The organism is Streptomyces sp. NPDC059679 (assembly GCF_042734105.1).
GTDB lineage: Bacteria > Actinomycetota > Actinomycetes > Streptomycetales > Streptomycetaceae > Streptomyces.
Genome location: NZ_JBHWES010000002.1, coordinates 406,416 through 494,590 on the forward strand (window position 1 = coordinate 406,416; position 88,175 = coordinate 494,590).

An 88,175-nucleotide genomic window follows, 5' to 3' on the forward strand; every position below is an offset into this window, starting at 1 on the left:
CCCACACCCTGTCTCTCTGAATGTGGTTTGTGTGGTATTTGTTTTTATGCTCTCGGGTGGGGGCGGTGGGGGGCCACAGCGTCCGGCCGCCGGTCACCCGGGGCCCCCCCGGGGCGCCGCCGCCCTCGGCGGCGCCGCCCGTGCTCAGCCGGACCCCGCACCCAGGCGTCTGTGCGCATTCGCTGCCCGGCAGGTCCCAGCCCGCCGCGGTGCCGGCGGGCACCACGAAACCGAGCGTGTCACAGGCGTTGTCATGCAGTACCGGACCGACGCCGTCACGTACGCGACGCAGGATGTCCACCGCCTCCAGCCCTTGACGGGCGGGCACGGTCACGAGGTCACAGTCCTGACACGGGAGATGCTGAGCAGCCGTCCGCGAGCCACTGATGTTCACTCCGGCCTCCCTCTCGACGGGTTGCAAAGAGCCCAACGCATGACAGTGTCAACGGCTACGGCCGAATGCCGCCATAAAGGATGGCACTTCATGGCAAATCGCGGGCAATTTGCTCGCTTTCACCCCTATCGTCCGAGTGTCGGGCGCGCCCCAGCCGGTACGGTTCTCCTCTCGCCCACACGGGAGCACCGTCAGGGAGGGGCCGCCATGACGCCGCCTCCAGCGTCTTCGCCGCCACAGTCTTCATCCCCGCGGCCTTCGTCACCGCGGCCTTCGTCACCGCGATCTTCGCCACCCCGGCCGAACACCGCCTTCCGGCGGCTGCGCGGACAGCTTTCCCCGTCCGAGTTCGCGGCGGCCGTACGAAGAGCCGCGCGGGAGATCGGCGAGCAGGTCTCGTGTGACGCCCGCTACATCGGCCGCGTCGAATCCGGGGCGATCCGCTGCCCCAACTACGCGTATGAGCGCGTCTTCCGTCATATGTTTCCCGGCCGCACGCTGACGGACCTGGGCTTCTCACCGCGCGAGGCGGTACGCGGCCGCCAGCCCTGGCCCGCCGCGCAGACGATCCCCGCGGCAGCCCCCGTGGCAGGCCCCGCACCGGCTCCCGCCGAGGACGGCGACCCGCTGCGCCGCTCCTTGCTGTTCCAGGAGCCGGTCGGCGGGCCCGGCGGCCGGATCGGCGAGCCGGAGGCCGCGGCCGTCGAGGAGGCCGTCCGCCGGATCCGGCTGCTGGACGACCGGCACGGCGCGGACAGCATCTACCCGCACACCGCCCAGCCGCTGAACGCCGCGTACGCCCTGCTCGACGCGGGCGCGCGGCGCCGCTCGATCGCCGATCGGCTGTACGCGGGCGCCGGGGAACTGGCCATCTCGGTGGGCTGGCTGGCGCACGACTCGGGCCGCTTCGCCGACGCCCGCGCGCATTACGCGGAGGCCCTGGCCACCGCCCGCGTCACCGGCGACCCGGCGCTGGAGGCACACGCCTTCTGCAACGCCGCCTTCCTCGCCCGCGACGCGGGCCGCCCCCGCGAGGCCGTACGCGCCGCCCAGGCGGCGCAGCGGGCCGCGGGACGCCTCGCCTCACCTCGGCTGCTGTCGCTGATCGCGCTGCGCGAGGCGGGCGGCTGGGCCTGGCTCACCGACCGGTCCGGCTGCGAACGCGCCCTGCTGCGCGCCCAGGCGCTCTTCAGCCGCGGCCCGTCCGACGCCGACCCCGAGTGGATGACCTTCTACGGAGAGGCCGAGTTGGAGGGTCTGGAGGCGCAGTGCTGGTCGGCGCTCGGCGACTGGGGCCGGGCCGTCGAGCACGCCCGCCGCGCGGTCGCCCTGCAGAACCCGCACTTCACCCGCAACATCGCGCTGTTCACCACGGAGCTGGCCAGCGATCTGCTCGCGGACGGCGCCCCGGACGCGGCGGCCGTCGCGGCGGGCCGCGCCCTGGAGCTGATGGACCAGGTCAAGTCCGCCCGCATCCGGCGGATGCTCGACGAAACCGCCCGCGTACTGCTCCCGTACGGCCGCAACGCGGTGGTGGCCGACTTCCTCGCCCGCTACGACGCGCAACGCTCCTGAGCGCGCAAGCCGCGCATCAGCCCAAGTGACCCGTGTCGTTCCAGCGCTCGATGGCCGGTTCGCCGTACGCCCAGCCCAGGACGGACAGGGAGGTCGGCTCCAGGCGGATCCGGGCCGCGAAGGAGACGTCCAGGCCCAGCCAGCGTGCGCCCAGCGTGCGCAGGATGTGGCCGTGCGCGAAGACCAGCACGTCGCGGTCGGCCGAGCGGGCCCACTCCACCACCGCGTCCGCCCGCGCCGCGATCTCAGCCGGCGTCTCGCCCTCCGGGACGCCGTCGCGCCATATCAGCCAGCCGGGCCGGATCGCCTGGATCTCGGCGGGGGTCATCCCCTCGTACGCGCCGTAGTCCCACTCCAGCAGCGCGTCCCAGTCCCGCGCCCGGTCGCCGAACCCCGCCAGCTCGCAGGTCTCCTTGGCCCGGACCAGCGGGCTGGTGCGCACCTCGACGCCCGGCAGGCCCGCCCACGGCCCGTGGTGCAGCCGCTCGCCGAGCAGCTTGGCGCCGCGCCGGCCCTCCTCCAGGAGCGGGATGTCGGTGCGGCCGGTGTGCTTCCCGGACAGCGACCACTCCGTCTGTCCGTGCCGGGCCAGGAGGATGCGTGGTGCCATGGGGGATTTGCCTTTCACCGGATCGGGAGCGGGATCGGGAGCGCCTCACCGGGGCGGCAGCGCCGTACCGTCCCATCATCGCTCACCCGTTCCGGACGCAACCCCAGGGGCGATCTCGGCGTCTTCCTGATCGCGCACCCGTCCGCGGGGGGAAGTCGGGCAGGGGGATGTCGGGGCATTCCAGCAGCGACGACCCGCGTTTTCCGGACGCATCTTGGGGGCGGTGCGCGAGTCGCTTGGCCTACACCGTACGGTTGACCGCGCGCCATTTCTTGGCCGCCTGATCTTTTTGGAGAGCGTCCGGATGCCCCAGACCGCGCCCCGCGCCGGAACATGGCAGGGCAGTAGGCCACGTTGGTGGACCGAACTGCCCCTGATAGCTGTGGTGTACGCGGCGTACTCGGCCGGCCGGCTGCTGGCCCGGGGCGACGTGACCACCGCCGTCGACCACGGCCTGGGCATACTCCATCTCGAACAGCGGCTGAACATCGACTTCGAGACCCCGCTCAACAACATATTCACGGCCCACAAGCTGATCGGGATACCCGCCGACTTCGCGTACGCCTCGCTGCACTACGTGGTCACCCCCGTGATCCTGGCCTGGGTGTGGAAGCGTCGCCGGGCCGCCGACTACCGGCTGCTGCGCACCTGGCTGCTGGTCTCCACGCTCATCGGGCTGATCGGCTTCACGCTGATGCCGACCTGTCCGCCGCGCCTGCTGGACGCGGGCCACGGCTTCGTCGACACCATGGCGCAGTACAGCTCGTACGGCTGGTGGGGCGGCGAGGCGAGCGCCCCGCGCGGGCTCGGCGGGCTCACCAACCAGTACGCGGCCATGCCGAGCCTCCATGTGGGGTGGGCGCTGTGGTGCGGCGTGGTGCTGTGGCGGCACGGGCGCTCGGCGTGGCTCAAGGCACTGGGGGTCGCCTATCCGCTGGGCATCGCCCTCGTGGTGATGGGCACCGCGAACCACTACTTCCTCGACGCGGTCGCCGGGGCGGCCGTCATGGGGCTCGGACTGCTGCTGGCCAAGCCCGCGCTGGGGCTCGCCGCCCGGATCCGGGCCCGCCTGAGCTCGACCACCGACGAGGCCGCCGGAACCGCTGCTCCGGCCGTGAATGGCGCTTCAAACCTCAATGTCGCCGCGAATGTCGGTGACAAGTGCGAGACTTCGGCGCGTGAACGGGAACGGATCCCTCGACAGCAGGGCAGGGACGCGGACAGAAGCACGGGCGGCGACAGCGGCGGCAGGGAGGCCGGCGCGGCGGTCCGAAGCGGCAGCGGCGGCAAGACCGCCGCAGCCGGGGACGGCGCTGCGGCAGCGGCTCGCTGAGCTGCGCGGCCCGACCACCACCCCGCACCCCCTGGACGCCCGCGCGCTGGCCGCGCTGGCCGCCAATCCAGGCTGCCGCCGCCGCGCGCTGCTGGACGGCGCGGGGGTCGACAAGCTCGCGCTCGCCCAAGCGCTGGGGGCGCCGGGGTCCTTCGGGCAGTCCCAGTTCGCCCACCAGCGGGGCAATACGTTCGAGGCCCGGACCAAGGCGGACGGCGGCGAGGCGCTGATGCGGCTGCTGTACGAGCGGCTGCGCGACGGTTCGCCCGAGCCCGAGCCGGGCAACACCGCGGTCCCCGATCTCACCGCGTTCGGCCCGCAGGGCCGTACGGCGCGTACGGCCCTGGCCCTGCGGGAGGCCACGGAGGCCAAGGGCTGGGCGCTGCTCGACCACCCCATGGTGAGCCTGGACATCGCCGGCTCCCCCGCCTTCCTGGAGCCGGACGCGGTCGTGGTGCACCCCGACGGCTCGTGGACGGTCGTCGAGATCAAGTCCTTCCCGATGGTGGACGGCTCGGCGGACCCGGCCAAGGTGGGCGCGGCGGCCCGGCAGGCCGCGGTGTACGCGCTGGCGCTGGAGCGGGTGGCCGCCCAGGCGCACGCCCGGGTGCGCCACGAGGTGCTGCTGGTGTGCCCCAAGGACTTCTCCAACCTCCCCACCGCGGAACTCCTCGATGTGCGCAAGCAGCTGGCCGTCACCCGGCGGCAGCTGACCCGCCTCACCCGGATCGAGGAGATCGCCGCCGCGCTCCCCGAAGACCTCACCTTCGACCTGCGGCTCTCGGACGACGGCCGCACCGTGACCCGGCCGGTCGACGAGCTGATGGCCGCCGTGGAGGCGGTGGACGCCGCCTACGCCCCGGAGTGCCTGTCCGCGTGCGAGCTGGCGGTCCACTGCCGGGCACGGTGCCGTGCGGCGGGCGGCGTCGAGTCGCTGGGCCGGAGCGTACGGGGCGAGCTGGGCGGGCTGACGACCGTCGAGGCGGTGCTCGCGGCGGCCCTGGGTGAGGCCGAGGCCGACGGCGAGGGCGAGGGCGTCCATGGCACCGACAGCCCGGCCCCGACCACCGGTGACCCCGCCGTCGACGCCCTGCGCCGCGCGGCCGCCCTGCGTGCCGAGGCGCTGGGCGCTGTGTTGATGCCCGCCGAGGAGGCGGTGTGTCGCTGATCACGTCCCTGGCCCGGATGGAAGCCGTCCGGGACGGGCGGGCGCGGCCCGTCGCGACGGTCCGCCATCGCCATCTGTCCGACCGGCCGCTGGTCTTTGTGCCGCTGACCACCGCGGGCGAGGCCGGCGCCCCGCTGGGCGCGCTGGTGGGGACCGAGCGGGACGCCCCGCGGCTGCTGGCCGTGGCGCAGCCGCGCGACCGGGATCTGCGGTTCGCGTTCCTCGCCGAGCTGGCGGAGGTGGTGCTGCCGTACCTGGACTCGTACGCGGACGAGGTCGACCTGGAGGAGCGCAAGGAGACCGACCCGGAGACCGGGAAGAAGGTGCCGGTCCAGGTCGAGCTGTGCGCGGACGCCCCGCAGCTCGTGGTGCCCAGCGGCCAGGCGCGCGAGTTCGTACGGCTGCTGGGCCGCTCGATGCGGTTCCGGCGGACGGCCGAGCAGGACCCGGAGACGCCGTTCCCCGCGCCCGCGCGGGTGCCACTGCTCGGGCGGTGGCTGACGCACTACGGGGAGCGGTCCCGGGTGCCCGGTTCGTGTCTGCTGCCGGCGATGACGGACCTGCTGACCCGTCACTGGGCGACCGGGCAGTCCAATCTGGAGGACCAGCACCTGGGCGCGCTGCTGGCCTGGATCGACCCCCCGGACGGGGAGTCCGGGGACCGGGCGGCGCTGCGGGCCGAGTCGGAGCGGGACGCGGCCGGGCAGCTGCTGTGCCCGCCCGCGGGCCCGGCCACCGACCCGGCCTTCGACAACAAGCTGCTGGCCCCCGCGATGGCCCGGTACGACGCGGCGCGCATGGCGGCCGCCGGGGCCGTGGACGGGGCCCGCGCGGAGCGGCACCACGCCGAGCTGCACCGCGCCGAGGCCGAGATCCGCGAGCTGATCGCCACCCAGATGCGGCCCACCTGGGACGCGGTGTGGCAGGGCCTCGACCTGCTGCGCGCGCTCCCGGAAGGGACGCGGGTGACCGAGCGGTGGAAGCGGGACCGCTGGTCGTACACCGGCCACCGGGACCGGGTGCGCGCCGGGGAGCCGCCGCAGCCGAAGCTGGACGACGCGGTGACCGCCGCGCAGAAGCTGGCCGCGCGCGAGACCGCGCAGGCTCAGCTGGAGGCGCAGGAGGCGCTGGACGACCCGCTGGTGATGGCGGGGCGGCGGCTGGCCGGGGAGGCGTTCGCCGGTGAGGTCGCCGAGGTGGTCATGGCCTGGTCGGAGGCGAAGGTCCCGCGTCCGCGCCCGCTGGTCACGGTCCGCACCGGGGACCGCCCGCATCTGGGCGAGGGCGTGAAGCTGTACCGGGTGCTGGCCGACGGCAGGACGCAGACCGGGGAGTTCGCGGGCCACGCCGAGCCCGCTGAGGTCGGCGAAGGTGGGCTGGTCGTGCGGCTGACCGGCGGCATGGGGCGGGGCAAGACCCCCGAGCAGGGGTCGGTGCCGGAGCCGGGCGACCGGGTGTGCTGGACCCTGTTCGAGCACGCCCCGCGCGGCGGCCCTGAGCTGCCCGACGTAGAGGCCACGCCCTGGACCCACGGCGGCCCGCCCAACGCGGACGCCGCGCAGGCCCCCGACCCGGTGACCGAGGAGGACTTCCTGTGACCGCCCCGAACCCGGCCACAGAGGGCGCGCCCGGCGGAGCATCCGCCGGGCGCGCCGAGGCGTTCGACCCGGCGGCGGCCGCCGCCCGCGCGACGGACGCGATCCTGCACGACACCCTGCACGGCCCGTACCGGGGCGTGGTCGTGGACTCCCCGCCAGGCGCGGGCAAGTCGACGCTGGTGGTGCGCGCGGCCCGCGAGCTCGCGGCGGCCGGACGGCCGCTGATGGTGGTCGCGCAGACCAACGCGCAGGTGGACGATCTGGTGGACCGGCTGGCCCGGGAGGATCCGGAGCTGCCCGTGGGGCGGCTGCACAGCAGCGAACCGCATCCGTACGACCCGGTGCTCGACGGGCACCCGGCCGTCCGCGCCTCGGCCAAGGTCGCGGACCTCGCCGGGCTCGACATCGTCGTCTCCACGGCCGCGAAGTGGGCGCACGTCAAGAACGTGGAGCCCTGGCGGCACGCGATCGTCGACGAGGCGTACCAGATGCGGTCGGACGCGCTGCTGGCCGTCGCGGGGCTCTTCGAGCGGGCGCTGTTCGTCGGCGACCCCGGGCAGCTGGACCCGTTCAGCGTGGTGGGCGCGGAGCAGTGGGCGGGCCTGTCGTACGACCCGTCGGCGAGCGCGGTGAGCACGCTGCTGGCGCACAACCCGCACCTTCCGCAGCACCGGCTGCCGGTGTCCTGGCGGCTGCCCGCCTCCGCCGCGCCGCTGGTCTCGGACGCCTTCTACCCGTACACGCCGTTCCGCAGCGGCACCGGCCACGGCGACCGGCGGCTGCGCTTCGGGGTCCCCTCCGACGGCTCGGGCCCGGACCGGGTGCTGGACGAGGCCGCCGAGTCGGGGTGGGGGCTGCTGGAGCTGCCCGCCCGGCGGACGCCTCGTACGGACCCGGAGGCGGTGGGCGCCGTGGCCCTGGTGGCGCGGCGGCTGCTGGACCGGGGCGGGGCCGCGGTCAGCGAGCGGTCGGCCGACCCGGTGCCGCTGACGGCGGACCGGATCGCGGTGGGCACCGCGCACCGGGACCAGGCGGCGGCCGTCCGGGCCGCGCTGGCCGATCTGGGGGTGGTGGGGGTCACGGTCGACACGGCCAACCGGCTCCAGGGGCGTGAGTTCGATGTGACGGTGGTGCTGCACCCGCTGTCGGGGCGGCCGGACGCGACGGAGTTCCATCTGGAGACCGGCCGGCTGTGCGTGCTCGCCTCCCGGCACCGGCACGCGTGCATCGTGGTGTGCCGGGCGGGGGTGGCCGAGCTGCTGGACGAGCATCCGTCGACGGAGCCGGTGCAGCTGGGGGTCACGGTGAAGTTCCCGGATGGCTGGGAGGCCAACCACGCGGTCCTTGCCCACCTGGCGGAACACCGTGTCAGCTGGCGGCCTTGACCGTGTCAGATGGCGGCCATCGGGTATGTCCTAAGGCGCTCTTGCCCCACGCGCGACAATGGGGGAGAGAAACGAGACAGCTCGGCCGATAAGCCCCGCAACGGGTTCGACGATTCACGAGGAGAGATCACATGCCAGAGCCGCATCCGGCTCAAGGCCCGCACGGCACCGCGCCACGGCGGCTGAAACCCGCACCCCTGCTCTTCGAACCCACCGCGGCCGTCGCGGACGAGGCGCACTTCTTCGATCTGGAGTCCATCGAGGACCCGCGTGAGCTGCTGTCCCGCTCCACGGAACTCGTGCTCGCCTTCCGGGCGGCGACCGACCGCGCCATGGAGTTCCAGGCGATGGCCGCGGCCCAGCTCGCCGATCCGCGGCGGTTCGACCGGCTGACCCCGGCCGTGATCGCGGAGCGGGCGGAGTGGACCGAGGACTACGCCAAGAAGATGGTCGAATTCGGCCGCGAGCTCATGCGGGGCGGAGAAGCGACGGACTGATCGCGGCCCAGCCGCTATGTGGCCGTTGGCATATGCGGGCGGAAGATACCGCAACCCCTCATCGTCACGTACCGGTTTTCCCTCATTCCCCTACGTCATCTCATCCACCGGTAAGTGTAGAAACATGAGCGAATGGCCTCGGGACTCACATCACGCCGCCGCCTATGTCACCCCCGCCGGAGCGGACTGGCTCGCCTCGGCCAGCGCCTGCCCCCGTAGCGTGCACACACTGTGGGCGCAGCGCCCCACCGTGCCCGTCACCCTGCCGTGCGGCACCGCCTTCGACGTGGTCAGCATGGACGCCCTCTTCGGCCGCCGGGTGGTGAGCCGGTTATGGACCGACGGGCCGGGCTCCGGTCCGGTGGCCACCCAGCGCGGCCGCGTCATGCTGTTCGCCGTTCCGGGCGCGGCCCGGCGGCTGGCCGCGCTGCTCGGCTGGGAGGAGTGGGCGGCGTCCGCCCCGCCGCTGCTCTGCTACGGCTGGGGCGACGCGGTGACCGTCCCGCCGCCCTACCCCGAGGAGACGCCCGCCGCCGAGGGCCGCTGGCTGGTCGCCCCCGACGTCCGGCACCCCTGGCTGCCCGGCCCCGAGGCGCTGCTGTGGGCCTGCGTCAGGGCCGCCCGCGCGGCATCCCAGCTCCTCGGCCGCACCGCTGTGACCAGCACACCCGCCGTTTTTCCGGGCTGACGGACGGCTGAGGGATATCGATTTTCACTCCGCCGGATCCGGGTGCTAAGGTCTTCTACGTCAGCAGGCGCCGCTAGCTCAGTTGGTTAGAGCAGCTGACTCTTAATCAGCGGGTCCGGGGTTCGAGTCCCTGGCGGCGCACCTTGGCTCTTAGAGCCACTGACCTGGGGTTTCTCGGCTATCCGAGAAACCCCAGTCGCATTTTCGGGGGCCGTATGGGTAGCTCAGCCACCTGATCCCCCGCCGACCGGGGCCCCGGTGATGGCCTGCATCTCCTGCCCGATCATCTCCTGCAGCGGCACGCCGTCGCGGTTGCCGAGGATGACACCGACCCAGCCGGTGTCCGGGTAGATGTCCCAGTTGACGCCGACACCGGGGTTGCCGCCGGCGCGCTGGTAGTTCCACTGGCCGTTGACGATGGAGACCGGAATCCCGTACGCCCCGAACGACGCCGGTCCATGGGGGATCTTGGCGGCAGTGAGCACGTCGGCCCAGGGCCGGTCCAGCACCGTTCCGTCGCCCAGCGCACGCGCGAACCGGACCAGATCCGGCGCGGTGGCGAAGCCACCGTCCCCGGGGGCATCGATGAAGGCGCGGCCCGGATTCTTGCCGAGTACGTTCGGGTCCGGACTGCTCTTGTCCAGGTTGCGGACGGCGTCCACCACACTGCCGTCGGCCACTTTCATGTACGGGTGCGCGATGTGCTCGTCGGTGAGCCACTGCGTCCTGGTGCAGAACGCCGAGCCGGTCATGTCGCAGCGCCCGAAGATGTTCTCCTGTACGTAGTCCCAGTACGTCTTGCCGGTCACGGCCTCCACGATCAGCGCGGAAATGGTGACCTCCGCCTCCGCGTGGGCGGTGTCAGGAACGCCCGGGACGCCCACCAGTTTCGCCTGCCGGGCCCGCTGCTCGTAGTACTCGTGCACCTCATCCCGGCTCCGGAAGACACGTTGCACGTCCTCATCCGGGCTGTCGAGGCCGGAGGTGCCGGACAACACGTGGTGGATGGTCACCTGCTCGGCGATCTCCTTGGCGAAGCCCTTCAGATGGGTGCCCACCGTGTCCGACAGCTTCACCTTGCCCTGCTGCGCCAACTGCAGGACGGCCACCGCGCCGAACGGCTTGCCCGCCGAGCTGAGGCTGAACGCGACGCCCTCGTGGTTGGCGATTCCCTTCTCCTTGTCGGCCATGCCGTAGCTGCGGGACAGCACCGTCTGGCCCCGGTGCGACAACAGCACCACGCCGGAGAACTTGCCCTCGGCGGCCAACTTCGCCACATACCGGTCGTAGGCTCCGCCAGGCCGGGTGTCTGGCGGGATCGGGTCGGTTGGGGCCTGGTCGGCGTGGCTGGGCTGGGCGTCCACCAGCGACGCGCCTGCCACCACGCCGGCGGTCGCCACCCCGCCCCACCCGAGCAACTGCCGCCGGTTGACGCCGCGTACGGAATCCGAGTCCATGATCACAGTCCTTTTCCGATGACGAACTGACCGTTGACGCACTGTGGTCCACGACTCCACTGAAGACGGGAAACTGTTGCGATGGCGTATGCGAAATTCGATACGTCTGCGATACACGTTCCGGGAAGATCGCTGGTCGCCATACCGAGGTCAGCCTGCGCGCGAGCAACCTCGCTCAGCCTGATCGCTCCATGAGCGCCCCGGTGCCGTGCGTCGTCGGGTCGTCCCGCTGCCGTGGCGCGGTTACCTGGGCCCACACCGTCTTCCCGGGCCCCTGGCGTTCCCGCACACCCCAGCGGTCGGCGAGCGCATCGACCAGGAGCAGGCCCCTGCCGTGCTCGTCGTCCCGTTCGGGCACGACCCGCGCGGGCTGCCTGTCGTGCGTGTCCGACACCTCGATCTGTACGACGCCGGTCCCGTCGTCGTACCGGAGCAGCAGCGCGAAGTCCCGCCCCGGGACGAGGCCGTGCACCACGGCGTTGGTGGCCAGCTCTGCGACGACCAGGGCAGCTGCCTCGAAGCCGCTACTGCCCCGGGGAATCCCCCAGGCGATGAGCTGGTGCGCGGCCAGGAGCCGGGCGCCACGGCGGGTGGCGGAGAAACGCTGGGCGAACGTGCGTACGGTGACGGGCACTTGGGCCCGTGGAGCAGTCATGGCGGAAGCGTTGTGGCGAAGGCCGGTCGCTCTACAGGCACGACACCCACCCAAATCGCTCTGTACTGGTTCACGCCGTGGACTGGGTCAGTGACTTTCTGTGAGGATGAGGAGTTGGATCGTAACGGCGCGGGGGTGCACAGGAGGCGGCGCGGCGATGGCGGCGGACAACGGCGGCAACAACACAACCAGCGAACCTGAGATGTCGGACAGTCTCAAGACCTTTGGCGCGGTTTTGAAGGCGCTGAGGGACGAGGCAGGGCTGACGCAGGAGGAGTTCGCACCACAGGTGCAGTACTCGGCGGCTTACATCGCCAAGATCGAGCAGGGGAGGCGGTTCCCTCCGAGGGACCTCATCGGACGGTCGGAGGGGGTGCTGGGCGCGACGGCCGCCCGCGTCCTGGCGGCTGCGGCTCGCAGTCTGACGCGCAAGGCGGGGTTGGCGTCGTGGTTCCAGCAGTGGGCGGGGATCGAGGAGGAGGCGGTGTCGCTGTATGCGTACGAATCGAGCGTCGTACCAGGACTGTTGCAGCCCGAGCCGTACATCCGAGAGATCTTCGAACGCCGCCTTCCTCCACTCACGGAGGAGCAGTTCGAGAACCAGGTGGCTGCTCGCCTGGCGAGGCAGCAACTCCTTACGGAGCGCCCGAACACAACGTTCTCCTTCATCATCGAACAGGCCCTATTGGAGCGCCAGTTCGGCGGCCTTGACGTCACCAAGCCTCTGTACGACCACCTGCTGGAGCAGGGGTGTCACCGCAACGTGGAGATCCAGGTCATGCCTCTGCGGCAGGAGGATCATTCCGGTTTCGAGGGGCCGATGTACCTTGCCGAAACCGCGGACAACCGCTGGGTCGGCTACGTAGAAGCACATGACGCCAGCATGCTGATCACCGACCCGAAATCCGTCAGTGCCATGCTTCAGCGCTATGGCAAGATGCGCTCACAGGCTCTGGGTCGTCAGGCCACCACGAGCCTGATCGAGCAGATGCGAGGAGCGCTATGAGCACTACTGAACTGGACTGGTTCAAGAGCAGCTACAGCGGCGGTGGAGGCGGCAACTGCGTCGAGGTCGCCGTACGTCCTGACAAGGTCCACGTCCGGGACTCCAAGGACGCACGGATAGGCTCGCTGATGGTCTCTCACGAAGCCTGGTCAGCGTTCACCGCCCTCGCGGCGGACGCCCAGGTCTGAGGCCGCCAGCCCCGCCGCCTCCCGGATGTCGTGGAGCAGTTCCGCCTGGCGCAGCACGTCGGCCCGCCCGTCCGGCGCCTCCCCGCCGCCCTGGGTGTCCCGGACGGCCCGTACGAAGGCGGCCACGGTGTTCGCCACCTGGTCGTCGGGGGCCACAGGCAGCTCCTGGTCGCCGTCCGCGCGCCGCAGCCGGATCGTTGGCTCGAAGTCGGCGGGCGGGGTGTAGGCGCGCTCCACGGTCAGCCGCCCCTCGGTGCCCCACAGCTCGTACATGGCCACATAGGGGTGGTCGAGTCCAAAGGTCAGTTGGGCGGTGACCCCCTCGGGGGTGTGCAGCACGGCGGCCCCGGAGGTGTCGACCCGCCGTCCCTCGCCCTGGGTGAGCACCGCGCCCGCGACCCGCAGCTCGGGGCCCAGGAAGTGCAGTGCCGCGCGCACCGGATAGACGCCGACGTCCCACAGCGCCCCACCGCCCAGGCCGGGGTCGTAGCGGATGTCCGTGTCCTGGAGCCGGGGGATGGCGAACGCGGCGTGCATCGCGCGCAGTTCGCCGATCGCGCCCTCGGCGAGCGCCTTGCGCACGGCCTCGTGCCGGCCGTGGTGGACGAACATCACGTTCTCCATCAGCACCAGGCCCAGCTCACGGGCGAGGGCCAGCAGTTCGGCGGTGCGCGCCCGGTCGGTGGTGAGCGGCTTCTCGGCCAGCACATGCTTGCCCGCGCGCAGCGCCGCCTCCACCCACGGCGCGTGCAGGGCGGCGGGCAGCGGTACGTACACCGCCTCCACCTCCTCCAGCGCCAGCAGCTCCGCGTACCCGGTCACCGGGCGGCAGCCGTACGTCCGCGCCGTCTCCACGGCCTTGGCGGCGTCCCGGCTGGCCACCGCCACGACCTCGGCGCCCGGCGCGGCCACCATGGCCGGCAGCATCCGGCGGCGCGCGAAACCGGCGCAGCCCAGTACCCCGACGCGCAGCCCGGCGTCACTCATCGACGCGTCATTCATCGGCCGTCCCCTCCCATCGCTCCCAAGCAGGCCAGCAGCGTACGCGCTTGGACGTTGACGTAGTGGCCGTGCCGGACCAGCGAGCGCAGCTGGGCCGGGGTGACCCAGCGGTATCCCGGCGGCGGGTCGAGCGGGGCGGCGTCGCACTCCACGACCAGGGTGCGGCTGTCCGCGTTCAGGAACCGCCCGCCCTCCTCCGAGTGCACCGCCTCGTACCGCACCCGGCCGCCGCGGGGGGCGAGGACCAGGTCGAGGAAGGGCGGCCGGTCCTCGGCCGGGAGGTGGTCCCAGTTGCCGGGGGTGCACTGGACGGTGGGGCCGAGTTCGACCGTGTCGAGGAAGCCGCCCTCGACGCGTGCGTGCGCGAGCACATGCAGCACCCCGCCGATCCGCCGCGCCACGAACGCCGTGATCCCGGCCCCCACCGGCTCGAACAGCGGCTGGGTCCATTTGCTCACCTCGCGGCTGGCGGCCCGCACCGACACCGCCACCACCTTGAAGTACCGGCCCTCCTCGTGGTCGACGGACCGCTCACCGCGCACCCAGCCGGGGACGGAGGCCAGCGGGACGCGCTCGGCCCGCAGTTCGCGCCGGGAGCGCTCGCCGGTGAACCAGGACCGCAGCTCGGCGTCGGTGTGCAGGGCACGCTCCCCGGCGCTCGGCGCGTGCTCGGTCCCGAGCTGCTGTCCGTACTCCGGCATACAGGACAGCACCGTGCGCGCGTCCATGTTGATGACCAGGTCCTGGTGGAGCAGTTCATTGATCTGCCCCAGGGTCAGCCAGCAGAAGTCGTCGTACAGCGGGACGTCGTCCAGCGCCTCGACGATCATGTTGCGGTTGCTCTTGTGGTAGAACCACGAGCCGTGTTCGGACTGCAGGGCGTCGGCCAGGACCTGACCGCGTCCGGGCGTGACGAAGTAGTCCAGGTACTTCACGTCCAGGCCCTTGTGCACCTTGGTGTAGTTGGAGCGGGTCGCCTGCACGGTGGGCGACAGCTGGAGCAGATTGGGGTTGCCCGGCTCCATCTTGGCCTGCATGAGGAAGTGCAGCACCCCGTCGAACTCCTTGGCCAGGATGCCGAGAATGCCCACCTCGGGCTGGACGATGATCGGCTGATGCCAGCCGCGGTACGGGCCCTCGTCGGTGGCGGCGGACAGCCCCTCCACGGTGAAGAAGCGCCCGCTGCGGTGCACCAGATTGCCGGTGCCGGACTCGAACGACCAGCCGTCGAGCTCGGCGAACGCGATGCGGTCCACGCTGAAGTCATGCGCACGCCCGCGGTCGGCGAGCCAGCCGCTGAAGTCCTCGGTGCGCAGCTGGACCCCCTGGTTCGCGGCGGCCGACCGGGCCAGCCGGGCGGGCAGCCCGGGGTCCTCCCGGGGCCGCAGTACGGGGCGGGTCGGCAGGCTCATGTGTTTCCTTTGGGATCCGAAGTGATGTGCCATCCGTCGGCGTCATGCCATGTGCCTGGCACTGGTGCGTGTGTCGTATGTGAGTGCGTGGATCGAATGCGTGACCTTTCCACAGACGCGTCGTTGATCGGATGACAGCACCATGGGTGAGAGGAGGGGTGCCGGTGAGGCGGAGGCTGCCGCTTGGTGAGGGCGAGACGGCCCGCGCCGCCTGTGCCCGTGGCCTGCTGCGTACGGGCGTGGTGGAGCAGACGGGCGAGGTGCTGCCAGCCGCCGTGCTGGGGGAGCGGGTGGGCTGGGCAGCCGATCTGGTGTCCGGTATGGCCGCCGAGCTGCTGGCCGCGCACTGGAACGCCCCCGACATCGACCTGCTCGCCTCCGGCGAGGATGCGGCAGGCCGGGCGCTGCCGTCGAACGCCTGGATGGCGCTGCGGCGCCTGGGCTGGAGTGTCGCACCAGCCGAGGGCGTCCGTGTCAACGACCGGATCGTGCGCATGGCCCAGGAGCAGGCCGGGCGCCTGTTGCGGTCGGCGAAGTGGCGGGCCGACGTGACAGCTGGAGTGATCGAGACGTGGCCCGCTGACCCGGGCAGGCGCACTCCGGGCGAGTGGGAGGCCGTCCGTGAGGCCGTCCCCGACGGCCGGTACCTGCCGTCCGGTGTGATCAGGTCCCGGACCCGGCAGATCGCCGCTTTCGCGAGCAAACACGACCGGTTGCCGGCCGACGTATTCGAATTGGAGGCCGCTCCCCACGTGGGGCGGATGCTGCTGTTGTCGGCGTGCGACGGGCAGCAGGCCGCCATCGGCCGCGGTGACGATCCGGGCCGGGCACTGCTGCGGTTGCAGCTGCCCACCCGCCCGAACCCGTGCTCCTACCGGGACTGGACGTGGGTGGCGTGCCCGATCACACTCCCGCCTACCGTCCCGCCCGGCGCGGCGCTGCACCTGCCCACCCTGCGCATCCACCGGGGCCTGGTACGGGCCGACCTCGCCTACACCCATGCCGTGCCCACGGTCCGGCGCACCGGGCACACCGTGGCGCTGGGCGTGGACTGGGGACTGAACACACTGCTCAGCGCGGGCGCCGTTCGGCTCCGGGACAACAGCACGATCGTCGCGCTGGGCTCCGGTGCCCAGTTCCGGGCCGCCGGAGTGCTGGCCAAACAGCATCGGCTGCGCCGTGCGTGCGAGTACCTGCACGCCAAGACCGACCACTACCACCGGCTCATCAACGACAGCGACGGCCATCCGCTGACCGGCAAGCACGCCGTCCTGGCAGAGGAGATCCGGCACGTGTCGGAGAGGCGCTCGAACCTCAACGACGCCCTGGCACGGTCCGCCGCACGGTGGACGGTCGACCAGGCCCTCGCCGCCCGTGCGAGCGTGATCTACGTCGAGGACCTCCGCTCGATGGAGGCCCGGGGCATGGGCCGCACCCTCAACACCCGCCTGTCCCAGCAGGTACGCGGGCAGATTGTGGAACGGATGCGGCACCTGGCCGCCGAAGCGGGCATCGCCGTGGTCACCGTCCCGGCCCGGGGCACCTCCCGCCACTGCCCCCGCTGTCTTGTCCCGCTGCGCCACCGCAAGGCCCCCGACCGGCCCACTACACCCGGCTGGAAGTGGGCGATGTGCCCGAACCCGGCGTGCGGTTGGCGGGGCGACCGCGACATGGGCGCGTGGCAGCGCATCGCCGCACGCGGTCTGACCCACCAGACCAAGACCGCTACCGACCGCGCCAGCGGCACCATGGTCATCCGTAGCGTGGTGGAAAAGCTCGAAGCCACCGCAGTGGTCGAACCGGCCACCACCGAGACCTGCCGGAAGGACCGGTCCAAGACCGGTCCCACCCGGCGCAGGATCCCACGCCCCGCGCCCAGGCGACGCAGGGCACCCTCCCCCACCGGCCCGTCGGGTCCGGCGGGCAAGCGTCCGGAGGGACACGCACCCACGGGCCGGATCCGGCTGCCCCGCGCAGCTCACCGGCACCAGGGCGTGACGACGATCAGCACCCCCACCACCCGCCGACACCGGCCACGAGGAGCAGCACTGGGCGCAGGCTTCCATCTCCACGCTCACGCTTCTCCACCCAGGTGGGCACAACCCACGCCAAAGACTACGTCTTGCATGGGATCGCTTAGCTGATCAGAGACGCTGGTGGTCGACACGGGGCTGCTCCTCGGGCTGGAGATACATGGGTTCGGGTCGGCGGTGCCGGTGTGGCCTGGATGTGGCCTGGTGTCGTGTGCCTATGGTGCATGTGACGCTTGCGCCGGGCTTACAAGCCTGGTCACCGCTTCGTCCGGCCCCGGCATCGACAGCACCTCGGCGCGCAGTTCGCGTGCGGCGGTGGCGTACGAGGGTTGTTCCAGCAGCGCCGACAGCTCGGCGAAGAGGCGGGCGGGCGACGCGTCCACCGGCACCAGCCGCCCGGCGCCCACGAGGGCGAGCCGCGCCCCGTTGAGCTGCTGCTCCGGGCGCGGCGCGACGATCAGCTGCGGCACCCCCGCCGCGGCGGCGGCCACCACAGCCGTACCGCCGCCCTGGTGGAGCGCCGCCCGACAGCCCGCCGGGAGCCGGTACGGCGGCCCGGCCGCGCCTCCCGGGCCTGGCCACAACACCACTTCCGCGCCGCGCGTCTCGGCGTGCCGCAGGGCGGCGCGTACGGGCTTCGGCGGACCGCCGGGGTCGTCCCAGGCGACACAGACCCGATACGCGGCCTTGCCCTCCCCAGGCGCTCCGTCCTGCCCGCCCTGCCCGTGCGGCCCCTCCGGCCCGCCCTGCCCAAAGCGCACCGCCATCCGCCGCGCCGCCGAGGGCAGGGCCAGGCTGGGCGGGCACGGGTCGAGCCACAGGCCGGGCTCGTACGCCGGGTCCACGCCGTAACGCCGCATCAGTCGGGCGTAGCCGGGCAGCGGCGGGCCGTGCAGATCCTGCCGGTCCAGCCGGAGCACGGCCGCGCTCCCCCACATCTGGCCGACCGCGGGCACCCCCAGCACCGCCGCGGCCACCGTGCCCGCGTACGCGCTCGCGTCGTGCACCACCAGGCCGGGCTGCCAGCAGCGGGCGAAGGCCACCAGGCCCTGCGCCATCGCCTCGGCGATCCGCACCTGCTTCTCGCCGAGCGCGCGCAGCATGCCGCGCTCCTCCGCGCCGAGCCCGGCGGGCCGCACCGGCCAGTCCGCGGGCCAGTTTCCGATCCGGCGGGGCACCGCGCCCGCGGCCCCGGACGCCTTGGGCAGCGGGCCGACCGGGACGGGGACCAGCCCGGCGTGGGCGACGGCCGCCGCGCAGCCGGACGGCACCGCGACCCGCACCTGGTGGCCGGCCGCCAGGAACGCCCGCGCGAGCGGCACCATCGGGGCGAGATGCCCGCCCGAGGACCAGGTGGTGAACAGAACACGCACGGGACTCCTCCGGAAGTTCGAGAGCGCGACGGCCTGTGGGGGGCTCGCTCACCGCCCGCCGGACACCGTCAACACCTCGCCGGTGATGTTGCCGTTGGCCGCCGAGCACAGGAACACCAGCGTCCGGGCGATGTCCTCGGGCGTGCTCAGCCGCCCGGTGGGGGTGGCGGCGAGCTCCCGCTCCCGGACCGCGCCCGGCAGGCCGGCGAGCACCCGCTCGGTCGAGGTCAGCCCCGGGCATACGACGTTGACCAGCACGCCGTCACCGCCCAGGTCCCACATCAGGCTCCGGGCCAGACCGTGCAGCCCGGCCTTCGCCGCGCCGTAGAACTCCTGGCCGCGGGCGCCGTCCAGCGCGTTGTGCGAGGAGACCAGGGCGATCCGGCCCCAGCCGCGCTCGCGCATCCCGGCGACGGCGCACTGGACCGTACGGATGGCGGGGGCCAGGTTGTCGGAGACGATCGGCAGCCACTCCTCTTCCGGTACGTCCTCGAACCGCTCGCGCGGCCCGCGCCGCACCCCCCACCGCCATGCGTTCGCCACCAGTACGTCCAGGCTCCCCCAGCGCCGCTCCACCGCGGCCACCACCCAGCGCGGCGAGGCGGGGTCGTCCAGCGCGTACGGCACGGCGAACGCCTGCCCCTGGCCGGCCGCCCCGCACAGTTCGGCGGCGAACGCCTCGGCCGCCTCGCGCTGATGTCGGTAGGCCACCGCCACCCGCGCGCCCTGCGCGGCGAAGGCGCGCGCGGTGGCCCGCCCGATGCCGCCGGTGGCGCCGGTGACCAGGACCGTACGTCCCTCCAGGCCGAGGTCCATCACGCCGTGGCCGCCCGGTGTCCGGGCGCCGGTTGAGTCCGCGGCGCCCCGCGGGTCGCCACGAACTCGCGGATGGACGCGGCGACGTAGTCCAGCATCTCCTCGGTCAGACCGGGATAGACCCCGACCCAGAAGGTCCGCTCGGTGATCAGATCGCTGTTGGTGAGGTCCCCGGACACCCGGTGCGGCAGCCCGATGTACGCCGGGTGGCGGGTGAGGTTGCCCGCGAACAGCAGGCGGGTGCCGATCCGCCGGGACTCCAGGAAGTCCACCAGTTCGGCGCGGCCGAACGGCGCGCCCGGCGCCACCGTGATGACGAACCCGAACCAGCTGGGGTCGCTGCGCTCGGTGGCCTCGGGCAGCAGCAGATGCGGCACACCGTCCAGGCCCTCGCGCAGCCGCCGCCAGTTGCGGCGGCGCGCCGCGCCGAAGTCGTCGAGCTTGGCCAGCTGGGTCAGCCCGAGCGCCGCCTGGAGATCGGTGGCCTTCAGGTTGTAACCGACGTGGGAGAAGATGTACTTGTGGTCGTAGCCCGCGGGCAGCGTCCCCATCTGGTAGTCGAAGCGCTTGAGGCACTTGTTGGACTCGCCCGGCTCGCACCAGCAGTCCCGGCCCCAGTCCCGCAGCGACTCCACGATCCGCGCCAGCGCCAGGTTCGAGGTCAGCACACAGCCGCCCTCCCCCATCGTGATGTGGTGTGCGGGATAGAAGCTCACGGTGGTCAGATCGCCGAAGGTGCCGGTGAGCCGGCCGTCGTAGCGGGAGCCCACCGCATCGCAGTTGTCCTCGATGAGGAACAGCTCATGCCGCTCGGCGAGTTCGGCCAGCTCGGTCGCGGGAAACGGATTGCCCAGCGCATGGGCGACGGCGATGGCGCGGGTGCGCGGGCCGATGGCGGCGGCGACCCGCTCGGCGGTGGTGTTGTACGTGCCGAGGTCGACATCGACGAAGACCGGCACCAGGCCGTTCTGCAGGATCGGATTGACGGTGGTGGGGAACCCCGCCGCGACGGTGATCACCTCGTCGCCCGGCCGCAGCCGCCGGTCCTCCAGCTGCGGTGAGGTCAGCGCGGCGACGGCCAGCAGATTCGCCGAGGAGCCCGAGTTCGTCAGATGCGCCTTGCGCAGCCCCAGTTTGCGGGCGAACGCGGACTCGAACTTGCGCGAGCTGCGCCCCGCGGCGATCCGCATCTCCAGGGCCGCCTCCACCAGCGACACCCGGTCGTCCTCGTCCAGCACCGCGCCGGACGGCCAGATCTCGGTGACTCCGGGGACGAACGCCCGGCGGGGCTCCCGCTGCTCCCGCTCCTGGTGGTACTTGCGGACCTCGTCGAGAACAAGCGCCCTGTGGTCGCTCATCGCCATGTCCTTCCTGCCTGTCCATAACCGCTCACCGCTAGGGGACCAGCCACCGCTGTGCCGTCATCCGTTCCGTACGGACCGGACACTTCCGCCCCCGGCTCGAACCGCTCTCGACACCCGGTCGGGCGGCAGCCCCGCGGCGGTCAGCTGGTCCCGCAGCGAGCGGTCGGCGCGGTACCTCGGCCGCCAGCCCAGCAGCCGGCGCGCCGCGCAGATGTCCAGCAGCTGCCAGTCGGCGCCACTCCCGGCCGGCCCCGAGCCTCCCGGGCCGCCCATGCCGCCACGGCTGCCGGGGCTCTCCGGTCGGCTGCCCGCCCGCTCCACCACCGGCGTCTCGACCCCGCTGAGCTCGATCATCCGGTCGACCAGCTCACGCACCGGACTCGCCCGCCCCGAGCCGACGTTGACAATCCACGCACCGGTCCGCGCCACCCTCGGCGCGACCGCCGCGGCCAGTACGGCCTGCCCGACATCTCTGATGTCCACGAAGTCCCGCCGCGCGGTCAGCGGGGCCAGCCGCAGCACACCCTCCGCCGACCGGCCGCGCGCTGTCTCGGCCAGGTGGTGGGCGACCGTGCCCAGCAGACTGGTGCGGGGCGCGCCGGGGCCGTAGACGTTGGCGATCCGCAGCACCGTCCCGTCCACCGCGCCACTGCGCGCCGCGCGCAGCATCGCCTCCGCTCCGAGCAGCTTCGTACGCCCGTACGCGGACACCGGCGCGGGGGGCAGCCCCTCGGTGATCGCCATGCCCGGCGCCACCGGGCCGTACTCGTGGACCGTGCCCAGCTGGATCACCCGGGGCCGGTGCGCCAGCGCGGAGACCGCCTCCACCAGCCCGCGCACCAGCCCGGCGTTGGCCGCTCCCAGCTCCTCCTCGCCGCCGCCCCAGGCCAGGCCCGCGGCGTTGACGACGATGTCCGCCCCCGCCCCGGCCAGCACACCGGCGAGCCGCGCGGGCGAGGTGCCGGTCAGATCCAGGCAGATGTGGCTCCCGCCCCGGCCGGCCGCGAGTTGGCCGGCCGGGGCGCGGGAGACGGTGAGCACCCGCGCGCCCTCGGCCTCGAACACCTCGCTGATGTGGCGCCCGAGCGAGCCGGTGCCCCCGAGTACGACGACCGACACCCCGGCAGCGACCGACACCCCGGCAGCCTGCGACACCATCGGCGTCTCCTCACGGCAGTCGACATCATCTGACAGCGCCGCCATCGTGCTCGCCGCGACTCGAGTCCTCCTCGACCCGCACCGCCTACCGTCGGGGGACCATGGAGATCCATGAGACCGCCGTACCGGACGCCTACCGCATCGTGCCGCGCCACCACACCGATGCGCGGGGCAGCTTCTTCGAGTCGTACGCGTACGGGCAGCTGGCCCGGCAGACCGGCCATGTGTTCGTCCCGCTACAGGTCAACTACTCGGTGTCGGCCCGCAATACGCTGCGCGGTGTGCACGGTGTGCGGCTGCCGCCCGGGCAGGCCAAGTTCGTGACGTGTGTGCGCGGGGCGCTGCTCGACGTGGTGGTGGACCTGCGTCTTGGTTCGCCCACCTTCGGCGCGTACGACACCAACATGCTCGACGCCGACGAAGGCACCGCGATGTACGTGGCCGAGGGGTTGGGCCACGGCTTCGTGGCGCTCACCGACGACACCTGCATCAGCTATCTGTGCTCCACGCAGTACGTCCCCGGCACCCAGATCGACCTCCAGCCGCTCGACCCGGCGCTCGGGCTGCCGTGGCACCTCGGGCTCACCGACGAGCCCCTGATCTCGGAGAAGGACGCCCGCGCCCCGTCCCTGGCCGAGGCCACCGACCAGGGACTGCTGGCCACCTACGACGCCTGCCGCAACCACTACGAACGGCAGCTGCGCGCCGCCGACGCCGCCGAGCCCACCGCGCACGTCTTCGCGAAGGCGTCGAGGACCCGCCGGTAGTAGCCCGGGCCGAAGCCCATGCGGGCCGTCTGGGGGACCAGGGCCCGCAACTTCTCGGTGCAGATGACGTGCTGGGCCCCGGCCTCCCGGTACTCCCGGTCGGCCACCAGGCCCAGCCGTCCCTCCAGATGGTCCACGATCCGCTCCACCGGAACCGCCTCCCCGGAGGCCACATTGACCGTCTCGCCCCGCAGATCCTGGGCCAGCAGCAGGTCGATGACGCGGACCACGTCCACCACGTCGATCAGATCCCGCGCCGCCCCCTTGTGGATACGGACCAGGCCCTCCCGCATCTGCCGCACCAGCGCGGGCAGCAGCTGGTGCGGCGGCTGCCCGGGTCCGACCAGATGGCCGAGGCGCAGCACCAGCCAGTCGGCCCCGGAGGCGTGCAACTGCCGCTCCAGGCCCAGCTTGTGCTCCCCGTACGGGGTGCAGGGGACGATCGCGCTGTCCTCCCGGCCTGGGCCGTCCACCGCGCCGTACATCCCGGTGGCCGCGGTGGAGAAGAACAGCAACCGCCGCCCGGTGGCCCGGCATCCGTGCGCCACCTCCCGCAGCAGCGCCGCCTCCCGCGCGAAGTCCGCGTCCGAGGTGCCGCTCGCCCAGGACACACCGGCCGCGAGGACCACGGTGTCCGGGTGCTTATGGGCGATCGGCTCAAGGCTCCGGGCGAGGAACCCGTTTCCCACAATCTCCATGCCACGTCCTGAAGTCGAGAGTCGGTGCGGTAGGTGGGGGCGATGCGCTAGGTGAGGGGGCGGGGTGCGGGTGCGCGTGCGGTCAGCCGCGTACCAGCAGCGCGCCCGCGGCCAGCTCTTCCAGCCGGGACACCAGCGCCGAGGGGTGGGGGCCCGCCGCCATCTCCTCCTGGAGCCGGAGGGCCGTGGCCCGGTACGACGGGTCGCCCAGCAGGGCCCGGGCGGCCGCGCGGATGGCCGGGACGTCCGCGGTGGCGTTGGGCAGGGCGATCCCCGCGCCCGCCGCCACGATCCGGTCGGCGATCGTCTCCTGGTCGAGGCCGCACGGCAGCATCAGATGCGGCACACCGGCGGCAAGACCGGTCATGGCGCAGCCCCCGCCGGCGTGGTGGACCACCAGATCGCAGGAGGGCAGCAGCAGATGGAGCGGAGTGTGCTCCAGCAGCCGCACCCCGGGCGGCAGGGTGCCGATCCGCTCCCGGTCGGCGCCGGTGACGGTGAGCAGCACCTCGACGTCCAGCTCGGCCAGCGCCTTCACCACCTTCGGCACGGCGAAGGAGCCGGGCCCGAAGGTGACGCTCACCGAGGTGCCCCACACCACGCAGACCCGGGGCCGCCCGAACGACGCGCCCGACTCGGGCAGCGCCTGCAGCCATGGCGGCATGGCCCCGGGCCCGTTGTAGGGCACATGGCGCACGGGGATGCGGTGGGCGGTCAGCGGCGGGGCGGCGCCGGCCGGGCAGGGGTCGATCGCGTACTCGTAGGTCTCCCGCCGCAGCGCCCCGACCTCGTAGCGCTGAAAGGCGCGGCTGGTGTCCAACGGCACCAGGGGCACCCCGCGCACCCGGTCGTCCGGCCCCACCGGGCCCCACAGATGGAGCAGCGCGGGCACCCTCAGCACCCGCCCGACCAGCGGTCCCTCCAGGCTCAGCAGGTCGTGCACCACCAGCTGGGGCCGCCACCAGTGGCCGAAGGCCACCGCCGCGTCGGTGGAGCGGTGTGCCATCTCGATCAGCTGCTCGTGGTGGTCGCGCAGCCAGGCGCCCGGTTCGAACTCCTCCAGCGAGGCGACCGGGTGGCCGGTGACCGGGTGCGGCGGAAGCTCCCGGTAGGGCCAGCGCCCGCCCTGTGCGGCGGAGTAGTTGAGCAGCCGGGCCATGAACGCCAGGTCCGGCGCGTCGAGTACGGCGAGCGGGGTCAGTCCGGCGCGCCCGACGGGCTCCGCCTGACTGGGCGCGCACACCACCCGCACGTCGTGTCCGGCCGCCTGGAGCGCCCAGCCCAGCGGCACCATGGAGAACCAGTGGCCGGGCCAGTTGGACACCACGAAGAGAACACGCATCAGCGCTCGCCTCCCCGCGCCTCGGGCCGCTGCCCGGCCTTCCCGGACTGCCCGGCCGGCGGCGCCACCAGATGCAGCACCGGCCGCAGCCCCAGCGCCCCGAGCGCGTCGCGCGGGCGGTCCGAGGCTGTGCCGCGGGCCGCCGCATAGCCGTCGGGCCGGATCAGCAGCCAGCCGCCCGGCGCCGCGCGCAGATCGACGCGCAGCCGCGCGCCCGGGTCGGCCAGCGGGCCCGGCGCGCCCTCCGCGGCGCCCTCAGGCATGGCCGGCACGGCCGTGACGACCGTACGGACGCTCAGATAGCCCCCGTACGCCTCGGCGAGCGCGCACAGCGACGGGTACTGGTCCGGGGTGGCGAAGGCGAGCAGCGTCCAGCCGGGCCGGGACAGTTCGGCGATCAGCTCCCGCCATCCGGGGCTTCCCGCCGCCCGCCGCGGCCCGACCGTGGCCACGCGGGTGCCCGCCGTCTCCCCCAGGACCGCGGGCCCGGACGGGTACGTCAGGTCGAGCGCGGTCATCCCGCCCATGATCCGGCGCTGGATCCGGGCCTTGAGCGGCGGCAGCGCGCGGACCACGCCGAACGCCGTGCGCAGCAGCGAGGCGGCGGTACGGCTCTTCAGCTGCACCAGGGCGGTGGCGAACCGCGTGGAGTGCAGCAGCCGTTCACCGACCGGGACCCGCTCGGCGCCGTAGGACTCCAGCAGCCGCGGGCCCGCCTCGCCGCGGATGACGGCGGCCAGCTTCCAGGCGAGGTTGACCGCGTCCTGGACACCGGTGTTCATGCCCTGCCCGGAGGCCGGGCTGTGCACATGGGCGGCGTCGCCCGCGACGAACACCCGCCCCGCGCCCATCCGCGGCACCATGCGCTGCTGGATGGAGAACACCGACACCCAGGTGGGAGTGGCCACCCGCGCGGCGCGGCCGGTGCCCGCCCGGATCTTGGCGGCGAACCGCCGGGCCACCGCCGCGTCCTGCGCCTCGCCGCCGTCGTACTCGACGTCCGTGGTGTCCAGCAGCCGCCACTTGCCGGGCTCCGGGAACGGCACCATCATCACCGTCCCGGCCGGGGTGCGCATCCAGTGGATGCTGTCGCGCGGCAGATCGCAGTCCACCTCCGCGTCCGCGATCAGCCAGGTCTCGCTGGAGTCGCCGAGCAGCGGCAGCCCGAGTTTCTTCCGTACCGTGCTGTGCCCGCCGTCGCAGCCGACCAGCCACCCGGCGCGCGCCTCCTCCACGCGGCCGTCCGGGTGGCACAGCCGGGCGCGTACGGCGGTGTCCAGGTCCTCGAACCCGGTCAGCCGCACGCCCCACTCCACCTCGACCCCGTGCCGGGCCGCGGACCGGCGCAGCACCTCCTCGGTGATCACCTGGTCGACCATGAGGGTGAAGGGGAAACGGGTGGGCAGCCGGCTGTAGTCGGTGTCCAGACGGATGAGGCGGCGGCCGTTCTGGTGCAGGGTGAAGTGCTCCACCCGCTGTCCGCGGGAGATCAGTTCGTCGGCCACGCCCATTTGGCCGTAGGTCTCCAGGGTGCGCGCATGGGTGGCCAGGGCGCGGCTGGTGGTGGCCGGGCCCGCGGCGCCGTCGACCAGGCGTACCCGCACGCCGTGCCGGGCCAGTTCATGCGCCATGGCCAGCCCCACGGGCCCGGCACCGACCACGAGCGCCTGGGTGGCGACATGGTCCAACGACCCCGGGGCGGCGTCCCCCACGAGGTGCTGCCGCGTCGGACTCATCCGCGCGTCACCTGCTTCCACCAGCCCGGGTTGTCGCGGTACCAGGCGACGGTGGCGGCCAGGCCGGTGTCGAACGGCACGCGTGGCGCATAGCCCAGCTCTTCCCGGATCTTCGTCTCGTCCAGGGAGTAGCGCAGATCGTGCCCCTTGCGGTCCGGGACGTGGCGCACCATGCGCTCATCGGCGCCGCACAGCTCCAGCAGCCGCCGGGTGAGGGCGGCGTTGGTGTACTCGTTGCCCCCGCCCACGTTGTAGATCTCGCCCGCCCGGCCTCGGTTGAGCACCAGGTGGATGGCGCGGCAGTGGTCCTCGACGTGCAGCCACTCGCGCATGTTGGAGCCGTCGCCGTAGAGCGGGACCTCCTTGCCCTCCAGGAGGTTGGTGACGAACAGCGGTATGAGCTTTTCGGGGTGCTGGTACGGGCCGTAGTTGTTGGAACACCTGGTGATCGACACATCGAGGCCGTGGGTCCGCCAGCAGGCGCGGGCGATCAGGTCGGAGGCCGCCTTGGACGCCGCGTACGGGGTGTTGGGCGCGAGCGGCCACTCCTCGGTCCACGAGCCGTGCTCGATGGAGCCGTAGACCTCGTCGGTGGACACATGCACCACCCGGGGGACACGGGCGCGCAGACAGGCGTCGAGCAGGATCTGGGTGCCGCACGCGTTGGTGGTCACGAAGTCGGCGGCGGCCTCCAGGGAGCGGTCGACATGCGACTCGGCGGCGAAGTGCACCACCGCGTCGTGGCCCGGCAGCACCTCGTGCAGCAACGGGGCGTCGCAGATGTCGCCGCGTACGAAGGTCAGGCGCGGATCGGCGGCCGGGAGGCTGTCCCGGTGTCCGGCGTAGGTCAGCTTGTCCAGGACGGTGACCCGGGCGCCCGCGCAGCCGGGGTAGCCGTCGGCGAGCAGGGTGCGGACGTAGGTGGAGCCGATGAAACCGGCGCCGCCGGTGACCAGGATCCTCACGCGGCCACCTCGATACGGGTGTGATCGCCGACGACGAGCCGGTGGCGGCTCGTGGCGGTGTCGGTGGAGGCGTTGACGGCAGTGGGCTCGGCCGTTTCGGGGGCCGTCTCCGGGGCCGGGACGGTGGCGATGGCCGCCGAGCGGCCGATGACCGAGCCGTACAGTCCGCGCACCCGCACCAGGGAGGCGCCGTCCAGCACGATCGAGTCGTCCAGCCGGGTGTCCCGCAGTACACAGTCGCTGCCGACCGAGGTGTGCGGCCCCACGTGGCTGTCCTCGACCAGCGTGCCCGCGCCGATGATCGCCGGTCCCTCGATCCGGGAGCGCACCACCCGGGCGCCGGACTCGACCACGACCGGGCCGGTGATCTCGCTGGCCTCGTCCACGTCCGCCGCCACCGAGCGGTTGAGGGTGCGCAGCAGCTCGCGGTTGCAGTCCAGGACGTCCTCGACCTGGCCGGTGTCCTTCCAGTAGCCGGAGTACTCGCTCGCCCGTACCGTCTCGCCCCGGGCCACCAGCCACTGGATGGCGTCGGTGATCTCCAGCTCGCCGCGGGCGCTCGGCGCGATCGCGGCGACGGCCTCGTGGATGGCGGGGGTGAAGAAGTACACGCCGACCAGGGCCAGATCCGACCGTGGCCGGGCGGGTTTCTCGACCAGCCGCAGCACCGAGCCGTCCACCGCCACTTCCGCCACCCCGAACGCCTGCGGATCGGGGACCTTGTGCACCACCACCTGCGCCGCCGGCCGCCTGGCGCGGAACTCGGCCGCGACGTCCGCCACCCCGTCCGGGAGCATGTTGTCGCCGAGGTACATCACGAAGTCGTCGTCGCCCAGGAAGTCGCGGGCGATGGCGACACAGTGGGCAAGACCCAGCGGCTCGTCCTGCGGGATGTAGGTGATCCGTACGCCGAGGTCGGAACCGTCGCCCAGCGCCCCCGAGATCGCCCGGAGCTGATTGCCGACGACGATGCCGACGTCGGTGACGCCGAGGTCGCGGATCGCCGTCAGGACGTGTTCGAGGACCGGCTTGTTGGCGATGGGGATGAGCTGCTTGGGCATTGAATAGCTGAACGGGCGCAGGCGGGTCCCCGACCCGCCGGACAGCACGAGAGCCTTCATGTAAGTCCTCCTTAGCGGACAGCGCGAGCATGTGAGCGCCCGGTCGAGGACCCCTCGAAGACCGGTGAACCCCTGCCGCGGGCCCGCCATGTACCGGACCTCCAGCCCGGCTTGAGCCGCATTGCCGACCATCTCCCGCGGCCGGCACATCGAGCACATCGAGTGCGGCGTCGGGCGTCGGAGGAGAGAGAGTCCATGCGCTGGGAGAACATCCACATCGCCGCGGTCGGCACCTGGCTTCCGGAGCCGGTGGCCGTCGAGGCCGCCGTACGGTCAGGGGAGCTGACCCCGGAGCGGTGCGAGGTCTTCGGCTACCGGTCGGTGCTCGTCGCCCCCGACGGGATCGCCCCGCCGGACATGGCCGTGCACGCCGCCGAGACGGCGCTCAAGCGTTCCGGTATCGCCCCCAAGGAGTTCGGGCTGCTGCTCCACGGCAGCCTGTGGTTCCAGGGCCTGGACGTGTGGCCGGTCGGCTCGTACGTCGCCCAGCGCACCGTGGGGCGCACCGTCCCCGCGCTGGATGTGCAGCAGCGCTGCAACATCGGGGTCGGTGGCATCGAGCTCGCCGCGACCCACCTGGCCGCCGGGGCGCGTGGCTCCGCGGTGATGCTCACCACCGCGGACCGCTGGGACGGCGGGGTCAACCGGTGGTCCCTGCACGAGGACCATGTGTACGGGGACGGCGCCACCGCCATGGTCCTCTCCCGCCGGGGCGGATTCGCCCGGCTGCTGTCCACGGCGACCGTGGCCGACAACTCGCTGGAGCCGATGGCGCGCGGCGACGAGCCGTTCCACCCGGTGTCCCCCGCCGCCCACACCCCGCTCGACCTGACCCGCCGGTCCCGCCAGTACAAGGCCGAACACGACGAGGACGAGGCCGCGCTGCGGCACGCCCGGGTGATGCTCCAGGCGAAGGTCAAGGCGCTGGCCGCGGCCCGTATGCCCTCCTCCGCCCTGGCCAAGGTGGTCATCCCGGCGACCGGGCGGCGCAAGGGCGAGTACCAGTTGCACCATCTGCTCGGCGTGGAGGAGCACCAGACCACCTGGGAGTACGGGCGCACCACGGGCCATATCGGCGGCGGGGACCTGGCCGCCGGCCTGGCCCATCTGGTGGAGACGGAGGCGGTCAGGCCCGGTGATCGGGTGCTGCTGTTCGGCGGCGGTTCCGGGTTCACCTGCACCACCGCCCTGCTGGAGATCACCGAGGTCCCGCAGTGGACGTGACCGCCGCCCCGAGCCCGCCCCGGGCCACCTCCGGCACCGTCCACGCGCTGCTGGAGACCGCGGCGGCCACCCGGCCGAACGCCTGGGCGGTCCGGGACCGTACGGGCGCGTGGACGTACCGCCAACTCGCCGAAAAGGCATCGGCGTTCGCGGCGTGGCTGGCCGAGCGGGGCGTACGGCGCGGCGAGCGGGTGCTGGTCCGGGTCGGCAACCGGCGGGAGTTCGCGGCCATGCTGTTCGGCACGGTGCGCCACGGGGCCGTGTTCGTCCCGGTCAACCCGGCGATGCGGCCGTTCCATCTGAGCACGGTGGCAGACGACTGCGATCCCGCGCTCGTCGTCGCCCGCGCCGACGACCCCGCGACACTGCCCGGGCTGCGGGAGGTGACGGGCCGCCCCGTCCATGACCTGGACGCGGTGTGGCGGTGTGCAGAAGCACTGGCGCTACAGCCACCACCCGACGAGGCGGACACCGCCACCGGCCGTGCGGCCGAGCCGGTGTCCCCCGACGACCTGGCGCTGCTCATCTACACCTCCGGGTCCACCGCCGCGCCCAAGGCCGTGATGTGCCCGCACACCGCCATCTGCTTCGCGGCCCGCGCCATCGCCTCCCGGCTCCGCTACCGCCCGGACGACGTCGTCCTCACCGCCCTCCCGCTCTCCTTCGACTACGGCCTCTACCAGATCTTCCTGGCCGCCCTCGCGGGCGCCGAGGTCGTCCTGACCGAGCCGGACCACCACATCGGGCTGCTGGCCACGGTGCGCGAACACGGCGTCACCGTCGTCCCGGTGGTGCCCTCGCTCGCCGAGATGCTGCTCCGGCTGGCCGGCCGGGAGCGCTCCGCCGCGGCCCCGCCCCTCCGGCTGTTCACCAACACCGGCGCGGCGCTCACCTCCCCGCTGATCGCGGGGCTGCGGCGGACGTTCCCGGGCGCGGCGGTGGCGCCGATGTTCGGCATCACCGAGTGCAAGCGGATCACCGTGCTCGAACCCGACGGCGACCTCGCCAAACCGGGCTCCGTCGGCACCGCCCTGCCGGGCACCCACGTGGCCATCCTGGACGACGCGGGGCAGCCGCTGCCCGCCGGGCGCACCGGGCAGATCGCGGTCCGCGGCCCGCATGTCATGCGGGGCTACTGGCGGGCGCCGGAGCTCACCGCGGCCCGGTTCCGTACGGATCCGCTGACCGGCGAAACCACCCTGCACACCGGCGACTTCGGCCACCTCGACGAGGACGGCCACCTCTACTTCCACGGGCGCCGCGACGACCTGTTCAAGCGGCGCGGCGTACTGACCGGGGCGCTGGAGATCGAGGCGGCGGCGCTGGACATCGACGGGGTCAGCGCCGCCGCCGTACTCCCGCCCGGCCCGGACGCGGACCTCACGCTCTTCGCCGTCACCGAGCTGACCCCGGAGCGCGTGCTCGGCTCGCTCGGCGAACGGCTGGAGGGCTCCAAGGTCCCGGCCGACTGCCGGGTCCTCCCCGCGCTCCCGCTCACCCCGAACGGCAAGACGGACAAGCAGCGGCTGCGCCAGATGCTCGGCACATCGCCCCAGTAACAACTTCTCTCAAGGACAGAAGGAAGAGGTCACCGACATGCACTCGGATCGTTCCGGCCGGTCCGGCCTTTGGGAGCAGCGCTTCGAGGACCTGGTCCTCGGTGTCCTTCCCCAGCACTCCCGCCACGCGCCGCTCGACCCCGCCCTCGATCTGAAGGCGGCCGGGCTCGACTCCATGGCCACCGTCGAGCTCCTGGTCCGCCTGGAGGAGGCATACGGAGTGGACTTCCCCGACGCCACGCTGAGCGGGGAGACCTTCGCCACCCCGGCCGCGCTGTGGCACGTACTCGCCGCGCAGCGCACGGACGACGCGGTCACCTCCGAGGGGGAGCCCACATGCGCGTCCTGATGACGACCACGCCCTCGCCGTCCCATCTCGCCCCGATGATCCCGCTCGCCTGGGCGCTGCGGGCCGCGGGCCACGAGGTGCTGGTGATGGGCCAGCCCGATATCCAGAAGACGGCCCACGCGGCCGGGCTGACCAGCGTGAGCGTCGGCGCCCCGTACTACGGCAACGACTCGGTGCTGCCGTATCTGCCACCGGGTATCCGGCCACTGCAGGCCCTGGGCCGGAACAACAAGGAGGTCCTGCCGGGCGCCGCCAAGGTGTACGCCACCCACGCCCGTTACATGGTCCGCGGCTATCTCGACGTGGCCCGCGAGTGGCGGCCCGACCTGGTCGTGGGGGAGCAGTTCGACTACACCTCGCTGATGATCGGCGGCGCCCTGGGCGTGCCCGCCGTACACCACCGCTGGGGCGTCGACCCGCTGACCGGTCCGGCCCGGCCGATCGCCGCCATCTTCCTGGACGGGCTGTGCCGTCGGCTCGGCATGGACGGCCTGCCCGAGCCGCACGCCGTCCTCGACCCGTGCCCGCCCACGCTCCAGGACCCGGACGCCGCGCCCGGCACACCGATCCGGTTCGTGCCGTTCAACGGCGTCGGCACCAGGCCCGCTTGGGTCACCGAACCGCGGGCCGCCCGCCGCGTCTGCGTCACCCTGGGCCGGCAGACCCTGGTGACGAACGGGCTGCCGCTGCTGCGCCATGTGCTGGAGGCGTTCGACGGGCTGCACGACGAGACCAACGCCGATGTCGAGGCCGTGGTGACCGTCGACCCCCGCTTCCGGGACCAGGTGGGGGCGGTGCCCTCCGCCGTACGGATCGTCGACCCCACCCCGCTGAATCTGTTCCTCCACACCTGTGACGCGGTCATCCACCACGGCGGCTGCGGCAGCGCGCTGACGGCGACCGCGGCCGGGCTGCCCCAGCTCGTACTGCCCCAGCTCCTGGACCAGTTCACCGTCGGCGACGCACTGGCCGACGTAGGCGCCGGGATCAGCCTCGACACCGCGGCGGCGCAGGACGACCCGGAGCGGGTGCGGGCCGCGGTGTCCGCCCTGCTCACGGACGAGGGACACCGCCGGGCCGCCGCCGAACTGGCGGATGAGGTACGGAACATGCCCTCGCCCGCGACTGTTGCCGCCGATCTCGAACAGCTCGTCTCGGCGGCCAGCGGCCGGGCCCCCGCACCGGCCCCGGCCCTGGCCGCCGCGTCATGAACACGGAGTCCGACCGGCCCACGAAGCCCGCCCCACCCACGGTGGCCGCCTCACCCACCATGTCCGAGGGGCAGATCCATCTCTTCTCGCTGGGTGCCCTGCTGACCATGCTGCTCTCGCTGCTCGACGAGAACATCGTGGCCACCGCCGCCTGGCCGATCGCCCAGGACCTGGATCCGGCCGGCGGCGTCGGCGCCATCCCCTGGCTGATCACCGCCTACGCCCTGGCCGCGACCGCGTCCCAGCCGCTGTACGGGAAGCTCAGCGACACCCTCGGCCCCCGGCGGGTCTACCTCTTCTCCGTCCTCGTCTTCCTCCTCGGCTCCGCGCTGTGCGGAACCGCCACCCACATGGGCGAGTTGATCGCCTACCGCGCGCTGCAGGGGCTGGGCGGCGGCGGGCTGATGAGCCTGACGCTGATCATCCTCGCCACCGTCTACCCGCCCCGGCAGGGCAGTGGCGGCGGTGGCATGGGCATGGGCGGCGGTCTGGTGGCCCTCGGCATCCTCGCGGGTCCGCTGCTCGGGGGCTTTCTGACCGAGCATCTGTCCTGGCGATGGATCTTCTACGTCAATCTGCCGCTGGGCGCCGTCTCCGTCGCCATCACCCTGGCCGCTCTGCGGCTGCCGCACCGCGCCACCGGCCACCGCGTGGATGTGACGGGCGCGGCGCTGGTCACGGCGGGCGCCACCGGGCTGCTGCTGGTGGCCGAGTGGGGCGGCTCGCACTACGCCTGGTCCTCCGCGCCGATCCTCGCGCTGGGCGCGGGGAGCACCGCCCTGCTCGTGGTGTTCTGCTGGTGGGAGACGCGGGTGGCGGAGCCGATCCTGCCGATGTCGCTCTTCCGTGACCCGGTGTTCCGGATCGCCGCCCCGCTCCAGTTCATCGGCGGCTTCGCGGTGCTGGCCGCCCCGCTGTTCATCGTCGCGTATCTGCAGATCGCCCGCGGCGTGCCGGCGGGCGACGCGGGGCTGCGGCTGGCCCCGGTGGCCGCGGGGGTGATGGTCGTCATGGGCGTGTCCGGGCTGGTGATCACCCGGCTCGGGCGCTACAAGCCGCTGCTCATCGCGAACACCGCCATCGCGGCGCTCGCCCTGGCCCTGTTCGGCACGGTCGACACGCACACCTCGGGCCTGACGCTCGGACTGCTGCTGGTGCTGCTCGGTATCGGGCTCGGCGGGGTCGTACAGGTCGTCCTGCAGACCGCTCAGGCGGCCGCGCCGCCCGGCAGCCTCGGTGTCATCACCACCGGCACCCGGTTCTTTCTGATGCTGGGCAAGGCGTGCGGCGCCGCGGTGCTCGGCGCGGTCCTGGACCACCGCTACTCCGGACACCCGGGGACGGCACACACGGTGCACGCCTACGTACTGGCCACCGACACGGTGTTCCGGTGCGCCGCCGGGGTGATGCTGGCCGGTCTCGCGCTCGCGCTCCTCATCCCGGACGTACGGCTGAGCGCCCCCGACCCCCGGCCCGCCACCGCCACCACATCCCCCTCCCCCGCCACCGCCGACGCCCCGCAACCGTCCACCTGAGGAGAGCAGATGCGCGTCCTGATGATGTCCACCCCCGTGTCCTCCCACTTCGCGCCCCTGGTGCCACTGGCCTGGGCGCTGCGCAGTGCGGGACACGAGGTGCTGGTGGCCGGGCAGCCGGATGTGATGGGCCCGGCCCGTTCGGCGGGGCTGAGCGCCGTGAGCATCGGCGACTGGTTCCACGTCGACGACCTGCTGCTCGGCGGCCTCCCGGAGGGCAAACGGCTCGTCGAATCGCTCGGCCGCCCGGCGTCGGAGCAGGTGGCCGGGGCGGCGCGGATGTGGATGGTGCACACCAAGTACCTGCTGCCCGACTATCTCGACTTCGCCCGCGCCTACCGCCCGGACCTGATCGTCTCCGATCTGCTGGAGTACACCGCGCCGATTCTCGGCGGGGTGCTGGGCGTGCCGGTGGTGCACTACCGCTGGGGCGTCGATCCGTACACCCGCCCCGCACGCCCGGCGGCGCGCCTCGCCCTCCAGGGCGTGTGCGAACGCCTCGGCCTGGACGGGCTGCCCGACCCCACCGTGCTGCTCGACCCCTGCCCGCCCGCGCTCCAGCTCCCGACGGCGGAGCAGGGCACCCCGATCCGGTACGTACCCGCCAACGGCAGCGGTGTCATGCCGGACTGGCTGCGCGACGAGAGCATCGCCGAGGCGAGCTCCCGGCCCCGGCGCGTGGCCATCTCCATGGGGCTGCGCACCCTCGTCCTCAACGGTGTCCCGCATCTGCGGCAGGTGCTGCGGGCCTTCGACGGGCTGCCGGACGTCGAGGCGGTCGCGACCGTCGAGCAGGAGTACCGCGAGGAGCTCGGCCCCGTCCCGGACAACGTACGGATCATCGGCCCCACTCCGCTCCATCTGTTCCTCGGCAGCTGTGCGGCGGTGATCCACCACGGCGGGGCGGGCACCGCGCTCACCGCCTCCGCCTTCGGCCTGCCGCAGCTCGTACTGCCGCAACTGGCGTGCATGTTCGCCACCGGCGACCGGCTGGCGACGGTGGGCGCGGGCATCACGCTCGACGACGCCGCCCGCCAGGACGACCCCGAGGTGCTGCGCGAATCCCTGACCACGCTGCTGTCCGAGCCCGGCTACGCCAAGGCGGCCGGGGAACTGCGGCAGGACATGGAGCGGATGCCGGTGCCCTCGCGGGTCGTGGCCGATCTGGAGCAGCTGGCCGAGTCGCAGCCGGTGTGAGTGGCCATATGGGTATGTGAGGGCCGGCCCCGCGGGGCCGGCCCTCAGCTGTTCCACCACTCAGGCCGGTTCAGGCCGCGCGGCTGGCCGCGCCGTCCATGGATGCCTCAGCGATCACCTCGTAGATCTCCTCGTCAGGACCCGCCCCCGCGGCCCGCGCCGCCTCCGCGTCCCGCAGGCGCAGCAGGCTCACACAGCCGTCCTTGCGGCGGTCGGAGGCGATGACCGAGCCGGAGACGAAGCCCTCACGGCGGGCCACGGCGTCGAGCCGTGCCACCAGCGGCGCCTCGTCGCCCGGCTCATGGGAGGTCACCACGCAGTACTGCCCGACCCCGTCGCCGACCGCCCCCGCCTCCGCTGCCGCATCCGCCTCCGTAACGCGGGCCGAGGCCAGCACCGGGCCGTGGTCGTTGTCCAGGTCGGCGAGTTCCATCAGCCCGGCGGCGGTGAGCAGGAGAAAGTCCGGGACCATGACGGCGGCCTTGTAGGCCGAGTTGTCCCGCCACTCGGTGACGATGACATGCCGGTCGGAGTGGTCGGGCGACCGCAACAGCGAGGTGTGCAGAAAACCGTGTTGGGTCGTCATGTATTCGCGGTAGCCGTCGAACGCCTCCTCGAATGCCTCCGTGTCCTGCTTGTGCCTGTCCGTCAGCACAAAGCGCGCGACCACCGTCACAGGGGCGGGGCCGTGCTTCTTCTCCGGCATGACATAACCCTTTCTTCCAAGCCGTCCGAGATACGGATCGACGGATTGCCGTACGCGATGCGGTGGAGGATCTTGCGGTAGAGCGGGGTGTGCCGCAGCACCCGCGCGAGCCGGGGGCGCACCCGGGTCGCAAAGGGGCCCTGCGAGAGCATCGCCTTGCTCTGCAGGGCCTGCAGCCGCATGACGGCCGCGATATCGGGGCTCCGGCGCTCCTCGAAGGCCGCGAGGCGCGCCGCGCCGGTGTCGCCCGCGGCCAGCGCGCCGGCCAGGACCGGGTGCAGCACCACGGCGTCCTGGACGGCGAGGTTGATGCCCTGGGCGCCGATCGGGCTGTGGGTGTGGGCGGCGTCGCCGATCAGCACGAGTCCGTCGTCGGCCCAGCGCTCGGCCCGCGACGAGAACACGTCCAGCAGGCTGAGGTCGCCCTGCGAGCGGACCTGTTCGCGGATGAGGTGGGCGTACGGCGGCACGGCACGGCAGAGTTCGTCCCTGACGTGGTCCAGGCCCCGTCCGGCGATATCCCGATAGCCCTTGTGCGGCAGGGTCCAGCCGACCTGGATGCGGTCGGGCCAGGAGGCGTAGACGAGTACGGGGCTGCCGCCGGCGCGGAACACCCGCACATCGCGGACGGGCGGCTCAACACGGTCGTTCCTGCCCTGGTTCTCGCTCCGGCTTTCGCTCTCCTTGAGCTTGAACCACAGCACGTCGTGGTCGAACGCCTCCGTGCGCCCCGCCCCGATGCCCGCCAGCCGCCGGATCCGCGAATAACGGCCGTCTGCGCCGACGACCACCCGGGCCCGTACGGTGCACGGGCCCACCGGCCCGGCGGCCGTGACGCCGGCGACGCGGCCCTCCCGGCGGACAAGACCGCCGACCCGCCGCCCGTCCAGCCAGCGAAAACCGGTGAAGCGGTGGCAGTGCGCGAGCAGTTCGTCCAGCACATGCGCCTGCGGGATGCTCAGCAGGTGGTCGTACGGGGCGGGCAGCAGCCGGTAGTCGGCCTCCAGCAGCACACGGTCCCCCTCGACCAGGCGGAACCGATCGTGCTCGTGTCCGCCGCGCGCCCGGGCCCCGGCCAGTACGCCGAGGTCGTCCAGCAGCGCCATCGCGCCGGGCTGCAGGATCTCGCCGCGGAACTCCCGGTGGTGCGTACGGGAGCGCTCCACCACCGTCACCCGCGCCCCGGAGCGCAGCATCAGCAGCGCCAGGACCAGCCCGGCCGGGCCGCCGCCGACCACGCACACATCGGTGTCGAACTCCTCCTCGGCCACCTGCGCTCCCTTCTGCCGCGCCGCGGGTGCGCTCACGCGCGCAGCCCCAGACCGCCGTCCGCGGTGATCACCTGGCCCTGGATCCAGCCCGCCTCCGCCGTGCACAGCAGGGCCACCACATCGGCGACATCGGCCGGCGTGGTCAGCCGGCCGCCCGGGGTGCGCGCGGCCAGCGCCGCGGCGGTCGCCGGGTCGGGGGTGTCAGGCCCCTTGTCGAGCTTGGCGGTGGCGACCGCGTTGACCGCGATCCGGCGGCCCGCCAGCTCCACGGCGAGATAACCCACCAGGCTCTCCAGCGCCGCCTTGGCGATACCGGGGCCGACGTAGCGCGGCACGGCCCGGTGGGCCCCGCTGCTGGACACCGCGACGATCCGCCCGGGCCCGCCCGCCATCAGGCCGGCGATCGCGGAGGCGCCGTGCAGCAGCGGGTCCAGGGCGGCCGAGAGGTCGGCCCGTACGCCGTCGGGGCGCGCCCCGACGGCGGGCATCGGGTGCCAGGACGCGACGCTGTGCACGAAGATGTCCAGCCGACCGTACCGCTCGCGCACCTCCGCCAGCAGCGCGTGCAGCTGCTCGGGGCTGGTCACATCCGCACGCCGGGCGATCGCGCTGCCCTTGAGCCCCGACAGGTCGCGGAGCGCGCGTTCGGCGTCCGCCTCGCTGTGCGCGTAGTCGAGGATCACCTGGGCGCCCGCGGCGGCCAGCTTGCGGGCCACCGCGAACCCGACGCCGCGCGTCGCCCCCGTCACCAGCGCGACCTTGCCGTCCAGCCCCAGCGTGGCCGGTTCACCACCGGGCTCCGCAAGCTCGGTCTCCGCCGGCTCAACCTCCGCTGGCTCGGCATCTGCGGGCCTGGTCGCCTCAGCCGACACGATCCGCCGCTTTCTCCACCGCGGCCTGCGCGGCGAGGTGCACGGCGCACTCGGCCGTGCCGAAGGCAGGGGCGTCGGCGCGGGCCGCCCGCCACGCCTCCGCGTCCGACCACCAGGTGACGAAGGTGTAGTTGCCGGGCCGCGTCAGCGACCGGCTGAAGTCGGCGTGCAGAAAGCCCGGCCGCGCCGTCAGGGCACGGGCGTACTCCCGGTAGGAGTCGTCGAACGCGTCGAGGCTGGGCCCCTCCACGCCGAGCCGTTCGACGACGATCACCGGCGCGCCCTCCGTGACATCGCCGCCCGTACGCAGCACATTGCGGGACGGGTCGGCATCCACCTCCACCACTTCGTGGAACTCCTTGGCGTGGGCCTGGAACACCGCGCTGCCCCGCACCCGCTGGAAGGACTCGGGCGAGCGCCAGCGGCCGAGGTTGATGTACACCCCGGGCCGCTCCACCAGCCGCACCGCCTGGTGCGAGTCAAAGCCCTCCTGGGCGCGCATCCACGCCACATGGTCGAGAAAACGCCGCTCGAACTCATCGGCCCGGCCGTGGTCCTTGAGCGTGAAGGTGTTGATGACGGTGAACAGACCGGTCGGGTGGTCCACGGTACGGCCTTCCTGGGTTCGGACAGTGGCGTGGTCATAGGCCTGGCCAGGGGCGTGGTCAGGGGTTCGCGACTGGAGGCGTGCGATGAGGTCGTCGCGGAGGGCGCGGCGCTGCACCTTCCCGTTCGCGTTGCGCGGGATGGCGTCCACCGCCTCGATGTGGTGAAGCCGCTGGTAGTACGGGAGCTGATCGGCCACGGCCGCCGCGATGGCGGCCAGGCGGGTGTCGTCCAGGCCGGTCACACGCGGCTGAAGCACCACCAGCGCGGCGGCGAGCGCGCCCCGCGCGGCGTCCGGCAGGCCGAAGACCACGGCCTCGCGGACCAGTTCATGGCCGAGCAGCACCTGCTCGATCTCCGTCGGCGCGACGAGGAAGTTGTCGCATTTGAAGGTGTCCCCGAGCCGGTCGACCAGGAACAGCCGCCCCTCCCCGTCGATCCGCCCGACGTCGCCGGTGGAGAACCAGCCGCCGTCCTCCAGGCCGGTGCCGTCCGGGCCGCCGAGGTAGCCCTTCATCACCTGCGGGCCGCGCACCTGCACCTCTCCCGCCTCGCCGGGCGCGAGCACCGTACGGCGCTCGACGTCCACGACCCGGCACTCGGTGCCCGCCACCGGGCGGCCCACCGAGCCGGGCACCGGACGGCCGGGGTCGTCGCTGTGGGTCAGCGGGGAGGTCTCGGCGAGCCCGTACCCCTGGAACACCGGCACCCCGAACCGCTCGGCCAGCCGCGCCGCGTCCCGCACCGGAAGCGCCGACCCGCCGGACGCGATCTGCCGCACGGTCGCGAGCCGCAACCCGTCCAGGGCGCGGGCGGGGGCGGCGGCGAGCCGGGCGAGGCGGACCGGAAGGCTGTAGAAGTGCGTGGCGGAGTGGCGGTCGGCGGCCTCGACCGCGTCGATCGGGTCGGGCGCGGCGCACAGCACCTGTGTGGCGCCCGCGAACAGGGCCGAGTTGAGATGCATGGGGTGGTAGGTGGGCAGGTGGTTGAGGGCGACCGAGCCATGGCCGAGGCGGTGTGCCTCGGCGATCTGCGCGGCGTTGACGACCAGGTTGCGATGGGTGAGCCGGACGGCCTTGGGCAGCCCCGTCGTCCCGCTGGTGAACTGGACGCACACCACGTCGTCCGGGCTCACCGCGCCAGGCGGCCCGACGAGCGTCCGTCTCTCCAGCACGTCGTCGAGACGCGGTACGTCCCCGTAGGCCCCGGGCGCGACCGGGCCGATCAGCACCACCTCCCGTAGCGCGGGCAGCCGGTGGCGCACCGGAGCGAGCCGTGCGTACAGCCCGGCGTCCACCAGCGCCAGCCGCGCCTCGCTCAGCGACAGGGTGTGCAGCAGGGCTTCCTCGCGCAGCAGCGGATTGACCACCGCCACCACGTTTCCGCTGCGCGCGGCCGCGTAATAGGCCACGGCGAAGTCCGGGTGCAGCACGGAGGCGACCGCCACCGTCGCGCGCTCCCGCCCCGGCAGCAGCCGGCGCAGGGCGTACGCGGCGCGCGACACCCGCAGATCGAGGCCCGCGAAGTCCAGCGCCGCCGGTCCGCGGTCCAGTTCCGCCGACCCGCGGTCCGGGGTGGCCCCGTCCCACACCAGCGCGTTCCGCGCGGGGTGGGCGCGGGCCGCCTCGGCCGACAGCCCGTCGAGCCGTTCGGTCCCGCCGACGGCCCCGGCCCCGCCGCTCGCCTCACCCACGAGCGGCCGCCGCCTCCGCGAACGCCCGCGCGTGGCGCAGCGTCGTGGTGCTGTTGGTGCTCAGCGCGCGCTGTACGTACGTCCGGGCGTCGGCGACGGTCTTGTCCGGGCCGAGCACCCGCTCCACCGCCCCCGGGTTGAGGATCACGGTGTGCCGGGAGGTGACGGCCGACCCGTCGCCCGCCGGGGTGATCGTCCAGCTTCCGGTGTGCGCGGTCATCAGCACGGGCACGGTGGTCTGCTTGTAGACGATGCGGTCCGCCCCGAAGCAGACCCGTACGGACTCGGTGGTGTGCACCGAGCCGTCGGCGGTACGGGTGTCCATCGCCATCACCTGCACCCGCGGCTCGGCCACACCAGCCGTGTCGTCGGCCGGGTCCTCCTTGAGGTCGAGCCGGGACACATGCGGCAGCCGCTCGGGCCACAGATCGGCGCGGTACAGATAGTCGTAGACCAGCGCGGCATCACCCGATGTGAACACCGTGTCCTCGAAGGAGAACTCCAACTCGCCTAATTCCTCGCCGAGTTCGGCGAGCTTCTTCACCGCGGCCAGCTCGGATTCGCTGTTGCGGTCCACCGCCGCGGTGATCCAGCGGACACCCGACGGGTCGTCGTCGACCGCGCGGAAGTCATGGCGCAGCTCCAGCCGGGACACGTTCTCCCCATGGGCGGTGACGATCCACTCGCCGCCCATGGCCGCCACCGGCGGCGCGGACACCTCCTGCCGGAAGGTGACGCGCAGCCCGTCCGGGTCCAGCTCGCGGCGCGATGTCCAGTTCTTCACCACGCCGCCCGCGGTGGCCCAGATCCGGATCCGCTCACCGCCGGGCGTCTGCTCCAGGGGTTCGACGTGCACATTGGGGGCGAAGCGCTGGGGCCAGTCGGCCACGTCGGCGATGATGCCGTACACGGTGCGGGCCGGCGCCAGCACCGTGATGGCGTGTGTGGTGAGGTATGTCTCGGTGGTGGTCACGGCACCCGCTCTCGTCAGTAATTCCCCAGCCCGCCGCAGACGTTGAGCGCCTGGGCGGTGATGGACGCGGCGGTGTCGGTGACCAGATAGCCGACCAGGCCCGCCACCTCCTGTGGTGTGGAGTAGCGGCCGAGCGGGATCTTGGCCTGGAAGCGTTCGAGGATGGCCTGCTCGGTGGTGTCGTACACCGCCGCGTACCCCTGGCGGACGCGCTCGGCCATCGGCGTCTCGACATACCCGGGGCAGACCGCGTTGACCGTGATGCCGGTCTTGGCCAGCTCCAGGCCGACCGCCTTGGTGAAGCCGACCACGCCGTGCTTGGAGGCCGAGTACGGGGCGCCGAGCACCACCCCCTGCTTGCCTCCGGTGGACGCGATGTTGACGATCCGGCCCCAGCCGCGCTCCCGCATCCCGCCCTCGGCCAGCACCTCGCGCGTGGTGAGGAAGACGCTGTTGAGGTTGGTGTCGATCACGTCGTACCACAGCTCGTCGGCCAGCCCGACGGTCTCGCCGCCGCCGCTGCGCCCGGCGTTGTTGACCAGGACGTCGATCCGGCCGTACCGCCCGGTCACGGCCGCCACCAGATCGCGCACGTCCTTCCGCTTGCTCACATCGGCGGGGGCGCCGTCGACCTCGTGGCCCACGGCCCGTAACTCCTTGACGGTCATCTCCAGGGACTCGGCGGTCCGCGCGCAGATGAAGACCGCGAAGTCCGCCGCCGCCAGGCCCCGCGCCACCGCGAGACCGATTCCGCTCGTGCCTCCCGTGACCAGCGCCACCCGCCGCTCATCGCTCGCCATGCGCGTCGTCCTCCCCGGGCTCCTTGGATGCGTTGTCTGCTCCGAAGAGTGACCGTGGGCTCTCGATCCTCGATCGCACGGCGGTCGAGCGGGCCGTTCGACCGCCCGTCAAGGGGCGTACGAGGGCTCGCGGCGACGCTGCCGCACGACACACAGGACGCGAGAGAGGGACCGACCGCCATGACCGTCGCGGCACACCCCGCCAGCGCACCAGCCGACCCCACCGGACCAGCCCTGCAAGCCGGACCCGCCGGGCCCGCCGAGCTGTACGCGGAGATCCAGCAGTTCTACGCCCGCCAGATGCAGCTGCTCGACGACGGCGAGGCCGAGGCCTGGGCGGAGACCTTCGCCGAGGACGGCGTCTTCGCCGCCAACGCCCACCCCGAGCCGTTCACCGGCCGCGCGGCCATCGCCGCCGGCGCCCGCCAGGCCACCGACGACTTCGTCGCGCGGGGCATCAGGCGCCGCCACTGGCTGGGCATGCTCTCGCTCGAACCCAAGGACGAGCACACCGTCTTCGTCCGCTCGTACGCCCAGGTCCTGGAGACCCCGCGCGCCGGGCAGGCCGTGCTGCGGGCGTCCACCACCTGCGCGGACCTGCTGGTGCGGCGCGACGGCCGCTGGCTGGTGCTCGACCGCCGGATCCACCGCGACGACCTGGACTGATCAGGTGCGGGTGCTGTTCGCCACATGGGCCGAGCCGGGCCATCTGTTCAGCCTGGTGCCGCTGGCCTGGGCCTGCCGGGCCGCCGGGCACGACGTACGGCTCGCCGCCCCGCCCTCATGCATGGCCTCGGCGGCGCGCGCCGGGCTGACCGGGGTGCCCGTCGGCCGGGACGTGGCCGTGGAGCAGATCAGGAACCGCGCGGACCTCGCGCCCTGGCGCAGCCCCGGCCGCTGGCCGGAGGGCTGGGCGTCGCGGCCCGGTCTGCTGGACGACGCACAGCACGCGGTGCTCCGCGCGCTGGCCGACAAGCAGTTCGCGGTCGCGGACGCGATGGCCGACGACCTCCTCGCCCTCGCCCGCCACTGGCGGCCCGACGTGGTCGTCCATGACGCGCTGTGCTTCGCGGGCACGGTCGCCGCCGCCGCGCTCGGCGTCCCCGCGTACGGGCACGGCTGGGGCACGGCCACCATCATGCGCGTGGAGAACCACGAGCTGGGCGCCCGCCCGCTGCCGGGCTACCCGCGCCTCTTCGAGCGCCACGGCGTGCCCCCGCGCTCCGGCCCCAGCGCCTGGTTCGACCCCTTCCCGCGCGCGCTGCGCCTCCCCGATCCGGCGCCGCGCCCCCGGCTCGATATGGCTTACGTCCCGTACAACGGCCCGGGGGACGTGGCGCGCTGGGTGCTGGAGGAGCGCGCCCGGCCGCGGGTGTGCATCACGGCGGGGGTCTCCGGACACAAGGTCCGCCCCGGTGCCCTGCCCCCCTTGCTGGCGCAGACCGCCGACGCGCTGGCCGGCCGGGGGTTGGAGGTGGTGCTGGCGATCAGCGCCGACCAGGCGCGGACGCTCACCGCGGCCCCGGAGAAGGCGCGCGTCGCCGTGGGCCTCCCGATGTCCGAGCTACTGCCCACCTGCGCGGCCGTGGTCCACCACGGCGGCTCGGGCACCGGCCTCACGGCGGCCGCGGCCGGAACCCCGCAGCTGGTGCTGCCCCAGGTCCCGGTCACCGCCGAGATCGGCGAACGTCTCCACCGCCATGGCGCCGGACTCATCCTGCCGCCCGAGCGCCAGTCCGACCCCGTCGCCGTCAGCGAAGCGGTCGAGGCCCTGGTGGACGACCCCCGCCACGCCCGCGCCGCCGCCCGCCTCCGTACGGACATGCTGCGCATGCCGAGCCCCGCCGACCGGGTCACCGCCCTGGAACAGGCTTTATAGGGCTCAGCCGCGGGGGCTGGCGTGGAGGTCGAGGCCGCTCGTCCCGGCCGCCTCCACGCCCGGCAGCAGCCGCATGTCGCGGCCGTAGTCGCCGCCGTTGAGAGTACGGAACGGGACCGGCTCGTCCTTGAAGAGCCGGTCGAGCCGCTGCCCGTACTCCCGCTTCACCGCCTCGAACCGCTCCTCGGACACGTCCAGCGAGCTGTACAGCGCGAACGGTTCGAGCGGCGCCATGCCGGTGAACCAGAACAGGCCGTGCTGCAGCGGGAAGAGGACGTCCGACAGCTGCCCGTGGATGCCCCGGTCCGCGAACGCCGACTCCCGGGCGCCGACCGTCACCGACAGCAGCGCCCGCCGACCCGCAAGGGCGCCCTCGCTGTACGGCGGGGGGACGGCCGGGCCGTGGGCGAACTCGAAGGTGAACACCCGGTCGATCCAGCCCTTCAGGATCGCGGGCACCGAGAACCACCACATCGGGAACTGCAGGATCACCGCGTCCGACCAGCGCACCTTCTCCTGCTCCGCCGCGATGTCCGGCGACAGCCGCCCCGCCAGCGTGGCCTCCCCCGATGCCGTCAGCACATCAAGACGCCGGTCCCCGGCGTGGTCGGGGAAGTCGTCGGCGTCCACCGCCGCCTTCCACTTCATCGCGTAGAGGTCGGACACCCGCACCTCATGCCCCGCCGCGCGCAGTTCCTCGGCCGCGAAGGAGGTCAGGGAGGCGTTGAGGGAACGGAGTTCGGGGTGGGCGCTGACGATCAGGATCTTCTTCCGCAGCTGCGGCGTGGCTTCGCTCATGGCACCACGTTCTCCCGGGCGCGGCGCCTTAGCCAGAACCCTGTGTGACCGGCGGAACGCCAATCCTGGTATTGCGAGGACCACCCATACTGGAAGGCATGGACAGCAACGGCATCGACCGCATCGACGGCGTCGGGGACACCCGGCGGGCGCTCGGCGGCTTTCTGCGCGCCCGCCGTGGGCGCGTCGCGCCGGAGCACGTCGGAATCGCCGGCGGCGGGCGCCGACGGGTGCGCGGGCTGCGCCGCGAGGAGCTGGCCCAGCTCGCCGGGATCAGTGTGGACTATTACGTCCGCCTCGAACAGGGCCGCGCCACCCAGCCCTCCCCCGAAGTGCTCGACGCGCTCGCCAGAGCCCTCGGCCTCGACGCGGCGGAGCGCAAGCACCTGGCCACCCTGACCGGCACGCGGGGCGGGCCGCCGCCCGAGGCCCGGGTCAGCCCCCTGCTGCGGCAGATCCTCGACGCCATGGCCCCCGTCCCGGCCTACGTCACCAACCACCGCCTCGACGTGCTCGCCTGGAACGATCTCGGCGGCGAGCTGATCGGCGGCCTGGCCGACCCGGGCCGCCGCGACCACAACCAGGCCAGGTACTTCTTCCTCGACCCCGCCTCCCGGACCGTCTTTCCCGAATGGGAGGACCGGGCGGCGGAGAGCGTGGGCCAGCTGCGGGTCTCCGCGGGCCGGTACCCCGACGACGCGGAACTGGCCACGCTCATCACCGACCTGTCCACGCACAGTGCCGACTTCCGGCGCGTCTGGGCCACCGGCGAGGTCGTGATGTGCGGGGCGGGGCGCAAGCGGTTGCGCCACCCCGAGGCCGGGCTGCTCACCCTGGACTACGAGACGCTGCACGTGCCAGCCACGCCCGGCGAGACGGGTCTGGTGATGCATGTCTTCGGCGCCGAGGAAGGCAGCCGGGAGGCCGCCGCCCTCGCCCGCCTGGCGACGGCCGTAGGACGTGAGGTACCGGCAACCACTTAGGCCCGCCCTCAGGCCGCGCGGGAACCGGCGACCCGCGATACGCCGATGCGCGGCCCGGCCAACTCCTCCAGCTCGCCGACCACTTCGGCGGGGGCCGGCATGGCGGCCATCTCCTCCCGCACCCGGCCCGCCGCCGCCTCGTACGACCGGTCGTCCAGCAGCTCGCGGAGCGCCGTACGGATCGCCTCGGGGTCCCGCTGCTCACCGGGGTCGAGCGACCGGCCGGCGCCGCAGGCCGCGATCCGTTCGGCGTAGACACCGAGGCTGGGCAGCGGTGGTGCCAGAACGAGCTGGGGCAGGCCGTAGTGCAGGGCCGTCAGCCCGGTCCCGGATCCGCCGTGGTGGACCAGGGCCGTACAGCGCCTCAGGAGCTGCGACAGCGGGGTGGGCTCGATCACCCGTACGTTGGCCGGCAGCGCTCCGAGCTCCTCGGCGCGCGCCCGGGACAAAGTGAACACGCCCCGTACGCCCTCCAGCCCCTCGAACGCGGCGGCCGTCGCCGCCAGGGTGGCCATGCCCGACCGCTCGATCGTCTGGGCGCTGAACGATACGCATATCGTCCGCTGCTCCGGCGCGCGCAGCGGCCCCCAGGAGGGGTAGCTGCCGGGGCCGTTGTACGGCACGTGGCGCACCGGCCTGGCCGGGGCCGCCCGGGGGTGCCGCAGCGTCGGCGGGCAGGGGTCGAGCAGCAGATCGGGGTCGGGCAGCAGGCCCCCGGGGATGCCCGCCCGCTCGCAGACGGACCGCAGCGCGGCGCGGGCGGGGCCGCGGGCCAGCGTGGTCAGGACGTCGCTGCCCCAGCGGTGGACGACGGACGGTACGCCCAGCGCTCCCGCGACGATCGGCCCGCAGAACTCGACCGGATCGGACAGCACGAGGTGGGGCCGCCATTCGCGGGCGAACCTCAGATACCCGTCGAGCACCCGGCCGACCCGGGCCCGCCAGCGGACCGCGAGCGCTTCCCAGTCGGGTTCCCACACCGCCGCGGGCTCCCCGCCCGTGGGCCGCCGGGCCGGAGCCGGGGGCGGGGCGTCGGCGGGCAGCGGCTGGGCCTCGATGGCGAGGGTGTGCAGCCCGGCGGCGCGCGCCGCCTCCACGGCCCCGGGTTCCCCGGCGCACATCACCTCATGGCCCGCGCCGGCGAGCGCCCAGGCGAGGGGGACGAGTGGCTGAAGATGACTGCTGACGGGGGTGACGACCATGAGTACGCGCATGGCACGCTCCCTAGGCCTGGGCCGGGCGGGTGCGCGCCTCGGTCAGGCCCGCGTTGACGAACTGCAGCAGCAGCCGGGGCGTGGCGGCCTCGGCGACCGTGTCGTCGGCCAGCAGCACCCCGTATTCGCGCTCGATACGGCCCACCGTCTGCAGGACCGCGAGGGAGTCGTAGTTGAGGTCGGTGAAGGGGGTGTCCAGCACGTCTCCGTCGAGGTCGACGGTCTCGTCCTCGCCGGCGCATTCACGCAGCAGGGTGGTCAGCTCGGCCAGCGTCATCTGGGTCATCTGTGTCATCTCGTGATGCCTCTCTCTTGGGATGGTGAACAGCGGGGGCCGCGCTCAGCGGGGTCGGGCTCGGCGAGGTCGGGGGCTCGGTGAGGTCGCGCTCGGTGAGGTCGCGCTCAGTGGGATTGGGCACCGACGACCACGGCCGCCGCGTTGAAGCCGCCGCGGCCACGGGCCAGCACCAGGGCGGCGTGTACGGGGCAGGGCCGCGGCTCGGCGCTCACCAGGTCGAGTTCCAGACCCTCGGCAAGCCGGGTGACGTTCACGGTCGGCGGGATCAGCGCATCGCGGATCGCCAGCAGGGCGGCGGCGAGGTCAAGGGCGGCCCCTCCCGCGTACAGCCGCCCCGTCATGGTCTTGGGCGCGGTGACCGGCACCCGCCGGGGCCCGAAGACGGCGGTGATGGCCTCCGCCTCGGCCCGGTCCAGGTCGGGTACGCCGGAGGCGTCGGCGAAGACGACGTCGATGTCGTGGGGGGCGAGGCGGGCGTCGGCGAGGGCGAGCTCAACGGCGCGGCGCAGCCCGAGGACGCCGCTGAGGTGCTGCTCACTCCCGGGCTTGGCGTCGAAGGTGGCGGCGTAACCGGCCAGTTCGCCGTATACGCGGGCGCCGCGGGCGCGGGCCGCCGCGGCCTCCTCCAGGATCAGGATCGCCCCGCCCTCACCCGGCACATAGCCACGGGCCGCGGCGTCGAAGGGCAGATAGGCGCGCGTGGGGTCGTCGGCGAGGCTGAGCCGGCCGCCCGCGAGCTGCGCCGTCCAGCCCCATGGGCAGACCGCCCCGTCCACGCCGCCGGTGACGATGAGCCTGCTGCCGCCGCGCAGCCGCCTGCGGGCCTGGGCCACCGCGTCGAGGCCGCCCGCCTGCTCGGTGACGAGAACGCCGCTGGGCCCGCGCAGCCCGTGCCGGATGGAGATCTGGCCGGTGTTGACGGCGTAGAACCAGGCGAAGGACTGATACGCGCTGACGTACTGCCCGCCCTTGCTCCACAGCGCCTCCAGCTCGCGCTGGCCGAACTCGAAGCCGCCGGCCGAGCTGGCGGTGACCACCCCGGCGGCGTACTCGGGGAGCTGGGCGGGGTCGGTGTCCGCGTCGTCGAGGGCCTCCTGGGCGGCGGCCAGGGCGAGCCGGGTCATGTGGTCGGTCTGCGGGAGCAGACGGTTCGGGATGTGTTCGGCGGCGTCGAAGCCGGGCACCTCGCCCGCGAGCCGGGCCGGGTAGCGGGCGGCGTCGAAGCGGCTGACCGGGCGGATGCCGCTCTCGCCGTTCAGGGTGGCCTTCCACCACACCGGGGTCGACAGGCCGTTGGGCGCGGCGACGCCGATGCCGGTGAACACGGCGACGGCGCTCACCACGTACTCCTCTCGGCCCCGTGCGAGCCCGTCCGGGCCCCGTCCGTCCGGGCCAGCACCATCGCGCTCTGGAAACCGCCGAACCCGCTCCCCACGCTCAGCACCGTGTCGACCCGCTGCTCGCGGGCGACCAGCGGGGTGTAGTCGAGGTCGCATTCGGGGTCGGGCTCGTGGAGGTTGGCGGTGGGCGGTACGACACCATGCTCAATGGCCAGGGCGCTGGCGGCGATCTCCAGGGAGCCGATGGCGCCCAGCGAGTGACCGACCATCGACTTGATCGAGCTGATCGGCGTGGCCCGGGCGTGCTCGCCGAGGGCGCGTTTGAAGGCGGCGGTCTCGTGGCGGTCGTTCTGCTTGGTGCCGGAGCCATGGGCGTTGATGTAGTCGACAGCCGTCACCGGCAGCCGGGCCTCGTCGAGGGCGACGCGGATGGCCTCGGCCATCTCCCTGCCGTCGGGGCGCAGCCCGGTCATGTGGTACGCGTTGCAGCGGGACGCGAAGCCGACGATCTCCGCATAGACATGGGCGCCCCGGCGGTGCGCCAGGGACAGCTCCTCGAGGACGAAGAGCGCGGAACCCTCGCCCAGGACAAAGCCGTTGCGGGTGCGGTCGAAGGGGCGCGAGGCGTGTTCGGGGTCGTCGTTGCGCGGCGAGGTGGCCTTGATGGCGTCGAAGCAGGCGACGGTGATCGGGGAGATGGGCGCATCGGTGGCCCCCGCGACCATGATGTCCGCGCTGCCCTCCCGGATGAGTTCGACGGCGTGGCCGACCGCGTCCAGGCCCGAGGTGCAGCCGGTGGAGACCACGGACGCCGGTCCCTGGGCGCCCACGGCCCAGGCGACCTCGGCGGCGAAGGAGCTGGGCACGAAGTGGTCGAAGAGGTGCGGCACCGCGTAGGTGTAGTCGACGTGCCACTTCGCACCGCCGTCGCTGACCACCCGGTACTCGGTGTCCAGGCTGGTGGTGGCGCCGACCGCGCTGCCGACGGTGACACCCACGCGGTACGGGTCGGGCCCGGAGGCGTCGAGGCCGCTGTCGGACACCGCCTCCCGGGCCGCGACCACCGCGAACTGCGCGGCGCGGTCCATCCGGCGTACCTCTTGCGGGGTCAGGCCCTCGTGGTGCGGGTCGAAGTCGGCCTCGGCGGCGATCCGGGAGCGGAAGCGGGTGGCGTCGAAGAGGGAGATGGCGCGGGTGGCGGTGCGGCCCTCGGTCAGCAGCGACCAGAACTCCTTGGTCCCCACGCCGCCCGGGGCCACCACGCCTATGCCGGTGATCGCCACCCGACGCCTCCCCCGTGGATCGATAACGCGCTGATGCATCACGTCGGTTCGACCTCCCTGCTCGGTACCGTGCGTGCGACGGTGCCGCCGCGTCACAGTGCCGCCCGGCTCTCAACCCGCGCTCGACTCGGGACGGAGCCCCCGCACGGTGGCGGGAGGCGCGCCACGACGGCGGCTGGCGGGCCACGACCACGGCTGGCGGGCCGTCACTCGTCGAGCAGCGCCACGGCCCGCGTCCAGCCCGCGCCCGCGCCCGCGATCTTCACGGGGAAGCAGGCGACCCGGAACCCGGTGGACGGCAGCGTTTCCAGCCGCGCCAGGCGCTCGATCTGGCAGTACTCGCGACGGCGGCCCGCGAAGTGGGCGGGCCACAGCACCGACTGGTCGCCGGTGGCGTGGTAGCGGCGGATCATGTCGCAGAACGGGGCGTCGAGGCTGAACGCGTCGGTGCCGATGACACGGACACCGAGGTCGAGCAGATAGTCGGTGGCGGGCCCGTCGAGGCCGGTGAATTCCGTGAAGTAGCGGGATGTGCCGACCCACCGGGAGGCGCCGGTATGCAGCAGGACGATGTCCAGCGGCTGCGGTCGGCAGCCGATGCGGGCCAGCTCCTTCTCGATATGCGGCACACCGACGGTGCGGGTTTCCGGATCCGCGTCGGTGATGTCCAGGACGTGGGCCGGGCGCAGAAACCAGTCGAGGGGCATCTGGTCGATGGTGCGGGGCACTCCGTACGTGCCGGTGGAGCCGTAGTGCGCGGGGGCGTCGACATGGGTGCCGGTGTGGCTGGTCAGGGTGAGCGTGTCCAGGGAGAGCAGTTCCTGGCCCGGCAGTTCGGACGGGTCGAACTCGATGCCGAAGTGTTCGCGCATCTCCTCGCTCATATGGTGGGCCGCCTCGGCCGGCGTCATGATCTCGTGGACCAGCGGGTCCGGCTCCCAGCCCGAGGCGTCCACCGGTGTCGACAGGTCGATGATGCGCAATGCGGCCCCCTACGGCTGGTGTCGGGCGAGGTCGTCCGCCGGACGGTGCCAGGAGCCTCTGGAATACGGCTGGAACGACAGGAACGGCAGGGCGGCAGGGCGGCAGGGCGGCAGGACGGCAGGACCAACTGAAGCGCCCGGAAACGTACGCGGACAGCACTACGGCTCCGCTCGCCCGCGCGGGGGGTGTCGGGGAGCGGAGCCGTAGCCGACCCGGCAAGAAGGGCGGCGCCGGGCGTTCAGGGGAGGTGCGATCGGATGGTGAACCGGCGGGGACCTACGCGGCGAACAGGTCGAGCACCGGGCGGCGCCACTGCCCGCCCGGCTCCAGATCGAGCGCGGGGTCCGAGGCGAGCACCGCCTGCTGCAGCTTCTGCAGCCGCGGGGAGGGTTCGAGCCCCAGGTCCTCGACGAGCCGACCGCGCAGCCCCTGGTACACCTCCAGCGCCTGCCACGGGCGGCCGGACCGGTACAGGGCGGCCATGCACTGGGCGTGCAGCCCTTCGTGGAGCGGATGTCGGGCCGTCAGTTCCGTGAGTTCGGTGAGGAGTTCGGCGTGACGGCCCAGGCGCAGATCGGCCTCGATCCGACGCTCCAGGACCCCAAGACGGCTCTCCTCCAGCCGGGCCAGCTCGATCTCCAGGATCGGTCCGACCCGCACGTCCACGAGAGCGGGACCGCGCCACACCGCCAGCGCCTCGCGGAACAGAAACGAGGCCTCGACGTCGTCGCCGACGTCCAGCGCGTCCCGCCCGGCGGCCACCAGCCGGTCGTACTCGTGGATGTCCACCGCGCCCGGCTGGGCCTCCAGCACATATCCGCCGTACCGCGTAGCCAGCACGCTCTTCGATGCCTCGGGCGCCTGCGGCCCGTACGCCGCGGCCAGTCTCCGCCGGAGCTGAAGGATGTACGTCTGGAGCGTGGTCAACGCGCTGCGCGGCATCTGCGCGCCCCAGATTTCCTCCATAAGGGTGGGCACCGGGAGCATCTGGTTGGCGTACACGGAAAGCAGTGCGAGGATCTGCCGTGGCTTGCCCGCGCTGGGCACGATCGACTGACCGCAGGCCTCGACGCTCAGCGGCCCCAACACCTTGATTTCCATGGTCCTGTCACACCTCCGTCAGACGGTCCACCAGGTGCCTCTTTGGCCGCGCGGCCCTGCCATTGAGGCACATATGAGCCTCGCGTGCGGGTGGTGGACACGGCCAGTGCCGGACTCCCGAACCGTGCATGAGTCCTGTGAGGCGGAGGTCATGACAAGTTCACACCCTGGTTATGAGGAAAGCACTGGCAAGCCGTGGATCCGTCATCGCAGACTCCTTGCCAGGACCGCCTCTCACCCCGAGGAGAGCCCACAATGACCGACACATCCCCCCTCCCCGCGAGCCCTTCGCCCCTGTGCGCCGCGGGCCCCGGCCCCACCGACCTGGGCGTCGACGACCTGGTCATCGAGGACCTCTCCGCCGAGCCATGGCCCGCCCCCACCCCGGGCATCTGCATCTGCACCATCAGCGTCGGCTGATGGGCACATTGGGCTTCTCCCCGCACCTACGCGTCGAGCGGGTGCCGGGCGAGGCCGTCTATCTCGTCTCGGAGCGCGGCGTCACGGCGCTGCACGGCCAGACCGCCGAGACGCTTGCCCCGCTGCTCGACGGCTCCAGGGACCTGGAGCACATCCTCGCCGAGGCCGGCGTGCGCACCGGTCCCGCCGATGTACGCACCGATCCCGCCGCTGCCGCGGCGCTGGTCACCCGCGTCATCGCCCGGCTGTGCGAGGCGGGTCTTGTGTGCGAGCGCGGACGCTATCCGCGCCCCGAAGACGCGTACTGGGGGCTGGCCGGCGTGACCGCCGCCCCCGCCCCGCCCCCGGTCGCCCTCCCGATGACGCCCTGCGCCGGGGCCCTGCGGTCCGCCGTCGTGGCCCCTGTGGCCCTCGGCTGCACCGAGCTGGACGAGGCCGTCCAGGCGCTGCGGGCGGCGGGCATCCGCGCCGTGGCGGGAGACGAGATCGGGGCGGGGGCCGGGGACGGGCACGGGGCATGTCAAATCGACAAGCGTCAACACGGCGACGCGTATCTCACTCTTGTGGTCTGTGACGACTACCTCGATCCACGCCTCGCCGCGCTCGACGCCGAGCACCGGGCGTCCGGCCGCCGCTGGTTGCCGGTCAAGCCGGTCGGCACGACGGCGTGGATCGGCCCGTTCCTCGGCGCCCAGGACGACCCGTGCTGGTCCTGTCTGGCCGACCGGCTGTGGCGGCGACGGCAGGCCGAGGCGCACCTCCAGCACCGACTCGGCCGTCAGGGCCCGGTGCCGCGTCCGCCCGCGTCGCTGGCCGCCAGCCGGGCCGCCGCCCTGCAACTGGCCGCGTTGGAGGCGGCCACCTGGCTGGCCGGGCACCGCCACCCGGGGCAGCGCGCGCTGTGCACCCTGGACACCCTCACCTCCGCCCTGGAGCACCACGCGGTCAGCCGCCGCCCGCAGTGCCCCGCCTGCGGCGATCCGCGGTTGGTCGCGGCGCGGATACGGGCGCCCCTGGCCCTGGTCACGCGCGACGACGACGCCCCGTGGCAGATCGCCGACAGCCCACCGCGGCGGATCATGGAGACGTACGGGCATCTGGTCAGCCCCGTGACCGGGCTGGTGAGCGAGATCCGCCGAGACCCGCGCGGGCCCGCCTTCCTCAACTGCTTCCACGCCACACACCCCGCGTACGCCACCGTCGACCTCACCGCCAGACCCGCCGGCCCCACCAGCCCTGTCGGCCTCGTCGGCCCCGCGGTGCCCCCCGGGCTCGACACCGTACGGGCCGGGCTGCGCACCGCGGCCCATGGCAAGGGCATGACGTCCGAGCAGGGTCAGGCGAGCGCGCTGTGCGAGGCGTTGGAGCACTACAGCGGCCACTTCCAGGGGGACGAGCCGCGGCAGCGCGCCCGCTACCGCGATCTGGACCCCGAGGACGCCGTGCATCCGAACGCGGTGCAGCTCTTCGACCCACGGCAGTTCCGCGACCGGCGCACATCCGCCGCACGCCACCGGGTCTGCGATCCGTTCGACGAGCGGGCGGAGCTGGACTGGACCCCGGTGTGGTCGATCACCGCGCAGCGGCACCGGCTGCTGCCGACCGCCCTGCTGTACTACGGCACGCCTCAGCCGGCCGGGCGGCGCTACTGCCGGGCCGACTCCAACGGGGCCGCCGCCGGGGGCAGTCTGGCCGATGCGGTGCTGCGCGGCTTCCTGGAGCTGGTGGAGCGGGACGCGGTCGCGCTGTGGTGGTACAACCGCACCCGTCAGCCGGCGCTCGACCTCGACGCCCAGGACGATCCGTGGATCGCCGAACTGCGGCGCGTCCACACCGAACTGCGCCGCGAGGTGTGGGCGCTCGACCTCACCTCCGACCTCGGCATCCCCGTGGTGGCCGCCGTCTCCCGCCGCACCGACAAGTCCGCCGAGGACATCACCCTGGGCTTCGGCGCCCACTTCGACCGGCACACCGCACTGCGTCACGCCCTGGCCGAGCTCAACCAGATGCTGCCCCCCGTGGTCGAGGCCCGCGCCGACGGCGACGGGTACGGGGTGACGGCCGACCCGGAGGCGCTGTGCTGGTTCCGCACCGCGACCATCGCCAACCAGCCGTATCTGGCCCCGTCAGGGGTCGCGGCGGAGGACGCGGGCATATCCGGTTCCCTGTCCGGTTCCGGTCCACACGGCATCGACGCCCTTGACCTCCTCGGCCTCCTCGACCTCATAGCCGAGTTGGTCCGCGGGCACGGCATGGAGCTGCTCGTCCTGGACCAGACGCGGCCGGACGTCGGACTGCCCGTGGCGAAGGTGCTGATGCCCGGGCTGCGTCCGCACTGGGCCCGCTTCGCTCCCGGCCGGCTCTTCCAAGTGCCGGTGGCCCTGGGGCGGCTGGCCGAACCCACCCCCTACCACCGCCTCAACCCTGTCCCTCTTTTTCTGTAATCCCTTGTGATTGACTGTGAGCACTGGTAACCCTCTGTGTAATGTCAGCGTCCTACGCCACCTCTCCACGACCGGAAAAGTTCGGATACTCTCGGGCAAGTTACCCAACCCGGCCCGACCATCCGGAGGACGAGTGCAGGGCACCTCCTTGCCCGGCGATGCCGGGAGCGACTCGGCTCGTCACCGCGACGATCTCGCGCCACGCCTGGCCGTGGTGATCACCGCGGTGGTGCTCGTGGGCTACTTCTGCGTCGCGGTCACCTATGTGGTCGACGCCCGCCCGTCGGGACGGGCCCTGGACGCCGCGCTGTTGATGCTGGCGCTGCTCCCCGTACTGGCCGCCCTGTTGGGGCTGCAGCTGACGCACTCCTTCCCCGGGCTCGCGCCCCGGCTCAGCGGGGCCCGGCACTGGACGCTGGGGCTACAGGCGCTGCTGACCTTCCTCCCCTTCGCGGTCTTCAAGCACGCCTGGCTCGGCATGCCGGGGTTCCTGGCGGGCTCCTCGCTGCTGGTGCTGCCGCCCCCGCTGTCCTGGGTGGCCTTCGCCGCCATCATGGGGTGCACCGATGTGCTGCTGTTCCAGGTGGGGTTCGGCTGGGGCGAGGTCGCGTACACGACCGTCTCCACCGCCCTGACCGGCCTGGTGGTCTTCGGCCTCTCACGGCTGTCCGGGCTGGTCGCCGAGGTGTCCCGGTCACGGGCCGAGCTGGCCCGGCTGGCCGTGGCCCAGGAGCGGCTGCGGTTCGCCCGCGATCTGCACGACCTGCTCGGCTACAGCCTGTCCACCATCACCCTCAAGTGCGAACTCGTCCACCGCCTGGTGCCCCCGCAGAACTCCCGCGCCCAGCAGGAGCTGGCCGAGATCCTGCAGACCTCGCGCCAGGCGCTCGCGGACGTACGGGCCGTGGCCAGCGGATACCGCAAGATGTCGCTGTCCGCGGAAGCGGGCACGGCCAGGTCCATGCTGGCCGCGGTCGGTATCAGCACCACGGCGGAGGTCGACTGCGGGGAGCTGCCCGACCTGGTGGACACCGTGCTGGCGAGCGTGTTGCGGGAGGGGCTGACCAATGTGCTGCGGCACAGCAAGGCGGAGCACTGCACGATCGAGGCGCGGCGCACCGACCGCACCGTCCTGCTGACGCTCACCAACGACGGGGTGGGCAAGCCCTCGACCATTCTGCGCGCCGACAGCTCCGACAGGTCGGACGGCGGCAGCGGAATCGGCAACCTCAAGGTCCGGCTGGAGAATCTGGGCGGACGGCTGCGCGCGGGCGTACGGGACGATGGCCGGTTCGAGCTGCGGGCCGAGCTCGAACTGCCCGTGGATTCGACCCCGGAGGAGCGCGAGCGTGGCTCTGAGGACGAGTACGGCCCGGCCGTGACGGCGTAGCGCCGTCGCCGTTACAGCCAGCCGGCCTCGCGGGCGATCCGGATGGCATCCACCCGGTTGCGCGCGTTCAACTTGGTGACGACGGACGTCAGATAGTTGCGCACCGTGCCCACGGACAGATACAGCCGGGCCGCGATCTGCGCGGAGCCCTCCCCCTGCGAGGCCAGCAGCAGCACTTCCAGCTCGCGCGGGGTCAGCGGCTGCGGTTTGTCGTCCAGGGCGGCGAGGACGAGCTGCGGGTCGATGACCCTCTCCCCCTTGGCGACCGCTCGGATGGCGTCGCACAGCTTGTCCGGGGTGCTGTCCTTGAGCAGAAAACCCGAGACATGGGCCGCCAGGGCGCGGCGCAGATTACCGGGCCTGCCGAGGCTGGTGAGCATCATCGTCCGGCACTCGGGCACGGCGGTGTGCAGCTCGCCGGCGGCCGTCAGGCCGTCCACACCGGGGAGGTCGATGTCGAGAACCGCGACATCCGGGCGGAGCTCCTTCGCGCGCGGCAGGATTTCGGCGCCGCTTGAGAACTCGGCGACGACTTCGATGTCCGGCTCGAATTCCAACAGTGCGACAAGTGCCTTGCGCAGCATGTGCATGTCTTCGGCTATCAGCACTCTGACCACGTCGCCCCTGCCCCTGCCTGCTCAACCCCCGTCGTATACCCGCATACGATTATTCCCAAATCTTCTCGACCGCTCCACCAATTCTCGGCCGAATCCGCCCACCGAACACTCGTGCTGCCGCCAAACCGAGCTTATAAAATGACTTCCTGCCGAATGATCGCCGTTGACTTCCGAAATAGAGAATCGCCACCCACCGCCCGATACGACAGCATCGAACTCGAATTCGGCGAACGCCAGTCGCATTCCACACCCCAGCGCCTTTGTGTATGCCTCCTTCAACGTCCACAGCCGCAGCAACGCCCGCTCGCGCTCCGGTTCCGCGAGGTCGGCCATCGCCGCGCGCTCGGCGGGGGCGCACAGCCGCCGGCCCACATCCGCGTACCGCATCGGCCGCCCGGACGCCTCGACGTCGACCCCGATGCGTTCGCACCGGCTGACGCCCGCGACGAGCAGATCCCCGGTGTGGCTGAGGCTCAGCTCCACCCGGCCGGCCCCGGCGCAGCGCGCGTACGGCCGTCCGCCCGGCTCGTACGCGAGGCACACCGCCTCGGGCGCGGTACCCGACACCGCCGCGACGAGGTGTTTGAGCAGCAGCCGCGAGGCCACGAAGCGCTCGCGGGCCGCCGGGCGGGGCAGGGTGCGCAGGCGGCGCCGGTCGCGTTCGTCGAGCATCCCGCGCAGGCCCTGATCGAGCGCCAGGTCGGGCGCCATGTCCTGAGGGCTGAGCGGCAGCCACTCCCGCCACCGGCCGTGGACGACCGCCCGGCCGTGTGCGGCGTACGCCTGGCGCACCGGTCTCCAGGGCCCGTCGGGCCCGGTCAGCGGGAGGGGCGATGGGGGTGGACCGCCGGGTGTCACACCACGCCTCCGGCGGCGGGCTCGCGCGGCAAGGGGACGAAGTCCTGGTACAGGGGCCGGACTTCACCCCGTAGAAACTGCTCGCGGAGCGTGGCGCGGGGCACCTTGTGGGATCCGGCGCGGCGGACCGTACCGGGGCGGACCAGCAGCACCCCGCCCGTGGCGGCGCCGAACTCCTCGGCCACGCGTTCGCGTACCCGCCCGGCCAGTCCGGCGAGCGCGGCGTGCGAACCGCCCGCCGTACCGACCTCCTGGACCACCACCAGGGGCCCGGTGCCCGGCCCCGCGCAGAACACCCGGGCGGAGCCCAATGGCCTACCGCAGCGCAGCAGTTCGCGCTCCACATCCTGTGGATGCAGGGTCATCCCGTCCACCATGAGGCTGTCGGCGAGGCCGCCTTCATGGGTGCGGCCCGTCATCCGGATCTCGCCGTCCCGCGCGACACCCAGGTCGCCGGTGCGCAGAAACCCGCCCGCGGCCTCGGTGTCGCGCGAGCGGCCCCAGTGGCCGGCGGCCACGGCGGGGCCGCGCACCCAGATCTCCCCGGCCATGCCGTCGGGCTGCGGCCGGCGGGTCGCCGGGTCGACGACGCGCAGGTCAAGACCGGGCACCGGGCCCCGGCCCTCGGCGGTGAGGAACGGCGCGGCCTGCGCCGGCGCGTATCCGGCGACCAGCGTGCCGGGGCGCAGTCCGGCGGCCACGCAGCGGCGGTGGAAGGCCGCCATGGTCGCGGCCGAGACCGGCTCGGCGGCGTTGAGCGCCGTACGGAGGCGGGAGAGGTCGAGCCCGGCCAGCTGCTCGTCGGTGGCCTCGGCGGCGCAGCGGGCGTAGCAGGTGTCGGGCGCGACGGTGTGGGTGATGCCGTGGCGGCTGAGGGCGTGCAGCCAGGCCACGGGGTCGGCGAGGTGCGGGCGTACGGGCAGGGGTACGGCGGTGGCGCCGAGCCACAGCGGGTGCAGCAGCTGGCCGATGAGGCCGGGCGTGTGGTGGCGCGGCAGCCAGCCGCCGATCCGGGAGCGGCGGCCGGTGCCCAGCGCCTGGCGCAGGGCGGGCATGGCGGCGAGGAGGTTGCCGTGGGTGATCAGCGCCCCGCGCGGCGCGGTGGCCGGACCGGCGTCGTACGCGAGGAGGGCGAGGCTGTCGGGCGTGGTGCGCGCGGGTGTGGTGTCGGGTGCGGCGGCGTGGGCGTCAGAAGCGGTGTGCGGGGCGGTGCGGTTGTGCGGGGCGGCGGGGGCGTACGGGGCCGGGTGGGCGTGGGGGCTGAGGCCGTCCACGGCCAGGCAGGTGATGCCGGTCCGGCCGATGAGGGAGAGCCTGCGGGAGGTCTCCGTGGCGTGTGCGGTCTCGGTCAGGACCAGGTCCACGGCCGCGTCCTTGGCGATGGCAGCGGTGCGCTCCGCCTCGGTGCGGGAGGCGGCCGGCGCGGGGACGGGGACCGCGACCGCCCCCGCGTACAGGCAGCCGAGCAGCGCGGCCGCCGCGTGCGGGCCGGGGTCGAGGGCGAGCAGCACCCGGCGGCCGGGCGCGTCTCGGGCGCGCAGCCAGGCGGATACGGCGCGGGCGTGGCCGTCGAGGGCGGCGTAGCTGATCCGCTGTTCGCCACCGCCTTCGGCCGGGTACACCAGCGCCTCGTCGGCGGCGCAGAGCATGGCCCGGTCCATCAGGGCCTCGGCCAGATTCGTATGTCGGTGCATTCTCGTCTCCCCAGCGCCTGACAGGACCCGGCCCCACACCGCCTCGCTGCCTCGGTAAAGGGGGCATCGAGGTGTCGAGGCAGCGAGGCGGCGGCTGAAGGGGAGTGTCGGGGCGGCGGCTCGAAGGCGGCTCGAACTTGGGCAGGTCATAGGACAAGCAGCAAACCTGTGCGCCTCATATCGCGCACCATGACATTTGTCCTGCCGGACTGCGGACTGTCGACACTGTCGCCGTACGGTCACGGTCCGTAGCGTTACTTCCATGACGAGTACAGCGATGACGGCGGCGGACCCGCCCGTGGTGGAGTTCGCCGGTGTGGCGAAGCACTACGGCGGGGTGCGCGCGGTCAAGGGCATCGATCTGACCATCCGGCGCGGCGAGTCGATCGCCCTGCTCGGCCGCAATGGCGCGGGCAAGTCCACCTCGATCGGCATACTGCTCGGGCTGCTGCCGCCGAGCTCGGGCCGGGTGCGGCTCTTCGGCGGCGCGCCGGAGGCGGCGGTCCGCTCGGGGCGGATCGGCGCGATGCTGCAGGAGGGTGCGCTGATCACCCGTGTGACAGTCCGTGAGCTGGTCGCCTTTGTGGCCGGCACCTACCCGAGGCCGCTCCCGATCACCGAGACGCTGGAGCTGGCGGGGCTGACCGAGCTCGCGGAGCGGCGGGCCGACCGGCTCTCCGGCGGGCAGGCGCAGCGGCTGCGGTTCGCCCTCGCCATGGCGGGCGGGCCGGAGCTGGTGGTGCTGGACGAGCCGACGGCGGCGCTGGACGTGGGGGCCAGGCGCGAGTTCTGGGCGGCGATGCACTCCTACGCGGCGCGGGGCAACACGGTCTTGTTCTCCACCCACTATCTGGAGGAGGCCGATGACAACGCCGACCGGATCGTGGTGATCGACAAGGGCCGCAAGGTGGCGGACGGCACGGGCGAGGAGATCAAGCGGACGGTGGGCGGCAATGTCGTCGCCTTCGACCTGGGGGACCGCTCCTCCGAGGGCCTTGAGCTGCTTCCGGGGGTGACGAGCGTCGAGATCCGGCGCGGCCGGGCGTATCTGCGCAGCGCCGAATCGGACGCGACGGTGCTGGCGCTCGCCGAGCGCGGGGATGTGCGGAATCTGGAGGTGCGGGTGTCGCGGCTGGAGGACGCCTTCGTCGCGCTCACCACCGGCAGGGACGAGCGAGAGGAGGCGGTGGTCTGATGCTGACGTCCATCGCGTTGGAGCTGCGCAGGATGACCCGTGACTTGGCCTTTCTGGTCTTCGGGGTGGCCCTGCCCGTGGTGATGTATCTGCTCTTCACCAACGTCGGCGGCGGGGACGGTGACAAGGGCTCCCATGACACCGCGGCGATGATCGGGATGGCGGCGTACGGCGCGCTCGGCGCGGCCCTGGCGAACGGCACGGGTGTGGCGGAGGACCGGGGGCGCGGCTGGCTGCGACAGCTGCGGATCACGCCGCTGACTCCGCTGGAGGTGGTGGGGGCGCGGGCGGTGACCGGCTCGCTGGTGGTGCTGCCGTCGATCGTGGCGGTGATGGGAGCGGGGTTCCTGGTCAACGGGGTGCGGATGCCGGTGCTGCGGGCGCTCGCCCTGGTGGCGGTGTTGTGGCTGGGCACCCTGCCGTTCACGCTGCTGGGCCTTGGCAACGGCTACCGCCTGTCGGCCCAGAGCACGGGCATGGTCAACACGGCGGCCAGTATGGGGCTGTCCATCATCGGCGGGCTGTGGATTCCGCTGAGCGCCTTCCCGGACTGGTTCGGCTCGATCGCCGAGTGGACGCCCACGAATCGCTTCGCGCAGTTGGGGTGGGATGTGTCCGAGGGCGCGCTGCCGGCGGTCGGGGCGGTGGCGGTGCTGGCGGGATGGTTCGCGGTGTTCGGCGCGTATGCGGCGGCCGCGTACCGGAAGAGCACCCACACCAGGTGAGCTGATGTTCCCCCTTGTTTTGCGGCTCGGTTCTCCCCCAGCTACCGCTGGGAGGTGCCCCCTGTCAGGTCGGCCGGGGCTTGCGGTCGACCTTCACGGTCCAGCCGCCGCCCGTGGTGCGCCCGGTGACGCTCACGCGCACGTTGTCCTGGCGCACGGACAGGGTCTCCCCGACACCCAGCGGGGCGTCGGCAAGTTCGGGGTAGACCGACTCGTTCCAGCACGCCCCGCTGCCGGGGTGGCCGTCCAGCACCTCGATGGGGCCGTCGCCCGAGGCGGTGTCATTGCGCACGCGGTAAATCAGCACGCCCTCGGTGCAGGTGGCGGCGTCATTGCCGTAGGCGCCGCGGGCCTCGATGGCCAGCGCGGTGGTGGCGCCGGTGCGCACCACGACGAGGCGGGTGCGGCTGTCGTCGGCCGGGCTGCCGCCCGCCATGGGCGCGTCGATGGGTTCGAGGGTGTGCAGGGTTGCGCCGGGGGCGCGCACACATTGGACCTGGCGCGGGCGCAACCATCCGAGCTTCCATTTGTGCCACCCGAAGGGGTCGGGCGCCAGCCCGAATTGGCTGCCCATCAGGTCCCAGTCGCCGACATAGGTGTCCCAGTCGCCCTCGCCGTCGGAGCTCTTCGGCCGGTGGTAGAGATCGGGGAGGTCGAAGACATGGCCGGTCTCATGGGCCAGCACATTGCGGTCCGGCGGGTGGTTCTCGAATACGGTCACGAGCCGGCGCAGCTCGACGCCGTCGGCGCGCAGCGGCTGCTCGAAGTTGACCACTTTTGTCGCGTCGGCGTCCACGCCTGGGGCGTCGGGGTCGGCGACGAGGTAGACGACGTCATAGCGGCCGAAGTCGATCGAGGGGTCGGCGGCGGCGATGGCGTCACGCAGATACGCGGCCCGCCGCCCGGCGTTCCAGTCGCGCTTTATGTCGTACGAGGTGGACGCCTCGGGCATGGTGATCCATCGCTTCGCGGCGTGCACCCGCAGCCTGAACTGCCCGTATGAGGCGCGCCGGAAGAATGCCGTGGTCGCGGGGATGTGATCGGCGGCCAGCCGTCGCGGAGTCACCTTGGGCGTGGCGTCCGGGAAGGAGAGAAAGACCATGGCCGCGTGGAGCGTGCGGGCGGGGCGGGGGTAGCCGGCGTTCCAGGTGTCCACTCCCTCGGAGTGGTGCGCCCCGGTGCGTTCGAGCGTGCACGGCCCGCCCGCGCCCGCCGCGAAGGCGGGGCCGGACACCACGGTGGTGGCGATCATGGCGCTGAGGGAGGTGAGCACGGCCCCGGTGCGGCGCAGCCGAGGCGGGCGCCCCACACCCTCGGACAGTCGACCCACCCCCGCGGGGAGTGGGCCCACCCCCTCGGGCAGCTGAGGACGCGCCATGTCGACCTCCCAGACCTAGACCGACCACCCCATCCACCCTCAGGCGGATGCGTGCGGTACGCCCTGTTCGGCTGGCCCAGTCGAGTGAACCGGCCCCGATGCGGGTACGTAACAGACGGTCACAGTCGGTCGTGAGGGCAGTGGGTCCGTGCAGAGTCGAACAGATACGACCAAACACATGTACAAGGCAACGATGGTCGCGATCGCATGGTTGGAACGGCCGGAGCATGAGCCTCTATGATCGGCACATTTCCAGCGGGGACTCCCTATTCGGGCAGGCATTCAGGGCCCGCCCGGCACCCGGTGTGAGACATGCACAAGATGTGTACGACAGACCTGTACGAGACGAGCGCCACGCGGGAGCGAGCGGTGAGCGGATCCCCTGACGGCCAGGGCCGCGCGCCCGGCGCGACTCTGCCAACGATCACGGAACGTAACGCGGCGCCCAGCGCCGGGCCGCCCGGCGGCACGCCACCGCCCGGCACCGCGCCGAGTGACTACCGCGCCGCGTTCAACGCGGCGCGGCTCGCCATGGCCGTCATCAACCGCGAGGGCATAGTGCTCGACGCCAACCCCGCGCTCGGCGCGCTGCTGGGCGCCGAACCGGCCCGGCTGATCGCGCGCAACGCCGCGGACCTGGCCGAGCTGCGCGAGGATCCGCGCACCTGGAGCGAGTACCGCGATGTGTTGCACGGCCGCCGCCGGCGGCTGTGCTGCACCCGTCGGCTGCAACGCCCCGATGGCCATGCCCTATGGGCGGAGATCACCGTCGAGCCGGTGCCGGACAGCTGCAGCGCGCTGCTGTCGATGGCCGACGTCAGTGAGCGGCGCGATCTGCAGGGGCGGCTGCGTCATCTGCAGATGCACGACCCGGTGACCCGGCTGCCCAACCGCAATCTCTTCTTCGAGCGGCTGGCCTCCGCGCTGGAGGCCGCCGCATACGACCGGGGCGGCACCGGGCGGATCGGGCTGTGCTATCTCGACCTCGACGGCTTCAAAGCCATCAACGACACGCTCGGCCACCGCGTCGGAGACCGGCTGCTCGGCGCGGTCGCCCAGCGGCTCACCGAATGCGCCGCGCCCGACGGCCATCTGGTGGCGCGGCTCGGCGGCGACGAGTTCGCCCTGCTGGTCCGGGACTCCACCGGTACGGAGCAGCTGTGCGAACTGGCCAAGTCCGTACTGGCGGCGCTGCAGCGGCCGTTCGACGTGGCCGGGCAGCGGCTGTCGGTATCGGCCAGCATCGGCGTGGTGGAGCGGCCCGCCGCCGGGACGCACACCACGTGGCTGATGCAGGCCGCGGACACCACGCTGTACTGGGCCAAGGAGGACGGCAAGGCGCGCTGGACACTCTTCGACCCGGAGCGCAACGCCCACCGGATGACCCGGCAGGCGCTGTCCAGCACGCTGCGTCCGGCGGTCGAGCGGGAGGAGTTCGTGCTCGACTACCAGCCGCTGGTCGGGTTGGTCGACGGCGTGGTGAAGGGCGTGGAAGCGCTGGTGCGCTGGGAGCATCCGCGATTCGGCAGGCTGTCGCCGAATCGGTTCATCTCGCTGGCGGAGGAGAACGGCGCGATCGTCCCCCTGGGGCGCTGGGTGCTGCGGACGGCCTGCCGCCAGGCCCGCGAATGGCAGTTGGCCCACCCTCTCAACCCGCTGATCGTCAGCGTCAATGTGGCGGTCCGCCAGGTCTGGGACTCGGATCTGGTCGCGGAGGTCGGCTCGATCCTCGCCGAGACCGGACTGCCGCCGCATCTGCTGCAGTTGGAGCTGACCGAGTCCGCCGTGATGGGCTCGGCGGGTCGGCCGCTGCAGGCGCTGCTGCAACTCAGCGAGATGGGGGTGGCCATCGCCATCGACGACTTCGGCACCGGCTACTCCAACCTCGCCTATCTGAGCCGGCTCCCCGTCTCCACGCTCAAGCTCGACGGATCGTTCGTCCAGGGGTTCCGGGCGGAGGAACACCCGAACCCGGCAGACGAAACGATCGTCCAGGCGCTCGTCGAGCTCGCGCACCGGCTCGGTCTCACGGTGACCGCCGAATGTGTGGAGAGCGCCGAGCAGGCGGAGCGACTGGCCCGGATCGGCTGCGACACCGGACAGGGCTGGTTCTACTCCCGCCCGGTGCCGCCGGACCGTATCTCCGCCATGATCGGCGGCCATCCGGCGGCCACGAGCGCGCAGTAAGCGGTGAAGTCGCGCGGTGAGGAGTGAAGCAGGGGTGAGCGTCGGTCAGGCTGTGGCCGTCGGCAGATCGTAGGCGTCGGCGATCAGCTCGTACGAGCGCAGCTTGGCCTCGGGGCCATGGACGTTGGCCGTTATCTTGATCTCGTCCACACCGGTCCGCTTGATCAGCCCGTCAAGCCCCTCGCGCACCGCGTCCGGGGTGCCGTACACGACGTTGGTCAGCCAGCTGTCGACGAAGTCCTCCTCGATGACATTGAACTCATGCGCCTCCGCCTCCTCGGGGGTCGGTATCAGACCGGGCCGCCCGGTGCGCAGCCGCACCATCGACAGCGCACCGGTGAGCACCTGGCGGCGCGCCTCCTTCTCGTCCTCCGCCGCGAACGCCGAGACCCCGATCGAGGCGTACGGCCGGTCGAGGACCGCGGACGGCCGGAAGGACTGGCGGTAGAGGTCGAGCGCCGGGATGGTGTTCGCCGCGGAGAAGTGGTGGGCGAAGGAGAACGGCAGGCCGAGCGCCCCGGCGAGCCGGGCGCTGAAGCCGCTGGACCCCAGCAGCCACACCGAGGGCCGGTCGGCGGACTGCACCCCGCCGGGCGCCGTGCCCTGCACCGGCCCGGGGACGGCGTGGATGCGCGCGTAGCGGTGACCGTCCGGGAAGTCGTCGTCGAGGAACCGGAGCAGTTCGGCGAGCTGCTGCGGGAAATCGTCGGCGCCCTCGTTCAGCCGCTCGGTGCGGCGCAGCGCTGCGGCCGTGGCCCCGTCGGTCCCCGGCGCCCGCCCCAGCCCCAGGTCCACCCGACCGGGCGCCAGGGCCTCCAGCGTCCCGAACTGCTCGGCGATGACGAGCGGCGCGTGGTTGGGCAGCATGACCCCGCCGGAACCGAGCCGGATCCGCTCCGTGTGCGCGGCCAGGTGGGCCAGGATCACCGCCGGGGAGGAGCTGGCGACACCGGGCATGGAGTGGTGCTCGGCCACCCAGAACCGGTGGAAGCCCCGCTGCTCGGTGAGCTTGGCGAGCGTCACGGTGCTCCGCAGCGCCTGTGCGGCGGTCAGCCCGCTGCCGACGGTCGCCAGGTCCAGCACCGACAGCGGAATGGGGGCGCTTCCCCGGGGTATGGCATGGACGCCGTGGTCCTGCGCCCCGCCCTGCTCACCCTGCGGGTCGCGCCCGCCCTGTGCGCTTGCTCGTCCTTCCGCGCCTTGCTGCCGGTTCTGCTCGCCCTGCTGGTTCTGCCGCTCGCCCTGCCGGTCCTGCTCGTCGGCCACGGTGGCCCGCCTCCCTGTCGCCCTGTCTGCGCCGCTCAGTGTGCGTCATTCCGCACCGCAGACTGTCAACCGGAGAATGGCTCCGCTTTATTCCCGTGGGTCTCCCGCTCGTCCCACGCGGGGCTCCTGCTCGTCTCACGCCGCGCGGAAGAGCTCCCCGAGCCGGTCGGTCGGCACTTCCCTCCCGAGCAGCCGCAGCCCCTCCCAGACCGTGACCTGGTTCGCCGTGAGCACCGGCTTGCCGACGGCCTCCTCCAGGTCGGGTATCCAGGCGGCGGTGTGCAGGGCGGTATCCGGAAGGAGCACCGCCTGGGCGTCGGGATGGTCGCCGGCCCGGGCCAGCCGCAGCACCTCTTCCCGGCCCCAGGTGCCGACCTCGGCGGCGGTGATGATCCCGCTGCCGCGCATCGCGACGACCTCCGCGCCCGCCGCCTTGAGAAAGGCCCTGAAGTGATCCGCGACATCCTCCGGATAGGTCGCGGCGATGGCCACCCGCTCGGCCCCGAGCGCCCGCACGGCGCGCGCGAAGGCGAAGGATGTGCTGGAGGCGGGCAGCCCCGCCCTCTCCGACAGCTCGCGCACCTGCTCATGCGCGCCGTCCCAGCCGAAGACGAAGCTGGCGCTGGTACAGGCCCAGACCACGGCCTGGGCGCCGCGCGCCTTCAGCTCCCCCACCCCGGCGGCGAGCCGGGCGGCCGAGCCCATCTCCAGCAGGGCGTCCACACGATGGGCGTCCTCGCCGATGTCGGTATGGACGAGGGGCAGCCGGACACCGGCATCGAGGATGGCTTCGAGCCGCGGATAGTCGTCCTCGGCGGAATACCCCGGGTAGAGGAAGCCCACGGTGTCGCCCACCGACTCGCCCTCAGCCCTGCCCGTCGCCGCTTCCACCATGGCTGCCTCCCTCTCACGCGACCCCCACCGGCGCCGCCCCGTTTTGCCCGACACTTCTCATACACCGCGGCCGCCCATCGCGTTCCCTCACACCGTCGGCGAATTACCTCCCGACTCGTCCCGGTACGGGGCGTCCCCCATCCCGGAGCCGAACGCCGAGTCCAGCCCGTCAACCGGCTCCCCGTCCGGCGCCGACGGCGGCCCGGCCAGCGCCGCCTCGGGCTCAGGCAGGGGCAGGGACGGGGCGGGATCGGTCAGCGGCACGGAGGGAATCACCACCGGCTCCACCGGCCCGACCAGGTGGTCCATCGCCCCCGCGACGGGTTCCACCGGATCGACGACCGGACCGCCCGGACCCGCCAGCCCCGACGTACTCACCAGCCCCGCCGTATCCACCGCACCGGCCGAGTCGGCCAGCCCAGCCGGGCCCGACATCCCCGCCGGGCCGCGCCGCGCCGCCGGGTCCAGCAGGGCCTGGTACGGCCCGACCGCCCGTTCGCCGATCGCCCGCAGCGCCGCCCACATCGTCACCTGGTTCGCCGAGAGGACGGGCATCCGCAGCTCGGCCTCCAGCTGCGGGATCACGTCGTACGTGGGGAGGTTGGTGCAGCTGATGAAGAGCGCGTCGGCCGCGCCGACCACCGCCTGCCGCGCCATGTCGACCACATCGCGGTAGGGCACCCTCCAGATGTGCCTGGTCAGCCCCAGGTACGCCCGCCCGGTCACGGTGATCCCGGCCTCGCCCAGGTACTCCTCCAGGGAGTCGGTCACCGACTTCGTATAGGGCGTCACCACGGCGATGCGCCGGGCGCCGATCTCCCGCAGCGCGTCGAGCAGCGCCCCCGACGTGGTGAGCGACGGCAACTCGCCCGCCTGCGTCATCGCCGCGCACATGGCGCGCTCACCGGCGACGCCGCCGACGAAGCTGCCCGAAGTGCAGGCGTACGCCACCACCTCGGGCGCGATCGCGCACAGGGCGCGCACCGCATCGTGCAGAGTTTCATGCTCGCTGACGAGCCGCGCCAGATCGAGGCTCACCTCGACCGGAACGAACGGAGTGCGCGTCAGATGCAAGGAGACCTCATCGGGCACCCAGCGCCACAGCTCACGATCGAGCGCGAAATCGAATGGTGCTACGACGCCCACGCCGCGCTGCGGCTGTGGGCCACCCAGAAAAGAGACGTCCATGAGCGAGCCCCAATACACAACGGAGGGCTGGACCATTGGCCAGAGGGAAAGAGCCGGCCTAATGCCGGGACGTCGGGACAGATGCCGGAGCGATGCCGTTATTGACGACGGTAGTTTCCGCTGCCTAGCGTGGTCAATCCTCGCTCTGAGGCGACTTCCCGACACCCCCGACAGCCAAGCGCACCTACGTTTCGAAACGGTTTCTCGCCCATGACCGAAAGCACTGTGGTCGTCTTCGGCGACGACCCTCCCGTCCGTCTCGACCGGCTGGCCGGCCGCGCCAAGATCCTTGTGTGCGACGAGTCCTCGCTGCCCGAACTGCTCCCCGTCGCCGACGCCCTGCTCGTCTGGGACTTCACCTCCGACGCGGTACGCGCCGCCTGGCCCGGCAGCGGGCCCAGGCCGCGCTGGGTCCACACCGCGAGCGCGGGCGTGGACCAGCTGATGTGTCCTGAACTGATCGAATCCAACACGGTGTTGACGAACGCCCGGGGCGTCTTCGAACAGCCGATCGCCGAATATGTCGCGGGGATCGTGATCGCCATGGCCAAGGACTTCTACGGAAGTTGGGAGCTCCAGCGGCAGCGCCGCTGGCGCCACCGCGAGACGATGCGGCTCGCCGGGACCCGTGCGGTCGTCATCGGCGCCGGCCCGATCGGCCGGGCCATCGGCCATACGCTGGCCGCGCTCGGCATCGTGGTCGATCTGGTGGGGCGTACGGCGCGTGCGGGCGTACGCGGCGCCGACGAGCTGAACGGGCTGCTGTCGGAGGCCGACTGGGTGGTCTGCGCGGCACCGCTGACCGACGGCACACGCGGCATGTTCGGGCGGGACGCCTTCGCCCGGATGAAGTCGAGCGCCGTGTTCATCAATGTGGGGCGCGGTCCGCTGGTTGTCCAGGACGACCTGGTGGCGGCGCTGGTCGCGCGGCATATCGCGGGCGCGGTGCTGGACGTGTTCGAGCATGAGCCGCTGGCCGCCGACGACCCCCTGTGGGACGTTCCGGGGCTGTTCGTCTCGCCCCATATGAGCGGCGACACGGTCGGCTGGCGGGACCAGCTCTCCGAACAGTTCCAGGACAACTACGACCGCTGGGCCGCGGGAGAACCGCTGCTCAACGTGGTCGACAAGCGCCTGGGATACGTACCGGTCGACTAAAAGGAGAGGGTGGATGACCGATATCCACGATCTGACAGCCATTCAACTCCTCGAGCGGTACGCCTCATGCGACCTCTCCCCCGTCGAGGCCACCCGCGCCGCACTGGAACGGATCGAACAGATCCAGCCAGAGGTCAACGCGTTCAGCCGGGTAGACGCGGAGGCCGCGCTGCGTCAGGCCGAGGAGTCGGCCGAGCGGTGGCGGCGCGGCGAACCCGCCGGTCTGGTGGACGGGGTGCCGGTGTCCGTGAAGGACATCCTGCTGCAGCGCGGCGGCCCCACGCTGCGCGGCTCGCTGACCGTCGCGGCCGACGGCCAGGCTTGGGACGAGGACGCGCCCTCGGTGGCCCGGCTGCGCGAGCACGGCGCGGTGTTCCTGGGCAAGACGACGACCCCGGAGTTCGGCTGGAAGGGCGTCACGGACAGCCCGGTGTACGGGGTGACCGGCAACCCGTACGACCCGCGGCGCACCGCGGGCGGCTCCAGCGGGGGCAGCGCCGCCGCGGTGGCGCTGGGCGCGGGGCCGCTGAGCCTGGGGACAGACGGCGGCGGTTCGGTGCGTATCCCGGCGTCCTTCTGCGGCATCTTCGCGTTGAAACCCACCTATGGGAGGGTTCCGCTGTATCCGGCGAGCGCGTTCGGAACGCTCGCTCATGTCGGCCCGATGACCCGCGACGCGGCCGACGCGGCTCTCCTGATGGATGTGATCTCCGGCGCGGACTGGCGCGACTGGTCCCAGCTCGCGCCCCCGGAAGGCAGCTTCCAAGAGGCGATCACGGCGGGCGGGGGCGGTGTGGACGGGCTGCGCGTCGCCTACAGCCCCACGCTCGGCGGATCCGCTGCGGTCGACCCGGAGGTGGCGGCGGCGGTACGGCGGGCGGTGGACCTGCTGGCGGACCTCGGCGCGTCCGTGGAGGAGATCGATCCGGGGATCGAGGACCCGGTCGAGGCGTTCCACACGCTGTGGTTCAGCGGGGCGGCGCGAGTGGTGCAGCCGCTCGGGCAGGACAAGTGGGAGCTGCTGGACCCGGGGTTGCGCCAGATCTGCGCCCAGGGCGCCGCGTACAGCGCGCTGGACTATCTGGCCGCCGTGGATGTGCGCATGGCGCTCGGAAAGGCCATGGGCCGGTTCCACTCCGCGTACGACCTGCTGGTCACCCCGACGCTGCCGATCACCGCCTTCGAGGCGGGGGTCGAGGTGCCGAAGGGGTCCGATCACACGCGGTGGACGGGCTGGACGCCCTTCACCTACCCCTTCAACATGACCCAGCAGCCCGCGGCGAGCCTGCCCTGCGGGCTGTCCACCGACGGGCTGCCGATCGGGGTGCAGCTGGTGGCCGCCCGCCACGCGGACGCGGTGGTGCTGCGGGCGGCGCACGCGCTGTACGGGGCGGGTCTCGCGGATGGCGTCAGGCCGCCGGCAACGGCCGGCTGACGACGGACGGCTCAGGACGCCCCGCCGGCCGGCTGACGACCGACCGGCGAGGCCGCCATCCGCCCAACGACGGCGCCCCCGCCCCTCCCGTCCCACCCGGGCCGCACAGCCCGGATGGGACGAGACGGGCCAGACGGGCCGCCTACGCCCGCCGGAAACTCAGCGTCTCCCCCAGCGCCCCGGCCCGCCACAGGTCCTGGCAGGCGTCGGCCATCCGGTCGAGGCCGTCGACGACCGCGCCCCAGACGATGCCCGGCACCCACCCCGCGTCGCCGTTGATCAGCAGGTTGTTGCGCTCGTAGAAGAGCGCGAGGTCGACGACCCGCTGCTGCCCCTGGTGCTTGGCCTGCTGCTCATAGCCGTAGGAGGCGGTGCCCAGCTGGGTGTCGGTGAAGCTGAAGTAGCACAGGTCGCCGGGGATGGGGGTGATGGTCGGGTTCTCCAGGGGCGGCTCCTCGGGGGCGAAGGGAGGCAGCAGCGCGTAGATCTCGTTGCGCGCGTACTTGGCGTGGTAGACGTCGCCGCCCAGAGGCAGCGCGTTCCACACCGCCTCGCAGGTGATGGGCGCGCGGTCGTCGAGGAGTTTCGCCGTACAGCTCACGCCCCGCTTAGCGAGCGAAACCTCGATAAACCGGTCAGCCATGACATTCCTCCCACTCGTTTCCGGACCAGTTGCCGGGAGCCCCTACCCAGACCGGCCAAGCGTCAAGGGCCGAAAAGGATCTGCATATATTCCGCGCGGTCGGGTAGCCGCGCGCCCATGGCTCCACCACGAGGGATACACAAGGACATGAGCGGAAGACGGCTGAACCGCCGCGCGCTTCTGGCGGGCGGGGCGGCCATGGGTCTGCTGGGCGCCACGGCCTGTAGCCGGGTGTCCAGCGCCGATTCCAAGGACGGGGGAAACCTGCTGAGTCGCCTGCGGTCGCAGGGGGCGGTACGCCTGGGTATCGCGGGTGAGATCCCGTTCGGCTACATCGACGAGAACGGCGACTTCACCGGCGAGGCGCCGGAGATCGCGAAGGTGATCTTCAAACGGCTGGGGGTGGCACATGTCCAGCCGGTTCCGACCGAGTTCGCGTCGCTGATACCGGGGCTGCGTTCGCAGCAATTCGACGTGGTCTCCGCCGGTATGTACATCAATCCGGACCGTTGCCAGCAGGTGATCTTCTCGGACCCCGACTACCGCGTCCGTGACTCGTTCATCGTGCGCAAGGGCAACCCCAAGAACTTGCACAAGTACGAGGATTTCGTCAAGTCGGGGGCGAAGCTCGCCAGCGGCTCCGCGTACGCCCAGATCGGCTACGCGGTCAACGCCGGGGTGAAGGAGAGCGACATCATGGTGCTCCCCGACCAACTGGCCGGGCTGCTCGCGGTCGAACAGGGCCGCGCGGACGCCTTCGCGGGTACGGCGGTGACGGTGCGCAATGTGATCCGGCAGAGCGGGGGCCGCCGGGTCGAGGCGACCGAGCCGTTCCAGGCGCTGCTCGACGGCAAACCGGACATCGGCGCGGGCGGTTTCGCCTTCCGCCCGGAGGAGACCAAGCTCCGGGACGCCTTCAACGTCGAGCTGCACAAGATGAAGAAGAGCGGCGAACTCCTGCGCATCGTCCGGCCGTTCGGCTTCACCAAGGCCGAGATGACGGATCTGACCGCCAAGGAGTTGTGCCGATGACGTCCGGACTGTGGGAGAAATGGCTCCTTCCGGGGATCTGGATCACCATCCAGCTCACCCTCTACAGCGCGCTCTTCGCCACCGTCGTCGCCTTCGGCGTCGGTATCGCCCGTACCTCCAGGCTGTGGATCGTCCGCTTCCTCACGGGCTTCTACGTCGAGGTCTTCCGCGGCACCTCGGCCCTGGTGCTGATGTTCTGGCTGTTCTTCGTGATGCCGCTGGGGTTCCAGTTCCAGCTGCTGCCGCTGTGGGCGGCGGTGCTCGCCCTGGGCCTGACGTACGGCGCGTACGGCTCCGAGATCGTGCGCGGCGCGATCGCCGCCGTGGCCCCGGCGCAGCGCGAGGCGGCGATAGCGCTCAGCTTCACGCCCGCGCAGCGGATGCGGCGGGTGATCCTGCCGCAGGCGATCCCCGAGATGATCCCGCCGTTCAACAACCTTCTGATCGAGCTGCTGAAGGCCACGGCGCTGGTCTCCGCGGTGAGCGTCGCGGACATCACCTTCGCCGCCCAGCTCTCGCGGCTGGCGACCGGTGACAGCCTGGAGATCTACTCGATCATCCTCGTTCTCTACTTCGTGCTGGCCTTCGTCCTCACTCGCCTGATGCGGCTGCTGGAGCGGCGCGCCAAGGCGGGCATCGGGCAGGCGCCGGAACGGCGCAGGAGGGGCCCGCTGGTGACCCGGAAGCTGTCCGCCGCACAGGAGGGCGAGCAGTCCGCCAACCTGACCACGGTGGGAGGTGCCCAGTGAACTGGGACTGGGACGTCGCCAAGGACTTCCTCCCCGACCTGGGCGACGGGCTGCTGATCACCCTCGAGGCGACCGCCCTGGGCTCGGTGCTCTCGTTCGCGCTCGGCCTGGTGTGGGCGCTGGCCTTCCGCTCGCCGACGCGCTTCGTACGCTGGCCGGTGGCCGCGGTGGTGGAGTTCATCCGCAACACCCCGCTGCTGGTCCAGTTGTTCTTCTTCTACTACGTGCTGCCGACCTGGGACATCAAGTTCTCCGCGCTGACCACCGGGGTGATCGCGCTCGGCCTGCACTACTCGACGTACACCGCCGAGGTGTACCGGGCCGGTATCGACGGGGTGCCCAAGGGCCAGTGGGAGGCGTGCACCGCGCTCAGCCTCTCGCGCGGCCGCACCTGGATCTCGGTGATCCTGCCGCAGGCGATCCGCCGTGTGGTGCCGGCCCTCGGCAACTACGTGATCGCGATGCTCAAGGACTCGCCGATGCTCGCCCTCATCGGGGTCGTCGACATGCTCCAGAAGGCACGGGCGCACGGCGCCACGTCCTTCGAGTACATCGAGCCCTACACGATGGTCGGCATCGCCTTCATCCTCATCGCCTATCCGGCATCCCTTCTCATGCGAGCCCTGGAGCGTCGCCTTGGCCACTGAAACCGAGCACAAGAACCCTGCCGTGGACGGCAGTGAACTGATCCGATTCGACCGGGTGACCAAGCGCTTCGGCGACAACACGGTCCTCGACGACCTCGACTTCTCGGTGTCCTCCGGGAAGCACGTGACCCTCATAGGCCCGTCCGGGTCCGGCAAGACCACGATCCTGCGGCTGCTGATGACGCTGATCAAACCGGACCAGGGCAAGATCCAGGTCGACGGCGAATGTCTCACCCATGAGAACCGCGGCGGGAAGCTGGTCGAGGCGAGCGAGAAGCACACCCGCGAGGTGCGCAAGAAGATCGGGATGGTCTTCCAGCAGTTCAACCTCTTCCCGAACATGCGGGTGCTGCGGAACATCACCGAGGCCCCGGTCCATGTGCTCGGCCTGAGCAAGGACGAGGCCGAGGAGCGGGCCCGCGAGCTGCTGGACCTGGTCGGGCTCGGCGACAAGTGCGACGCCTACCCGACACAGCTGTCGGGCGGGCAGCAGCAGCGAGTGGCGATCGCGCGGGCGCTGGCGATGCGGCCGCAGGTGATGCTGCTCGACGAGGTGACCTCGGCGCTCGACCCGGAGCTGGTGGCCGGGGTGCTGGACGTGCTGCGTGATATCGCTCACACGACGGACATCACGATGCTGTGCGTCACGCACGAGATGAACTTCGCCCGGGACATCTCCGACGAGGTGTTGATGTTCGACTCGGGCCGGGTGATCGAGGCCGGGCCGCCGGAGAAGATCTTCACCGAGCCGGAGCACGAGCGCACTCGGGAATTCCTGAGCGCCGTGCTCTAGCGGGCGCGATGGCGGTGGACCGGCGGCAGCCCCGCCGGTCCGCCTCCCACAGAGCATGCCTATGGCATATGCCAGGGTGGCGCGCCGCTGTTGAGCGGGCCCGTCGCACACCATCAATATGCTCAACACCCGCGCCGAATCGCCCGCTTGGCGGCTATCGTGGTACGAAGCCGCGCCGCGTAAAGCTGCCGCTGGGTGATCCCGTGGCCATGACCTGCGGCGACGGCGCCGACGCAAGCGGTCACAACCTGCTAGGGGGGAAACCGTGGCGCTCAAGCCCGAGTCGACCGCGCCGTTCCACTCGGTACGGCACGCCCTCCGGGTCCTCGAAGTCGTCTCCCACCACACGGGCGGCGTGACCGACGCCGGCATCGCCCGCGAAACCGGCCTCCCACCCGCGCACCTCGCCCAGCTGCTGCGGATGCTGCGCCGCGAGGGCTATGTGGAGCAGGTCGCCGACGGGGCCTATGTCGCCGGCACCTCCCTGTCCCTCCTGGGCTCCGTCGGCCCCGACCGCCAGACCGCGGTCGAGCACAAGCTCCAGAAGTCGCTCGCCGCCCTGCGCGACTCGGTCGGCGCGGCGATCTACCTCAGCCGCTATATCGACGGCGAGGTCCGGATCACCCAGTACGCCGACAGCCCGCACACCCCCAAGGTGAACGAGTGGGTCGACTTCCGCTCCGCGGCCCACGCCCTTGCCGTCGGCAAGTGCCTGCTCACCCAGCTCGACCATGACGGCCGCCGCGACCATTTCTCCCGCCACAAGACCGTGCGGTTCACCTCCCGCACCACGACCAACGAAAAGGTCCTCTTCCGCAAACTGGAGAGCCAACCCGCCACGGTCCCCGTCCTCGACCTGCAGGAATACGCCGTCGGCACCGTCTGCGCCGCCGTCCCCATAACCGCCGGCCGCGCCGCCGGCTGCCTGGCCCTCTCCCTCCCCCTGGAGCACGCCCACCGCCTGCGCCAGGCCGCGTACACCCTGAACCGGGAGGCGGCGCCGGTGCTGCTGTCCCTCACGATCTGAGGGCGGACGGTGGTCAGGAGCACCCCTCCAGGGCGGGTAGTATTTACCACGTCAGCAGGCGCCGCTAGCTCAGTTGGTTAGAGCAGCTGACTCTTAATCAGCGGGTCCGGGGTTCGAGTCCCTGGCGGCGCACCTTGGCTTTTAGAGCCACTGACCTGGGGTTTCTCGGTTCTCCGAGAAACCCCAGTCGTGTTTTTGGGGCCATCGGCGCCATGACCTACGTTGCGCGTCACTGCCTGAGATCGAACAATCACTCGCAGGAGTGATCCTCGGCGGAACGTGCCCCAGTCGTGCATGCATCCGGAAAGGCTGGCCTCCTCCAGGAAAGGGAGGCACCATGACGGTTATGACCGAGAGCACGTCTTACACGCTGCTGGAGGCCTTCGAGAAGCTCGCCTCTACCGCGCCCGAAACCGTCAGGTTGGAGTTCATCAACGGACGGATCGAGGAGAAGCGCGTGCCGGACGGGGATCACGACGAAATCATCAGGTGGCTGCAGAAGCGCTGCATGCAGCACCGGACCGACGCCTGGCTCTATGGCGAGCGCGGCCTGAAGGTCGAGGCATACCGCAAGGGGCGTGCCCGCCCGGACGGCGTGCTGGCACCTGAAGGGCACTTCGCGGGAGACGGTGAATGGTCCGACCCTGACGGGGTGCTGATGACCGTCGAGGTCACGTCGTACGACCGGGACACCGACCGCCGGGACCGCATCGAGAAGCACACCGCGTACGCGACTGCGGGCATCCCTGTCTACCTCCTCGTGGACCGTGACGCTGGCGCGGTCATCGTCCACACCAACCCCGACCCGAAGAGCGGCTGCTACCTCGACATCCATCGGGCACCCTTCGGGGAGCAGGTCGTGATCACCGAGCCGGTCGGCATCACGCTCGACACGGACGTCCTGAAGGCCTACGTCCGCTGACACGCTCCTGCATGCAGGAGACGGCCCGACCGGTCGGCTGTCCGACCGGCCGGGACCTTGGCTCAGCCCGCCTTCTTCACGAACTCCGTGGTGTAGGTCTTGTTCAGGTCGACCTTGGCGTTCTTCAGGTTCGGGTTGAAGGACTTCAGGACGCGCTCGACCGTCGCCGGGCCGTCCGCCGGCATGACGCCGTCCTTGGTGAACATCGGCAGGGTGGACTTGATCGCCTGGGCGTAGAGCTCCTTGCCGCCCTGGGCATAGTCGGCCGGCATCTTGGCGGCGATTTCCTCGGGGGTGTGGGTGGACATCCACTTGAGGGTCTTCACGAAGGCGTTGGCCAGCTTCTGGACGGTGTCCTTGTGGCTGTTCACCCAGGACGTGTTCATGTAGAGGCTGGAGGAGGGGTACGGACCGCCGAGGGCGGCCTTGGAGCCTTCGGGGGTGCGCATGTCGAGGAGGATCTTGCCGAGCTTCTGGTCCATGATCTGGGCGACGGTGGGGTCGGTGGTCATGCCGCCCTGGATCGCGCCCTGCTTCAGGGCCGCGATGAAGGTCTGGCCGGCGCCGACCGCGACCGGGGTGAATTCGCTGGTCTTCACGCCGCTGTTCACGGCCAGGTACTTGGTGAGGAAGTCGGTGGAGGAGCCGAGGCCGGTGACACCGAGCTTCTTGCCCTTGAAGTCCTTGGGCGAGGTGATCTCCCCCGCCGCCTTGTTGGAGACGATCTCCACCTCGCCGGGTGCGTGGGAGAACTGCACGACGGACTCCACCTCCTTGCCCTTGACCTGGAGGTCCAGCGTGTGGTCGTAGAAGCCGACCGCGCCCTGCACCTCGCCCGCCACCAGGGAGGTTTCGGCCTGGACACCGGCCGGTTCGCTGAGGAGCTGGACGTCGAGGCCCTCGTCCTTGAAGTAGCCGAGTTGCTGGGTGAGCATCGCGGGCAGGTAGATGACCTTGTCCAGGCCACCCACCATGATCTTGACCTTGCCGTCCTTGCCGTCCCCGCCCGAGTCGCTGCCGCATGCGGTGAGGGTGGTCAGGGAGAGCGCCGCGGCGACCGCCACCGCGGAGATCTTGGCGTAGCTGCGCATGTCACACGTCCTTGGGAGAAAGAGGGATTCAGAAGGGGGAAGGAGAAGGGCGCGTCAGTGGTCCGCGCCCGGCTGGGCCGGCTTCCAGCGGAACAGCCGCCGCTCCAGGAAGGTCAGCAAGCCCTCGGCCAGCAGGGCCACGACGGCGAGGATCACCATCGCCGCGTACACCCCGGCCGCGTTGAACGTGGACTGCGAGGTCGCGACCAGCAGCCCGATCCCCTTGGTGGCGCCGATGTACTCGCCGACGATCGCGCCGATCAGCGCGAAGCCGAAGCTGACATGCAGGCTGGTGAAGATCCACGAGGTGGCGGAGGGGATCACGACCTGCAGGGTGACCTGGCGGTTGCTCGCGCCGAGGATGCGGGAGTTGGCCACCAGGTTGCGGTCGACCTCCCGTGCGCCCTGGAACGCGTTGAAGAAGACGGGGAAGAAGACCAGCACGACCGCCGAGGCGACCTTCGAGGCCGGTCCGAGGCCGAACCAGATGAGGAAGATCGGGGCGAGGACGATCCGGGGCAGTGCGTTGAGCACCTTGATGTAGGGGCCGAGTACGTCGGCGAGGAAGCGGGCCCGGCCGAGGCCGATGCCCAGGACCACGCCGGCGGCCACGCCGATGGCCCACCCGATCAGCGCTTCCTGGAGGGTCGTCCAGACCTGTTCCCAGAGCGGGCCCTGGGCGGTGCCGTTCTGGATCCAGTCCTTCAGCTGGTCCCAGACCTTCGAGGGCATCGAGAAGTTGAACGGGTCGATGACCGAGGTACGGGCGAACCACTCCCACAGCCCCAGCACCGCGACCAGCACCAGCGCGCGGGTGCTCTGGACGAGGATCGCGCGTTTGCGGGCGGCCCTCGCTCTCGCTGTCGTACGGCTCGTGCCCTCGTTGCCCGCGGTGTGTTTGCGTACGGCGGTCGTCGTCTCAGGCATTCGAGGCTCCTCTCTCGCGGGTGATCCGTACCTCTTCGCCAAGTGAGGCCCAGATCTCGCGGTAGATCTCGATGAACCGGGGCTCAAGCCGCACCGACTCGACCTTGCGGGGCCGTGGCAGATCGATCTCGAACACTTCCTTGACGGTGGCCGGGCCGGCCGTCATGACCACGACCTTGTCGGCGAGGGCGATGGACTCCTCGAGGTCGTGGGTGACGAAGACGACGGAGGCGCCGGTCCCTGACCACAGCTCGAGCAGTTCGTCGGACATCAGCGCCCGGGTCTGGACGTCGAGGGCCGAGAACGGCTCGTCCATGAGCAGGATCTCGGGGTCATTGACGAAGGTGGCCGCGAGCGCGACGCGCTTGCGCTGGCCGCCGGACAGCTGGTGCGGATAGCGGTCCTCAAAGGACGCGAGCCCGACCCGGGCCAGCCATTCGCGCGCTCGTTCCTTCGCCTCCGCCTTCGGTACGCCGCGGAAGCGGGGTCCGGCCATCACGTTGGACAGCACGCTGCGCCAAGGGAAGACGGCGTCCTGCTGGAAGACGAAGCCGACCTTGGATCCGATGCCGCTGACCGGTTCGCCGGTCACCAGCACATCGCCTTCCGTGGGCTCCTCCAACCCGCTGACCAGCGTCAGCGTCGTGGACTTACCGCATCCGGTGGGGCCGACCACGGCGACGAACTCGCCCCGCCCGACGATCAGGTCCAGATCCCTGACGGCGGTGTGGAGGCCACCGGACGGAGTCCGGAACACCTTGCTAGCGCCCCGCAACTCGATGGCAGGGCTCGTTTGTCTGCTCATGGCCGAGGAGGCTAGGAGTGGCGCGGGCCACACCGGCAGCCTTATGGGCACAACGCGCTCTTGTGCGCACAAGCCCCGTTCTGCTCGTTTAGCTCGCGCTACGGCAACGAATCCGCTACGGACCCTGTGCAACCAGCGCAGAGCGCCCTTACCGTGCGATTGCAGCGACGTAAACGGAATAGCTCCTACCGCATACGCGGAGGGCCTGGAGACGGGGGTGACCGAGATGCGGATCCGCTGGCCCAGACGCGTCTCCGGCCAGGTGCTGGCCGTACAGCTGACCCTCACCGCCGGGGTGATGGTGCTCGCCACCGGGCTCTTTCTCGCCCCGCTCAGCTCCGAGATCGACGACCAGGCGATGCACAAGGCGCTCTCCATCGCCCAGGCCACCGCCGCCGACCCCGGCCTCGCCCACGATCTGCTGACCACCGAGCCCAGCGTGCGCGGGCCGGTGCAGCAGATGGCCGAGCGGATCCGCCGGGCGACCGGGGCGCTGTACGTCGTGGTGCTGGACCGGCGCGGGGTGCGCTGGTCGCACACCAACACCGGGCGTATCGGCGAACATGTCTCGACCGATCCGGAGGCGGCGCTCTCCGGGCAGGAGGTCATGCAGATCGACGTCGGCACCCTGGGCCGCTCGGCCCGCGCCAAGGTGCCGCTGCGCACCGCCGACGGGAAGATCGTCGGCGCGGTCTCGGTCGGCATCGGCTACGGCAGCGTCCGCGACCAGCTGCTCGCCACGCTGCCCCGGCTGCTGCTGTACGCGGGCATGGCGCTCGCCGTCGGCGTGCTGGCCGCGATCGGTGTCTCGCGCAGTCTGCACCGCCGTACGCACGGGGTCGCGTTCGCCGATATCTCGGCGCTGCTCGATGAGCGCGAGGCGATGCTGCACGGCATCCGCGAGGGCGTCGTCGCCTTCGACCGGGAGGGCCGGATCCGGCTGATCAACGACGAGGCGCGGCGGCTGCTCGGCGTCGGCGCGGACGCCACCGGCCACACGCTGGAGGAGGCGCTGCCCCCGGGCCGCACCACGGAGGTGCTGGCGGGGCGGGCGGACGGGGCCGATCTGCTGACCGTCAGCGGTGGCCGGGTCCTGGTGGCCAACCGCATGCCGACCGAGGACGGCGGTGCGGTGGCCACGCTGCGCGACCGTACCGAACTGGAACTGCTGGGCCGGGAGCTGGACTCCACCCGCGGGCTGCTGGACGCGCTGCGCGCCCAGGGCCATGAACACGCCAACCGACTGCACACCCTGCTCGGTCTGCTCGAACTGGGGCTCCACCAGCGGGCGGCGGAATTCATCGCCGGCCTCACCGACACCCACCGGGCCTCCGCCGAGCAGATCTCCGAGCGGGTGCGCGATCCGCTGCTCTCGGCGCTGCTCGTCGGGAAGGCCGCCATCGTGGCGGAGCGCGGGGTGTCCCTGCGCGTCTCGCCCCAGTCGCTGCTGTCCGAGCGGGTGGTCGACCCGCGCGACCTGGTGACCGTGCTCGGCAATCTGATCGACAACGCGCTGGACGCCGTGGCCTCGCAGCCCCGCCCCGACCCGTTCATCGAGGTCGAGCTGCGCGCCGAGGGCACCACCGCCGTACTGCGGGTCAGCGACAACGGCCCGGGGGTGCCGCCCGAGATGCGCGAACAGATCTTCACCGAGGGCTGGTCCACCAAACAGGACACCCCTGTGCCGACCCCGCGCGGGCGGGGCATCGGACTGGCCCTGGTGCGGCGGCTCGCCGAACGGTACGGCGGGATGGCCCGGGTCACCGCCCGGGCGGGCGGGGGCGCGGTGTTCACCGTCATCCTCCCCGAAGCGCTCGACCTGGACGGAGCCCCGGCTCCGGACGCGGCCCCGGGCCCGGATCCGGACCCCGCCTCTGTCCCGTCCGGCCGCGCGGACGGCATCCACGAAGAGCACATCCGTGCAGCCAACGTCCCCATCCAGCAGCTCACCGCAGCGGGAGAGTCACGATGATCGACGTCCTCGTCGTGGACGACGACTTCCACGTCGCCGAGATCAACTCCGCGTATGTGGCCCAGGTGCCCGGCTTCCGGGTCGCCGCCCGCGCCCATACGGCCGCGCAGGCCCTGGCCACGTTGGAGCGCATCCACGTCGACCTCGTCCTGCTCGACCACTACCTCCCCGACGAAACCGGGCTGACCCTCGTACGCCGGATGCGGCAGCTCGGCCACCACGCGGATGTGATCATGGTGACGGCGGCCTGCGATGTCGCCACCGTCCAGGCCGCCATGCGGTACGGCGCGCTGCAGTACCTGGTCAAGCCGTTCAACTTCGCGGGGCTGCGGGCCAAACTCGACGGCTATATGACGCTGCGTCACACGCTGGAGGGAGTTGGCGGGCGCGGTGAGACGGGCCAGGAGCGGGTGGACCGTATCTTCGGCGCGTTCCGGACCGCCGACGCGACCGCCCGCTCGGCGCTCCCCAAGGGCCACTCCGCGCCGACCGTCGACCTCATCCGCCGCGCCCTGGACCAGGCCGACCACCCGCTGTCCGCGCATGAGGTCGCCGAGCGCACCGGCATCAGCCGCTCCACCGCCCAGCGCTATCTCAAGTATCTGGAACACGCGGGCCGGATCAGTCTCACCCTCAAATACGGCGACACCGGCCGCCCCGAGCACCGCTACTCCTGGGTGGCGGTGAGCTGAGTGCCTGGCCGTGTACTGCTCGGCGTGATCACCACCGCCGCCCAGAGGCCACCCAGACGGTGCTGACCCGCTCGAACCGGCGGTTGCCGGGTGAGAAGACGATCACCTGTCGGAAGGGCGGCGCCAAGAGTGCCGAAGTCCGGAGGCTGACGGGCCAGCCCCGCCTGACGTCATCGTGCTGCATTCTATAAGTTGTTGCAACTGGTTCGCAATAACGGCTTAAGGTGGTCCTGACGATCACCCAACCGTTGAAAGGGGCCGTGGCTTATGGGCACGTACTCGCTTCCCGACCTGCCATACGACTACTCCGCGCTCGCACCGGCCATCACGCCGGAGATCCTGGAGCTGCACCACAACAAGCACCACGCCGCATACGTCAAGGGCGCCAACGACACGCTGGAGCAGATCGCCGAGGCCCGCGACAAAGACGCGATCACCCCGACCGGGCTGGTCGGCCTGGAGAAGACCTACGCGTTCAACCTCTCCGGACACGTGCTGCACTCAATCTTCTGGCAGAACCTGTCACCCGACGGCGGAGACCGCCCCGACGGTGCGCTGGCCACCGCGATCGACGAACACCTCGGCGGCTTCGAAGCATTCAAGAAGCAGCTCACCGTCGCCACCTCTTCCGTCCAGGGCTCCGGCTGGGGCGTCCTGGCCTGGGAGCCCCTGGGCAAGCGGCTCGTAGTCGAGCAGGTCTACGACCACCACGGAAACGTCGGCCAGGGCACCACACCACTCCTGGTCTTCGACGCCTGGGAGCACGCCTACTACCTCCAGTACAAGAACGTACGCCCCGACTACGTCGCCAAGCTGTGGGACCTCGTCAACTGGACCGACGTCGCCGCCCGCTACACCACGGCGACCGCCGCCAGCTGACGGCAAAGCCGGACACCTGTCGCCCCCTCGGATCGGGAACCCGTGGTTTGGCTTCCCGATCCGAGCCCTGTCTCAGAGCAGGGTGGCAAGGGCCAGGCAGCTTGCATGTTCAGTACCGCTGCCGGCCGCCCGGGTAGCGGACGGAACGGGGCTGATCTCCCAATGCGTCACGACATCCCCCTTCCGCTGCCTGGCGCGCTGCCGCCGTCCACGCCGCCTTCAGGATCGATCTGGCTGTCGTCGTCCGCAGGCAGACGCGCTCCCCTGCTCTCGGCCACCCGAAGCACATCGTGCAGCGACTCGCACAGCCGCTCCGCAAGGAATCGCACTTCCCCGATGTCCGCTTTCCTGTTGCCGAGCAACGCGCGGCCATGGCCGAGGAGTTCCGCCCCCATGGACAGCTGGAGGGCTTCGATCTCGTCTGCCCGTCGGCTCAACCGACTCTTGGGGTGACCTCGCCCGTCCGTAGGTACGCGACCACGTACGGCTGAGCAGGGTCGTAGTCGACGATCGGCACGGCAGGGATCCGCAGAAGCGTCAAGGTGGGAGTATCGATGGATCGCACGGGGGTCGGGACTTCAGCGTTGGCCATGCCCCGGGCCGGCTGCACGGTCGCGGGAGTCCTGATAAGCCGAGCCTGGCGAGACTTGAGCGGGAACAACAGGGAACGCGTTACCTAGTCTCAGGACGCTAATCAACGATGCCCAAGAACTGGGCGAGTGGCCTCACCCCAGCGGGTCGTGATGGCCAGTTCCACAGGTCACGCACGATGGCCACAGCATGGGTGTGGTGCCTCATCCACGCGGGAGCGTGGCGTCGCAGCGACTCCAGTGCCTTGACGGCCCCCTCCCCGTTGCCCAGGTCAGTGTGTGCGCGTGCGATGTCCAGCAGCAGCCAGGTACGCCACGACGGCGGGGTGTCTTTGGACAGACGCACGCCACGAGCGAGGGACAACGCCTCGGTCGGCCGTTCGTGCTGGACAGCCAGGCGGACTCGCTCAATGCGGACGGAGGACTTACTGAAAACACTCAGTAGCTTGCTGTCTTGTGGTGTCGGCATCTTGGCAAGCCGCTCCGCTGCCTTTTCGGCCGTCACCATCATGTCGCTGGCGCGCTCGTAGTCGCCGCTCCGGGCGTGGCTCGTGGCAGCCGACATCAACAGGCCACCCATACGCGAAGACCCTCCGACGTATCGCTGTGTTCCCTCTCGACCCTGTCGGCGGCATGGACGGCCAGGTCTCGTGCGTCGTCCAGCCGTGCTTGCCGCTGATACGCCCAGGCCACGGAGTTGGAGATCATGGGGGCAAGCAAAGGATCCGATGATGCGTCGGCCGCTGTCATAGCACGCTCCAGCGACGACAGCGCAAGGTCCGTCTTACCCATGCGAATTGCAAGGTGTCCGCCAAGTCGGAGCGCCTTACTCAGCGCAGCCTGACCACCAGCCCGCTGGTCGGCGTCACCGACGGCGGCGGCGAATCGAGCGTCTGTGATGAGCCCCGGGAGGGAGTTCAGCAGGTCGTCGAACTCCGCTGCGTGGTAAAGCGTCCACCCCTGCGCGAGATCTCGACGGATCCGATCCAGAGACACCGTCGACAGGTCACGCGGTGGCGCTGACGGAGCAAAGAGTGGCGGCATGATGGCGCGTCGTACGGCGACGAGCTGAGGAGAGTCGGATTCGCCCGACGATGGAGCGCCGGGAGGGTCGCCCAAGAGGCTCGTCAGCTCTACACCCAGCCCCGATGCCAGAGCGTGCAGCGTGGGTAGTTGAACGGAACTCTGCGGCTTTTGCTCCAGCCGTCGAATGGTGTCGAGCGAGATGCCGGACCGCTCGGCCAGCCCTTCTTGGGTCAGCGTCGCCAACCGACGAAGGCGCCTGACACGGTCCCCCAGATAGTCCGTTGCCATGCGTCCGAGCTACTCCGAGTCAGTGAGGCTGACTGAGCGCGTTGGCATGACCAAGTACGGCTGATGTGGAACCTTCGCTCAGAGGAGTGATCCATCACGGACCTTGCCCCAGCCGCGTACGCGCCCGAGAAGACTGACTTGAACCCCTTCGGGGAGCAGGTGGCACTCCCCGAGCCGGTCGGCATCACGCTCGACACGTAGGTACTGAAAAACTACGTCCGCTTATGTGCAGCGCAGCACCGCTCCTTGGCATCAAGTCGAGTCCGCCATCGGCGCGAGGATGAACCCGGGCGTGTCACTGAGCACGTGTCGCTTGGCTCGCACCACGACTGCTCGTCCGGTGATGTTCGGATCCCTCGAGGATCATCTCCCGGTACATTCTCCCGATTCATGGTGGTGAATATCTGTTGCCTCAAGCCGAGTGCACGATGATGATGCCCGTTTATGGCCAACATCGCCTCTGAAGGTTCTGGGTTCCGGCCGTATCCCAAGATCTCGTCGAGGGGGCGGCTCGGCATGCCCGGGGTGCGGAAGTGGATCGCAGTGGAGAAGGTGCACGGGGCGCACTTCGCGGTGATCTGTGACGGCATCGGCGCCTATCCGGCGAAGAGGCGTAAGCAACTGGGAGACGACGGGCTGGACCGTTTCTTCGGCGTCAGCAGGATCTGGTCGGCACTCGCGGTGGCGGCGGCCCGTTTCGCTTCGAAACTACAGGCCGTGTGGAGTGACGCTGTGGCGGTGACGGTCTATGGCGAGCTGGCCGGCGGGTGCTATCCACACCCTGATGTTCCCGCTGTTCCCGGCGTCGACCCGGTGCAGACTGGAGTGTGGTACGCGCCAGGCCTGCACTGGCTGCTGTTCGACGCCTCGATCGAAACCGCTGAAGGCCGCTGCTGGATCTCCGATCGTGCTCTGCGCGATGCCGCCGCTGCCGCCGGGCTCACCTGCGTTCCCGCTCTCGGACAGGGTCCGCTGAACAAGCTCCAGGAGTTGCCTTGCGCCTTTCCCACCAGGGTTCCGGCCCTCTTCGGGCTTCCCGAGCTGGGGGACAATCTCGCCGAGGGCTATGTCCTCAAGCCAAGCGGGGAATGGCAGGAGGCAGGCCGTTCGGGCAGCTGCGGGCGTCCGGTGGCCAAAGTGAAGCAGAAGGCATTCGCCGAGGACGAGCGCTTCGACGGCTCACGCCCTTATCTGGCACCGCCGCAGGGCGCGGCCGGGGTTCCTGCCTGGCTCCTGGTCCAGGCCTCGGCGCTCCTGACTCCGGCCCGTGCGGCTGCCGCCGTGAGCAAGCTCGGGCCCGACGCTCCCGTGGGCGACGTGGAAGAAGAGATCACACGGGACATTGCAGAGGAGATCGGCGAAGCCCTGGGCGGCCTCGATGACTCACTCCTGCACGGTTTGGACCAAGCAGTCCGGCCCGGGGCGCGCTCCCTGGCTGCGTTCGACGCCGCAGACCGCGAGAGGTCCCGTTCCGCTGGGACGTCTGCCCCCGCCCCCTCGTAAAAAAATACTTGCTCTCCATCAAACGATTTTTTGCAAGGGGTAGGGGGAGGCCCTCAATCGGACTGCGCTCCCCCGCTCCGCGCGACGCCATGGGGAAAAGGACCGGAGCCACTTCCCATCGCCACGCCCCGCCGGGCCGCCGGGCGGCGACGGTGGCGCACCGCCCCCTTCCCTCCCCGCTGCTGGCTGCTTTGCGCCGAAGGCGCGAAACGATGCCCGCACTTGCCGGAGCCGAATGCCACCCAGGGGCGCTCGGGCTCCGTACCGGCACGGCTCGGCAGTACCTGTGGGGCACTACCGGCCGTGGGCCACAATACGGCGACACCGGCCGCCCCGAGCACCGCTACAGCTGGGTGGCGGTGAGCTGACGGGGCGGCCGGTGGCCCAAAAAGCGGTGGCCAAGGGGGCTACCAGCGGGTGGTCTCGCCGAAGAAGTCGTCGATCGCGACGGCCTCCCCCGCCTCCGTGGCGACGCGGTAGACATGCGCCCCGACCGCGAGGTCGAGGACGCCGAGGCCGAAGGGGGAGAAGATGACGGGCTTGTCCGGGCCCGTGGCGACCTCGCCGCGGATGTGCTGGGCGAGGGTGCCGGTGACGAAGTCGCGGTTGCCGTATTTCTGCTCGGCCAGATGCGGGGAGGTGTTGGCCTTGAGGCAGTGGTCGATGTCGTCGACGATGTTGTACGAGTCGTGGATGATCTCGGGGCCGATGTCGCGCAGCGAGATGTTGAGGACGACCTGGCCGGGGGCGAAGGCGCGCGGGTCGAGGACGTAGGGCTCGCCGGCGGTGGTGGCGAAGACGATGACGTCGGCCACCTCGAGGGCGGTGCGCAGATCGTCGGTGGTCTCGGCGCGGTAGCCGAGGGAGTCGGTGGCGTATCCGGCGAGGGCCTGGCCGTATTCGGGGTGCTGGTCGTGGACGACCACGGTTTCGATGTCCCACTCCTGGGCGGCGAAGAACTCCAGGATGTTGCGGGCGATGATGCCGGCGCCGACCACGGCCAGCCGGCGGGCGGTGCGGCCGCCGGTCAGCTGTTCGGCGGCGAGGACGGCGGAGGCCGCGGTGCGCGCCGCGCTGATCTGGGAGGCTTCCAGGAGGGCGAAGGGGTAGCCGGTGGCGTAGTCGTTGAGCAGCAGGGCGGCGGAGGCGCGCGGGATGCCGTTCTTGATGTTGCCGGGGAAGCTGCCGATCCACTTGATCCCGGCGACGTCGTGCTTGCCGCCCAGGTAGGCCGGGAGCGCGATGATCCGGCTGTCCGGTTTCTCGGGGAAGCGCAGGAAGTAGCTGTCCGGATTGACGGAGTCGCCGTCGCCGTGGGTCAGATAGGTTTCCTTCACCTCCCGTACGATCTCCCGGCGGCTGCGGCCGATGATGTCGCGGGCCGTTTTGCCGCCGATCACGCTGAACTCGAACACGGGTTTCCTTCCGGTCGTCGGGCGGGCTCGGGTTTCTCTACGTGGGGGGCGGGCGGGGGGGGGGGGGTGGCCCCCCCCCCCCCCCCCCACTCGAAACCCGACACGACG

78 protein-coding genes, 2 tRNA genes and 2 pseudogenes are annotated in these 88,175 nt (G+C 71.8%); 40 read left to right on the plus strand and 42 right to left on the minus strand.

The genetic code is table 11. The features are described from left to right. A partial coding sequence (locus ACFV2X_RS04335; RefSeq protein ID WP_385611488.1) for a hypothetical protein occupies positions 1–394 on the minus strand: 394 nt, incomplete at its 3' end. A 480-nt stretch (positions 395–874) separates the two neighbouring features. Here ACFV2X_RS04335 and ACFV2X_RS04340 point away from each other — a divergent pair. Further along, the gene (locus tag ACFV2X_RS04340; RefSeq protein WP_385611211.1) at positions 875–1,969 is read left to right on the plus strand and encodes a hypothetical protein; all 1,095 of its coding nucleotides are present in this window, start codon (positions 875–877) and stop codon (positions 1,967–1,969) included. Positions 1,970–1,985: 16 nt separating this feature from the next. On the opposite strand, the gene ACFV2X_RS04345 is transcribed toward ACFV2X_RS04340, so the two are convergent. Beyond that, on the minus strand, positions 1,986–2,579 hold the full coding sequence (locus ACFV2X_RS04345) for a histidine phosphatase family protein (RefSeq protein WP_385611213.1): 594 nt from the start codon (positions 2,577–2,579) through the stop codon (positions 1,986–1,988). A gap of 304 nt (positions 2,580–2,883) precedes the next feature. Between ACFV2X_RS04345 and ACFV2X_RS04350 the strand changes: the two genes are divergently transcribed. From ACFV2X_RS04350 to ACFV2X_RS04380, 7 genes are all read left to right on the plus strand, one after another. Then, positions 2,884–3,912, plus strand: a complete 1,029-nt coding sequence (locus ACFV2X_RS04350; protein WP_385611216.1) for a phosphatase PAP2 family protein — start codon at positions 2,884–2,886, stop codon at positions 3,910–3,912. Next, positions 3,893–5,080 carry a hypothetical protein gene (locus tag ACFV2X_RS04355; protein WP_385611490.1) on the plus strand — a complete coding sequence of 396 codons (1,188 nt, stop codon included), beginning with the start codon at positions 3,893–3,895 and terminating at the stop codon, positions 5,078–5,080. The genes ACFV2X_RS04350 and ACFV2X_RS04355 overlap by 20 nt, the downstream gene beginning before the upstream one ends. After that, entirely contained in the window at positions 5,071–6,678 is a 1,608-nt protein-coding gene (locus ACFV2X_RS04360) for a hypothetical protein (protein ID WP_385611219.1), read from the plus strand. Before ACFV2X_RS04355 ends, ACFV2X_RS04360 begins: the two co-directional genes overlap by 10 nt. 101 nt (positions 6,679–6,779) lie before the next feature. Then, positions 6,780–8,063 carry an AAA domain-containing protein gene (locus ACFV2X_RS04365; RefSeq protein ID WP_385611493.1) on the plus strand — a complete coding sequence of 428 codons (1,284 nt, stop codon included), beginning with the start codon at positions 6,780–6,782 and terminating at the stop codon, positions 8,061–8,063. Positions 8,064–8,194: 131 nt separating this feature from the next. Next, a complete protein-coding gene (locus ACFV2X_RS04370; protein WP_385611220.1) occupies positions 8,195–8,560 on the plus strand; it encodes a hypothetical protein in 366 nt (121 codons plus the stop codon). Positions 8,561–8,684: 124 nt separating this feature from the next. Continuing rightward, the gene (locus ACFV2X_RS04375; RefSeq protein ID WP_385611222.1) at positions 8,685–9,248 is read left to right on the plus strand and encodes a bifunctional DNA primase/polymerase; all 564 of its coding nucleotides are present in this window, start codon (positions 8,685–8,687) and stop codon (positions 9,246–9,248) included. Between the two features lie 67 nt (positions 9,249–9,315). After that, positions 9,316–9,389, plus strand: a tRNA-Lys gene (locus ACFV2X_RS04380). 83 nt (positions 9,390–9,472) lie between these two features. Here ACFV2X_RS04380 and ACFV2X_RS04385 read toward each other — a convergent pair. Both ACFV2X_RS04385 and ACFV2X_RS04390 read right to left on the minus strand, forming a co-directional pair. Then, a complete protein-coding gene (locus tag ACFV2X_RS04385; protein ID WP_385611224.1) occupies positions 9,473–10,705 on the minus strand; it encodes a serine hydrolase domain-containing protein in 1,233 nt (410 codons plus the stop codon). Between the two features lie 175 nt (positions 10,706–10,880). Continuing rightward, complete coding sequence (locus ACFV2X_RS04390; protein WP_385611226.1) at positions 10,881–11,360, minus strand: ATP-binding protein; 480 nt, start codon at positions 11,358–11,360, stop codon at positions 10,881–10,883. 157 nt (positions 11,361–11,517) lie between these two features. Between ACFV2X_RS04390 and ACFV2X_RS04395 the strand changes: the two genes are divergently transcribed. Together ACFV2X_RS04395 and ACFV2X_RS04400 are read left to right on the plus strand one after the other, a co-directional pair. Beyond that, positions 11,518–12,366 carry a helix-turn-helix domain-containing protein gene (locus ACFV2X_RS04395; protein ID WP_385611229.1) on the plus strand — a complete coding sequence of 283 codons (849 nt, stop codon included), beginning with the start codon at positions 11,518–11,520 and terminating at the stop codon, positions 12,364–12,366. Continuing rightward, positions 12,363–12,554 carry a DUF397 domain-containing protein gene (locus ACFV2X_RS04400; RefSeq protein WP_385611231.1) on the plus strand — a complete coding sequence of 64 codons (192 nt, stop codon included), beginning with the start codon at positions 12,363–12,365 and terminating at the stop codon, positions 12,552–12,554. The genes ACFV2X_RS04395 and ACFV2X_RS04400 overlap by 4 nt, the downstream gene beginning before the upstream one ends. Here ACFV2X_RS04400 and ACFV2X_RS04405 read toward each other — a convergent pair. Both ACFV2X_RS04405 and ACFV2X_RS04410 read right to left on the minus strand, forming a co-directional pair. Beyond that, positions 12,516–13,556 (minus strand): Gfo/Idh/MocA family protein, encoded by a 1,041-nt coding sequence (locus tag ACFV2X_RS04405; RefSeq protein WP_385611233.1) that lies wholly within the window; start codon positions 13,554–13,556, stop codon positions 12,516–12,518. The two genes, ACFV2X_RS04400 and ACFV2X_RS04405, sit on opposite strands and share 39 nt — an antisense overlap. Continuing rightward, positions 13,553–14,968 carry an NDP-hexose 2,3-dehydratase family protein gene (locus ACFV2X_RS04410; protein ID WP_385611236.1) on the minus strand — a complete coding sequence of 472 codons (1,416 nt, stop codon included), beginning with the start codon at positions 14,966–14,968 and terminating at the stop codon, positions 13,553–13,555. The genes ACFV2X_RS04405 and ACFV2X_RS04410 overlap by 4 nt, the downstream gene beginning before the upstream one ends. Before the next feature lie 164 nt (positions 14,969–15,132). Here ACFV2X_RS04410 and ACFV2X_RS04415 point away from each other — a divergent pair, with 164 nt between their 5' ends. Continuing rightward, positions 15,133–17,112 (plus strand): zinc ribbon domain-containing protein, encoded by a 1,980-nt coding sequence (locus ACFV2X_RS04415; RefSeq protein ID WP_385611239.1) that lies wholly within the window; start codon positions 15,133–15,135, stop codon positions 17,110–17,112. Between the two features lie 104 nt (positions 17,113–17,216). Here the strand turns inward: ACFV2X_RS04415 and ACFV2X_RS04420 are convergent, their stop codons facing one another. The 4 genes from ACFV2X_RS04420 to ACFV2X_RS04435 form a co-directional block, all read right to left on the minus strand. Beyond that, positions 17,217–18,374, minus strand: coding sequence for a nucleotide disphospho-sugar-binding domain-containing protein (locus ACFV2X_RS04420; protein WP_385611242.1), 1,158 nt, complete (start codon positions 18,372–18,374; stop codon positions 17,217–17,219). Positions 18,375–18,422: 48 nt separating this feature from the next. Continuing rightward, positions 18,423–19,190, minus strand: a complete 768-nt coding sequence (locus ACFV2X_RS04425; RefSeq protein WP_385611496.1) for an SDR family NAD(P)-dependent oxidoreductase — start codon at positions 19,188–19,190, stop codon at positions 18,423–18,425. Beyond that, positions 19,190–20,548 carry a lipopolysaccharide biosynthesis protein RfbH gene (gene rfbH / locus ACFV2X_RS04430; RefSeq protein WP_385611245.1) on the minus strand — a complete coding sequence of 453 codons (1,359 nt, stop codon included), beginning with the start codon at positions 20,546–20,548 and terminating at the stop codon, positions 19,190–19,192. The genes ACFV2X_RS04425 and rfbH overlap by 1 nt, the downstream gene beginning before the upstream one ends. Positions 20,549–20,611: 63 nt before the next feature. Then, entirely contained in the window at positions 20,612–21,712 is a 1,101-nt protein-coding gene (locus tag ACFV2X_RS04435; RefSeq protein ID WP_385611247.1) for an NAD-dependent epimerase/dehydratase family protein, read from the minus strand. A 101-nt stretch (positions 21,713–21,813) separates the two neighbouring features. Between ACFV2X_RS04435 and ACFV2X_RS04440 the strand changes: the two genes are divergently transcribed. Beyond that, positions 21,814–22,479 carry a dTDP-4-dehydrorhamnose 3,5-epimerase family protein gene (locus ACFV2X_RS04440; protein WP_385611250.1) on the plus strand — a complete coding sequence of 222 codons (666 nt, stop codon included), beginning with the start codon at positions 21,814–21,816 and terminating at the stop codon, positions 22,477–22,479. On the opposite strand, the gene ACFV2X_RS04445 is transcribed toward ACFV2X_RS04440, so the two are convergent. The 5 genes from ACFV2X_RS04445 to ACFV2X_RS04465 form a co-directional block, all read right to left on the minus strand. After that, positions 22,398–23,177, minus strand: coding sequence for an NAD-dependent epimerase/dehydratase family protein (locus ACFV2X_RS04445; protein WP_385611253.1), 780 nt, complete (start codon positions 23,175–23,177; stop codon positions 22,398–22,400). The genes ACFV2X_RS04440 and ACFV2X_RS04445 overlap by 82 nt on opposite strands. Positions 23,178–23,259: 82 nt before the next feature. Beyond that, entirely contained in the window at positions 23,260–24,519 is a 1,260-nt protein-coding gene (locus ACFV2X_RS04450; protein ID WP_385611255.1) for a nucleotide disphospho-sugar-binding domain-containing protein, read from the minus strand. Further along, positions 24,519–26,255, minus strand: a complete 1,737-nt coding sequence (locus tag ACFV2X_RS04455; RefSeq protein ID WP_385611258.1) for an FAD-dependent monooxygenase — start codon at positions 26,253–26,255, stop codon at positions 24,519–24,521. Before ACFV2X_RS04455 ends, ACFV2X_RS04450 begins: the two co-directional genes overlap by 1 nt. Then, positions 26,252–27,220 carry a dTDP-glucose 4,6-dehydratase gene (gene rfbB / locus ACFV2X_RS04460; protein ID WP_385611261.1) on the minus strand — a complete coding sequence of 323 codons (969 nt, stop codon included), beginning with the start codon at positions 27,218–27,220 and terminating at the stop codon, positions 26,252–26,254. Before rfbB ends, ACFV2X_RS04455 begins: the two co-directional genes overlap by 4 nt. Then, positions 27,217–28,341: a glucose-1-phosphate thymidylyltransferase gene (locus ACFV2X_RS04465; RefSeq protein WP_385611265.1), complete on the minus strand. Its 1,125-nt coding sequence runs from the start codon at positions 28,339–28,341 to the stop codon at positions 27,217–27,219. The genes rfbB and ACFV2X_RS04465 overlap by 4 nt, the downstream gene beginning before the upstream one ends. Positions 28,342–28,536: 195 nt before the next feature. Here ACFV2X_RS04465 and ACFV2X_RS04470 point away from each other — a divergent pair, with 195 nt between their 5' ends. The 6 genes from ACFV2X_RS04470 to ACFV2X_RS04495 are packed head-to-tail and all read left to right on the plus strand — an operon-like array spanning position 28,537 to position 35,416. Further along, positions 28,537–29,565 (plus strand): ketoacyl-ACP synthase III family protein, encoded by a 1,029-nt coding sequence (locus ACFV2X_RS04470; RefSeq protein WP_385611268.1) that lies wholly within the window; start codon positions 28,537–28,539, stop codon positions 29,563–29,565. Further along, complete coding sequence (locus ACFV2X_RS04475) at positions 29,556–31,124, plus strand: class I adenylate-forming enzyme family protein (RefSeq protein WP_385611271.1); 1,569 nt, start codon at positions 29,556–29,558, stop codon at positions 31,122–31,124. Before ACFV2X_RS04470 ends, ACFV2X_RS04475 begins: the two co-directional genes overlap by 10 nt. 37 nt (positions 31,125–31,161) lie before the next feature. Beyond that, positions 31,162–31,473, plus strand: a complete 312-nt coding sequence (locus ACFV2X_RS04480) for a phosphopantetheine-binding protein (protein ID WP_385611273.1) — start codon at positions 31,162–31,164, stop codon at positions 31,471–31,473. Then, the gene (locus tag ACFV2X_RS04485) at positions 31,461–32,684 is read left to right on the plus strand and encodes a nucleotide disphospho-sugar-binding domain-containing protein (RefSeq protein WP_385611275.1); all 1,224 of its coding nucleotides are present in this window, start codon (positions 31,461–31,463) and stop codon (positions 32,682–32,684) included. Before ACFV2X_RS04480 ends, ACFV2X_RS04485 begins: the two co-directional genes overlap by 13 nt. Then, positions 32,681–34,219, plus strand: coding sequence for an MFS transporter (locus tag ACFV2X_RS04490; protein WP_385611277.1), 1,539 nt, complete (start codon positions 32,681–32,683; stop codon positions 34,217–34,219). The genes ACFV2X_RS04485 and ACFV2X_RS04490 overlap by 4 nt, the downstream gene beginning before the upstream one ends. A gap of 9 nt (positions 34,220–34,228) precedes the next feature. Then, on the plus strand, positions 34,229–35,416 hold the full coding sequence (locus ACFV2X_RS04495; protein WP_385611280.1) for a nucleotide disphospho-sugar-binding domain-containing protein: 1,188 nt from the start codon (positions 34,229–34,231) through the stop codon (positions 35,414–35,416). 70 nt (positions 35,417–35,486) lie between these two features. Here the strand turns inward: ACFV2X_RS04495 and ACFV2X_RS04500 are convergent, their stop codons facing one another. The 6 genes from ACFV2X_RS04500 to ACFV2X_RS04525 are packed head-to-tail and all read right to left on the minus strand — an operon-like array spanning position 35,487 to position 42,337. Further along, positions 35,487–36,122, minus strand: coding sequence for an antibiotic biosynthesis monooxygenase family protein (locus tag ACFV2X_RS04500; protein ID WP_385611282.1), 636 nt, complete (start codon positions 36,120–36,122; stop codon positions 35,487–35,489). Next, positions 36,089–37,429, minus strand: a complete 1,341-nt coding sequence (locus ACFV2X_RS04505) for an FAD-dependent monooxygenase (RefSeq protein ID WP_385611284.1) — start codon at positions 37,427–37,429, stop codon at positions 36,089–36,091. Before ACFV2X_RS04505 ends, ACFV2X_RS04500 begins: the two co-directional genes overlap by 34 nt. Beyond that, positions 37,426–38,265: an SDR family oxidoreductase gene (locus tag ACFV2X_RS04510; RefSeq protein ID WP_385611286.1), complete on the minus strand. Its 840-nt coding sequence runs from the start codon at positions 38,263–38,265 to the stop codon at positions 37,426–37,428. The genes ACFV2X_RS04505 and ACFV2X_RS04510 overlap by 4 nt, the downstream gene beginning before the upstream one ends. Further along, positions 38,255–40,564: an AMP-binding protein gene (locus ACFV2X_RS04515; RefSeq protein ID WP_385611288.1), complete on the minus strand. Its 2,310-nt coding sequence runs from the start codon at positions 40,562–40,564 to the stop codon at positions 38,255–38,257. Before ACFV2X_RS04515 ends, ACFV2X_RS04510 begins: the two co-directional genes overlap by 11 nt. Next, complete coding sequence (locus tag ACFV2X_RS04520; protein ID WP_385611290.1) at positions 40,557–41,537, minus strand: aromatase/cyclase; 981 nt, start codon at positions 41,535–41,537, stop codon at positions 40,557–40,559. Before ACFV2X_RS04520 ends, ACFV2X_RS04515 begins: the two co-directional genes overlap by 8 nt. Positions 41,538–41,551: 14 nt before the next feature. Beyond that, positions 41,552–42,337: an SDR family NAD(P)-dependent oxidoreductase gene (locus ACFV2X_RS04525; RefSeq protein ID WP_385611291.1), complete on the minus strand. Its 786-nt coding sequence runs from the start codon at positions 42,335–42,337 to the stop codon at positions 41,552–41,554. 180 nt (positions 42,338–42,517) lie between these two features. Between ACFV2X_RS04525 and ACFV2X_RS04530 the strand changes: the two genes are divergently transcribed. Together ACFV2X_RS04530 and ACFV2X_RS04535 are read left to right on the plus strand one after the other, a co-directional pair. Next, complete coding sequence (locus ACFV2X_RS04530; protein ID WP_385611293.1) at positions 42,518–43,003, plus strand: nuclear transport factor 2 family protein; 486 nt, start codon at positions 42,518–42,520, stop codon at positions 43,001–43,003. Between the two features lie 4 nt (positions 43,004–43,007). Beyond that, positions 43,008–44,216, plus strand: a complete 1,209-nt coding sequence (locus ACFV2X_RS04535) for a nucleotide disphospho-sugar-binding domain-containing protein (RefSeq protein ID WP_385611296.1) — start codon at positions 43,008–43,010, stop codon at positions 44,214–44,216. Between the two features lie 3 nt (positions 44,217–44,219). On the opposite strand, the gene ACFV2X_RS04540 is transcribed toward ACFV2X_RS04535, so the two are convergent. Continuing rightward, complete coding sequence (locus ACFV2X_RS04540; protein ID WP_385611298.1) at positions 44,220–45,014, minus strand: NAD(P)H-dependent oxidoreductase; 795 nt, start codon at positions 45,012–45,014, stop codon at positions 44,220–44,222. Between the two features lie 98 nt (positions 45,015–45,112). On the opposite strand from ACFV2X_RS04540, the gene ACFV2X_RS04545 reads away from it, so the two are divergent. After that, entirely contained in the window at positions 45,113–45,997 is an 885-nt protein-coding gene (locus ACFV2X_RS04545) for a helix-turn-helix domain-containing protein (RefSeq protein ID WP_385611301.1), read from the plus strand. A gap of 8 nt (positions 45,998–46,005) precedes the next feature. On the opposite strand, the gene ACFV2X_RS04550 is transcribed toward ACFV2X_RS04545, so the two are convergent. The 6 genes from ACFV2X_RS04550 to ACFV2X_RS04575 form a co-directional block, all read right to left on the minus strand. Then, the gene (locus ACFV2X_RS04550) at positions 46,006–47,211 is read right to left on the minus strand and encodes a nucleotide disphospho-sugar-binding domain-containing protein (RefSeq protein ID WP_385611304.1); all 1,206 of its coding nucleotides are present in this window, start codon (positions 47,209–47,211) and stop codon (positions 46,006–46,008) included. A 10-nt stretch (positions 47,212–47,221) separates the two neighbouring features. Then, entirely contained in the window at positions 47,222–47,497 is a 276-nt protein-coding gene (locus ACFV2X_RS04555) for an acyl carrier protein (protein ID WP_218830954.1), read from the minus strand. A gap of 116 nt (positions 47,498–47,613) precedes the next feature. Continuing rightward, positions 47,614–48,849 (minus strand): ketosynthase chain-length factor, encoded by a 1,236-nt coding sequence (locus ACFV2X_RS04560; RefSeq protein WP_385611307.1) that lies wholly within the window; start codon positions 48,847–48,849, stop codon positions 47,614–47,616. After that, positions 48,846–50,171, minus strand: coding sequence for a beta-ketoacyl-[acyl-carrier-protein] synthase family protein (locus ACFV2X_RS04565; RefSeq protein WP_385611310.1), 1,326 nt, complete (start codon positions 50,169–50,171; stop codon positions 48,846–48,848). The genes ACFV2X_RS04560 and ACFV2X_RS04565 overlap by 4 nt, the downstream gene beginning before the upstream one ends. A 167-nt stretch (positions 50,172–50,338) precedes the next feature. Further along, the gene (locus ACFV2X_RS04570) at positions 50,339–51,115 is read right to left on the minus strand and encodes a cyclase family protein (RefSeq protein ID WP_385611313.1); all 777 of its coding nucleotides are present in this window, start codon (positions 51,113–51,115) and stop codon (positions 50,339–50,341) included. A 277-nt stretch (positions 51,116–51,392) separates the two neighbouring features. Next, on the minus strand, positions 51,393–52,217 hold the full coding sequence (locus ACFV2X_RS04575; protein ID WP_385611315.1) for a BTAD domain-containing putative transcriptional regulator: 825 nt from the start codon (positions 52,215–52,217) through the stop codon (positions 51,393–51,395). Between the two features lie 255 nt (positions 52,218–52,472). Between ACFV2X_RS04575 and ACFV2X_RS04580 the strand changes: the two genes are divergently transcribed. The 3 genes from ACFV2X_RS04580 to ACFV2X_RS04590 all read left to right on the plus strand — a co-directional run bounded on the left by ACFV2X_RS04580 (position 52,473) and on the right by ACFV2X_RS04590 (position 56,471). After that, positions 52,473–52,637, plus strand: coding sequence for a hypothetical protein (locus tag ACFV2X_RS04580; RefSeq protein WP_385611317.1), 165 nt, complete (start codon positions 52,473–52,475; stop codon positions 52,635–52,637). Then, positions 52,637–55,081, plus strand: a complete 2,445-nt coding sequence (locus tag ACFV2X_RS04585; RefSeq protein ID WP_385611319.1) for a TOMM precursor leader peptide-binding protein — start codon at positions 52,637–52,639, stop codon at positions 55,079–55,081. Before ACFV2X_RS04580 ends, ACFV2X_RS04585 begins: the two co-directional genes overlap by 1 nt. A 133-nt stretch (positions 55,082–55,214) precedes the next feature. Continuing rightward, positions 55,215–56,471, plus strand: a complete 1,257-nt coding sequence (locus tag ACFV2X_RS04590; RefSeq protein ID WP_385611322.1) for a sensor histidine kinase — start codon at positions 55,215–55,217, stop codon at positions 56,469–56,471. A gap of 11 nt (positions 56,472–56,482) precedes the next feature. Here ACFV2X_RS04590 and ACFV2X_RS04595 read toward each other — a convergent pair whose 3' ends face one another. The 3 genes from ACFV2X_RS04595 to ACFV2X_RS04605 all read right to left on the minus strand — a co-directional run bounded on the left by ACFV2X_RS04595 (position 56,483) and on the right by ACFV2X_RS04605 (position 59,640). After that, the gene (locus ACFV2X_RS04595) at positions 56,483–57,088 is read right to left on the minus strand and encodes a DNA-binding response regulator (protein ID WP_043487542.1); all 606 of its coding nucleotides are present in this window, start codon (positions 57,086–57,088) and stop codon (positions 56,483–56,485) included. 21 nt (positions 57,089–57,109) lie between these two features. Next, positions 57,110–57,880, minus strand: a complete 771-nt coding sequence (locus ACFV2X_RS04600; RefSeq protein ID WP_385611326.1) for a 4'-phosphopantetheinyl transferase family protein — start codon at positions 57,878–57,880, stop codon at positions 57,110–57,112. 62 nt (positions 57,881–57,942) lie between these two features. After that, complete coding sequence (locus ACFV2X_RS04605) at positions 57,943–59,640, minus strand: AMP-binding protein (protein WP_385611329.1); 1,698 nt, start codon at positions 59,638–59,640, stop codon at positions 57,943–57,945. Positions 59,641–59,917: 277 nt separating this feature from the next. On the opposite strand from ACFV2X_RS04605, the gene ACFV2X_RS04610 reads away from it, so the two are divergent. Continuing rightward, positions 59,918–60,835, plus strand: a complete 918-nt coding sequence (locus tag ACFV2X_RS04610; RefSeq protein WP_385611498.1) for an ATP-binding cassette domain-containing protein — start codon at positions 59,918–59,920, stop codon at positions 60,833–60,835. Beyond that, on the plus strand, positions 60,835–61,560 hold the full coding sequence (locus tag ACFV2X_RS04615) for an ABC transporter permease (protein ID WP_385611332.1): 726 nt from the start codon (positions 60,835–60,837) through the stop codon (positions 61,558–61,560). Before ACFV2X_RS04610 ends, ACFV2X_RS04615 begins: the two co-directional genes overlap by 1 nt. A gap of 64 nt (positions 61,561–61,624) precedes the next feature. Here the strand turns inward: ACFV2X_RS04615 and ACFV2X_RS04620 are convergent, their stop codons facing one another. Continuing rightward, positions 61,625–62,938, minus strand: a complete 1,314-nt coding sequence (locus ACFV2X_RS04620; protein ID WP_385611335.1) for a M6 family metalloprotease domain-containing protein — start codon at positions 62,936–62,938, stop codon at positions 61,625–61,627. A gap of 312 nt (positions 62,939–63,250) precedes the next feature. Here ACFV2X_RS04620 and ACFV2X_RS04625 point away from each other — a divergent pair, with 312 nt between their 5' ends. After that, on the plus strand, positions 63,251–65,125 hold the full coding sequence (locus tag ACFV2X_RS04625) for a putative bifunctional diguanylate cyclase/phosphodiesterase (RefSeq protein ID WP_385611337.1): 1,875 nt from the start codon (positions 63,251–63,253) through the stop codon (positions 65,123–65,125). Between the two features lie 45 nt (positions 65,126–65,170). On the opposite strand, the gene ACFV2X_RS04630 is transcribed toward ACFV2X_RS04625, so the two are convergent. The 3 genes and pseudogenes from ACFV2X_RS04630 to ACFV2X_RS04640 all read right to left on the minus strand — a co-directional run. Then, positions 65,171–66,241, minus strand: coding sequence for an LLM class flavin-dependent oxidoreductase (locus tag ACFV2X_RS04630; protein WP_385611501.1), 1,071 nt, complete (start codon positions 66,239–66,241; stop codon positions 65,171–65,173). A 285-nt stretch (positions 66,242–66,526) separates the two neighbouring features. After that, positions 66,527–67,285, minus strand: coding sequence for a decarboxylase (locus tag ACFV2X_RS04635; protein WP_385611340.1), 759 nt, complete (start codon positions 67,283–67,285; stop codon positions 66,527–66,529). Positions 67,286–67,714: 429 nt separating this feature from the next. Continuing rightward, positions 67,715–68,473, minus strand: a pseudogene (locus ACFV2X_RS04640) (decarboxylase); the annotation flags it as partial. 210 nt (positions 68,474–68,683) lie between these two features. On the opposite strand from ACFV2X_RS04640, the gene ACFV2X_RS04645 reads away from it, so the two are divergent. Further along, on the plus strand, positions 68,684–69,631 hold the full coding sequence (locus ACFV2X_RS04645) for a D-2-hydroxyacid dehydrogenase (protein ID WP_385611342.1): 948 nt from the start codon (positions 68,684–68,686) through the stop codon (positions 69,629–69,631). Between the two features lie 13 nt (positions 69,632–69,644). After that, a complete protein-coding gene (locus ACFV2X_RS04650; protein WP_385611344.1) occupies positions 69,645–71,066 on the plus strand; it encodes an amidase in 1,422 nt (473 codons plus the stop codon). 142 nt (positions 71,067–71,208) lie between these two features. Here ACFV2X_RS04650 and ACFV2X_RS04655 read toward each other — a convergent pair whose 3' ends face one another. Beyond that, a complete protein-coding gene (locus ACFV2X_RS04655; protein WP_043487537.1) occupies positions 71,209–71,709 on the minus strand; it encodes a DUF3830 family protein in 501 nt (166 codons plus the stop codon). A 117-nt stretch (positions 71,710–71,826) separates the two neighbouring features. On the opposite strand from ACFV2X_RS04655, the gene ehuB reads away from it, so the two are divergent. The 7 genes from ehuB (at position 71,827) to ACFV2X_RS04690 (ending at position 76,879) form a co-directional block, all read left to right on the plus strand. Then, positions 71,827–72,741, plus strand: coding sequence for an ectoine/hydroxyectoine ABC transporter substrate-binding protein EhuB (gene ehuB / locus ACFV2X_RS04660; protein WP_385611347.1), 915 nt, complete (start codon positions 71,827–71,829; stop codon positions 72,739–72,741). Further along, positions 72,738–73,490 (plus strand): ectoine/hydroxyectoine ABC transporter permease subunit EhuC, encoded by a 753-nt coding sequence (gene ehuC, locus ACFV2X_RS04665; protein ID WP_385611349.1) that lies wholly within the window; start codon positions 72,738–72,740, stop codon positions 73,488–73,490. Before ehuB ends, ehuC begins: the two co-directional genes overlap by 4 nt. Then, positions 73,487–74,137: an ectoine/hydroxyectoine ABC transporter permease subunit EhuD gene (ehuD, locus tag ACFV2X_RS04670; RefSeq protein WP_385611352.1), complete on the plus strand. Its 651-nt coding sequence runs from the start codon at positions 73,487–73,489 to the stop codon at positions 74,135–74,137. Before ehuC ends, ehuD begins: the two co-directional genes overlap by 4 nt. A 22-nt stretch (positions 74,138–74,159) precedes the next feature. Then, positions 74,160–74,930 (plus strand): ectoine/hydroxyectoine ABC transporter ATP-binding protein EhuA, encoded by a 771-nt coding sequence (ehuA, locus tag ACFV2X_RS04675; RefSeq protein WP_089512927.1) that lies wholly within the window; start codon positions 74,160–74,162, stop codon positions 74,928–74,930. Positions 74,931–75,195: 265 nt separating this feature from the next. After that, positions 75,196–75,957 carry an IclR family transcriptional regulator gene (locus ACFV2X_RS04680; RefSeq protein WP_385611354.1) on the plus strand — a complete coding sequence of 254 codons (762 nt, stop codon included), beginning with the start codon at positions 75,196–75,198 and terminating at the stop codon, positions 75,955–75,957. Positions 75,958–76,015: 58 nt separating this feature from the next. Beyond that, positions 76,016–76,089 (plus strand) — tRNA-Lys (locus ACFV2X_RS04685). 205 nt (positions 76,090–76,294) lie between these two features. Next, positions 76,295–76,879, plus strand: coding sequence for a Uma2 family endonuclease (locus ACFV2X_RS04690; protein WP_385611356.1), 585 nt, complete (start codon positions 76,295–76,297; stop codon positions 76,877–76,879). Between the two features lie 62 nt (positions 76,880–76,941). Here the strand turns inward: ACFV2X_RS04690 and ACFV2X_RS04695 are convergent, their stop codons facing one another. Genes ACFV2X_RS04695 through ACFV2X_RS04705 form a run of 3 tightly spaced genes read right to left on the minus strand, consistent with a single transcriptional unit; the run spans position 76,942 to position 79,702 of the window. Further along, positions 76,942–77,970 (minus strand): ABC transporter substrate-binding protein, encoded by a 1,029-nt coding sequence (locus ACFV2X_RS04695; RefSeq protein ID WP_385611359.1) that lies wholly within the window; start codon positions 77,968–77,970, stop codon positions 76,942–76,944. 54 nt (positions 77,971–78,024) lie between these two features. After that, a complete protein-coding gene (locus tag ACFV2X_RS04700) occupies positions 78,025–78,897 on the minus strand; it encodes an ABC transporter permease (RefSeq protein WP_385611362.1) in 873 nt (290 codons plus the stop codon). Further along, positions 78,890–79,702 carry an ABC transporter ATP-binding protein gene (locus ACFV2X_RS04705; RefSeq protein ID WP_385611365.1) on the minus strand — a complete coding sequence of 271 codons (813 nt, stop codon included), beginning with the start codon at positions 79,700–79,702 and terminating at the stop codon, positions 78,890–78,892. Before ACFV2X_RS04705 ends, ACFV2X_RS04700 begins: the two co-directional genes overlap by 8 nt. Positions 79,703–79,928: 226 nt before the next feature. On the opposite strand from ACFV2X_RS04705, the gene ACFV2X_RS04710 reads away from it, so the two are divergent. The 3 genes from ACFV2X_RS04710 to ACFV2X_RS04720 all read left to right on the plus strand — a co-directional run bounded on the left by ACFV2X_RS04710 (position 79,929) and on the right by ACFV2X_RS04720 (position 83,245). After that, positions 79,929–81,674 (plus strand): ATP-binding protein, encoded by a 1,746-nt coding sequence (locus ACFV2X_RS04710; protein ID WP_385611505.1) that lies wholly within the window; start codon positions 79,929–79,931, stop codon positions 81,672–81,674. Beyond that, the gene (locus tag ACFV2X_RS04715) at positions 81,671–82,366 is read left to right on the plus strand and encodes a response regulator (protein WP_089512920.1); all 696 of its coding nucleotides are present in this window, start codon (positions 81,671–81,673) and stop codon (positions 82,364–82,366) included. Before ACFV2X_RS04710 ends, ACFV2X_RS04715 begins: the two co-directional genes overlap by 4 nt. Before the next feature lie 267 nt (positions 82,367–82,633). Beyond that, complete coding sequence (locus ACFV2X_RS04720) at positions 82,634–83,245, plus strand: superoxide dismutase (RefSeq protein ID WP_385611368.1); 612 nt, start codon at positions 82,634–82,636, stop codon at positions 83,243–83,245. Between the two features lie 167 nt (positions 83,246–83,412). On the opposite strand, the gene ACFV2X_RS04725 is transcribed toward ACFV2X_RS04720, so the two are convergent. Both ACFV2X_RS04725 and ACFV2X_RS04730 read right to left on the minus strand, forming a co-directional pair. Beyond that, positions 83,413–83,682, minus strand: coding sequence for a hypothetical protein (locus tag ACFV2X_RS04725; protein WP_385611371.1), 270 nt, complete (start codon positions 83,680–83,682; stop codon positions 83,413–83,415). 253 nt (positions 83,683–83,935) lie between these two features. Next, positions 83,936–85,149, minus strand: a pseudogene (locus ACFV2X_RS04730) (helix-turn-helix domain-containing protein). A gap of 444 nt (positions 85,150–85,593) precedes the next feature. On the opposite strand from ACFV2X_RS04730, the gene ACFV2X_RS04735 reads away from it, so the two are divergent. Beyond that, positions 85,594–86,652, plus strand: a complete 1,059-nt coding sequence (locus tag ACFV2X_RS04735) for an RNA ligase family protein (protein WP_385611373.1) — start codon at positions 85,594–85,596, stop codon at positions 86,650–86,652. Positions 86,653–87,059: 407 nt separating this feature from the next. Here the strand turns inward: ACFV2X_RS04735 and sbnB are convergent, their stop codons facing one another. Next, positions 87,060–88,067 carry a 2,3-diaminopropionate biosynthesis protein SbnB gene (gene sbnB, locus ACFV2X_RS04740; protein WP_385611376.1) on the minus strand — a complete coding sequence of 336 codons (1,008 nt, stop codon included), beginning with the start codon at positions 88,065–88,067 and terminating at the stop codon, positions 87,060–87,062. Between the last annotated feature and the right edge of the window lie 108 nt (positions 88,068–88,175).

Excerpts from the sequence above, each read along its gene's own strand:
- rfbH (WP_385611245.1), bottom strand. The coding sequence starts at position 20,548 with ATGAGCGACCACAGGGCGCTTGTTCTCGACGAGGTCCGCAAGTACCAC.
- ACFV2X_RS04450 (WP_385611255.1), bottom strand. The coding sequence starts at position 24,519 with ATGCGTGTTCTCTTCGTGGTGTCCAACTGGCCCGGCCACTGGTTCTCC.
- ACFV2X_RS04410 (WP_385611236.1), bottom strand. The coding sequence starts at position 14,968 with ATGAGCCTGCCGACCCGCCCCGTACTGCGGCCCCGGGAGGACCCCGGG.
- ACFV2X_RS04635 (WP_385611340.1), bottom strand. The coding sequence starts at position 67,285 with ATGGTGGAAGCGGCGACGGGCAGGGCTGAGGGCGAGTCGGTGGGCGAC.
- ACFV2X_RS04445 (WP_385611253.1), bottom strand. The coding sequence starts at position 23,177 with ATGGAGATTGTGGGAAACGGGTTCCTCGCCCGGAGCCTTGAGCCGATC.
- ACFV2X_RS04615 (WP_385611332.1), top strand. The coding sequence starts at position 60,835 with ATGCTGACGTCCATCGCGTTGGAGCTGCGCAGGATGACCCGTGACTTG.
- ACFV2X_RS04585 (WP_385611319.1), top strand. The coding sequence starts at position 52,637 with ATGGGCACATTGGGCTTCTCCCCGCACCTACGCGTCGAGCGGGTGCCG.
- ACFV2X_RS04620 (WP_385611335.1), bottom strand. The coding sequence starts at position 62,938 with ATGGCGCGTCCTCAGCTGCCCGAGGGGGTGGGCCCACTCCCCGCGGGG.
- ACFV2X_RS04480 (WP_385611273.1), top strand. The coding sequence starts at position 31,162 with ATGCACTCGGATCGTTCCGGCCGGTCCGGCCTTTGGGAGCAGCGCTTC.
- ACFV2X_RS04555 (WP_218830954.1), bottom strand. The coding sequence starts at position 47,497 with ATGACCCAGATGACGCTGGCCGAGCTGACCACCCTGCTGCGTGAATGC.
- ACFV2X_RS04700 (WP_385611362.1), bottom strand. The coding sequence starts at position 78,897 with ATGCCTGAGACGACGACCGCCGTACGCAAACACACCGCGGGCAACGAG.
- ACFV2X_RS04465 (WP_385611265.1), bottom strand. The coding sequence starts at position 28,341 with ATGAAGGCTCTCGTGCTGTCCGGCGGGTCGGGGACCCGCCTGCGCCCG.
- ACFV2X_RS04435 (WP_385611247.1), bottom strand. The coding sequence starts at position 21,712 with ATGGTGTCGCAGGCTGCCGGGGTGTCGGTCGCTGCCGGGGTGTCGGTC.
- ACFV2X_RS04575 (WP_385611315.1), bottom strand. The coding sequence starts at position 52,217 with ATGGAAATCAAGGTGTTGGGGCCGCTGAGCGTCGAGGCCTGCGGTCAG.
- ACFV2X_RS04490 (WP_385611277.1), top strand. The coding sequence starts at position 32,681 with ATGAACACGGAGTCCGACCGGCCCACGAAGCCCGCCCCACCCACGGTG.
- ACFV2X_RS04610 (WP_385611498.1), top strand. The coding sequence starts at position 59,918 with ATGACGGCGGCGGACCCGCCCGTGGTGGAGTTCGCCGGTGTGGCGAAG.
- ACFV2X_RS04455 (WP_385611258.1), bottom strand. The coding sequence starts at position 26,255 with ATGAGTCCGACGCGGCAGCACCTCGTGGGGGACGCCGCCCCGGGGTCG.
- ACFV2X_RS04550 (WP_385611304.1), bottom strand. The coding sequence starts at position 47,211 with ATGCGCGTACTCATGGTCGTCACCCCCGTCAGCAGTCATCTTCAGCCA.
- ACFV2X_RS04470 (WP_385611268.1), top strand. The coding sequence starts at position 28,537 with ATGCGCTGGGAGAACATCCACATCGCCGCGGTCGGCACCTGGCTTCCG.
- ACFV2X_RS04385 (WP_385611224.1), bottom strand. The coding sequence starts at position 10,705 with ATGGACTCGGATTCCGTACGCGGCGTCAACCGGCGGCAGTTGCTCGGG.
- ACFV2X_RS04530 (WP_385611293.1), top strand. The coding sequence starts at position 42,518 with ATGACCGTCGCGGCACACCCCGCCAGCGCACCAGCCGACCCCACCGGA.
- ACFV2X_RS04395 (WP_385611229.1), top strand. The coding sequence starts at position 11,518 with ATGGCGGCGGACAACGGCGGCAACAACACAACCAGCGAACCTGAGATG.
- ehuC (WP_385611349.1), top strand. The coding sequence starts at position 72,738 with ATGACGTCCGGACTGTGGGAGAAATGGCTCCTTCCGGGGATCTGGATC.
- ACFV2X_RS04350 (WP_385611216.1), top strand. The coding sequence starts at position 2,884 with ATGCCCCAGACCGCGCCCCGCGCCGGAACATGGCAGGGCAGTAGGCCA.
- ACFV2X_RS04390 (WP_385611226.1), bottom strand. The coding sequence starts at position 11,360 with ATGACTGCTCCACGGGCCCAAGTGCCCGTCACCGTACGCACGTTCGCC.
- ACFV2X_RS04690 (WP_385611356.1), top strand. The coding sequence starts at position 76,295 with ATGACGGTTATGACCGAGAGCACGTCTTACACGCTGCTGGAGGCCTTC.
- ACFV2X_RS04720 (WP_385611368.1), top strand. The coding sequence starts at position 82,634 with ATGGGCACGTACTCGCTTCCCGACCTGCCATACGACTACTCCGCGCTC.
- ACFV2X_RS04695 (WP_385611359.1), bottom strand. The coding sequence starts at position 77,970 with ATGCGCAGCTACGCCAAGATCTCCGCGGTGGCGGTCGCCGCGGCGCTC.
- ACFV2X_RS04545 (WP_385611301.1), top strand. The coding sequence starts at position 45,113 with ATGGACAGCAACGGCATCGACCGCATCGACGGCGTCGGGGACACCCGG.
- ACFV2X_RS04370 (WP_385611220.1), top strand. The coding sequence starts at position 8,195 with ATGCCAGAGCCGCATCCGGCTCAAGGCCCGCACGGCACCGCGCCACGG.
- ACFV2X_RS04735 (WP_385611373.1), top strand. The coding sequence starts at position 85,594 with ATGGCCAACATCGCCTCTGAAGGTTCTGGGTTCCGGCCGTATCCCAAG.
- ACFV2X_RS04705 (WP_385611365.1), bottom strand. The coding sequence starts at position 79,702 with ATGAGCAGACAAACGAGCCCTGCCATCGAGTTGCGGGGCGCTAGCAAG.
- ACFV2X_RS04625 (WP_385611337.1), top strand. The coding sequence starts at position 63,251 with ATGCACAAGATGTGTACGACAGACCTGTACGAGACGAGCGCCACGCGG.
- ACFV2X_RS04565 (WP_385611310.1), bottom strand. The coding sequence starts at position 50,171 with ATGCATCAGCGCGTTATCGATCCACGGGGGAGGCGTCGGGTGGCGATC.
- ACFV2X_RS04605 (WP_385611329.1), bottom strand. The coding sequence starts at position 59,640 with ATGCACCGACATACGAATCTGGCCGAGGCCCTGATGGACCGGGCCATG.
- ACFV2X_RS04495 (WP_385611280.1), top strand. The coding sequence starts at position 34,229 with ATGCGCGTCCTGATGATGTCCACCCCCGTGTCCTCCCACTTCGCGCCC.
- ACFV2X_RS04500 (WP_385611282.1), bottom strand. The coding sequence starts at position 36,122 with ATGCCGGAGAAGAAGCACGGCCCCGCCCCTGTGACGGTGGTCGCGCGC.
- ACFV2X_RS04405 (WP_385611233.1), bottom strand. The coding sequence starts at position 13,556 with ATGAATGACGCGTCGATGAGTGACGCCGGGCTGCGCGTCGGGGTACTG.
- ACFV2X_RS04715 (WP_089512920.1), top strand. The coding sequence starts at position 81,671 with ATGATCGACGTCCTCGTCGTGGACGACGACTTCCACGTCGCCGAGATC.
- ACFV2X_RS04540 (WP_385611298.1), bottom strand. The coding sequence starts at position 45,014 with ATGAGCGAAGCCACGCCGCAGCTGCGGAAGAAGATCCTGATCGTCAGC.
- ACFV2X_RS04375 (WP_385611222.1), top strand. The coding sequence starts at position 8,685 with ATGAGCGAATGGCCTCGGGACTCACATCACGCCGCCGCCTATGTCACC.
- ACFV2X_RS04340 (WP_385611211.1), top strand. The coding sequence starts at position 875 with ATGTTTCCCGGCCGCACGCTGACGGACCTGGGCTTCTCACCGCGCGAG.
- ACFV2X_RS04440 (WP_385611250.1), top strand. The coding sequence starts at position 21,814 with ATGGAGATCCATGAGACCGCCGTACCGGACGCCTACCGCATCGTGCCG.
- ACFV2X_RS04345 (WP_385611213.1), bottom strand. The coding sequence starts at position 2,579 with ATGGCACCACGCATCCTCCTGGCCCGGCACGGACAGACGGAGTGGTCG.
- ehuB (WP_385611347.1), top strand. The coding sequence starts at position 71,827 with ATGGCTCCACCACGAGGGATACACAAGGACATGAGCGGAAGACGGCTG.
- ACFV2X_RS04400 (WP_385611231.1), top strand. The coding sequence starts at position 12,363 with ATGAGCACTACTGAACTGGACTGGTTCAAGAGCAGCTACAGCGGCGGT.
- ACFV2X_RS04710 (WP_385611505.1), top strand. The coding sequence starts at position 79,929 with ATGCGGATCCGCTGGCCCAGACGCGTCTCCGGCCAGGTGCTGGCCGTA.
- ACFV2X_RS04425 (WP_385611496.1), bottom strand. The coding sequence starts at position 19,190 with ATGGACCTCGGCCTGGAGGGACGTACGGTCCTGGTCACCGGCGCCACC.
- ACFV2X_RS04650 (WP_385611344.1), top strand. The coding sequence starts at position 69,645 with ATGACCGATATCCACGATCTGACAGCCATTCAACTCCTCGAGCGGTAC.
- ACFV2X_RS04525 (WP_385611291.1), bottom strand. The coding sequence starts at position 42,337 with ATGGCGAGCGATGAGCGGCGGGTGGCGCTGGTCACGGGAGGCACGAGC.
- ACFV2X_RS04655 (WP_043487537.1), bottom strand. The coding sequence starts at position 71,709 with ATGGCTGACCGGTTTATCGAGGTTTCGCTCGCTAAGCGGGGCGTGAGC.
- ACFV2X_RS04645 (WP_385611342.1), top strand. The coding sequence starts at position 68,684 with ATGACCGAAAGCACTGTGGTCGTCTTCGGCGACGACCCTCCCGTCCGT.
- ACFV2X_RS04580 (WP_385611317.1), top strand. The coding sequence starts at position 52,473 with ATGACCGACACATCCCCCCTCCCCGCGAGCCCTTCGCCCCTGTGCGCC.
- ACFV2X_RS04485 (WP_385611275.1), top strand. The coding sequence starts at position 31,461 with ATGCGCGTCCTGATGACGACCACGCCCTCGCCGTCCCATCTCGCCCCG.